General features: G+C 45.3%; 100 protein-coding genes and 1 riboswitch. Of the genes, 66 read left to right on the top strand and 34 right to left on the bottom strand.

Features of this window, described 5'->3' with window-relative positions:
* The first annotated feature begins 92 nt into the window (after positions 1 to 92).
* The 12 genes from LC073_RS14285 (at position 93) to LC073_RS14230 (ending at position 8,932) form a co-directional block, all read left to right on the top strand.
* Positions 93 to 1,502 (top strand): YihY family inner membrane protein, encoded by a 1,410-nt coding sequence (locus LC073_RS14285; protein WP_226647926.1) that lies wholly within the window; start codon positions 93 to 95, stop codon positions 1,500 to 1,502.
* A complete protein-coding gene (locus LC073_RS14280) occupies positions 1,444 to 1,878 on the top strand; it encodes a TlpA family protein disulfide reductase (RefSeq protein WP_226647925.1) in 435 nt (144 codons plus the stop codon). Before LC073_RS14285 ends, LC073_RS14280 begins: the two co-directional genes overlap by 59 nt.
* Positions 1,879 to 2,021: 143 nt before the next feature.
* A complete protein-coding gene (locus LC073_RS14275) occupies positions 2,022 to 3,386 on the top strand; it encodes an L-cystine transporter (protein ID WP_226647924.1) in 1,365 nt (454 codons plus the stop codon).
* Between the two features lie 137 nt (positions 3,387 to 3,523).
* Entirely contained in the window at positions 3,524 to 3,970 is a 447-nt protein-coding gene (locus tag LC073_RS14270) for a hypothetical protein (RefSeq protein ID WP_226647923.1), read from the top strand.
* 126 nt (positions 3,971 to 4,096) lie between these two features.
* Positions 4,097 to 4,651 carry an RNA polymerase sigma factor gene (locus LC073_RS14265; protein ID WP_226647922.1) on the top strand — a complete coding sequence of 185 codons (555 nt, stop codon included), beginning with the start codon at positions 4,097 to 4,099 and terminating at the stop codon, positions 4,649 to 4,651.
* Entirely contained in the window at positions 4,648 to 5,013 is a 366-nt protein-coding gene (locus LC073_RS14260; protein WP_226647921.1) for a hypothetical protein, read from the top strand. The genes LC073_RS14265 and LC073_RS14260 overlap by 4 nt, the downstream gene beginning before the upstream one ends.
* Entirely contained in the window at positions 4,997 to 5,284 is a 288-nt protein-coding gene (locus LC073_RS14255; RefSeq protein ID WP_226647920.1) for a hypothetical protein, read from the top strand. The genes LC073_RS14260 and LC073_RS14255 overlap by 17 nt, the downstream gene beginning before the upstream one ends.
* Positions 5,277 to 5,810 carry a DUF3106 domain-containing protein gene (locus LC073_RS14250; protein ID WP_226647919.1) on the top strand — a complete coding sequence of 178 codons (534 nt, stop codon included), beginning with the start codon at positions 5,277 to 5,279 and terminating at the stop codon, positions 5,808 to 5,810. Before LC073_RS14255 ends, LC073_RS14250 begins: the two co-directional genes overlap by 8 nt.
* An 89-nt stretch (positions 5,811 to 5,899) precedes the next feature.
* Positions 5,900 to 6,472 (top strand): glycine zipper 2TM domain-containing protein, encoded by a 573-nt coding sequence (locus LC073_RS14245; RefSeq protein ID WP_226647918.1) that lies wholly within the window; start codon positions 5,900 to 5,902, stop codon positions 6,470 to 6,472.
* A 64-nt stretch (positions 6,473 to 6,536) separates the two neighbouring features.
* Positions 6,537 to 6,854, top strand: a complete 318-nt coding sequence (locus LC073_RS14240) for a PepSY domain-containing protein (RefSeq protein ID WP_226647917.1) — start codon at positions 6,537 to 6,539, stop codon at positions 6,852 to 6,854.
* Positions 6,855 to 6,893: 39 nt separating this feature from the next.
* Entirely contained in the window at positions 6,894 to 7,568 is a 675-nt protein-coding gene (locus LC073_RS14235) for a response regulator transcription factor (protein ID WP_226647916.1), read from the top strand.
* Between the two features lie 11 nt (positions 7,569 to 7,579).
* Complete coding sequence (locus tag LC073_RS14230) at positions 7,580 to 8,932, top strand: ATP-binding protein (protein WP_226647915.1); 1,353 nt, start codon at positions 7,580 to 7,582, stop codon at positions 8,930 to 8,932.
* A 28-nt stretch (positions 8,933 to 8,960) separates the two neighbouring features.
* On the opposite strand, the gene LC073_RS14225 is transcribed toward LC073_RS14230, so the two are convergent.
* From LC073_RS14225 to LC073_RS14200, 6 genes are all read right to left on the bottom strand, one after another.
* Positions 8,961 to 10,763, bottom strand: a complete 1,803-nt coding sequence (locus tag LC073_RS14225; protein ID WP_226647914.1) for an acyl-CoA dehydrogenase — start codon at positions 10,761 to 10,763, stop codon at positions 8,961 to 8,963.
* Positions 10,764 to 11,048: 285 nt separating this feature from the next.
* Positions 11,049 to 12,122, bottom strand: coding sequence for an MJ1255/VC2487 family glycosyltransferase (locus tag LC073_RS14220; RefSeq protein WP_226647913.1), 1,074 nt, complete (start codon positions 12,120 to 12,122; stop codon positions 11,049 to 11,051).
* Positions 12,119 to 12,625, bottom strand: coding sequence for a phosphatase PAP2 family protein (locus LC073_RS14215; RefSeq protein ID WP_226647912.1), 507 nt, complete (start codon positions 12,623 to 12,625; stop codon positions 12,119 to 12,121). The genes LC073_RS14220 and LC073_RS14215 overlap by 4 nt, the downstream gene beginning before the upstream one ends.
* 285 nt (positions 12,626 to 12,910) lie before the next feature.
* Positions 12,911 to 13,978 (bottom strand): saccharopine dehydrogenase family protein, encoded by a 1,068-nt coding sequence (locus tag LC073_RS14210; protein ID WP_226647911.1) that lies wholly within the window; start codon positions 13,976 to 13,978, stop codon positions 12,911 to 12,913.
* 166 nt (positions 13,979 to 14,144) lie between these two features.
* A complete protein-coding gene (locus tag LC073_RS14205; RefSeq protein ID WP_226647910.1) occupies positions 14,145 to 14,387 on the bottom strand; it encodes a DUF1653 domain-containing protein in 243 nt (80 codons plus the stop codon).
* Positions 14,388 to 14,401: 14 nt separating this feature from the next.
* Complete coding sequence (locus LC073_RS14200; RefSeq protein WP_226647909.1) at positions 14,402 to 14,722, bottom strand: DUF3301 domain-containing protein; 321 nt, start codon at positions 14,720 to 14,722, stop codon at positions 14,402 to 14,404.
* 54 nt (positions 14,723 to 14,776) lie between these two features.
* Between LC073_RS14200 and LC073_RS14195 the strand changes: the two genes are divergently transcribed.
* The 3 genes from LC073_RS14195 to tmpT all read left to right on the top strand — a co-directional run bounded on the left by LC073_RS14195 (position 14,777) and on the right by tmpT (position 17,198).
* The gene (locus LC073_RS14195; protein ID WP_226647908.1) at positions 14,777 to 15,472 is read left to right on the top strand and encodes an SDR family oxidoreductase; all 696 of its coding nucleotides are present in this window, start codon (positions 14,777 to 14,779) and stop codon (positions 15,470 to 15,472) included.
* Positions 15,473 to 15,759: 287 nt separating this feature from the next.
* On the top strand, positions 15,760 to 16,287 hold the full coding sequence (locus LC073_RS14190) for a DUF1097 family protein (protein WP_226647907.1): 528 nt from the start codon (positions 15,760 to 15,762) through the stop codon (positions 16,285 to 16,287).
* Between the two features lie 269 nt (positions 16,288 to 16,556).
* The gene (gene tmpT, locus LC073_RS14185; RefSeq protein ID WP_226647906.1) at positions 16,557 to 17,198 is read left to right on the top strand and encodes a thiopurine S-methyltransferase; all 642 of its coding nucleotides are present in this window, start codon (positions 16,557 to 16,559) and stop codon (positions 17,196 to 17,198) included.
* A gap of 30 nt (positions 17,199 to 17,228) precedes the next feature.
* Here tmpT and LC073_RS14180 read toward each other — a convergent pair whose 3' ends face one another.
* On the bottom strand, positions 17,229 to 17,507 hold the full coding sequence (locus tag LC073_RS14180; protein WP_226647905.1) for a GIY-YIG nuclease family protein: 279 nt from the start codon (positions 17,505 to 17,507) through the stop codon (positions 17,229 to 17,231).
* 79 nt (positions 17,508 to 17,586) lie between these two features.
* On the bottom strand, positions 17,587 to 18,675 hold the full coding sequence (locus LC073_RS14175) for a PA0069 family radical SAM protein (protein WP_226647904.1): 1,089 nt from the start codon (positions 18,673 to 18,675) through the stop codon (positions 17,587 to 17,589).
* Between the two features lie 127 nt (positions 18,676 to 18,802).
* On the opposite strand from LC073_RS14175, the gene LC073_RS14170 reads away from it, so the two are divergent.
* Positions 18,803 to 19,951 carry an epoxide hydrolase family protein gene (locus LC073_RS14170; protein WP_226647903.1) on the top strand — a complete coding sequence of 383 codons (1,149 nt, stop codon included), beginning with the start codon at positions 18,803 to 18,805 and terminating at the stop codon, positions 19,949 to 19,951.
* Positions 19,952 to 19,985: 34 nt separating this feature from the next.
* On the opposite strand, the gene LC073_RS14165 is transcribed toward LC073_RS14170, so the two are convergent.
* Positions 19,986 to 20,186: a DUF1737 domain-containing protein gene (locus LC073_RS14165; RefSeq protein WP_226647902.1), complete on the bottom strand. Its 201-nt coding sequence runs from the start codon at positions 20,184 to 20,186 to the stop codon at positions 19,986 to 19,988.
* A gap of 620 nt (positions 20,187 to 20,806) precedes the next feature.
* Positions 20,807 to 21,277, bottom strand: coding sequence for a YkuS family protein (locus LC073_RS14160; RefSeq protein WP_226647901.1), 471 nt, complete (start codon positions 21,275 to 21,277; stop codon positions 20,807 to 20,809).
* A gap of 144 nt (positions 21,278 to 21,421) precedes the next feature.
* Here LC073_RS14160 and LC073_RS14155 point away from each other — a divergent pair, with 144 nt between their 5' ends.
* The gene (locus LC073_RS14155; protein ID WP_226647900.1) at positions 21,422 to 22,036 is read left to right on the top strand and encodes a LysE family translocator; all 615 of its coding nucleotides are present in this window, start codon (positions 21,422 to 21,424) and stop codon (positions 22,034 to 22,036) included.
* 1,098 nt (positions 22,037 to 23,134) lie between these two features.
* Complete coding sequence (locus tag LC073_RS14150; protein WP_226647899.1) at positions 23,135 to 24,379, top strand: cation:proton antiporter; 1,245 nt, start codon at positions 23,135 to 23,137, stop codon at positions 24,377 to 24,379.
* Between the two features lie 81 nt (positions 24,380 to 24,460).
* On the opposite strand, the gene LC073_RS14145 is transcribed toward LC073_RS14150, so the two are convergent.
* From LC073_RS14145 to LC073_RS14105, 9 genes are all read right to left on the bottom strand, one after another.
* Positions 24,461 to 25,909 (bottom strand): MBL fold metallo-hydrolase, encoded by a 1,449-nt coding sequence (locus LC073_RS14145; RefSeq protein WP_226647898.1) that lies wholly within the window; start codon positions 25,907 to 25,909, stop codon positions 24,461 to 24,463.
* Between the two features lie 321 nt (positions 25,910 to 26,230).
* Positions 26,231 to 27,139: an alpha/beta fold hydrolase gene (locus tag LC073_RS14140; protein ID WP_226647897.1), complete on the bottom strand. Its 909-nt coding sequence runs from the start codon at positions 27,137 to 27,139 to the stop codon at positions 26,231 to 26,233.
* Between the two features lie 408 nt (positions 27,140 to 27,547).
* Positions 27,548 to 28,177, bottom strand: coding sequence for a LysE family translocator (locus tag LC073_RS14135; protein ID WP_226647896.1), 630 nt, complete (start codon positions 28,175 to 28,177; stop codon positions 27,548 to 27,550).
* Positions 28,178 to 28,292: 115 nt separating this feature from the next.
* A complete protein-coding gene (locus tag LC073_RS14130) occupies positions 28,293 to 29,111 on the bottom strand; it encodes an AraC family transcriptional regulator (RefSeq protein WP_226647895.1) in 819 nt (272 codons plus the stop codon).
* 147 nt (positions 29,112 to 29,258) lie between these two features.
* Positions 29,259 to 30,284 (bottom strand): L-threonine 3-dehydrogenase, encoded by a 1,026-nt coding sequence (gene tdh, locus LC073_RS14125; protein ID WP_226647963.1) that lies wholly within the window; start codon positions 30,282 to 30,284, stop codon positions 29,259 to 29,261.
* Between the two features lie 88 nt (positions 30,285 to 30,372).
* Positions 30,373 to 31,572, bottom strand: coding sequence for a glycine C-acetyltransferase (locus LC073_RS14120; RefSeq protein ID WP_226647894.1), 1,200 nt, complete (start codon positions 31,570 to 31,572; stop codon positions 30,373 to 30,375).
* Between the two features lie 80 nt (positions 31,573 to 31,652).
* Positions 31,653 to 31,868, bottom strand: a complete 216-nt coding sequence (locus tag LC073_RS14115; RefSeq protein ID WP_226647893.1) for a hypothetical protein — start codon at positions 31,866 to 31,868, stop codon at positions 31,653 to 31,655.
* 58 nt (positions 31,869 to 31,926) lie between these two features.
* Positions 31,927 to 32,055: riboswitch (SAM-I-IV-variant riboswitch) on the bottom strand.
* Between the two features lie 65 nt (positions 32,056 to 32,120).
* Positions 32,121 to 33,554 carry an aldehyde dehydrogenase family protein gene (locus tag LC073_RS14110; protein ID WP_226647892.1) on the bottom strand — a complete coding sequence of 478 codons (1,434 nt, stop codon included), beginning with the start codon at positions 33,552 to 33,554 and terminating at the stop codon, positions 32,121 to 32,123.
* Between the two features lie 13 nt (positions 33,555 to 33,567).
* Positions 33,568 to 35,184, bottom strand: a complete 1,617-nt coding sequence (locus LC073_RS14105) for a 5-guanidino-2-oxopentanoate decarboxylase (protein ID WP_226647891.1) — start codon at positions 35,182 to 35,184, stop codon at positions 33,568 to 33,570.
* A gap of 254 nt (positions 35,185 to 35,438) precedes the next feature.
* Between LC073_RS14105 and pdxH the strand changes: the two genes are divergently transcribed.
* Entirely contained in the window at positions 35,439 to 36,077 is a 639-nt protein-coding gene (gene pdxH, locus LC073_RS14100) for a pyridoxamine 5'-phosphate oxidase (RefSeq protein ID WP_226647890.1), read from the top strand.
* Between the two features lie 229 nt (positions 36,078 to 36,306).
* On the opposite strand, the gene LC073_RS14095 is transcribed toward pdxH, so the two are convergent.
* The gene (locus tag LC073_RS14095) at positions 36,307 to 37,974 is read right to left on the bottom strand and encodes a SulP family inorganic anion transporter (RefSeq protein WP_226647889.1); all 1,668 of its coding nucleotides are present in this window, start codon (positions 37,972 to 37,974) and stop codon (positions 36,307 to 36,309) included.
* A gap of 255 nt (positions 37,975 to 38,229) precedes the next feature.
* Here LC073_RS14095 and LC073_RS14090 point away from each other — a divergent pair, with 255 nt between their 5' ends.
* The 7 genes from LC073_RS14090 to LC073_RS14060 all read left to right on the top strand — a co-directional run bounded on the left by LC073_RS14090 (position 38,230) and on the right by LC073_RS14060 (position 45,808).
* Entirely contained in the window at positions 38,230 to 39,921 is a 1,692-nt protein-coding gene (locus LC073_RS14090) for a molecular chaperone HscC (protein WP_226647888.1), read from the top strand.
* Positions 39,921 to 41,354 (top strand): RDD family protein, encoded by a 1,434-nt coding sequence (locus LC073_RS14085; RefSeq protein ID WP_226647887.1) that lies wholly within the window; start codon positions 39,921 to 39,923, stop codon positions 41,352 to 41,354. The genes LC073_RS14090 and LC073_RS14085 overlap by 1 nt, the downstream gene beginning before the upstream one ends.
* Entirely contained in the window at positions 41,354 to 41,695 is a 342-nt protein-coding gene (locus LC073_RS14080; protein ID WP_226647886.1) for a cupin domain-containing protein, read from the top strand. Before LC073_RS14085 ends, LC073_RS14080 begins: the two co-directional genes overlap by 1 nt.
* Positions 41,696 to 41,772: 77 nt before the next feature.
* A complete protein-coding gene (locus LC073_RS14075) occupies positions 41,773 to 42,372 on the top strand; it encodes a hypothetical protein (protein WP_226647885.1) in 600 nt (199 codons plus the stop codon).
* A 128-nt stretch (positions 42,373 to 42,500) separates the two neighbouring features.
* Positions 42,501 to 42,929 carry a hypothetical protein gene (locus tag LC073_RS14070; RefSeq protein ID WP_226647884.1) on the top strand — a complete coding sequence of 143 codons (429 nt, stop codon included), beginning with the start codon at positions 42,501 to 42,503 and terminating at the stop codon, positions 42,927 to 42,929.
* Between the two features lie 487 nt (positions 42,930 to 43,416).
* Positions 43,417 to 44,403 (top strand): PQQ-like beta-propeller repeat protein, encoded by a 987-nt coding sequence (locus tag LC073_RS14065; protein WP_226647883.1) that lies wholly within the window; start codon positions 43,417 to 43,419, stop codon positions 44,401 to 44,403.
* Positions 44,404 to 44,803: 400 nt separating this feature from the next.
* Positions 44,804 to 45,808, top strand: coding sequence for an alpha/beta fold hydrolase (locus LC073_RS14060; protein ID WP_226647882.1), 1,005 nt, complete (start codon positions 44,804 to 44,806; stop codon positions 45,806 to 45,808).
* A gap of 56 nt (positions 45,809 to 45,864) precedes the next feature.
* On the opposite strand, the gene LC073_RS14055 is transcribed toward LC073_RS14060, so the two are convergent.
* Positions 45,865 to 46,092, bottom strand: coding sequence for a hypothetical protein (locus LC073_RS14055; protein ID WP_226647881.1), 228 nt, complete (start codon positions 46,090 to 46,092; stop codon positions 45,865 to 45,867).
* 793 nt (positions 46,093 to 46,885) lie between these two features.
* Here LC073_RS14055 and LC073_RS14050 point away from each other — a divergent pair.
* Together LC073_RS14050 and LC073_RS14045 are read left to right on the top strand one after the other, a co-directional pair.
* Complete coding sequence (locus LC073_RS14050) at positions 46,886 to 48,301, top strand: winged helix-turn-helix domain-containing protein (protein WP_226647880.1); 1,416 nt, start codon at positions 46,886 to 46,888, stop codon at positions 48,299 to 48,301.
* Positions 48,302 to 48,791: 490 nt separating this feature from the next.
* The gene (locus LC073_RS14045) at positions 48,792 to 50,033 is read left to right on the top strand and encodes a PQQ-binding-like beta-propeller repeat protein (RefSeq protein ID WP_226647879.1); all 1,242 of its coding nucleotides are present in this window, start codon (positions 48,792 to 48,794) and stop codon (positions 50,031 to 50,033) included.
* Positions 50,034 to 50,280: 247 nt separating this feature from the next.
* On the opposite strand, the gene LC073_RS14040 is transcribed toward LC073_RS14045, so the two are convergent.
* The 5 genes from LC073_RS14040 to LC073_RS14020 all read right to left on the bottom strand — a co-directional run bounded on the left by LC073_RS14040 (position 50,281) and on the right by LC073_RS14020 (position 57,790).
* Complete coding sequence (locus LC073_RS14040; protein ID WP_226647878.1) at positions 50,281 to 51,180, bottom strand: alpha/beta hydrolase; 900 nt, start codon at positions 51,178 to 51,180, stop codon at positions 50,281 to 50,283.
* A gap of 233 nt (positions 51,181 to 51,413) precedes the next feature.
* Entirely contained in the window at positions 51,414 to 52,325 is a 912-nt protein-coding gene (locus tag LC073_RS14035; RefSeq protein WP_226647877.1) for an ROK family protein, read from the bottom strand.
* A gap of 205 nt (positions 52,326 to 52,530) precedes the next feature.
* Positions 52,531 to 55,035 (bottom strand): TonB-dependent siderophore receptor, encoded by a 2,505-nt coding sequence (locus tag LC073_RS14030; RefSeq protein WP_226647876.1) that lies wholly within the window; start codon positions 55,033 to 55,035, stop codon positions 52,531 to 52,533.
* Positions 55,036 to 55,493: 458 nt separating this feature from the next.
* The gene (locus LC073_RS14025; protein WP_226647875.1) at positions 55,494 to 56,474 is read right to left on the bottom strand and encodes a hypothetical protein; all 981 of its coding nucleotides are present in this window, start codon (positions 56,472 to 56,474) and stop codon (positions 55,494 to 55,496) included.
* A gap of 95 nt (positions 56,475 to 56,569) precedes the next feature.
* A complete protein-coding gene (locus LC073_RS14020; protein WP_226647874.1) occupies positions 56,570 to 57,790 on the bottom strand; it encodes an ROK family transcriptional regulator in 1,221 nt (406 codons plus the stop codon).
* 265 nt (positions 57,791 to 58,055) lie between these two features.
* Between LC073_RS14020 and LC073_RS14015 the strand changes: the two genes are divergently transcribed.
* The 19 genes from LC073_RS14015 to LC073_RS13925 all read left to right on the top strand — a co-directional run bounded on the left by LC073_RS14015 (position 58,056) and on the right by LC073_RS13925 (position 82,945).
* Positions 58,056 to 59,642 (top strand): sodium:solute symporter, encoded by a 1,587-nt coding sequence (locus LC073_RS14015; RefSeq protein ID WP_226647873.1) that lies wholly within the window; start codon positions 58,056 to 58,058, stop codon positions 59,640 to 59,642.
* A gap of 190 nt (positions 59,643 to 59,832) precedes the next feature.
* Entirely contained in the window at positions 59,833 to 61,047 is a 1,215-nt protein-coding gene (locus LC073_RS14010) for a hypothetical protein (protein ID WP_226647872.1), read from the top strand.
* Positions 61,048 to 61,450: 403 nt separating this feature from the next.
* On the top strand, positions 61,451 to 62,245 hold the full coding sequence (locus LC073_RS14005; RefSeq protein WP_226647871.1) for a hypothetical protein: 795 nt from the start codon (positions 61,451 to 61,453) through the stop codon (positions 62,243 to 62,245).
* Positions 62,246 to 62,811: 566 nt separating this feature from the next.
* Positions 62,812 to 63,336 (top strand): type VI secretion system contractile sheath small subunit, encoded by a 525-nt coding sequence (gene tssB / locus LC073_RS14000; RefSeq protein WP_226647870.1) that lies wholly within the window; start codon positions 62,812 to 62,814, stop codon positions 63,334 to 63,336.
* Positions 63,336 to 65,225 (top strand): type VI secretion system contractile sheath large subunit, encoded by a 1,890-nt coding sequence (tssC, locus tag LC073_RS13995; RefSeq protein ID WP_226647869.1) that lies wholly within the window; start codon positions 63,336 to 63,338, stop codon positions 65,223 to 65,225. The genes tssB and tssC overlap by 1 nt, the downstream gene beginning before the upstream one ends.
* Before the next feature lie 55 nt (positions 65,226 to 65,280).
* Positions 65,281 to 65,913, top strand: a complete 633-nt coding sequence (locus LC073_RS13990; protein ID WP_226647868.1) for a hypothetical protein — start codon at positions 65,281 to 65,283, stop codon at positions 65,911 to 65,913.
* Between the two features lie 49 nt (positions 65,914 to 65,962).
* Positions 65,963 to 67,369, top strand: a complete 1,407-nt coding sequence (gene tssK / locus LC073_RS13985; protein WP_226647867.1) for a type VI secretion system baseplate subunit TssK — start codon at positions 65,963 to 65,965, stop codon at positions 67,367 to 67,369.
* Between the two features lie 41 nt (positions 67,370 to 67,410).
* Positions 67,411 to 67,800, top strand: coding sequence for a hypothetical protein (locus LC073_RS13980; RefSeq protein ID WP_226647866.1), 390 nt, complete (start codon positions 67,411 to 67,413; stop codon positions 67,798 to 67,800).
* 20 nt (positions 67,801 to 67,820) lie between these two features.
* Positions 67,821 to 69,455: a type VI secretion system baseplate subunit TssF gene (locus tag LC073_RS13975; RefSeq protein ID WP_226647865.1), complete on the top strand. Its 1,635-nt coding sequence runs from the start codon at positions 67,821 to 67,823 to the stop codon at positions 69,453 to 69,455.
* 4 nt (positions 69,456 to 69,459) lie between these two features.
* Positions 69,460 to 70,179, top strand: coding sequence for a DotU family type IV/VI secretion system protein (locus tag LC073_RS13970; RefSeq protein WP_226647864.1), 720 nt, complete (start codon positions 69,460 to 69,462; stop codon positions 70,177 to 70,179).
* Positions 70,179 to 71,078, top strand: a complete 900-nt coding sequence (locus LC073_RS13965; protein ID WP_226647863.1) for a hypothetical protein — start codon at positions 70,179 to 70,181, stop codon at positions 71,076 to 71,078. The genes LC073_RS13970 and LC073_RS13965 overlap by 1 nt, the downstream gene beginning before the upstream one ends.
* A complete protein-coding gene (locus tag LC073_RS13960) occupies positions 71,060 to 72,067 on the top strand; it encodes a type VI secretion system protein IglI family protein (protein WP_226647862.1) in 1,008 nt (335 codons plus the stop codon). Before LC073_RS13965 ends, LC073_RS13960 begins: the two co-directional genes overlap by 19 nt.
* Positions 72,068 to 72,150: 83 nt before the next feature.
* Positions 72,151 to 73,815 (top strand): hypothetical protein, encoded by a 1,665-nt coding sequence (locus LC073_RS13955; RefSeq protein WP_226647861.1) that lies wholly within the window; start codon positions 72,151 to 72,153, stop codon positions 73,813 to 73,815.
* 3 nt (positions 73,816 to 73,818) lie between these two features.
* Positions 73,819 to 74,208, top strand: coding sequence for a DUF4280 domain-containing protein (locus LC073_RS13950; RefSeq protein ID WP_226647860.1), 390 nt, complete (start codon positions 73,819 to 73,821; stop codon positions 74,206 to 74,208).
* Positions 74,205 to 75,032 (top strand): hypothetical protein, encoded by an 828-nt coding sequence (locus LC073_RS13945; RefSeq protein ID WP_226647859.1) that lies wholly within the window; start codon positions 74,205 to 74,207, stop codon positions 75,030 to 75,032. The genes LC073_RS13950 and LC073_RS13945 overlap by 4 nt, the downstream gene beginning before the upstream one ends.
* Before the next feature lie 46 nt (positions 75,033 to 75,078).
* Positions 75,079 to 77,118, top strand: coding sequence for a hypothetical protein (locus tag LC073_RS13940; protein WP_226647858.1), 2,040 nt, complete (start codon positions 75,079 to 75,081; stop codon positions 77,116 to 77,118).
* Positions 77,119 to 77,878: 760 nt separating this feature from the next.
* Positions 77,879 to 78,805: a hypothetical protein gene (locus LC073_RS13935; RefSeq protein WP_226647857.1), complete on the top strand. Its 927-nt coding sequence runs from the start codon at positions 77,879 to 77,881 to the stop codon at positions 78,803 to 78,805.
* A gap of 1,582 nt (positions 78,806 to 80,387) precedes the next feature.
* Entirely contained in the window at positions 80,388 to 81,359 is a 972-nt protein-coding gene (locus LC073_RS13930; protein WP_226647856.1) for an FHA domain-containing protein, read from the top strand.
* A 56-nt stretch (positions 81,360 to 81,415) separates the two neighbouring features.
* A complete protein-coding gene (locus LC073_RS13925) occupies positions 81,416 to 82,945 on the top strand; it encodes a hypothetical protein (RefSeq protein WP_226647855.1) in 1,530 nt (509 codons plus the stop codon).
* On the opposite strand, the gene LC073_RS13920 is transcribed toward LC073_RS13925, so the two are convergent.
* Positions 82,932 to 85,445, bottom strand: a complete 2,514-nt coding sequence (locus tag LC073_RS13920; protein ID WP_226647854.1) for a serine/threonine-protein kinase — start codon at positions 85,443 to 85,445, stop codon at positions 82,932 to 82,934. The two genes, LC073_RS13925 and LC073_RS13920, sit on opposite strands and share 14 nt — an antisense overlap.
* Positions 85,446 to 86,067: 622 nt before the next feature.
* Between LC073_RS13920 and LC073_RS13915 the strand changes: the two genes are divergently transcribed.
* Complete coding sequence (locus LC073_RS13915) at positions 86,068 to 86,970, top strand: LysR family transcriptional regulator (RefSeq protein WP_226647853.1); 903 nt, start codon at positions 86,068 to 86,070, stop codon at positions 86,968 to 86,970.
* Positions 86,971 to 88,338: 1,368 nt separating this feature from the next.
* Here LC073_RS13915 and LC073_RS13905 read toward each other — a convergent pair.
* From LC073_RS13905 to LC073_RS13895, 3 genes are all read right to left on the bottom strand, one after another.
* Positions 88,339 to 88,668, bottom strand: coding sequence for a hypothetical protein (locus LC073_RS13905; RefSeq protein WP_226647852.1), 330 nt, complete (start codon positions 88,666 to 88,668; stop codon positions 88,339 to 88,341).
* Between the two features lie 190 nt (positions 88,669 to 88,858).
* Positions 88,859 to 89,152: a hypothetical protein gene (locus LC073_RS13900; protein WP_226647851.1), complete on the bottom strand. Its 294-nt coding sequence runs from the start codon at positions 89,150 to 89,152 to the stop codon at positions 88,859 to 88,861.
* Positions 89,153 to 89,169: 17 nt separating this feature from the next.
* Positions 89,170 to 90,762, bottom strand: a complete 1,593-nt coding sequence (locus LC073_RS13895) for a VCBS domain-containing protein (protein WP_226647850.1) — start codon at positions 90,760 to 90,762, stop codon at positions 89,170 to 89,172.
* Positions 90,763 to 91,277: 515 nt separating this feature from the next.
* Here LC073_RS13895 and LC073_RS13890 point away from each other — a divergent pair.
* From LC073_RS13890 to LC073_RS13830, 13 genes are all read left to right on the top strand, one after another.
* Positions 91,278 to 92,456, top strand: a complete 1,179-nt coding sequence (locus tag LC073_RS13890) for a hypothetical protein (protein ID WP_226647849.1) — start codon at positions 91,278 to 91,280, stop codon at positions 92,454 to 92,456.
* An 11-nt stretch (positions 92,457 to 92,467) separates the two neighbouring features.
* A complete protein-coding gene (locus LC073_RS13885) occupies positions 92,468 to 93,487 on the top strand; it encodes a sensor histidine kinase (protein ID WP_226647848.1) in 1,020 nt (339 codons plus the stop codon).
* The gene (locus LC073_RS13880) at positions 93,475 to 94,236 is read left to right on the top strand and encodes a LytR/AlgR family response regulator transcription factor (RefSeq protein ID WP_226647847.1); all 762 of its coding nucleotides are present in this window, start codon (positions 93,475 to 93,477) and stop codon (positions 94,234 to 94,236) included. The genes LC073_RS13885 and LC073_RS13880 overlap by 13 nt, the downstream gene beginning before the upstream one ends.
* 121 nt (positions 94,237 to 94,357) lie before the next feature.
* On the top strand, positions 94,358 to 95,419 hold the full coding sequence (locus tag LC073_RS13875; protein ID WP_226647846.1) for an Ldh family oxidoreductase: 1,062 nt from the start codon (positions 94,358 to 94,360) through the stop codon (positions 95,417 to 95,419).
* Between the two features lie 392 nt (positions 95,420 to 95,811).
* Complete coding sequence (locus LC073_RS13870; protein ID WP_226647845.1) at positions 95,812 to 97,254, top strand: amidase; 1,443 nt, start codon at positions 95,812 to 95,814, stop codon at positions 97,252 to 97,254.
* Positions 97,251 to 98,450 carry a pyridoxal phosphate-dependent aminotransferase gene (locus LC073_RS13865; protein WP_226647844.1) on the top strand — a complete coding sequence of 400 codons (1,200 nt, stop codon included), beginning with the start codon at positions 97,251 to 97,253 and terminating at the stop codon, positions 98,448 to 98,450. The genes LC073_RS13870 and LC073_RS13865 overlap by 4 nt, the downstream gene beginning before the upstream one ends.
* A gap of 295 nt (positions 98,451 to 98,745) precedes the next feature.
* A complete protein-coding gene (locus LC073_RS13860) occupies positions 98,746 to 100,299 on the top strand; it encodes an alkaline phosphatase D family protein (RefSeq protein ID WP_226647843.1) in 1,554 nt (517 codons plus the stop codon).
* Positions 100,300 to 100,759: 460 nt separating this feature from the next.
* Positions 100,760 to 101,296, top strand: a complete 537-nt coding sequence (locus LC073_RS13855; RefSeq protein ID WP_226647842.1) for a hypothetical protein — start codon at positions 100,760 to 100,762, stop codon at positions 101,294 to 101,296.
* A 75-nt stretch (positions 101,297 to 101,371) separates the two neighbouring features.
* Positions 101,372 to 102,106 carry a hypothetical protein gene (locus LC073_RS13850; RefSeq protein ID WP_226647841.1) on the top strand — a complete coding sequence of 245 codons (735 nt, stop codon included), beginning with the start codon at positions 101,372 to 101,374 and terminating at the stop codon, positions 102,104 to 102,106.
* 339 nt (positions 102,107 to 102,445) lie between these two features.
* On the top strand, positions 102,446 to 103,054 hold the full coding sequence (locus tag LC073_RS13845; protein ID WP_226647840.1) for a hypothetical protein: 609 nt from the start codon (positions 102,446 to 102,448) through the stop codon (positions 103,052 to 103,054).
* A gap of 20 nt (positions 103,055 to 103,074) precedes the next feature.
* Positions 103,075 to 103,758, top strand: coding sequence for an ABC transporter ATP-binding protein (locus LC073_RS13840; RefSeq protein WP_226647839.1), 684 nt, complete (start codon positions 103,075 to 103,077; stop codon positions 103,756 to 103,758).
* Positions 103,746 to 104,960, top strand: a complete 1,215-nt coding sequence (locus LC073_RS13835) for an ABC transporter permease (protein WP_226647838.1) — start codon at positions 103,746 to 103,748, stop codon at positions 104,958 to 104,960. Before LC073_RS13840 ends, LC073_RS13835 begins: the two co-directional genes overlap by 13 nt.
* Positions 104,961 to 105,009: 49 nt before the next feature.
* The gene (locus tag LC073_RS13830) at positions 105,010 to 105,765 is read left to right on the top strand and encodes an outer membrane lipoprotein-sorting protein (RefSeq protein ID WP_226647837.1); all 756 of its coding nucleotides are present in this window, start codon (positions 105,010 to 105,012) and stop codon (positions 105,763 to 105,765) included.
* 18 nt (positions 105,766 to 105,783) lie between these two features.
* Here LC073_RS13830 and LC073_RS13825 read toward each other — a convergent pair whose 3' ends face one another.
* Positions 105,784 to 106,803, bottom strand: a complete 1,020-nt coding sequence (locus LC073_RS13825) for a tRNA dihydrouridine synthase (protein ID WP_226647962.1) — start codon at positions 106,801 to 106,803, stop codon at positions 105,784 to 105,786.
* Positions 106,804 to 107,413: 610 nt separating this feature from the next.
* Here LC073_RS13825 and LC073_RS13820 point away from each other — a divergent pair.
* The 4 genes from LC073_RS13820 (at position 107,414) to LC073_RS13805 (ending at position 111,670) form a co-directional block, all read left to right on the top strand.
* On the top strand, positions 107,414 to 107,647 hold the full coding sequence (locus LC073_RS13820) for an OadG family protein (protein WP_226647836.1): 234 nt from the start codon (positions 107,414 to 107,416) through the stop codon (positions 107,645 to 107,647).
* A gap of 57 nt (positions 107,648 to 107,704) precedes the next feature.
* The gene (gene oadA, locus LC073_RS13815; RefSeq protein ID WP_226647835.1) at positions 107,705 to 109,492 is read left to right on the top strand and encodes a sodium-extruding oxaloacetate decarboxylase subunit alpha; all 1,788 of its coding nucleotides are present in this window, start codon (positions 107,705 to 107,707) and stop codon (positions 109,490 to 109,492) included.
* A 19-nt stretch (positions 109,493 to 109,511) separates the two neighbouring features.
* Positions 109,512 to 110,828: a sodium ion-translocating decarboxylase subunit beta gene (locus tag LC073_RS13810; RefSeq protein ID WP_226647834.1), complete on the top strand. Its 1,317-nt coding sequence runs from the start codon at positions 109,512 to 109,514 to the stop codon at positions 110,826 to 110,828.
* A 380-nt stretch (positions 110,829 to 111,208) separates the two neighbouring features.
* Positions 111,209 to 111,670 (top strand): THO complex subunit 7 family protein, encoded by a 462-nt coding sequence (locus LC073_RS13805; RefSeq protein WP_226647833.1) that lies wholly within the window; start codon positions 111,209 to 111,211, stop codon positions 111,668 to 111,670.
* Positions 111,671 to 111,785: 115 nt separating this feature from the next.
* On the opposite strand, the gene LC073_RS13800 is transcribed toward LC073_RS13805, so the two are convergent.
* From LC073_RS13800 to LC073_RS13790, 3 genes are all read right to left on the bottom strand, one after another.
* Positions 111,786 to 112,511: a YoaK family protein gene (locus LC073_RS13800; protein WP_226647832.1), complete on the bottom strand. Its 726-nt coding sequence runs from the start codon at positions 112,509 to 112,511 to the stop codon at positions 111,786 to 111,788.
* Positions 112,512 to 112,578: 67 nt separating this feature from the next.
* Positions 112,579 to 113,706 carry an NAD(P)-dependent alcohol dehydrogenase gene (locus tag LC073_RS13795; RefSeq protein WP_226647831.1) on the bottom strand — a complete coding sequence of 376 codons (1,128 nt, stop codon included), beginning with the start codon at positions 113,704 to 113,706 and terminating at the stop codon, positions 112,579 to 112,581.
* 362 nt (positions 113,707 to 114,068) lie between these two features.
* Entirely contained in the window at positions 114,069 to 114,596 is a 528-nt protein-coding gene (locus LC073_RS13790; protein WP_226647830.1) for a hypothetical protein, read from the bottom strand.
* Positions 114,597 to 115,197: 601 nt separating this feature from the next.
* Here LC073_RS13790 and LC073_RS21985 point away from each other — a divergent pair.
* The coding region (locus LC073_RS21985; protein WP_226647961.1) for a helix-turn-helix domain-containing protein at positions 115,198 to 115,343 on the top strand (146 nt) is incomplete at its 3' end.

The raw sequence follows: 115,343 nt of genomic DNA, 5'->3' as shown, positions 1-115,343 counted from the left end.
TACTGTTTGGCGTATTCTAACCGAATACCGTAATGGAATTCTAAGGCGTAAGTCGAGTGTTCGCCGCTTTTGCTGGAGGTCGCACACAGGGAATGAAATTGAAATCAAGCGTGAAAGATAAGCTCGTTCAATGGCGGCGTTTTGCCACCTCCTTGTGGTCTCTGTTTGTCGAGAAAGACTGCCAGAAAAGTGCGGCTGCCCTCACTTATATGACTTTGTTTGCCATAGTGCCATTGGTGACCGTGAGCTACGCGATGCTGTCGCTGTTCCCGGACTTCGCCGGCTTGCAGACCCGTTTGCAGGAGCAATTGTTTTCCCACTTTGTGCCGCAGAGTGGGCGTGAAGTACAGGAATATATCAGCAGTTTTTCCGCCCAGGCGCAGCGACTCACCGGCTTGGGTATCGCCATGCTGGCGGTGACCGCGGGGCTCACGTTACGCAGTATTGAAGGTACCTTTAACGCCATTTGGGATGTATCCCGTGGGCGCAGCGGAGTTTCGAGCTTTCTGCTGTACTGGGCCATTCTCAGCCTCGGGCCTATCCTACTGGGGGCTGGGCTCGCCGCCAGTACCTTTCTTCTCTCGCAAAAATTATTTCTGGGTGGGGAGGAAGGTATCGGAATGATGGCGGTCGTGTTGCGAGTGTTGCCTTTTATTTTCACCAGCATCGTTTTTACCCTGCTGTTTATCGCCGTGCCCAATTGCTATGTGCCCTTGCGCCATGGCATCGAAGGGGGGGTGGTGACCTCCATCGCTTTTGAAATCATGAAATACCTGTTCGGCGTTATTGTTGCACGCAGTTCGGTACAGGCCATCTATGGTGCCTTTGCTTTTGTGCCCTTGTTTCTCTTGTGGATTTATATGATGTGGATGCTGGTGCTGGCGGGGTGTGTGCTGGTGCGCACCCTGTCGGTATATCGAGCAGCGACCCAGGGGCGTAGACACTCCGATTTAGTGGCGATCCTGATTGTCCTCTGGCAAATGTTTAAAGGGGGGCGGTGTGGCAAACCCTTGCGTGAGCGGGATATCTCTTTATTGGGAATAAAATTTGGCCAATGGCGGCGCTTGCGTGATGTCTTACAGGGGCACCGGGTGATAGCCCAGACCGATGGGAATGATTATGTCCTGTTGCGGGACTTGGATGCGGTATCACTGATGGAGCTGACCGGTTGGCTGAGCCCCCAGTGGGTTCCCAGCGGTAACCCCGGCAATTTAAAAGGGTTTGAATGGTACAGCGAGGTGGAAAGCCGCTTTGCCAATGCCCGTGGTTCCGCCAGAGAACAGCTTGGTATTACGATTGGGGCTCTCTTTAGTGACGCTCTGAAAAAAGAGGAGGCCGAAAGTCACACGGCAGGGCAAGAGGCGGGAGCTCCAAAAAATAGAGAAAATGAAATTGTTGAAGCCGAGGGGGAAGACGATGCTGCAGTTGCTGATAAGAAAAAGAATGAAGAAGGTACTGGGGGCAATCTCTCTGTCCTTGGCAAGCGCAATCAGCGGCTGTAACAGCGATAGCCATCTGCATACCACCGATGGCGAATCGGTTAATACTGAGGGAAAAACAATATTGGTTAACTACTGGGCCGAGTGGTGTAAGCCCTGTCGTGAAGAAGTGCCTGTACTCAATGAGCTGGCGCAGACCAATGGTGATGTCATAGTACTGGGGGTTAACTTTGATGGTTTGCCATCCCCTGCTGCTATCGAACAGGCGCAGAAGCTGGGTATAGAATTTCCCCTGCTGGTTGAAGAGCCCGATGGACGCTGGGGGCAACCCTGGCCAGAAGTACTGCCTACCACCTTCGTGATTGGCCGGGATGGCCGCTGGCAAAAAACACTGGTGGGGGCCCAGACCGCAGAGGATTTTAGAACTGCCCTACAGTAAGGCGCTTTTAAATAATAATTTAAAAAAACAAATCAATATAACTATAACCAAAGTATCTATAACCAAGGTAACTATAGGGCACTAGCCTATCGCTGATAGCATGCCGCCACTTTTTAGTTTGCCCAGGGTGGGATTCTCATACCATGCATATCGGCGCTTTAGTTCTGCTTGTTGGTTTTGTTGTTTTATTGCTTGGCTTGCATCGTTGGCAGCGTGGCAGGGATACCCTAGCGCCGGGTGTATTTGTCGGGTTGCTTCTGGGTGTGATTTTTGGTGCGCTAATGCAATTAGCGCGCAATTGGGGGAACACTGCAAATGAAGTTTTGCCCTGGATCGAAATGCTGGGGGAAAGCTATGTAAATCTGCTGTATATGCTGGTGATGCCACTGGTACTTACCTCTATTCTGGTGGCAGTGGTAAAGGTGAGTGACACTCAGGCACTGGGTAAAATCAGTGTGTCTGTATTGGGTGTTCTACTCGGGACAACGGCAATTGCCGCCTTAATTGGTGTGTTCATGGCCGATTTGTTTGGACTCTCAGCCGCGGGATTGGTCGAGGGTTCCCGCGAAGCGGCGCGAGTGGAAGTGCTTAATGAGCGCATCGGGCGAGTCAGTGATCTCTCAATTCCAGAAATCATGACTTCTTTTATTCCGCGCAATATTTTTCTGGATTTGACCGGAGCCCGCTCCACCTCTGTAATTTCTGTGGTTATTTTTGCTGTGTTACTGGGTCTGGCGGCCCTGGCTGTACGGCGTGAATTTCCCGAGGAGGGCGCTGCGATTGGGCGGTTTGTGCATGTCGCTCAAGTTTGGATTATGAAGTTGGTGCGCCTGGTAATGGCCTTTACGCCCTACGGTGTGATGGCACTGGTTGCTGGGTTAATTGCTAAATCCAGTTGGGCAGACATTGTTAACCTGTTCGGTTTTGTCGTGGCCTCTTTCTGTGCGATTGGCCTGATGTTTTTGGTGCATGGTCTTTTGCTGTTAGTGAATGGCGTGAATCCACTGCATTACTTCATCAAAGTCTGGCCAGTGTTGGTATTTGCCTTTAGTTCCCGTTCCAGTGCGGCGACTATCCCCCTCAATGTGGAAACACAGGTGGATGAGTTGCGTAATTCACCGGCTATCGCCAACTTTTCCGCATCCTTCGGTGCCACTATCGGTCAAAATGGCTGTGCGGGAATCTATCCTGCGATGCTCGCCACTATGGTAGCGGTGCCTATGGGTATCAACGTGTGGGATCCAATGTGGCTGGGTACCCTGCTGGCGGTGGTAGTCATCAGTTCTTTTGGTATTGCGGGAGTGGGTGGTGGGGCAACCTTCGCCGCATTGGTGGTGCTACCGGCAATGGGGCTACCGGTTACCATCGCGGCCCTGTTAATTTCCGTAGAGCCGCTGATCGATATGGCGCGTACCGCGCTCAATGTAAACGGCGCTATGACCGCAGGAACCCTGACCCAGCGTTGGCTAGGGGATGAGGTGCCTGGTCCAGAGATCGTTGAGGGATAATCGGCCGGCGGAAAAAAACATCCGAAAAATAAATTGATCCTGTCAACCGTTGGTTAAGCAGAGCGTTTTAATCAGTGCGTTTAAATCTTATTGGGTTTCCTCAAATGGAACTGCAGCGATTTATGAAGGAGCAATTTATGAAAAAGCTGATTGGACTCTCATTACTGACTATTGGCCTGATTCTTCCTTATTCCCTGTATGCGCAGAGCGATGAGAGCGAGCCGCACGATCACGGTGATCATGTTGAGGATCGCCTAGATCAAAAGGGCGATCGTATAGAGGCGAGAATGGATCAAAAGGGAGACCGCATAGAGGAGCACCTCGACAACAAAGGTGATCGTATCAATGAGCGCTTGGATCAGAGGTCTGAGCAGGCGGCCGCCAATGGCAATGACAAATTGGCTGAGCGGTTGGACCGCAAAGGGGATCGCATCAATAACCGTCTCGACCAAAAAGGTGAGCGTATCAACGAACGGTTGGATAACAAGGGTGCAAGAATCAATGATCGGCTGGACAAAAAGGGAGAGCGTATAGATCGCCGTATGGATCGGCGTGCTAAGCCCCGCAAGCGCAAAGAGGACTGATCTTGCGAGCTGGTAATTCAGGTAAAGGTAATATTAGATTGCAAATGGAGCCTTTTAAGTGGGCTCCGTAAACCATAAAAAGAATCTGGAAGAGCATTCCGTGCGCAAGGACTTCAGCCGGCTTCTATGAATCAGTTCCTGGCCCAGGTGGAGAAGCGGGCCTTTACCATGGCGAATTACGCCGTAGGCAATCGGGATGATGCGCTGGATATTGTGCAGGATTCCATGTTGGCATTGGTCAGGAAATACAGCGGTCGCGATCGCAGCGAGTGGCGACCGCTGTTTTTTACCATCCTTAACAATCGAATTACCGATTGGCATAGGCGTAACCACAAGTTATCCCGCTGGCAATTGTTACGGGAAAAACTCCCTGCGAATACCGATGAACCAGACCCAGTCTCGATGGAGTGGGTCGATAGTCATAATCCCACCCCAGATAAAGCCCTGGCTGGTGAGCGCCTGCTGGAAGCTATCGACAGCGCTGTAACCAAGTTGCCTTTGCGCCAACAGCAGGCCTTCCTACTGCGTTGTGTCGAGGAGTTCGATGTTGCCGAAACTGCGCGTGCAATGTCTTGCAGCCAGGGCAGCGTCAAGACTCATTTATCAAGAGCCATGCGCAGTTTACGTATCCATCTAGAGGCATATGAACTAGAGGCATTCGAACTAGAGGCAATCCAATGAAACGACGGCAAGAAGACTTGGTTATGCAGTGTGGCGCATTACAAAGAGCCGCTCGGGGTGCGGTTGCACGCCGGGATAGCAAAATTGATGCGGACACCCTGTCGCAGCTTGCTACTGCCAGGCAGCGCGCATTGGCACAAAAGAAAACGTATTATCGAGACTGGACTGGTTGGGTTGGATTCACTGGCGCCTGTGCAACATTGCTGGTATTGCTGCTCTGGCCAGCGCCCAACGAACAGGCCGCTACCGAGTTACTAAGCGCCTCTGAATGGCTTTTGTATGAGGAAATGGATGTCGAAATGGTTGAGGATATGGAGTTCTACCAGTGGTTGGCGGAAGAAATGAATGGGCACTCCTCTTAATGATGAAAGCGGTCTTTTCTACAGAAGAAAAGTTGGTAAGGGCCTCTGTCTTATTCTGCTCTTCTTTTATGGGGCCCCGCTATTGGCAGAAGAGCTGGAGCCCCTGGATGAGGATTTCCTGATGTTTGTCGGGGAATGGGCAGATGAGCAGGGTGATATACAGGCACCCGAATCACTGGAGGTGTTGTTACCCAAGCTGGGAAGGGAGATGACAACGGATCGGCGGGATACTGGAGGGGAAGAAACCCTTGAGGAGCTGAGCGATGGGTGACCGAAGGCGTTTGCTGTGTGGCTGGTTGGCCACGGTATATCTGTCTCTCTTCGTGGGTGTCTCTCAGGCTCAAGAGTGGCAAACTCTCAATGATAGTGAACGGCAATTGCTGCACAACTTTGAGGATCGCTGGTCACAGTTGAGTGATGACCGACGCGAGCAGCTATTGCGCGGTGCCAGGCGCTGGAGCGAAATGAACCCCGAGCAGCGTCAAGAAGCCCGCCAGCAGTATAAGCGCTGGCAGGATATGCCCAGGGAGAGGCGCGCCCAGTTGCGGGACTCCTATCGCCGCTTTATGGACCTGCCCGAGGAGGAGCGTCAGCGTATCCGTGAGGCGCGCAAGCGCTTTCGACAGATGACGCCACAGCAGCGCAGTGAACTGCGGGAAAAATGGAAGCAAGATAAGCGCGATAGGGCCGAGAAGCGGGAAAAGCGGAATCAAAGGGAAGGCAGGAGTCATCGGGAAGGACAGCGCAGGGAGCGAAGAGAGCATCGCCGGAGGCGTGAAAGCGAAGATCGGGCCTGATTTTTTTCGCCAGTCCAGGTGTAATTCAGCGTCTATTCAGATCTATTTGACTAATCTGGCTCCCGTTGATGAATAACGGGAGATCGATTGTGCAACTCTTCAAGCAGTTTATCGCCGGCGCGGTAGTCGCCACACTGGTGGCCTTGAGTGCTACCGCCAAAGCGGGCCCTCGGGACTATGCAGACCCCTATGGTGCGGACAACTACGATTTTGCCCGTGTCACAGAGGTAACTCCCGTCTACACCGATGTCGAGGTGCGCACCCCGCGTACCTACTGTCGGGATGAGCAGGTGGCTTACCGGGAGCCGACCTCCCCGGCGGGTACTCTGGTTGGTGGGTTGATCGGAGCCGCTGTTGGTAACAGCCTAGGACGTGGTGGTCACCACCGTCGATATCACCACCATGGCGGCCAGCGGGCCGGGGCCACTGTTGCGGGGGCTTTGGTAGGTGCTTTGGTCGGTAACCAGATCAGTCGTTCCAACGCCCCGACCTATTACGCCACCGAATCCCGTTGCCAGGTTGTCGACGAGTTCAGCACACAGAGGGAATTAGTCGGATACGATGTGCGCTATCGGTATAATGGTCAGGTTTATCTGACTCGCACAGATTACCATCCGGGCGATAGAATCCGGGTTCGTGTCGCAGTCTCGCCGGCGCCATAAGTCGACGGGAGGCGGTCGAAGATAGTTGAAGGTGGAAAACCAGGACATCCACAGGAGCCGCACCGTGAAATCGAGCCGCACTTTTAAACGGCATTTACTTCTCCTACTCGCTCTGTTTCCGAGCCTTTGTGCCGCCTCCTGGCAAGGAGGGGCGGCACCGCAAAGGGAAAACTTCCGGCATGAATTCCGCTGGGTTCAGGATGCAGGTGTTTCCCGGGATCAGGCCGCTTCGATTGTGAAGCAACGCTACGGCGGCAAAATATTGTCGGTCTCTGAAACCCGCAAGCAGGGCCAGGTGGTCTACCGGGTGAAGGGACTTTCCGATAAAAGTCAGGTCTATGTGGTTTTTGTGGACAAAAAGAGCGGCAGGATCTCCCGTTAATTCCCCGCTACCACAGACACGCAGTACAAGGGAAAGAATATGCGCGCACTATTAGTCGAAGATGAAGTTTTACTGCGCCAGCAGCTGGCGGAGTCACTGCGCGGCGCAGGCTATACCGTCGATGAGGCGCCGGATGGGGAAGAGGCACTCTATCTGGGGCGTGAATACCCTTACGATATTGCGGTTATGGATCTGGGGTTACCAAAAATGGATGGCATCCAGGTCATTCAGACCCTGCGCGGTGAAGACAAGCACTTTCCCATCCTGATTCTCACCGCCCGCGGCCATTGGCAGGAGCGCGTGGCCGGATTGGAGGCTGGTGGAGACGATTATCTGGTAAAACCTTTTCACACCGAGGAATTACTGGCGCGACTGAATGCTCTGGTGCGCCGCTCCGCTGGGTTTTCCTCCCCCACAATTAAAGCGGGCCCGATATTGTTAGATACGAGTTCCCAACGGGTCACTGTCAACGATACCGAACTGGAATTGACCTCCTTTGAGTACAAGGTGCTCGAATACCTGATGTTGCACCCGGATGAGGTGGTATCCAAAACCACCCTTACCGAACATATCTATGAACAGGACTGCGATCGCGACAGCAATGTAATTGAGGTATTTATCGGACGCCTGCGTAAGAAGTTTGATGCGGCGGCTCAGCTAAAGCCTATTGAAACCCTACGCGGCCGTGGATACCGCTTTATCGCCCCCCGTTGATCTCGATTGTAATGCCTCTGTTTTCTTTCTGGCTGAACTCCCTTAAAGGCCGCCTGGCACTGGTAACCAGTCTGGTACTGGTGGCTTTTATGCTGTTGATTTCCGGTGTGCTGGAACACGCTTATCGCACCTCACTGAACGAGGCCAAACAGCGCGAGCTGCAGCTGTATATCTATACCCTATTGGCGTTGGCTGAACCGGAAGGTGAGAGCCTGGTGCTGCCGTCTGAACTGCCCGAGCAGCGCTTCAATCGACCGGACTCAGGCCTGATTGGCGCGGTTTTGGATGGAGAGGGCCGTGTCATCTGGCGTTCTGAGTCATCCCTGGCAATGCCTGAAATGGAGTTTTCCCCACTACCACAAGGGCAGCAGTCCTATATGCGGATCTCCCTTCCCGGTGGCGATGCCAACTACAGCATATTTCGCCAGGGGGTGGCCTGGGGGCTCGATAACGAGAACCCTTTTACCTTTGTCGTACTGGAAGATGCGGCACCGTTGCAGGCTCAGGTTGGGCAGTTCCGCTCGACTATTTGGCATTGGCTGGGCGTAGCGGCGCTATTATTGATTTTGGCCCAATGGCTGGTTTTGCGCTGGGGGTTTGCGCCTCTGCGCGCACTGGCGCAGGCCCTACAGGATATGCAGCAGGGTGGCAGTGATCGCCTGGAGGGAAACTTTCCCATGGAATTGCGTCCGCTTACCGATAACCTGAACCTGCTGATTGAAAACGAGCGGCGCCAGCGTGAGAAGACTCGCCATACTCTGGCGGATCTGGCCCACAGCTTGAAAACGCCATTGGCGGTGCTCAAGGGATTGAGTTTGGAAAAGGATCCAGGGGCTGCCGGTAAAACCCTGGCAGATCAGGTGCAGCGCATGGACAGTATTATCAGCTACCAATTACAACGCGCCGTAGCCAGTTCACCCAAGTCCATCCTGCGCGGCATCCCGGTGGCGCCACTTCTTGAAAAAATCCTGGATGCCTTGGAGAAGGTCTATCGCAGCAGGCCGTCCGAAGTACACAGAAATTGCGACGGGGATGCCCTTTTTTATGGTGATGAGGGCGATCTCATGGAGCTGCTCGGAAATCTTCTGGATAATGCTTACAAATATGGTGCGGGCCAGGTTCATGTCACTATCGAGAACCCAGAGGAGGGGCGCAAGCTCTCAGTCCGTATTGCCGATAATGGGCCCGGCTTAGACAGTGATAAATGGCGCGAAGTGACCCAGCGCGGTGTGCGTGCCGACCAACAACAGCCAGGCCAGGGGATTGGCCTGGCTGTTGTGATGGATATTGTCGAGAGCTACCAGGGGCAAATCTGCGCTAAACCCCTGCCCCAGGGGGGCACGGAAATTACAGTGTTGCTGTAATTTCCTTTGGCTTCTTGTCTCCTACTGGCTAGAACCAGTCTTCTTGCATATCGAACGGCAGATTGTTGCCCTTTTGCAGCAGGGTTATCTTCGGCTGGATATTGGGCAGTTCCCATTCGAAATAAAAGCGGGCGGTGTGTAACTTGCCACGGTAAAAATTGGCATCTTCCTCGCTGACAGTCCCCTCCAGGGCATTCGTCGCAATAATGGCCTGACGCAGCCAGATCCAGGCTACCAAGATACAGCCGAAAACATCCAGGTAGAGCGTGGCATTACTAAGGCCGCGATCGACATCTTCCTGTAGCTGTGCAAACAGGGCCATGCCGGTCTCGTCGAGTTTCTGCAGAGACTCCTCCAGGGCAGTGGCCATGCTAACCAGATTCTCCTTGTCCTGAGCTTCCTTAACGGTATTGCGGATTTCTGTCTGCATTAATTGGTAGGCCTGGAAATTTTTGCCAGGCACTTTGCGCGCGAGTAGGTCGAGAGCGTGGATACCCTCGGTGCCCTCGTGGATGGCATTCAGGCGATTATCCCGGTACAGCTGCTCCAGAGGGAATTCACGAATATAACCAGCGCCGCCGAGTACCTGGATAGCCAGTTCATTGGCTTTCAGACAGTATTTTGAGGGCCAGGACTTCACTACTGGGGTGATCAGATCTAGCAAGGTGGCGGCGAACTGCCGTTGCTCCTCAGTAGGTGCGCTGTGCTGGTCTTCATAGAGGGAAGTGGCGTACACGCTCAAACCCAGACCGCCCTCGGCATAGGCTTTTTGCATTAGCAGCATTCGGCGTATATCGGCATGCTGGATAATGGGTATCTGCTTGGAATTGGAGTCGTGCTCGGAGGGCAGGCGCCCCTGCGGACGTTCCCTGGCATATTGCAAGGAGTGGACATAGCCCTGGTAGCCCAGTACTGAAGCGCCGGCGCCGACACTGATTCGAGCTTCATTCATCATCTGGAACATATATTTGAGTCCCTGGTGTGGCTCGCCGATCAGGTAGCCCACGGCACCCTGATTTTCACCAAAGCTCAGTACCGTAGAGGTCGTGTTGCGAAATCCCATTTTATGCAGCAAGCCGGCCAGCTTTACATCGTTGTGCCCGGTTACTTGGCCATTTTCGTCGAGGAGGAGTTTTGGGACTAAAAATAAGGATATTCCTTTGACTCCGGCGGGGGCGCCTTTGATTTTTGCCAACACCAAGTGAACAATATTTTCCGTCAGCGACTGGTCACCGCCAGAGATATACATTTTCTGCCCGCGAATGCGATAGCTGCCGTCTTCAACGGGTTCGGCACTGGTGCGGATATCGGCGAGGGCTGAACCCTGGTCTGGCTCAGTTAGGGCCATGGTGCCGGCAAAGCGACCATCCAGCATTTGCGGTAAAAATTGTGCCTTAAGGCGGTCACTGGCAAAAGAACGCAACAGGTTAGCGGCCGCGATAGTTAGGAATGGGTAGCAGGCACTGGCAATATTTGCGGCACTGATATAGCCGAGAGCGGTGCGCATTATGGTTTTGGGCAACTGCAGGCCGCCCTCTTCAAAGTCGCAGTGGCCAGCGAGAAAACCTGCCTCCGCGAAAGCATCCCAAGATTGCTTGGTCTCTGCAACCATCTGTATTTTCTCGCCATCGAAACTGGGTTCATTGGCATCACCTTTGGCATTGTGATTGGCGAAAAATTTTTCGGCAATGATGCGTGCGGTTTTCAGGGTTGCATCGAAAATCTCCCGGGAGTGCTCTTTATAGCGAGGACGCTGCAGCAATTCTTCGGTATTGAGAAATTCATAGAGATAAAATTCGGTATTGCGTTCATTGAGCAATGGAGAAGCCATGTCTACCTCGTTATTTTTATAGAGTTACAAAATTTATTAGCCCGGCAGAGAAAAATCCAGACCAATCACATTGTTACGAGTAAATGATTGGTGCAAATTCTTATTTGTAAATTTATGGGCCTGTGTTCTTTGTTGAATTAGTTCGTTAGTAAAAGCTTGGGATCTAAAACGGGCAATGACTTTTTGTGTGAATGTACTTGGCGATATAGTGGGAGGGTATTGTATAAACCCGGGATGAGAGGCTGGCAATGCCACTCTTTGTGCAATTGGCGATGAACTGGAAACCTAATCAGCGGTGCTTTGATAAGCTGGTGTTGGCCCTTCAGTGGGGCGCGGGACTACTTTCTGCCAGAGGGTGTGGGCAAGCTCTGCAGGGTCTTTAGTGCAACCTTCGGCTATCCAGGCGGCCACGGCCTGCGCCACATCTGGCCACTGGATACGTATAGGCGTAGGCCGCTCTTCCAACCAGGCGTTAATACTTTTGGCGTTTATGGATCGTACGATCCTCGCTAATTTTAGTTGCTCCAGAGCTTTGGCATTGGCTTCCTGCTCGAACTGGTAGGCCAGTGGACGGCTCAGTATGGGTTTGCCCTGAACCAGGGTTTCAGCCAGTAATTCAAAGCCACTGTTGCAGATAACCGCCTGGGCATTGACCAGGTCCCGCTGGAATTCTTCCGTTGAGGGCGCTTTTATCTGGATATTCTCTGCGGTAGGCAAATTTTCTGGAACACCGTAAACAATAAATTGCCGTTGAACCTTCGATAATTCCTCCAGCATGGGGATAGGGTGTTCAAACGGTAGATAGACCAGGATGTATTCTTTTACGTCAATGTCGGGTTTGGGTAGTGGGGGAACTATGGGCGGCAGTATGGGGTTGCCAAAGTGATGCCAATGCAGCCCCAGGCTTTTTTCCGTGGGCGCAAATGTGCGCAGAACCGTGTGAAAAATCCAGTTAAATCTGGGCATAGGGATCGAATGCAAAAAAGCGTATTGGTGGCCAATACCCACACTGGGCTTTTTGCGGATTTTGGCCGCCCAGGCAGAGACAGGCTCGTAATCGCTGATAATTAGATCGAAATCATTGACGGGCAGCTCCCGGATATCCTTGATTAAATGGCGCAATTTTGCCTGAGCAAACGTGGCGAAGCTCCTGAGGCGCCCCTCGCTGTGTACAATGGTCATTCCCTCCCGCCACCAATAGTCGCCAAATAATTCCATCTCAAACAGGTCTTTCTTTGGGCGCCCGGAAAACAACCATTGAATCTCAATTTCGGGATATTGCTCTAATGCCTTGGCCAGTGTGCGTGATTTGGCAATATGACCATTGCCGGTAGCCTGCACGCCATAAAGAATTTTCATAAAAGGGTGGCACTCGTAGCCAGTGCGACACAAGTACCGAGCATGGCGCCGGCAAATATATCCGAAGGGAAGTGCACTCCCAGGCCCACGCGGGCAGCGCCCACTCCAGTTGCCCAAATATATCCAAGCCCCCATAAGGGACTCACTTGCTGGGTCATAAACGTAATAAAGAGAAAGGCTGCGGAGGTATGTCCTGAGGGCAGGCTGAAGCGGTCATGAGCGATAATAATCGGCTGCATACCGGGTATGGCCTGGGGAGGGCGCCTGCGGCGCGTAGTATTTTTAATGGCCCAATAGAGAGAGCGCTCCACCGCCAGCCCAGAGCAAGCGGCAATAAAAAGTTGAGTGGCTGCATTGGAAATAACATAACTGATGAGTACGGCGATAGTGAGCCAGCCATCCCCGGATTTGGATAGCCACAGGTATCGTCTGCGCGAAGTGGGACGTGATGCCCGTCCCGTAAGATACAGGACCAAGGACACATCGATACTCTTCAGATTCATGGATAAGTCTCGCATGCCGCCAACTTAAGAATTGATTATTGCACGGAGTTGACCAAATGATGTCGCAATAATGAAATCTCAAAATAGATAATAATGACGACGTTCAGCGGTTTTTTTTAAGTTTTGGCAGAAGAATGATTGTGCTGGTGTTTATGAGGGATGATAGGGAAGGAATGGCTGGAGAGGCAGTTGAATGGAAAATGGTAGACAACGCAAGCAGCAACTGGCCTGAGCTCCTTGCGTCAAAGAAGAACCGAAGAAAATAGAACGTATTGATGACAGAGGCTAGGCGATCTTAATTTCGATCTCCCCGGAGCCAGGCAATTTTTCTACCAGTTTATGGCCGCAGAGTTTTGATGGGGTGAAATATCCACCTTCCCCCCGATAGTCGAGAAGATACTGCATTATTGCCAGGGAGCCGGATACGGTGACATCGTAGCCATTGGCAGTGGTCACCCGGCCCACTTTGCGCTCTCCACGGCGGTCATTGCGCACCTCTCCCCAGACCCAGGTCTTTTGGCCCGCTCGACGCTCTTCACTGGGCCCTTGAACAGACTTGCTGACTTTTGCTTTCAGCCAGTTCTGTACCCAGTGGGTGCGCAGCAGCCAACGAAATCCATTCAGGCGTTTTAATCTTTTTGCTCTTGTCGGGCTCATGGGAATATACGCTTCGATATTCTGGATGCCAGTTGAATGGTAGGCCGTGGAAATATCCCCCCAGGGTATCGCAACTGCAAACTTTTCGCCCCGACCAAAATCTATGCGGCGGGTTAGCTGCCCATGGCCAATAGTCTCAATGTTGCCATTGCGCCGAATGGCTCCCCCCATACCCAGGCTTTCGATAGAGGTCTTGGCCGTGCCGGGGCTCAAACTCGATTGGGAGTCGAACCCCAGCGCCATGTGTGTGGCAGAAGGCATGGCTTTGTGCAGTGCGGCTGCCAGGCAGTCGGTGGGAATGACATCGAAGCCCGCTCCTGGGCAGAGTACTACCCCGGCGGCTTTTGCTTCAGCATCCAACTTGTAGGCAGCTTCATAGACGGAAATTTCGCCGGTGATGTCCTGATAGTGGGTGCGACTGTCAAGGCAGGCCCTCATCATGGGGGCGGCGGTAGTGGAGAAAGGGCCTGCACAATGAATGACCAAATAGACATCCCGTAAACTGCGCTTCAGCACTTCCGTATTTTCCAGATGGATGGCCATAGCGGGGAGGTTCAAAGCATCCGCCAGTGGCTGTAATTTTTGCGCATTGCGGCCGGCTAGGATGGGGCGGAAACCCTGCGCAACAGCTTGGCGGGCGATCAGTTCGCCAGTGTAGCCGTAGGCGCCATAGATCATAATATTTTTGTTGTTCACCGATGGTCCTTGTGGGTTCTAGAGCAGATTGACCGAGAGGGCCGTGCCTGTTTATCAGGCCTCATACTGTATTGACTTGTTTTTGCTCCGCTCTGGTAGGAAAAGGTTATCCTTGAGGAGGAAAATGGCGCAAGATAGGATTTGAGGTCTGGCTGATTTTTGTTACTCAGATGCCTTCTCTATGGCTGTTATCCATCATTTCGAAGGCTTTTACTAGCTGGAAGCGGGGGAAGGTTTTCCCATCCTCAGAGAGCGCTTCGTTGAACATGGAGTATGGTCGGGCCGAGACAATACAGTTTCCATAGAGAGCGCGATAAATCACCAGAAGCTCTTCCGTCTCGCTGTGGATGGCCGTGTACAGGACTTCGTAAAGATTTCCTTTATAGTGGCGATAAAGGCCGGGCTTCATCAATAAATACCAGGTTAACTTAAATGATGTGGTGACAGCTGCAGTTGCTCGATGCGACGGCCATGGAGAATAGCCATACCGGAATAACGGTGTTCTCCAGTGGAGGTAAACTCGAATTCATAGCTGCGTTGCAGACTGATTTGGCCCCGGCGGTCACGCTTTAAACGGGTGCGCACCAGCGCCACGGTATCGTCGAGAAGCTGTACGCCCAATTGTTTACAATGATTGGCTGCCGCGCGCTTTACTTGCTCTTTTGCCGCCATATTGGCCCAGATATACCAAGCCACAGCAGCCAATAACAGGAACCAGAGTAGATTGTCAGGTGAGTAGTACATTGTTCTACAGTTGCTATGATCGCGAAGCGCAAGAATAACACCGAAGGAGCGGCGATGTCTGGCACCATAATGATCACCGGCTGCAATCGCGGCATCGGGCTTGAATTGACCACCCAGTTTGCCCGAGATGGGTGGAATGTGTTTGCCTGCTGCAGGAACCTTGAGAGAGCCGCCGAGCTCAAATCACTGCAAATTAAATACCCTCACATTCAGCCTATTGAGTTAGATGTCACCGACTACGAGCAAATGATTTCTCTCGGTAAGGCCTTGGAAGGAGTGCCTATCGATATTTTGTTCAATAATGCGGGATATTACGGCCCAAAGGGCATGGCATTTGGCAAAGTGGACCGTAACGAGTGGCGCAGGGTGTTGGAGTCCAACACAATCGCCCCCTATATGATGGCGGAAACCTTTTGCGATAACGTGGCGGCCAGCGATCATAAGTTGATCGCCATGATGAGCAGTAAGGTGGGTAGTATTGCCGACAATCGTTCGGGTGGCGGCTATGTCTATCGAAGCTCCAAAACAGCGCTCAATCAAGTTGTCAAAAGTCTGTCGATCGATCTTCAAGACCGGGGAATCACCGTGATAGCCCTGCATCCGGGTTGGGTCAAAACTTCAATGGGAGGCCCCGGAGCTCTGATTTCAGCGACGCAAAGTGTCACTGCCTTAAAGGAAATCCTCATTCATGTCGGCCAGGATAAAAGTGGTCGGTTTTATAACTACGATGGTAGTGAAATCCCTTGGTAGCCTTTCATTTCTGCAACCAATCTCTGCCAATTACCCGCCGATGAATAGCTGTATCAAGGTGGCAAATATTCCTGAATCCGCCCTCTTGCAGCGCCCTTTGCAAGATTGGGCAATGATGCGGAAGAAGTCTTCTACCCCTTGATTTAAAAGACGCGAGAAAATGCACTTATTGGAGGGGTGACCGTAGCTCCTAATCCTTTTTGTTAGGCACCATTCGCGTGATGCAAAAGCAATTAGGCAAGGAATTATGTGTCACCAGTAAGTGCATTACAGAGAGTGTTAAATCAATGAGTAGCGTAACTGAAAGCCTCGAAAACAGTAATGGGCCATCTCAGGAACGTCTTTTTACTGGTTTGCGTATCTTACTGAGTGGCTCTCTAGCGATTATTGCGGCCAACCTTACGGGTGTGCCTACTTGGGTGGCAGCTTTGGGCTCAGTTACCTATTTTGCCAGGGGCGGCAATCTTCGTGCCGGTAGCTATAACCTGGCTTGTGCGGTTACAGGGCTTGGGCTTGGTTTGGTTGCCACTGTGGCAACTGCAGGATGGCAATTGGAGCCGTCTTGGTTAGCTCTACCAATGGCCTTATTACTGGCGGCTATTGGAGCCTGGGCGATGGGCATGGTCACGGGTGTTGGTAACATAGCCAGCTATGCAATTGGTATCTTAATTGCTTTTACAGCTCAGCAACCGGCCTCTCTCGATAGTTATTTCCTGCTGATTACAGCCGCTGCGCTCGGTGCCTTGGTAGCGGGTTTGGTCGATCTTTTATGGCCGGGTAGACTTTTTATCTCCGGCTCAGCTGTAAGTGAATAGTTCGTTGAAGCTTGCGAAAGATTTAGAATTCAGACTTCCCATTTTTAAATCTGTGAAAGAGGTTGCTAAGAGGTGACGGTAATGTTCAAGTGCATTTTATTTACAGGGGCTTTTGCTTTTATAACTGCACTGGCGTTTACAGGTCCTGAGGTTTCTGGGCCTGAAGTGGATTCAGAATTGGAATACCTTTTGTATTAGAACTCACAGACCTCTCAATGGTTTATCTGGTTAATCGATAATAGCCTTAAGAATGCACATGGGGGTGCAACATGGAAGCGACATATTGGCATGAGAAGTGGAGAAAAAATGATATTGGTTTCCATGAATCCTCTGGGAACTCCTTACTAACTGAGTTTTTTTCACAGCTTTCCCTATCCAAAGGCGATAGAGTTTTTATTCCTCTCTGTGGTAAAACCCGAGATATCGGTTGGTTACTTTCTGAAGGTTATCGTGTTGCCGGGGCTGAATTGAGCGAGATGGCAGTACAACAGCTTTTTGAGGAGATGGAACTCACACCAGAAATCGATCAGCTTGCCAGCTTTAAACATTATAAAGCAGAAAATATTGATATTTATGTCGGGGATATTTTTGACCTGGATAAGAAAATGTTACAGGAAGTCGACGCTATTTATGATCGCGCTGCCCTAGTGGCGTTGCCACAAGATATTCGCCCAGAATATACCCAACATCTTATGGCGATTACAAAAGTGGCTCCTCAGTTATTAATATCTTTTGAGTATGAACAGTCTGAATTAGCCGGCCCTCCCTTTTCAATCAGCTCCCAAGAAATTTTTGATCGCTACGATGAGGATTACCACTTGCAAATGTTGGCCTCCAGAGATGTGCCCGGTGGCTTAAAGGGTCTGGTGCCGGCGAGAGAGGTGGCGTGGCTGCTCAGCAAGCGCCAGTGACCAACGGCTTGAGTAAACCGTAGTGATTGATTAGTCGAGCAATATTGGTAATGCCAGCACTCCGGCAATAAGTGCTTCTTTTTTTTGCTTGGGCCATTTCTTGATGGCAATTTCCAATTTCAGAGCCGAAGATTTGTCTCGAGTTTTTACCTGGTATTCGAGTGTGAGAGGTCCTTTGCCGCGAAGGGCCTTGGCTGCCTTGGCGCCACCGTCACTGTGCTCGGCAAAGCGCCGTTGAATATCTTTAGTGACTCCCGTGTAAAGTGCTCCACTAGAGGTGCGAATTAAATAAACAAACCAGGATTCCATCAAAAATATTGTCCGCTTAGAGGGATTTCCCTCGGTTTCTTTTTAGTTAAAAAAACTTTTAATTAAAAATACTGCCTAGTCAAAAAAGACACTGCTGTTCACCGGCCAGAGGCGGTGGCTTGAACTGGTTGTTATCCAGTGATAGGCGCCGGTGATTTAACCCCAATTTCCTGATGGCGACAATAAACCGCTGGCGGAGTAGCTGGGCGAAAACTCCCGTACCCGTTCGGCGCTGGGAAAAATCACTTTGATAATCCCGACCACCGCGACTCTGTTGTACCAGGCTCATGACATGGCTGGCTCTTTGTGGGTAATGTAGCGCTAACCATTCGCGGAAAAGTGGTGCTACCTCATGGGGGAGTCGCAGGAGGATATAGGCCGCCCTCTCCGCACCTGAGTCTCGCCCGGCCTTTAAAATGGCTTCCAGCTCACAGTCATTAAGTGCCGGAATCATCGGGGCAGCAAGTACCGCAGTTGGTATCCCGGCCTTGCTCAATTGTTCAATAGTGCGCAGGCGGGCAGAAGGTCCCGCGGTACGTGGCTCCAGTTTCCTTTTTAGATCCCTATCCAAGGTGGTCACACTGATTGCAACCTGGGCGAGGTTGTCCTGTGCCATTTCTGCCAGAATGGGGAGGTCCCGCAAAATCAGCTGGCTCTTAGTGACAATGGTGACAGGTTGTCGAAACTGCTGCATAACTTCAAGCAGTGCCTGGGTTATGCCTTTTTCCTTCTCCAGAGGTTGATAGGGGTCGGTATTTGCGCCCAGGGCTATGGGGCTGCATGTGTAGCTGGGTTTACGTAGTGTCTGTTCCAACAAAATGGGCGCGTTTGCCTTAAAAAAGATCTTGCTTTCGAAGTCGAGCCCAGGGGAAAGATCCATATAGGCGTGAGCTGGTCTCGCGTAGCAATAGACACAGCCATGCTCGCAGCCACGGTAAGGGTTGATAGACTGGGTAAAGGGGATATCAGGCGACTGATTGGTGGCGATAATCGACTTGGCCTTCTCTTCAATGGCAGTAGTCAGCAGCCGCTCCAAGGGCTCAGCCTCGATTTGCCAACCATCGCTCTCCCGCGTACTGGTGTGCTCGGCAAAACGACCAGTGATATTACTGGCGGCTCCGCGCCCTTTATGGAAGGGTTGTGGTTTGTTTGGTTCAATTTTTTTCATTGGAACTGGTGAGCTGTATGTTTGTACAGTTTACGATTTCGATTTAGTACAAAGCAATGCTCAATCACATTTTGTGATTAGCTATCAGCGGCTACTCAGTCATTGTGTTTAAGGAAGGGGTCGACGAATGACGCAGATCAAACCTTTCAGTATTGATATACAGGAATCGCAATTGGCAGATATGCATCGGCGGATGAGAGAAGCCCGCTGGCCTGAGGCGGAAACCGTCGATGGTTGGGGTCAGGGTGTTCCCCTGGATTATCTCAGGGATTTCTGTGACCACTGGTTAAATGACTATGACTGGTATGCTACCCAGCAGAGGCTCAACCAATATGACCATTTCACCACCACTATTCACGACCTAGACATTCATTTCATTCATGTAAAAAGCAGCCATACCAGTGCCACGCCAATTGTGATCACTCATGGCTGGCCCAGCTCCTTTGTGGAATTCCTTAAAGTGATAGGGCCTCTGACGGAGCCAACTCAATTTGCTGGAAATGCCAAGGATGCCTTCCATGTGGTTTGCCCATCACTTCCAGGTTTCGCCTTCTCCGGTAAGCCGGCGAAAACGGGATGGGGAGTGCCCAGAATTGCCACAGCCTGGGATACGTTGATGAATCGACTGGGATATCAATCCTATTTGGCCCAGGGGGGAGATTGGGGGCGGTCAGTGACTACTGAGATTGGCATTCAGAACAGGGGCGCCTGTAAAGCTATTCATATCAACAATCCCAAAGAGGAACCAACCGTAGAAGCCCTGATACAGCCCAGTGAGGAGGAGAAAGAGGCTCTGGCCGGAATACGATTTTTCAATCGATGGGATTCAGGTTTTGCCAAGGAACAGAGTACCCGCCCTCAAACATTGGCGTATAGCCTTGCGGATTCTCCTATAGGTCAGGCTGCCTGGATATTGGAGAAATTCCATCTGTGGAGCGATTGCCAGGGTACTCTGGAGAGTATTTTTACCAGAAATGAATTGTTGGACAATATCATGCTCTATTGGCTGACAAATACAGCGGCTTCGTCTTCACGTTTATATTGGGAAAGCTTCGATATCCCCTACGGCCCTGATCAAGATAAGGTGGTGCAATTGCCAACCGGGGTCAGTATTTACCCGGGAGAGATAGTGAGAATCCCCCGTTCATGGGCTGAAGGTCGTTATAAAAATATTTGCTATTGGAATCACTTGAATCGGGGAGGGCACTTTTCCGCTTTTGAACAGCCAGATCTCTATGTCGAGGAAATCAGAGCCTGGAAGAGAAGCTTGGTATAGAGGTCAAAAGCCTCTTCTCCCAGACTCAAAGAACCTAGTAATCCCCTAATGAGATATTCCCTTTAAATTCCTCATTTGCAATCTCCTTGATAATAGCTTGACCGGCAAGAGTTTTCTCCCCATTAGAGGTGAGCGTTGGGCTTCCATAAAGCTCCCACCCATTGTTAAGCGCCTCGGTAACACGTAAACAAAAATTCGAATCATCTGGCCCGGTAAGAAATCGGTAGAGTTTCATAGATCATGCTCTTGAGGGAGTTTATAAGTATCCGAAATGTTTAATATAAATTAGAATTTTAAAGTTAGGATATCTCTGATTTAGGCCAATAGACGGTTACTGGGACACACTTTTAGATTCAGTTAGAGAGTTATACTTTGGGGGCATGGTTAATCCATACCGCTCATCATCCCAGATTATACTCACTATTTTCTACTCATGGCTATCGTTGCAACGTTGAATACAGTTGATTCCCCGCTTAATAAACTGGATTTTTTCACTATCTCTCCAGGCTTCATAGGTGCTGAAAGCGTGGGCAATGTTGCCAAATGACTCGATAATATTGTGAGTTTCTACCTCATAAAAAGCTGCGTTTCCAACTAACCGCTGAAAGTTTTTCGGGTATTCCTGAATGATTAAAATCAGTGCCTGGGGATTGCCTTTACTGTCTTTAGAGGTACGAATGACTTTGGCCTAGGGTGCGAATAGTTCCTGCTTTTTTCCAGTCACGGAAAAACCCTTCGGGACCAGTGATAACTTGGTACAATTGTGTAAGAATCACTTGTCCTTCACTGTTTGCTATTCCTCTGAACTCCTTTTAAATCGTCTGTATGGATTGGCATTGCAGATTAACCTAGGTATTAGCTTTCACTAGCAAAACACCGTGTATTATCTTTAACTTCTGAGGGAAGCCATGATAGGATTTTCCAACCTTCTGTGGTTTCTGCCAATGTATAGGTGCTGCACTGGTGATCCAAAAGCAGCCCCTCCGAAGTGTAGCGTTTAAGTAGTATCGTAGTTACCGACATGTTCCCATTCTGAAAATGTGTCTCAAAACTAACAATTTCTGAATTCATATAGCCTTTCTCTGCCAGAGCATCGTGTATCTCAGAGAGTATTTTCTCCACTTGCTTAGAATTTTTTGGGGTAAGGATATGAGGGCCAAAAATAAAGTGAGGAGATTCTGTGAAGAATCGTGAGGCAGTCCCTTTTATGTTATTCGAAGAAAATTCACTAATAAATGCTGTGATATGTTCCTCTATCGGGGTTTTCGCATGTACATGAAAACTGGTACATATCAATAAAATTGCCAATAAAATGGATTTTTTCAATTCGATATCCTTATTTTGGATTGCCTGAAATTATCTTAAGGGTTGATAATGGTTAAAAGCTGGCCGGTTTTGATTTCTTCTGATATGCAATCCCAACAGCTACTTATTTTGAAATAATAATTTAAATGCTGCCGTGGAGCAAACATGTCCTTGTTCTTAGCTATGTTTGGATTTTCATTGACGATGTCGATTACACCAGGCCCCGTGAATATGGTGATTGTTTCCTCTGGGGTGCAACATGGTTTCGCTCGCACCATCCCATTTGTGTCGGGAGCAACAATCGGTTTTACCCTATTACTTGCCACAATTGGATTTGGGTTTTATCAAATACTGGAGAGTTATCCGCAGTTACTAAACTACCTAGCCACAGCTGGATCTCTATACGTAATCTATATGGGGTATAAGATTGCCAATGCTCCAGCTGAAGAAATAACGGTCGATGAAAGATCTCTTCCGCGCTTTCACGAAGGATTCCTGCTACAGTGGTTAAATCCAAAGGCATGGATCGCTTGTGTATCCGGTGTTGCTTTGTTTTCCAGTCCTCACAGTCAGCTAAGCCTGATTTACTTTGTATTTATTTACTTTTGGGTTTGCTATGCATCGCTGACTCTTTGGGCTTTTGCTGGAGATAAAATTCGTCATCTACTGGGCGGAGTCTCTAGAATAAAGCTGTTCAACCTGGTTATGGGCGGGCTGTTAATTTTATGTGCGGTATACTTAATGTTCTCACAATTCTTACCTGGCTCGAATGCCCTTTGATTGGCTCAGTCTGTATGTTCCGTTTTTATTCACGGAGATTGATGCGGAGGATCGTATCCCCCTTTTTTTTGGAGATTCCTGTTTGAAAAGAAATAATGCGGTTTGGTGGTCGAATGGCTGGTGATGTATTGTACTGAATAAAAAAATTGGATATCCTGATTGTTAATAAAATTTTTAGATCGTTGATAAGGATTATTGCCGGGCCTGTTTTCCTTTATGATTTCTGTTCTGTATGATTTTTTAACAACCGCACAAGTTTAAAACCCCTTGATTGTTCTTTTTTAAAGAGTTAACAGCTGTCAAGAGATGCACTGTTTTCACCATGCTTTTTATTTTTAATTTTTATCTATGTTCGGAAGCTTGGATTAGGAGATTTGCTTTTTGATCAGTACAAGGTAGGTTGTGCTGACTCTCATTAATAATTTTAATATCTCTATTAGACAAATAGCCTCTAATAATCTATAGCTACTGCTGATAACCCTCACCGTCGCACAAATCCTCCTTGTTTCCTATACTAATCTAGTATTTATTTGCCGTTCCTGATTTGGACTGCTGTGGAACCTAAACATGGTCGAAACTTGCTACTAGGGCAAAAAAAGGACAGCTGGTAATGTTGACTGCCTGGTCGAAAGGTGTAATCCATGTAGTCAATTGCATTGGTGTTTTTGGCCTCCCTGATATTGAGGCCCTTCAGTTAGGCCGCATTTATCAACAACAGTTGCATCTAGTAGGTTTTGTACAGCCTATCAATCTTTATTGTGGGTGCTCTAACTGCGTAAACCTAGCAGCGCCAATGGTTGTGTGATATGGAATTAAAATTGATCTTTCCTGAGATTCTCAGCAGAGAAAACGGACCTAAATATGGTAATTTCTATTGAATCAGGATGCTAAAAAATAATGATGTCCACTCTCTATTATTTATCTTATATGCCATTAAAGGACTGGCAAGCTTGAGGTTGGTTTCATTATTTGACCAAGTCAAATTTTTTTGGAGAAGTGTGCCGATAGAAAGGCTAATGAGATGAGAATATCTTTAGAGCAACGGATCCAAATTCTCAGGGGATGGGAATACCTGGACGAAAGGCTGGGAGTAATTATGTGAACGAAGTAGTCACTATTGTGGGACAGGCACTTTTCCTGGCGGTAATCGCTGTGGTGGGGCTGGGTTTTTCCAGGATTCTAAAAATTGACAACGCTTTGGGGTGTTTGTTGGCAGGTATTCTGGCGGCCTTCTTATTGCCGGTGATTGATTATGATATTGGACTAAGGGCAACCAGTTTAAGGGAGTTGGTTTTCTTTGTAATTCTTCCAGTTTTAATTTTTGAATCTGCTTGGCAGCTGGACCCAAGGATCTTAAAGCGTTGGATCGGTCCAATTCTATTATTTTCAACCCTGGGTTTGGTTATTTGTGCTTTCTTGATTGCTGCAATTACTTACTATGGCATTGGTCACTCAGAGGGTTTTCCCTGGATAGCTGCTCTTTTGACTGGCTCTATTCTGGCAGCGACTGACCCAATATCGGTAGTGAGCAAACTTCGTCAGGAAAAAACGGGGGAAGATTTGCTCGCCCTTGTTGAGGGCGAGAGCTTATTTAATGATGCGGCGGCGGTGGTGCTTTACTCTTTAGTGCTTGGTCTGGCTACCTATTCCATTGTACAAGCCTCTGGTGCTGGGATTGAAGCTCCGTCATTAAGTGTTGGTTCTGTTGTCTTGTATTTTTGCATGATTTTCTTTGGCGGAATTACGGTAGGTTTAATTTTAGGCTTGCTAACTACCTTGCTTATTTTGTTTTTACGAACACCTAGTGCGGCACTAATGACTTTGGTGGTTGTTGCTTTTGGTAGTTTCTACCTGGCTGAGAACATTATGCATGTATCCGGCATTATTTGCGTTATGACCTGTGCCATAGTGGCGCGAGCCTGCTTGCGAAAACAAAGAAAAACTTATTTGATTGATGCCGAGCCAACCTGGGAGTGGCTTGGGTTACTGTTTACCTCAATTATCTTTGTGGTCATGGGTTTGGTCATTACCTTGGATATGTTCACTCATCAGTGGCTGGCGATATTAATCGCCACAGCTGCAGCACTTGGTGCACGAGCCTTTTCCGTTGTATTGGTGGCCCCTTTAACCCGCTTTGTTGGCCCTCCAATTTCTAAACCCTGGAGGCTTCTAATGAGCTGGGGAGGTTTGCGTGGAGTGATTGCAGTGGCTTTGGTACTTTCTCTTCCTGTTGAGTTACCTTACTGGTGGACGATTCAATCTATGGTGTTCGGCGTAGTACTGTTCTCCTTGCTAGTGCAGGGGACTACCAGTGGGCGCTTGATAAGAAAACTGGAAATATAACGTTTCAGTATCTGTATTTTTAGCAACAGCCACAATCGAAGTTACCATTAGATTGTGGCGACAGGAAAAGAAAGTTGTTTGTTAGAGCGTTTTATTCATGGTAATGAGATCTTCGTAAGTGCCTATTCTTGTACTGTGGGATGGGATGATTCTTGTGATATTAAGGTTTTTTTCTTGGATAATTTTAGCAAGAAATACACTATTCTCATTCTGGGGGGGTAGAGGGCCATTGCTGAAGGGCTCGAAGTGATCTGCAGCGAATAAAATTCCTAATTTTGGTAAGTGAACTAACAAATAGTCTTCCGCGTGAGGGGTGGGCCCTACATTAATGATATCGACCTGCATGCTTTCATCTGAGTAGGTTTCTTCCGAATTAATGGTATAGAAGTGCGCTTTAGTTTTATCAGATAGGGACTCGGTAATTGCTGCCTGGTGAGCCTCGGCAACTATCAATGAAATACCAGCATCTAGGATCTCTTGAACTCCCCCAATATGGTCCTCGTGATGATGGGATATAACGGCATATTTAATAGGTTTTTCTCCGATTGTTTGCTTAATGTGCTCTATTCTTTGTTTGGCACCAGACAAAGCGCCCACCATTAGCACATAATCTTTAAGCTCAATAAATAAACTGCTTTGGCCATATAACCCGCCACCCATATTTTGCGTTACCCAATAGACACCCTTATCAATCTTAGTGGTTGTCGGTGAAGTTATCTCATTACCCGGGATCTTAGTGAAGTTGGTGGGCGCCAAGAAAAGATCTCTAATAGATTTGTTGATGGTGTATGACTCAACTTTCATTTGTCGAGACAAATTTCCATTGATTGAAAAAGATGATACATAAGGAAGTAAGATACCATTCTGTGTTCTATATTTTTCAAAAAAATATTCAATTCTTGAGTTGCCTATAGATCGTTCACTTTTCGTAATCTGTTTGGTATCTCGATCAATATACAGTGTGATTGGGGGTTCACTGTCTGGTTCGATTTTGATTAAGTGGTGAGTTCTATCTTTATACTGCTGTTCGCCTAAATATTCACTGCTATTTTTATATTTAAGGGCTTGCTTTAATAGGAGTGTGCCGTTTGTTCTTATTATTTGACCAGCTGTGCTCTCGAAATTTGAAGTGCTAATTGGTGCGATGGTTTTCCTGTAAAGGTCTAATCTATGAGCACTAAGTCCCTCAATTTCGGTCCTGAACGAGGCCTTACTGCCGCCACCTTGTCCCGTATATTCCGTTATGACCATCATCTGAGAAAAGTCAATGGCCTCCTTTTGGTCTGCGATGATCGTGTCCCAAGGAGGGGTAGTTGCCCTGCTTTGCCCTCGGCCTACTATTGTGGTTTCGTAGTCGATATATATCTTTTCGAGGGAGTTGAGAGTGTCTTTTCCTCCATAAGCGACAGCGGATTGTTCGATTAATAGTTCTGCTAAGTTGGTAGTTTTGGCGTTGTTTTGAGTTGCGTTAGCGGCTAAGGGCGATGCAATAGACAATATTGTCGAAAGAAAGATTAGTTGTTTTTTCATTGTTATGCTCAGTACTTGTTGACCTTATAAGGTTCACTTTTCCTTCGCTATGATTCAAATGGATTGCGCTAAGATGAATCCGTTTGGCGCCAAAGAGAATGAGATTTTTAATACCAGATGGTGCTATTGGTGGTTTCTTAGGCTTGAAGTGCAGCCTTATAGGAGCCTTTGTCGGTTGGCGATCTATTTACTACTTTTCTACCTATAAAAAATAACTGCCAGCATCTCTCAGTGGCCAGGCAAGTAATTAATAACTGGCCTGTGAGATGCCATGTGCTTTACGAATCTATTAATACTCTATAGGTCTTGTGAATTGCTTTTTTAAGCGGGTTCCTTAAGTGAGTTTTTGAATGAAATAAATTGGTCCGCTGTGAGTCTCGGGGCTTCGATCATAGGTAGGTGCCCGATATCATCCATCAGTTCCAATCGGGATCCTTTCATCTCTGTTGACAATGTGGACCCTGCACTGGGATGTAATACCCTGTCTTCCTTGCCCCAGGTAATCAGGGTGGGAAGAGGGAATCCTTTTAATGTTGTTTCTAGCGGTGAGGAGAATCTGATTTTACCATCTTTGATTTTATGTATATCATTAAATATTTTGAGATGCAATGAGAAATTACTCTTGGCTGTTTTCGAGAGTTCTGAAACTGCAAAGCCGGGTATAAAAGGTCTCTTGTGAAAGACTTGATCTATGAGTGCCTCATATTCTTTTCGATTCCTTGCCAATATTGTTGGCCGCTCATTGTGCAGAACTTTTTCAAACATGTTACTGTTGAGTGAATTCTCGATACCGAGTGGATTCAGAAGCCATAAACTTTTTATTTTTTCCAAATAGGTATTGGCAAAGTTTCCGGCAATGTAGCCACCCATTGAATTGCCGGCAAGATGGAAGTGTTCTAAGTCGAGTGCTTTGATGAAACTATTCAGGCGCTCAACTTGGGGCAATACATCGTAGTTTAGGTCAGGGTTTTTAAGGCTCTCTCCAAATCCTGGTAAATCAAGTGCAATAATTTGAAAGTGACGGGTTAAATATCTGGCAATACGCACCCAATTGTCTTTGTCGGCGCCAAGTCCATGTAAAAGGATGAGTGGCTCACCCGATCCGCCCTGAAGATAACAGATCTCCCCTTCTTTAATATTGATTTTTTTTGGTTTGAGGCCAGCTATTTTTCTTTCAGTAAAAACCCCAAGGTTAAATAGAATTGAGGATGGAGAGGTAAAGTTTATCATGCTGTATGTAGTTCTTTTGGTCTTGATTGGTGAAAGTGCTCTACTACTGAGTCGGAAACAAAGAATATACTGTTTAGGGAATATGTCTGAATAGATTTCTGCGCCCACTATAGGAATATTAATGTTTGATCTGGCTCCGATCACTGTATATTTTCCCCCATCGAATTGTTGGTAAGCCTTTAGGTGAGCGCTGAGTATCAAACATCACATTGTTCTAAGTTTTATTCGTTTGTGTCATTGATTGTTGAATCTTTTTGGGCCGGTTGTTGGGCGTGGTAACTTATAATCGAATTGAATCTGGTTTTATATAATGATATCTCAAAAGGTTCCTTTATTAATTAATTTGGGCGTTGCAATTGATTTACGCAGGTGGTTTGTGGTTCATGTTTCATCTTTAAAGCCGTGTAATTATTGTTGTTGATGAATAAAGAAGATTGGGTTGTCCAATGCAAGCCATATTGCCACAGAGAGTAAGCTCAAAGGAAAAAATACACTTTGTAACCTTTGACTTGTTGCGTTTGAGGCAAACTTAGTGAGGGCGTTGCCAAAAGCGATCCAGCAAAGGTGTGTTGACAAGTTGAGGATTGTCATCATGCCGATAAGGGTGATGATTGTTGTGTTTGATTCATGCTCAAGTTTTGGGGCAAAGATGGAAAACATAGTAAATACAATGATCCAGCCCTTGACGTTGAGAATTTGAATCACCATTCCATTCCAAATGGAAATTTTAGGAGGCTCGCTCCGGCTTTGTAGAGGCTTGGGTTTTGCGAAATGATAAGCCAAATAAATCAAATAAATAACTCCACCAACCTGTAGAGTCCTAAGAGCTATTGGGTAGTGTATCAGCCAAGCCATCAGGCCAAAGCCAACGAGAAATCCCTCAATAATGAATACCAAATCGATACCGGCTAATAGCGGAAGGGATCGACGAATGCCCAGATTGGCTCCGGCCGCTGCGAATGTAATATTGGCTGGGCCGGGGCTGAAGATAAGGGGAAACATCACTGCCAACCAAGTAAGTACAAACTCCATACCCATAGAGAACTCCTATACCTATACGTGGGATCTGTCAGATATCCCCTTGGCAGGGGAGATTGACCGTTGCCTAAGAGTTTATGGGGTAGGGAAGCGATTTTTCTTGTATAAAATTGCGCTACCTGGTTCTGAGGTAGCGCCCTGGGGTGATTCCAAAAGTTTTTTTAAAGTTTCTGTTCAAATGACTCTGGTCAAAAAATCCACAATCGACGGCTACGGTGGCCGCTTTGAATCCTTGCTGAAGCAGTAGGCGTGCCTGATGGGTTTTGATGAGGATTAGAAACTGATGAGGGGGTATCCCATATTGATCGTTAAAACAGCGGATTAAATGATATTGACTCATCTCTGTATGTTGGCACAGTTCCTCCAGTGTTACATTTCGCTGCCAATTGCCACATATATAGCTGTGTATTTTCTGTGCAATTGTTTTGTCACTTTTGACTCGTGGGTTGATTTTTTGGTCGCCGTGACGAGTGAAGAGAGAGTTAATGGCCAGCGTTATCAGGCTCTCCGTTGCGAGAGATAAATGGTTTCCCTCCAGGCTGCAGTACAACTGCGTAAACAGTTGGAAGAGTTCTGGATCATGAATAATAGGCCCTTTCAGAAAGGGCGTGGGGATGGAGCCATATTTGCGGTGCTCCCTCAATACCTGTTCAATAAGCGTCATATCAAAATAAAACATACGGTAATGCCAACCTTGATCACTGCCGCTATAACCCGTGTGAATTTCACCAGGATTGATGGTAACAATTCCACCCTGGGGGATGACCGCTGTTTGCCCTCGATAATCTAATTTCTCAGCACCTCTCTGAATAATGCCAATGGCCAACTCATCGTGCCAGTGCTTGCTGAAGGTAAACTGGCGAAAATGTGCGTGAAAAAGTTCTATATTCTTATAGGCTGGGTTACGCCAAAATTTCGAAAATTCCTTTTGCATCTATATGCGATGTCCGATGGCACTGATGTTTAAATTGTGGAATTTAAAAGATACAAAAAGGAGCTGGAGTGTACAAAAACTTTCTTGTAGGGAAGGGAATAAATTTTGGGTGCTGGTCGCGGGATTGCCCGCGACCAGGGGCATTGATTACTGCCAGTTGAGGATCACTTTACCGGACTCTCCAGAGCCCATGGTGTCGAAGCCTTTTTGGAAGTCATCGATAGGGAACTGATGGGTAATAATCGGGGTCAGGTCCAGGCCGGATTGAATCAGGCTGGCCATCTTGTACCAGGTTTCGAACATCTCACGGCCGTAGATACCTTTAATGATCAGGCCTTTGAATATAACTTGGCTCCAGTCAATAGCCATTTCGCCGGCGGGAATGCCGAGCATGGCGATCTTGCCACCGTGGTTCATCGCCGCGAGCATATCGCGGAAGGCAACGGGAACACCGGACATCTCCAGGCCTACGTCGAAGCCTTCGCTCATGCCCAGCTCCGCCATCACATCTTTAAGATTTTCCTTGGACACATTGACGGCGCGGGTAGTACCCATCTTGCGGGCTAGATCCAGGCGGTATTCGTTGATATCGGTGATAACCACGTGGCGTGCACCCACATGCTTGGCGACTGCTGCGGCCATAATGCCGATGGGGCCGGCGCCGGTGATCAACACATCCTCGCCTACCAGATCGAATGAGAGTGCAGTGTGTACGGCGTTGCCGAAAGGATCAAAAATGGAAGCCAGCTCATCGGAGATGTTATCTGGAATTTTAAAAGCGTTTAGTGCCGGAATAACCAGGTATTCGGCAAAAGCGCCCTGGCGGTCCACACCAACACCGTAAGTGTTGCGGCAAAGGTGGCGGCGGCCGGCGCGGCAGTTGCGGCAGTGGCCACAGGTGATATGGCCTTCGCCGGAAACGCGGTCACCCACTGTAAAACCGGCGACTTCCTGGCCCATACCAACCACTTCACCCACGTATTCGTGCCCAACTACCATGGGAACCGGGATGGTTTTTTGCGACCACTCATCCCAGTTATAAATATGCATGTCGGTACCGCAGATGGCGGTTTTATGGATTTTAATCAGCAGATCGTTGTGGCCCGGTTCGGGGATTTCCACATCAGTGAGCCAGATGCCCACTTCAGATTTCAGTTTGGAAAGTGCTTTCATTGTCATTAAAACTACAAAAAAGAAAGGTGCGGGGCTACTTGGCAAGAAGGATGTCCTTTGCTCAAGCTGCGCCGCGATTATTTGGGAATTAAATAATTTCTAGCTCGCGACCCACTTCAATAAAGGCATCAATACACTGGTCGAGTTGTTCGCGGGTATGTGCCGCAGACATCTGGGTACGGATACGTGCTTGGCCTTTGGGCACTACCGGGTAGAAGAAGCCCACAACGTAGATACCGCGCTCCAGCATCTTGTCTGCCATTTTCTGAGCGAGGGCGGCTTCGCCGATCATTACCGGAATAATTGGGTGGTCGGCTCCGGCCAAGGTGAAGCCGGCTTCGGTCATACGCTTGCGGAAGTAGGCAGAGTTATCACGCAGCTTTTGCCGTAACTCGGCACCATCCATCAACATATCCAGCACTTTTAATGAGGCGGTGACGATGGCGGGAGCCACGGAGTTGGAAAACAGGTAGGGACGAGAGCGTTGGCGCAGCAGATCGATAATTTCCTTGCGCCCGGAAGTGAAGCCACCAGAGGCGCCGCCCAGTGCTTTGCCCAAAGTGCCAGTAATAATATCGATGCGATCGATAACACCACAGTATTCGTGAGTGCCGCGGCCATTCTGGCCGAGGAAGCCCACTGCATGGGAGTCGTCCACCATCACCAGAGCGTTGTAGCGATCTGCCAGGTCGCACAGAGCTTTCAGGTTGGCGATCACACCATCCATAGAAAAGACGCCATCGGTGGCGATCAGTTTGGTATTAGCGCCTGCGGCATCGGCTGCCTGCAGCTGCTTCTCCAGGTCCGCCATATCGTTGTTGGCGTAGCGGAAGCGCTTGGCTTTACACAGGCGCACGCCGTCGATAATGGAGGCGTGATTGAGGGCATCGGAGATGATCGCATCTTCAGGGCCCAGCAGAGTTTCGAACAGGCCGCCGTTGGCGTCGAAACAGGAGGTGTAGAGGATGGTGTCTTCAGTGCGCAGGAATTCCGACAGACGCGATTCGAGTGCCTTGTGAATGTCCTGGGTACCACAGATAAAGCGTACCGAGGCCATGCCGAAGCCGTATTGGTCCAGTCCTTCTTTGGCCGCTTTGATCAGGTCCGGGTGGTTGGCCAGGCCCAGGTAGTTGTTGGCGCAGAAGTTCAGTACCTGGGTGTCGTTGTTCACCTGTATCTCGGCGGCCTGCTGAGAGGTAATGATCCGCTCGCGCTTGTAGAGGCCGTCGGCATCGATTTGTTTTAGCTCGTTGCGCAGGTGCTCAAAGAATTGTTCTGGCTTGGACATGATGTTGTTTTTAGCTCCTGTCGAGTGCTCGTGGCACTGGGTATCTGGCGCGAACTAAAGTGGCGCCACTGTATTCTTGTTTATCCCGCCAGCTCGCAGGCCTTATGGGCCGTGATCGGCTGCTCACTGGCACGGCAGCTGGTGGCGAATTTTAAAGCTTCTTCCGCGGTGTCGAATAGTAGTTGCCACAACAATTGCCGATCGGCGCGTCTCACGGCTCTCACCGCGGTGCGGCTGCGTTGGTTGGCAATTTGAATTTCTATAACGTCTTTACTGGAAAACGGTGATTCGGACATGGTCCCTCCAAGGGTAAAACTTTGGAGGACTGACGTGGAAGCGGCGAAAGGATATTCGCTAATCCGGTTGGATTGCTCTTGTAGAGCCCCATCCTCTCCGCAGGCTTTGGTGTGCCAGCAGAGAGAGAACCACCTTGCCCCGGTCGGCAGGTTGGCGTTGGCGTCAGCCACTCTCGTGATGTGCGGGCAAAGATAGCGGGGAGGGGATTGGCAGTCAACCGCACCGCCCACGATTGCGGGCGGTGCAGACGTTTATGCCGGCAGTTGCACGGATTTCAGTTCGATAAACTCGCCGAGACCGGCCTCACCAAATTCGCGCCCGTTGCCAGAGCGCTTGTAACCGCCAAAGGGGGCATCGTAATTAAACTCGCCGCCGTTGACGAAACACAGGCCAGCTTCAATGCGGCGCACCAGGGGCATGGCGCTCTCCACATCTTTGGCCCAAACGCCGCTGGACAGGCCATATTCGGTGTCGTTGGCAATGGCAATTGCCTCATCCATATCTTTATAGGGAATCAGGCAGGTGACCGGGCCGAAGATCTCCTCGCGGGCGATGCTCATGTCGTTATGCACATCGGCAAATACCGTAGGCTTCACATAAAAGCCTTTATCCAGCCCGGTGGGCGCCTCGGCGCCGCCAGTGACCAGGCGTGCACCCTCGTCGATACCCTTCTGGATATAACTGCGCACTATCTCGCGCTGGCGAGCGGAAGAGAGTGGGCCCATAAAGGCATTTTCATCGGTGCCCATGGCGATGTCTTCGGCCACCTGGCGAGCGATTTCTACCGCTTCGTCATAGCGCTCAGCGGGTACCAGCATGCGGGTGAGGGCGGTACAGGTCTGGCCGCTGTTGATAAACACATCTTCACAGCCCCAACGTACAGCGGCTTCCAGGTCTGCATCGGGGGTGATAATCAGTGGAGACTTGCCACCCAACTCCTGGGTTACGCGCTTCACCGTAGGAGCCGCGGCCTTGGCCACTTCCACACCGGCTCTAGTGGAGCCGGTGAAGGAGATCATATCGATGCCCGGGTGGGCAGAGAGCGCCGCACCCACTTCAGAGCCGGCGCCAGGTACCAGGTTGAAGACACCGGCGGGGACTCCGGCCTCTTCAATAATTTCCGCCATCACAAAATCCTGCAGTGGCGTGATTTCGGCGGGTTTGGTGATCATGGTACAGCCTGCGGCCAGGGCCGGGGCCACTTTGCCCACAAACTGGTGCAGCGGGTAGTTCCAGGGGGTGATAAAACCACACACGCCCACGGGCTCGCGGAACAGTACGGAATGGCCGGCTTTCTCCGTTTTCTCCATATCCGAGGTGCGCTCGGCATAGTAACGCATGGCGTAAATGGGTCCATCCACATGCAGCCAGCGGGTGATATGTTCGGGGCAGCCGAGCGCCTGGGACACGGCCTGTACCAGATCCTCCTTGCGTTTTTCCATACCGTCAGCGATGGCATTGAGTAGTTCGCGGCGCATCTGCGCGGTGCTGTTGCGCCAGCTGTGGAAGGCCTGGCGCGCAGCTTCCACAGCGAGATCCACATCTTCGGCAGAGCCTTCGGCCACTTGGCAGATGAGCTCCTCCGTAGCCGGGTTAATCACCGGGTGAGTCCCTGTACCCAGAGGCTCACGCCATTCGCCGTTAATAAACAACTTGCCTGTGGGCAGTTTGCTGAGATCTGTCATGTCACGCTTCCATTTATTCTGCGCCTGAAGGCGCGCTGATTTCGATCAGGGTTGGGGTCTGTCGGTCCAGGGCGTCAGATACCGCTTGCGCCAATTGGCCGGGCTGGTTGATTCGACAGCCCTCGGCACCAAAGGCCTTGGCCAGGGCGACAAAATCCGGTGTGCGCAGGTTTACACCTTCCTGCGGCACTTCCGCTGCATCCATAAAGTCGCGGATTTCGCCGTAGCCGGCGTTGTTCCATACCAGGATTGGCAGGGGTAACTGTTGCTCTACGGCCACTGCCAGTTCACCCAGGGTAAACATCAGGCCACCATCACCAATCAGGGCGATCACATCGCGCTCGCTGGATAATTTGGCGCCAATCGCCGCAGGCAGGGCGAAGCCCAGGGTGCCATAACCGGTGGTACAGGTTACGTGGCTGCGGGGGTGGTACAGGGGCAGGGCGTGGTTAGTGTTATAGGCGAGCTGGGTAGAGTCCGTCACCAGGATACCGTTTTCCGGCAGGGCCTCGCGCAGGGCCTCAACCCAAGGGAAGCGTTGCTCGGAACCATCCCACCACTCTTTGCGGCAATCTTTCAGTAACAGGGCAACCTCTTTTTCTGATTGCTCGCTTGCAGCGGCATCGCGTTGGATCAGCGCCGCCGCTAATTGCTGCAGGCTCTCCTTGGCGTCTGCACAGATGGCCAGGTTTGGTTGGGCGTTGCATACCAGTTGTGCAGCATCTATATCGATACGAATCAGTTTGCCGGCGAAGGCGTAATCATCCCGCACCAGGTTGCGATCGGTCTCGGATAACTCGGTCCCTACGGCCAGCACTACATCCGCATTCTCCACGCGGTTGCGCACACAATCGAAACTCAGGTTGGCGCCGCCGCACAGTGGATGGCGTTCATCTACAACGCCCTTGGCGGCGAGTGACAGAAACACCGGTGCAGCGATTTTCTCGGCGATTTGGGTGGCCGCCTCGCCCGCGCTCTGGGCACCGCCACCGAGGAGGATGACCGGGCGCTCGGCGGATTGCAGCCAGTCGGCGGCGGTGGCGATAGCGGCAGTACTTGCCGCTGGCGCCATAGCGGCTGGTGCGGCTTTGTAATCTTCCAGCTGGCCGGGCATGGGGGCCGGGAACAGGTCGATGGGGATTTCGATATGCACTGGGCCCGGGCGGCTGGATTGCAATAGCTGGAATGCCCGCGCTATCACCTCAGGTAATTGCTCTGCCTGGGTGAGCGTGTGTTGCCAGATACAGAAGCCGCGGCTGGCATCGCTCTGTTGTGGCAGTTCGTGCAGGCGGCCACGGCCCATACCCAGGTCTTCGCGGCGATTGATCGCGGAGATCACCAGCATGGGAATTGAATCGGAATAGGCCTGTGCCATGGCGGTGGCGGCATTGGTGAGACCGGGGCCGGTGATCAGGAAGCAGACGCCGATATTGCCACTGGCACGGGCGTAGCCATCCGCCATAAAAGCGGCACCTTGTTCGTGGCGCGGAGTGATATGCATCAGGTCACTGCCGGGCAGACCGCGGTAAAGTTCGATGGTGTGGACACCGGGAATGCCGAAGACTTTTTCCACCTGGTAGTCGCGCAGCAGGCGCATGAGCACCTGGGCGCATGTGGGCGCAGAGGACATAGCCACCATTTTCCTTATTTGTGTAAAAATGCTGTGAGCCTAGCGGCACGCCAAAAAGCACGCAAGCGCCCGCAGAGTCTGCATCTGCGAGGGGAAAATCGCAGGAATATTGAGATTCCCCTCGTGTCGCGACAGGAAACTTGGCACCTGGGTCGCAAATTTCCCTGCGCAAGGGGAGTTGCGGTTGGGGAAAATTCGCTTTGCCCCAATTGGCTGGATATATTTTGAGCTTGAATAACTTAGGAAGTAGCACCATGGAAATCGATCAATGGCGTCGCGAATATCTGCTTGGCGGCCTGCGCCGCTCGGAGTTGAAAGCAACCCCGGTGGAGCAGTTTCGCGAGTGGCTTGAGGAGGCTCTGGAGGCCAAACTTTCTGACCCCAATGCCATGTGCCTGGCCACGGCCGATAGCAGTGGCCAACCCTCCCAGCGCATTGTACTGCTGAAAGGCTTTGACGAGCGCGGCTTTGTTTTTTACACCAACCTGCAGAGCAAAAAAGCGCAGGATATGGAGAAGAATCCGCAGGTATCCCTGCTATTCCCCTGGCACAGTTTAGAGCGCCAGATCATTGTTTACGGCAAAGTGGAGTCGGTAGCACGCGAGGATGCAGAGCTGTATTTCCAGTCCCGCCCACTGGACAGCCAGCTGGCCGCCTGGGCTTCCCGCCAGAGCCAGCCGCTGTCATCCCGTGAGGAGTTGCAAAAACAATTTGACCAGGAAAAGGCGCGCTTTGCGGATGGGCAGGTGCCGTTGCCAGATTTTTGGGGCGGTTACCGGGTAGTGCCACACGCGGTGGAATTTTGGCAGGGCGGTGCTAACCGTTTGCACGATCGCTTTATTTATCGCGCCGATGATAGCGGTCTGTGGACGCTGGATCGCCTGTCTCCCTAGTGGCTGTCGAAGTTTAGAAAAGCAGGATATGGAAAAGTGGAGCGGGGGTAATTAATTACCCCCGCTTTTTGATTTGTTCTTTAACATTTTACCTGAAACCATTAGTGATGATTAATGCGCATTTACAGGGATTAAAAATAAGTGCATTTAAACCCCCTATTTCCGCAATGAAAATGGCTGTGGCTAGATATTGAAACGCTGTATTTATAGGTGACGAGGATTCGGAGGGTCAGGTCTTTTTTTCGTTTTTGTGATTGAGGTAATCCAGGCTTTTCATGAGTGCCTCAACCCGACTTTCGACAAAACAATCATCATCCATCCAATCCCGGATATGCAGTTTCTCCAGCCTGTCCAGCGTCGGCTCGTTGGGACAGTAAAGATAAACTTTACAGCCGAATTTAATGGCATCACGCATAGTATTTTCCAGTGCCAGTGCCGCAGTCGTATCAATCATGGGCACTGTGCTCAAATCCATAATGATGACTTTAAATTTCCCCACTGCGGCCTGCTGGCGAGTAATTGCCTTAGATACCCCGAATAACATTGGGCCCGATAAATAGAAAAACAGGATCTGGCCTTTCGACTGCCTCAGCATCTCCCGTTCCTGCCGGTTGAGTGGATCGCCTTCTTTGACATCGGAAATCGCTTTTACACTCTTTTCCTGAATACGGCTGAGCCGCTCAATGGTGATGATATTGACGAGGAATACACCGATGGCTACCGCGTAAATCAGCCCTACAAACACCGTCATCAGCAGAACGCTGTACATAATGAAGGTTGGGAATATCGCCACCTGGTGATGGTGAATACGCCGGAGGTAACTCCAGTCGAGGATATTCAGGCCGACAAACACCGCGATACCGGCTAATACCGCCAGTGGGATAGGTTTTGTCAAAGGGGCAAGCCAGAGCACAACCAATAGCAGGATCACAGCGCGCACTATACCCGCCAGGGGTGAGCGCGCTCCCACCTGAATATTCACCACGGTACCCATGGTGGAGCCCGCGCCGGGCAGGCCGCCAAAAAGGCCGGAAACGGTGTTGGCGATTCCCTGGCCGATCAATTCCCGGCTAGGGTTGTGTTCCCTGCGTGTCAAGCTGTCGGCAATCACCGCGGTCAGCAGGGTATCGAGGCAGCCCAGAGTGCCGAGTACCAGGGCATCTATCAGCATGGTGGAGAGCATATCGAAAGTGATATCGGGCACAACCAGAGAGGGCAAGCCGCTGGGAATTTCACCGATACGCCGTATTTCATCGCTGTTGAAGAGCACCATGGAAAGCAGGGTGATAGCGACCAGTGCCACCAGCTGAGGTGGGATCAGCTGCTTGAGTTTTTTCGGCAAAAAAAACAATACGCCAAGGGTGAGTAGGCCGAGGAATAGTTCGCCATAGTGGGTATTTCTGACCAGCTCCGGCAGTTCCAGAACGGTTTCCATGGGGCCGCCAGCAGGGGTGGGTTGGCCGAGGAGGGGGCCTATTTGCAGGATCACCAAAATAATACCCACCCCGGACATAAAACCGGAAACCACGCTGTAGGGTATCATCACAATATATTTACCGAGTTTCAGCGCGCCCAAGCCAATTTGGAACAGGCCCGCCATAATGACCACGGTAAAGGCCATTGCCAGCCCCTGGTCGGGATACTCAGCCACCATAGTGGTGAGAACCGCGGCCATTACCACTGTCATGGCACCGGTTGGCTCAGAGATCAGGGTGCGGGTACCACCAAACAGAGTGGCAAATAGCCCGACCAGAATGGCTCCCCAAAGACCTGCACTGGCGCCTGCACCAGAGGCAACTCCAAAGGCCAATGCCATGGGCAGCGATACCACCGCTGTGGTGACCCCGCCGAAGAGATCCCCCTTAAGGTTTAAATCCTCAAACTTTCCCGCGAACAAGGCTGCGCCTCTTTTTTGCTTTTGAATGACTTTAAGGATATTGCAGATATGTGGAACCGCCAGAGAGAGGGCTGTTCTTCGACAAGTACATGAGTGGGAGTCCCCAGATTTCTCCTTTCGCACGCTTTCACTCACTGGCTATTGTTATGCCGGGCCGCTTAGAATAACGCGCCAATAATATTGCGGAAAATACCGTTAAAAAGTCCGCTAGCACGACAGTGCATGTTCAAGTTTAGGAAATAGGTAGGGGGATTTATGGCCATTATTGGTATCGACCTGGGCACCACCAATAGCGCCTGCGGGGTTTTGACGAACGATGGAGTAAAGCTGATTCCCAATCGCCTCGGAGAGGCGTTGACCCCATCGGTGGTCGGCTTGGATGACGATGGCAAGCTGGTGGTGGGGAAAACCGCAAAAGAGCGTTTGATCAATCACAGTGATACCACTGTTGCCGCTTTTAAGCGCCTGATGGGCACGGATCATAAAGTCAAGCTGGGTCGCCAGCAATTTACTGCAACCGAACTCTCTGCATTGGTACTGCGTTCTCTCAAAGAGGATGCCGAGGCATTCCTGAATAAAGAGATCACCGAAGCGGTAATCAGTGTACCCGCCTATTTTAATGACAACCAACGGCAAGCGACAAAGTTGGCCGGAGAGCTGGCAGGCCTCAAGGTAGAGCGCCTGATTAACGAGCCCACTGCAGCGGCAATTGCTTACGGACTTCACGATAAACGGGAGGGGAATTTCCTGGTGCTCGATTTGGGCGGTGGTACCTTCGATGTCTCCATCCTGGAATTCTTCGATGGCATTATGGAAGTGCATGCCAGTGCCGGGGATAACTACCTTGGCGGTGAAGATTTTGTCGAAGCGATGATCGACAGCGTCTTAGAAGAATTAAAGCTGAAAAAATCCTCCCTGAAACCGCGCGAACTGCAGAACCTGTATATGCAGATGGAAACGGCCAAGCGCCGTATCAGCCTGCAGGCAGAGCAGTTGCTTAAATTAAACCTCGGTGGACGCGAACTCGAATGGAAAGCGACCCCCGAATGGTTCGAGAAACTCAGTACCCCGCTGCTGCTGCGAGCCAAGCGTCCGATTGAGCGCGCGATGCGCGATGCGGATCTGCCCCCGAGCAAAATCGATGAAGTGGTATTGGTGGGCGGCTCCACCCGTCTGGCCCTGTTCCGCTCCATGGTGGGGCGCATGTTTGGCCGCTTGCCTTCCTGCCACCTGGACCCGGATACCGTTGTCGCCATGGGAGCAGCTATCCAAGCCGGGCTCAAGGAAAAAAATTCTGCGCTGGATGATATCGTTCTCACCGATGTGTGTCCCTACACCCTGGGTACCGGCATCGTGAACGAAGACAGCCCGCAGTTGGGCAATTACTTCCTGCCGATTATTGAGCGCAACACCGTGGTGCCGGTGAGTATTGTGCGCAGTGTCTGTACCGCCCGCGACGACCAGAGTGAAGTCTGTATCGATATTTATCAGGGAGAAAATCGCCTGGTAAAGAAAAATGTCTACCTGGGTGAACTTACTGTGCCTGTGCCCAAGAAACCCCGGGGTGAGGAAGTGGTGGAAATTCGTTACAGCTACGATATGAACGGTTTGTTGGAAGTGGATGTCACCGTCGTTTCCACCGGGAAAACATTTAATAAACTGGTGGAATTTACTCCGGGCGCCCTGAATGAGCAGGACAAAGCCCAAGCGCTGGATAAACTGGCCAAACTCAAATTTCACCCCCGTGAGGACGAGGAAAACCGGGCACTGCTCGCCCGTGGTGAACGTTTGTACGAAGCGAGCCTTGGCGAGCAGCGCGATTATATTTCCAAATTGCTCGCCAGTTTTGATCGGGTTTTGGATAAACAAAACCTGGTGGAGATTGGCAAGGCGCGTGCCGAACTCACTGAAATCTTCGATAAGCTCGACGGTGAGGACTGGATTTAATGAGTCCTTGGGAGATACTCGAACTAGAGCCCTGTGATGATGCGCGAACCATCAAGCGCGCCTACGCAAGAAAACTGAAGCAAACTCGCCCGGATGAAAAGCCCGAAGAGTTTCAGCAGTTACACAGCGCCTATAAATGGGCACTGAAGGCTGCCGAGCGTCTTAAAGAAGAGAATGAGGAAAGTAAGGAGCCGAAAAGTGCTGAGGTGATTGCGGAAGTAGCCAATGCTGAGCAGGCTGTGCAATCACCTGTGGCTGCACAATTGCAAGGGCAACCAGAGCCGCAAGAGCAACAAGGTAGTGAGCCGAATCATAAAGATCACTCCCCAATCCCTCCAGAAGCTATTGAGCAAGTTCAATCAAAAGTTTCTCTTGACCAGAACCAAGTCCAGGACCAAGAGCAGGAAATTGGGGGTGAGAGACAGCAGGAGGCTTCTACAGAGAAACATACTGAAGAGCAGCATTCTGAAGATACGGATGCACAAGAAGATTCTGTGCAGGAAAATCCAATTGAAGGGGAGGGTACTGAGCAGGATCAAGAGCGAGAACTGCGAATTACCGAGTACCACCGGATACTGGAGCAAGTGGATAGGCTGCTGCAAAAACCCAGTGAACACAATGTAAAAGAAAATTGGCGTTTTCTCACCGACACACCTTATATGCTCGATGAGGAATATAATTGGAATTTGGGCCTCTCAATCTTTGAACGTTTTGCCAGAATAAATTTGCAGGCTAGTGAAGTTGCCTCTAAAGGTAAAAAACAAGCTCGAATTTCTAACAATATTATTCAGTACTGCAATAGCCTGTTCGACTGGAATGGTAATGCCTCCTATTTATACGGCGCCTTGGATGAGTCCCTTTGTGATTGCATTTTTAATTCGCTGCAAAGCGAAGAAGTTACTGTGGACCCCGCCCAAGGGCTCCGAGGTGGGCGCAAGCTGATCCGGCATAAAGTCATCCAACTGGAAGAAACCTACGATCAATACTATTTTGGCCACCTGCTGGCCCGAGGTGTGGCGGTCTTATTGGATTTATTACTGATCTATGTCGCGGTTGGCTTTATTACCTCCATTGTAATTATGAAGGTGTATGACATCTCTGAAACTGCGGCGACAACCATTACTCTGGGAATCTGTTGCCTGGCCTATTTATTAATGGCTTGGATCGCAGAGAGTTCCCGCTTTCAGGCCACCCCTGGTAAATACCTAATGGGCTACAAGGTCACCAATAAAAAATTTGAGCGAATAAGCTATGGCCGTGGTCTCTGGCGCATACTGAGCTTCACTCTCACCCTACCGCTGGGCAAGATCGGTTGGTTGATTAACTGCTTCTTAAGTGGAAACCTGATGCACGACCGCCTCAGTTCAAGCCATGTCATCAACATGCGTAAATCCCGCGAGGAGTATTTACGGAGATTGCGGGGGGAGGAGTGATGGCTGTCGTCTCAAAAGAAAATGCTGAGCACTACCCCTGGGGAGAGGGCTGCGATGGCTGGCACCTGGTAAGAACCGATTCTCTCAGTGTGATTCAGGAGAGAGTGCCTCCTGGCTGCTCAGAAGTTCGGCACCTGCACCGGCAATCTGAACAGTTTTTCTTTGTACTACAGGGCACGGCCACGATTGAATGTGATGGCGAAGAGTATACCCTCTCTCCCGGCCAGGGTTTGCATATAGCCGCTGGGATTCCTCATCAGTTGTTCAATAAGGCTGATGTAGACTTGATTTTTACCGTTACCTCAACACCGCCTAGCCATGGGGATCGGGTGGAGTTGTAGAGTTAATGTATCAGTGCAATAAAAATTGGATTTGCTGCCTGTCATTTTGAGGCAGTTTTGCTTTTTTTAGAGGTGATATGACATTTAAAGCAGATGTTCTTGCGGCTGCCAAGCTGAAGGCGGAAGAACTTGAAGATTGGAAGTTTGTATCTAAACGGTATCGATATCGCCCAACGAAATTTTGTGATCTGTTAATAGATCCTTCGTGGAATTTTTGTGGTTCTCCTGCTTGGGTAACAACTGTGCCCGATGCAGGTGTTTATATTAAAGAGGTGGAAGATATTTTATCTCATCTTTCAGGTCTTCCTCTGAGACGAACTGCTACCTTTTCAAGGAGAATTAGAATAGATGACCTGAAGAACCCTTTTAGTCTAACAGTTTATGCCGATGATTTTGAAAATCGGGAGAAAGCTGTGGCGCAAGTTATGCGTGACCTGGACAATATAATCGAGTTTGGGCAGGCGTACTTAAGAAAGCAATATTGTCTAGACAGCAAAGAATCGTTTTACCTAAGTGTCCCTGAAGAAACGCGTGGTATCTGGGCTACACACTATTGTATTGTGCGTGGATTGCTTGGAGATACGGATTATATAAAACGCGTGCTTCGCAGAGAAATTGATCCTGAGGGTTATCAAGAACTAGAGCTTATTGGCAAGGTTTTGGATTATTTTTCTTGAAAATTAGTTGTAAGGCTGGGGGAGTTCACTTTTTGTGGTGGGTTGTTATTTTTTTGATATCAATTTTTGGTGAGTTTTCTATTCTAGGTTTTTGTGTGCGGCTGTAGGTGACAGAGTTGAGGTTTAATATGAATGTTTTATTAATAGTTGGGGCTGTTGCTATATTAGTTGCTCTTTACCGCGCAGCAACCAGTAAGAATATACCGCAAAGCCCGGCGGCATGTGGTATAGCATTCTTTACCGTCACTGCCGGTTTGGCCTCTTGGTTGTATCTATTATCCGCTATTCCTTTCAGTTCTCTGTACTTACTGGTGAGTATTATCTCATTACCCCTGATATTGTTATTGGGTGGCGTTATGGCTGCGCGTACAAGTGAGGATACTGCCTCAATGAATGCCAAAATTGTATTGGCTGTTGCGGCGGTCCCCTATTTGCTGGTTACTTTTATTGCTTTTACTAGCTCTTCTGGGTTGGCCATTATTTACGCATTAATAATATATATTCCCTGTATTATTGGTGGGCGATATATTGGCAGTAAATATTTGCAAGTAAAATGATGTAGAGATGGGTGGCCTTGTCGCTTCTATTGTGATGACAGGCTGGTAAGCGTAGCGGCTTATGGGGCTGGAAATCCCTTATCTGGCCTATCTATTGATGACCTGAATCGCAGGGAGCTCCCGCTTTCAGGCGACCCCCGGTAAATGCCTGATGGGTTATTAGGTCACCAACAAAAAATTTTAGTGAACAGGTTGTGGTCATGGCTTCTAGCACCTACTAAGCCTCTCTCTTTCGTTGGGCAAAATTGGCTGGTTGAGCAGTGGGTTGCTTTTCTTGAGATTTATGGTCAATAGGTTCAAGTAAAATAGTTGGTGCGCAGCTCTAAGTGGGTGTTTAGGTTTGGCTGGGGATCACCGTCTCTGTCCCCTGAATGAAAGTTATAGATGAAATATAAATGTAGTAACAGTAAGAGGCTGGAATTTAAATTTGATGAATAGGTAAGGCAATCTCTAAACGGAGAATCTTTCAAAGGGGGTAAAAAATTGGATGTTCAAGAAAGCATTAACTATAGAGAATGTGAATAAAGGTTATTGTATATCAAATAATCAACTAACTTTTCAATCTGGTAGAGAAATTGTTCAGTACGATATGGTGGGTAAAAAAGAGAGTCATTCTTCTACATTAGTGTATTATTTTAAGAAGTTTGAAATGAAAGGTGATGTACTTGTTGGTGTTTCAACTTCAGAATGCGTTTTCTGTGACTCTCAGCTCATCAGTGTAGAGGCGATCGCCATTGAAGCTCCAGTTTGTGATTTTAGTTTATATAATGATAGATTGATTGTGGTGAGAACTGACTATGACTATTCTCTTTTCCTATCAAAGCAAGGTATAAAAGATATTTTCCTGGGTAGTATTATCTGGGAAGCTGGTTTTGGAGAAAATATTAGGGTTGAGTCAAATATAGCCTTTACAGTTTCGTTTAAAGGGGTTGCTAGACGAAACCTTGCGAATGGTGAGGTTCAGTGGTCAGTGGAGAAGGATAGTGGTAGATATCTTCCTGAGCTGGTTGGTGTTGCTGATGATACGGTTATATTTTGCTTTAAAGGATTGGACAAAATAGCTGCCTTTGATATCAAAACAGGAAAAGTTAAGTATGAGATAAAAACTTTTGCTAAAGGGTTGTGCATTGATGAAGAGAAGGGGCTTCTTCATCAAATGTTAGTCAATTATGCCGCTTATGATTTATTAACTGGAGAGCTAAAGGATAATTATCAAGACTTTTCATATTTTGAGTCAGTGGGGATAGAAACACAGAGGAGTAATTATGTTCTAGAAGGGGGGCATATTATAACGACAGATCGGAAAGAAGGGATAATCGGGGCATTTAATACCCTCACCCACAAATTTGATTGGGTGCATAAGATGGGCGGTGTTAGTTTTCCATCCCCAGCCCCTATTGTATATCAAGATCCTTATCTTTTACTTTATGATAACTTGGGGGCGTTGCATATCTTTGAGAGGTCGGTCGAGTAAGGTTTAAAAGGAGAAGGTATTATTGTTTAGTGTTTCTGCAAGGAGTTGTTCTGTATTTCTGGTGGTTGGTGGTTATATAAGTATATTTACCATGCGAAGTGGTGCTTTCTTATAGATTAGTTTGAAAGTGGGCGGAGATACCTAGTCATAAGGTAAACTGCTCATTGACCACTTGGAAATTGTGAGCGATTTTTAAGGTGTGCCAGAAATAGCCCTCACTTGAAGTTAAGTAATGTTAAGTGCTTTTGTTCGATCCCGTCTTCTTTTCTTCTTATCTCAAAGTTAGTGCTCTACTCACTTATCTGTAATAAAAGTAAAGGGTTCTTTATTGCTGCCTTCTAGGTTGTTAGTCATGTGGTGAGAGTTTAGAGCCCTATAATAATTGTGAATTGGTGAGAATATGTTTAATGTGAGGTGGTTAAAGTTTTTCCTTTTGAGTTTTGCATTGGTTGCCTTTTCGGGTGGTGTCTTTGCTGGGCAGGTTAAGTATAAGGGCTGGGTAGATAGTAATGGTGCAGAACTGTACTTAGAGGTCTTTGGTCATAGCTCAACTAAACCATTAATCCTATTTCTACATGGCGGCCCGGGTGATGTAGAGCTTGGGTTAGTTCCGTTTCAGGTAACTGTTGGGCGGGCGCTCGAAGAAAAGTATTTAGTGGCTTATCTACATCAGCGAGGCGCCGGCAAATCGCTTGGTGCGGCCGAAGATACATTAACGATAAAGAATAATATTCAGGATGTGCACAATGTTATCTCTTTTCTAAAGAAGCACTATAAGAAAGATAAGGTTACTTTAATTGGTCACTCTTGGGGTGGGGGTCTTGCAGCCCTCTATGCGAGTGAGCATCCTGAGACATTGGAGGGACTGGTGTTTATTTCTTCCTTCCAGGATGCGCAGAGGCAGGCAACAACCAGCTTAGAAGCAACCCTGCAATGGGTGGAGAAGGAAGGCAATCAGTTAGCTATACAAGAGTTACAAAAATATCAGGAATCACCCTCTGAACATTATCTGCTTCTATCAAAGTGGGCGAGCAGGGCGAATGGTGGCATCGCGAACGGGGTCGATATTCCTGGTTTTCTAGTAGCCGAAAAGATTGATGAGGTGTCCCCCGGGTGGCGGGAGCGGCGTGGAAGCCTGGCCGATAAAATGAATGTTGAACTTCAGGTTATGAACGTTAATGGAGGTATCGATAATTTACAGATTCCCGCTTTATTTGTTGTCGGTGAGAATGATTCTATTACCACGCCTCTACAGGTAAAGGCGGATTATAAAAGGTACAAAGGGAGCAAGTGCTTCTCGGTATTAAAAGATAGCCATCACCTGCCTTTTATGGATGCTACAGAAAGGCTGGAGAAGGCAATATTGGTCTTTTTAGAGAGCGGAGAGTGTATAAGTGCTATGTAGCAGGCTAGTAGCCGGGGCTCTGCAGTGCTTTTTTGCTAGAGGCCCCGCGGGTTTGATTAAAAAGAGTATTTTCTTGGTAGCACCTTGGCTTTAAAAACCTGCTCAATCCCCTTGTCATAACCTGGGTTTACTACGGTATCGTGGTTTTCGCCCTTAATGACCCGCTTGTGTAGAGTCAAGCTTTCATAGTTGCGGGACTTCAGCCGTTGGGTCAGGTCCCTGAAGTCCTGAACTCCGCAAACTTCTCCTTCATCAAAGCAGATTTCCTTTCCTATTTTAATCATAAACATGATCTTCGGTAGATCGGCCTGGTATTCGGCGCGAGGGGGTTCACTCTCCATCATTAGCCTATTAGATTTTGGGGCTCCTATGAGTTAGCGTTCGAAATTGTCGGTGTGATTCAATAGGGTGCTTTGAATACGTTTTACTCAAGGCCGTATCCGATGAATGTTCCATCACGCTTATCGTCCATAAAGCAGTGAATAAGAACAGGCTTAAGTTCATTTCCCAGAATCTCAATAAAATCAATGGGGCCCCTCAGATGGATTCCGCATATTTATTAAGGGACCGGATTGAGGTCGGTTAAGCGTAGGACAAAATTGCGATTATCTATAGAGTGGAAACTCTCAATAGAATGACTGATGGTAGTTAAAATAACCCAAGCATATCGAAATTACTCCAGGATCGGCTAGGGGCCACCATGGGGAAGGGCATGTAACATCTGATATTAGTTGATGTTGTGGAATTATAAATTTTCCATTTTTCAAGTAAGAATATTATAGTGTACGATTCGTTTGAACACCGAGGGAAAGGATGTGAAGGAGTAAACTAAATTCTTTGGTTGAGAGGGGGAAGGGTATTGATCATCTTTACTTTCTTGAGGATAGCGGTTAAAGTTCGGTAATCTTTTTGAAGTTGATATTTATGAATGGCGAGATAGTATACCGACTTTCCTTGTTGGGCTTTGAATGTCATTACCTGGCAATAATTCAAAAATGAATCCTACTGTCACCGCGCCTGAAGTTTTATTACGAAGCATTTCCCTTTCTAAATTCGTTGTTATTGATTTGCATAGATATGACAAGCCCACGATATATCAGCCTAGGTGAATGGACTCTGGATTTAGAGCTGGGTCTACTGCAAAGTCAAGACATAAAAAAACGGCTTGACTATATGCCATTACAGTTGTTAAAAGAATTAATTAAGCACCGAGGGGAAATCGTCAGCAAAAATCATCTTTTGTCGACCGTTTGGGCAAATAAAGTGGTTGGTGAAGAAGTCCTTACTGTTGCAGTTAGCCAGATAAGAAAAGCTCTCAAGGATAATGCTAAACAACCAGAGTACATAAAAACCATTAGTGGGCAAGGATATCGTTTGATATGCCCAGTAAAGGAAAAGGTATTACCTGGGGAAAGCCGGCGTGTGTTTGAGATCCTCACTATTAGAGGGAGGAATTTCATAGGTGCAATAGTTATATTAATTTCTTTTACGATAATATTAACTTTTGTAACTTCATTGGATTCCGCTCAAGGAGCTTTATCCGCGCAGCAAATTGATGACTTTCAGCGAGGTCGCTACCTTCTAACTCTTGATGATCGCACCAAATGGCTTCAGGCAAAATCTACGTTTGAACGAATAATAATAGAGGAGAACACCTTTGCCCCAGCCTATTTAGCGTTGATTGAAAGCAAGCTATTGCTCGGTGAATCGAACAATAAAGAATTGTTTGAAAGTCTGGATGGACTTTATGAGCTAGCGGATAAAGCACTTGCACTATCACCCGACAGTGTGAAAGCTCACTTACTTAAAGCTCGCCTTGCATTTCATATTGCATGGGATTTTGAGCTGGCTGAAAAACATTATAAAGAGGCTCTAGCAATTGCACCTAATTATGGATCTACACACTTCGCATATTCACAATTTCTACTAGCAAAAAGAGATTTTTCTGGTGCCTTGCGTCACGTCAGTCACTATATTGACACTAACCCGTCTGCATACTCCAAGCCAATGGTTGCTTGGATTTACAATATGTCTGGGCAGTATACTAAAGCTTATGAAGAACTTAAGAAAATTGAACAAATAGCTCCTGACTCCTTGGAATACCTCGTTTCTGCGCAATCCATTTTAGAAAATCAAGGGCTAGAATCTGAATCCTTTCAATTTTTAAAATCTATCCTTTCTGCAAATGGATATCATGAACAAGATATGGACTTAATCGACAGTGCTTTCGCGCAAGGAGGCCTCACATCTGTTTACCAGTGGTTGTTGGACGTAAAGGGAGAACCCCTGCAAATAGGGCAATACCAACCACCGATTGCGTTTGCACGCTTTGCCGCATCTGCGGGTAAACCCGAGCTGGCCCTCACTTATTTACAGCAAGCAGTTGATTCGAGGCAGTTCGAGATACTTTGGCTTAATGCTGATCCAAAATATCAAACACTTCGATCATTTCCAGCTTATAAAGATTTGATTCGTAAAATCGGGATACCCTAATCTTACCTTGACTTTTCATCCACTGCACCAGTCTCATTTCTAGTTCCCTCTTAGGGATACATGGCTTTTAGGTATCATCCAAATATATACCTTTCTGTCTCGTAGTTGCAGACACATTTGTTCTAACCAGTCGACGCCATAATTTTCAAAAAATGTATTTGGAATAGATTATTAAATTCTTGTGTCTTTATTGACTTATTGCTCTAAATATATAGGTAAGTAATCATAATTTAAACAGTAACCTACCCATGACAGACTAAGATTACTTGTTGGATATGGATAGACAGTTTTGGGTTACCTATGCGGTAAGCCTTTACTTTTTTCTGCTGACTTTTAGTGATTAAAAAATCATCTAAATGCAAACTATTTAGGTTAATTTATCTTATTTTGTGCGTTTTTTGATCTTTTTGTAATTATTAAGTTTAATTTCAGGGTTTTTTAGAAAATTATCCTTAAAGTTCATTTCATGTAATAAATCAGGAATTGGACTATGGGCCACCTAAAATTCATTGTACTTTTAACCTTGTTGTTATCGATTCACACTTCTGCGCAGGAAATCTGGCAATATGAATTACCCGGGGCGGTTGTTGGTGCTCCTCTATTATTAGAGGAACAGATAGTAGTAACTGGCGGTAACTTAATTCTGGGGCTAGATAAGTCTGGCAATATATTGTGGAAAAGAGATCTTGGCTCCAATTCTTCAGCTGTTGTTGCAACCGACGGTACTCGTCTATTCGTAAATGCGGAGAATGGTGTTCATGCTTTCAAATCTGATGGGACCCCACTTTGGTATTTTATGAGTCAGGATGGAGTTAATCTTGTTGAGGGTAATACGCATGGTTGGGGTAAGGGGCTATTTCCCGATGCATGGGATATATACAGATCATCACCTACGGTAAGGAATGGTATCGTTTACTTTGGTAATAAGTTAGGTACTTTTGCATTAGATGCTAAAACTGGCAACCAAATTTGGCATTTGGCAACTGGGGTTACTCATACCACCCCAGCGATCTACAAGGATATATTGGTAGTGGGCTCATGGAATAATCATCTTTATGGTGTAGATAATAAAAGTGGACAAGTACGCTGGAAGGTCAAAGCCAAGCTACCTGAGGGACGTTTAGCCGGATGGCAGGGTTGGGAAGGTTTTAACCTATCTCCAATTATTCATGATGGTGTTGCCTATGTTGGCTCTCGCGGCACTTATTTTTATGCCATTGATGTTGCTACCGGTGAAGAGAGATGGAGCTCAAAACACCCAACTTCCTGGGTTGGTTCACCAGCGATCGAAGATGAGGGAGAGATTTATTTCGGAATGTCCGATGGTTACACATTGGTTGGGTTGAATGCAAAAAATGGAAATCAACATATGCATTTCAAAACTGGGTTTTATAACTTTGCTAGACCTCAGGTTAACAGTGATTTTGTGTTTGTTGGCACAATGGCGGGGCAAATATTTGCTGTTAATAAGATAAATAATACTGGAAAGTTAATTTTTAAAACGCCAGATTGTAAAGTCAACTGTGCTGTAATGTTAAGACCCGAAGGCGGGATGAACTTCCACTTTTCGCCTATAAAAAATACTGCCGAGAACATGGCTAAAGATGTCTTGCGAATGTTCGATAAATTCGATTCGATACTTAGTATGACTTATAGTGACGGTATTTTATATTTGGGGAGCGCAAAAGGTCATATATATGCAGTCGATGTGAGCACATTAATAAATAGTTAGTGGTAAGCGGCCTTAAAATCACAGGTGTTTATTCATCGGGTGGAAATATTTTGCATCTTGAGCGGGGCGTCATGGAGTAATTCATAGAGCTAGTTATAGCCTTAAAAATTGAGATCACACCCCTACACGAATTGGTGTTTTTAAATCCACTTTATATGTGCAGGGGTGTGCTAACTTTAGAAAGTGCAAATGCAAAAATTATGAGCTCGCTGGAGTCTTGCGCTGCTTGCGAATAAAGTCGGATAATTTAAAAAGAATATTTTCTCGGGAAAACTTTGGTTTTAAACACCTGTTCTAGACCCTTATCATAACCAGGGTTCACCACAGTGCCCTGATTTTCATCCTCAAAAATGCGTTTGTGCAGGGTAAGATGTTCATAATTGCGAGATTTGAGACGCTCAAAAAGATTGATGAAGTCCTGCACACCGCAAACATCGGTTTCCTCGATGCAGGTTTCCTCTCCACCGATATACATATAAACGCTTTTGGGTAGATCCGTGCGGCGTTCGGCGTAGGCGAGTTCACTTTCCATTATTTGTTTATTGGCCCACCAGATACTGGGGCTACCGATGACATAACGATCGAAGTTGTCGGTGTGATTGAACAGGGTGTATAGAGCGAGTAGTCCGCCGAGGGAGTGGCCGATAAGTGTTTCATCATGCTCATTACCCATAAAGGAGTTGTTGATAAACGGCTTGAGTTCATTTTCCAGAAACTCGAGAAAATCATTGGCACCGCCTCCTAGAAAGGTGCCGCTTACTTCTCCGGGGACTGGGGTGAAGTCCGTTAGGCGTAGGGCAAAATTGTTGCTGTCGATTGGGTGGGAAATGCCCACCAGAATGACCGGCGGTAGTTTGGCCTTGCCACGATCATCGGGGATTTGCTCCTGAATCAGGTTGGGGGCCACCATAGGGAAGTGCATAAAGCCGTCGGTCATGTAGACCACAGGATAGCGTTTGTTGTCTTCGGGGTTGTAGGAAAGCGGCAGTAATACATCGATAACAAACCCGCGCCCGAGCAGGTCGGAATGGAAGTTGTAGGATAAAATTCCCTGGCGTGTGAATGTTGTAGGTTCAGCGGTGCCCGCCTGAGCCAGCTGTGTGGCCAGTATGATCATTCCAGTGAAAAATATTTTAATTATTTTCATTTTTATCTCTCATGAGCGCTTTCGGAGCACCCGCCGAAGATATAAGGCCCTAAGACGGTCAAGCCTAACAGATCGGGTTCGAAGCTATCTACCATAAGCTGTGCCAGCTTATGCAATGATAAGTATATAAGTTGGAGAATGTATGTTGAGGGGTAAGTTGGATGGGGGATGGCGCCAAAGATATTCTCTTGGCGCATCTATACCTTAGTAGGCTAAGTTCAGCTGTTGACCAATCAGAGTAGAGCTTGGGCCATGCGGAGAGAGCCCACTTCACCGGAGCGACCCGCTAGCTTTGGTGGGACTATAAAGGAGCGGATATTGTGCCGGGATACCTGGGGGAAATAACCACCCGCCAGGCTTAGAAACTTATGATAAATGCGCTCAAATAGGTGCGTTTGCTCCATCACACCGCCACCGAGGATGATTCGCTCTGGCGAGTAGCAGCTGGTCAGGTTTACGCACATGATGGCCAGGTATTCGGCCTGTAGATCCCATGCGGGATGCTTATTGTCCATGCTCTGGCCACGCAGTCCCCAGCGGTCTTTGATGGCGGGGCCACAGGCGAGGCCTTCGAGGCAATTGCCGTGAAAGGGGCAGTGGCCGGGGTAGGGGTCCCGTTGCCGGTCCTGTGGCATCAGCATATGGCCGATTTCTGGGTGCATGGCACCGTTTACCAGCTTGCCATCTACCATTACTCCGGCTCCGATACCGGTGCCGATGGTGACATAGACAAAATTCTTTACATCTGTAGCGGCGCCGCATAGATGTTCTCCCAATGCAGCACCATTGACATCGGTATCGAAGGCCACCGGGATTGAGAGGGCCTCTTTCAATTGGCCGGCCAAGTTGGTATTGGACCAACCACTTTTAGGCGTGGTAGTGATATATCCGTACTGTTTGGAATGTGGATTCAGATCTACCGGACCGAAGCTCGCAATACCCAATGCCGACATAGGACCATGGCGTTGGGCGCCGGCCTGAAAAAATTCAATGACCTGGCCCAGGGTTTTCTCTGGGGTGGTGGTAGGAAAGCTGGCCCTTTCCCGGATTTCATTGGGCCCTGCGGCGATTGCACAATTAAATTTTGTGCCGCCGGCTTCAAGGCCGCCAAGCAAGGTAGTGACTGCTTTGCCTTGCACTTCCATCCTCATCTGCTCCACTGGCTGGATATTCTATTCAAGAGAATTCCTGATCGATTTATTTTAACAGGTTGCTCCGTTTGGGGAGCGAATACAGCAAGTCTTTATCGAAGAAAAAATACCGGATGCCAACGGGGAGGTTGGACATCCGGTGTTTGCAAGAGGTCCTAATTGGACTGCAAACGACTTACTGGAGTAGGGAAGACAATGATTAAAAAGCGTAATTGAAGCTGACACTGGTGGAGCGACCGCTGATGGCTCTGCCGCGAACAATATCTCCCGCTTCTGCGTAAGACTCCTCAACCTCGGTCACAACGAATTCATTCGTGAGATTATTTATGTTAAAGGAGACGGTAAGGTCTTCAGTCACGTAATAAGAGCCGAATAAATTTACCAAGACATAACCATCTTGTTTCAGTTGGTTGGAATCGGAAACGTAGTATTCGGTAGAACCTTGCAAACTGGCACCAAAGGTTAGGCTGTCACCCCAATTATATTGTGGAGTGATGGTGTAAATAATATTTGCCTGGCGACGGGGAGTATTACCGACTACCGATGGGTTGTTGGCATCTTTACTGATTTCGGCATCGGTCCAGGTTAGGTTGCCGTTAAGTGAAAAATCGCCATAAATATAGGAGCCTTCCAGCTCTATGCCCTGGGCTTCATACTCGCGCACAAAGGTCAGGCCGCTAGTGATTTCCGCATTGGTTTCTTCGGTGACGGTATTGAAGTAGGTGGCAAAAATATCGAAATCGCCAGCAGTAAATTTGTAACCAATTTCCAGCTGGTCGACAGAGTCAAAGCCATCGGTAGTGTTACTGAGACTGCCATCGCTATTCAAGGCGCCGTTAATTTGCAACAGGCGGTCGGCTATTGCGCGGCCACCTTCACTGTAGCGGGCAAATATTGCCATGCTGTCGTTAATTGCATAATTGCCCCCCAGGGAGAAGGAGGTGTTATCTGCATCGTAGTCGACCAGCTGAGTATTACCGTTGGCCATGGTGATAACGCCACCTGTAAACCCGAAGGCATCCGATGCACTGGCATCCTCCACATCGCTGATAATGCCATCACCATTGATATCGTAATCGGTATCGCCACCACAGCAACTGGAAACCAGGGAACCTTTTGCATCGACCATATCGTGACGTGCGCTGATATCGAAGGTAAAGTCGCCGACATCGAAGGACACGTTCATATAGGGAGCGTAGGTTTCATATTCCAGATCCCAGGCCCAGGACAGGAAGCTTGCTGACCAGAGGCCGTCGTCTACCAATACATCCCCATTGGCATTCGCTGTGATAGTTAGGTTTTGTGAGTCACTGCCATCTACGGTTTGGATTAAGGCATTCCAACTATTCCAGCTGGTTTTAATATTTTGCTTGGAATAGTAAAAGCCTGCGGAAACTACAATATTGTCATTAATGAGCTTGTCGACTTTGAAATCGTTGACGATCAAGCCCAGGTCATGGATTTTTGTATCAAACAGCAGGTTCAAGTAGGCAAGTTCATCGACCTCTCCACCATTGGCGTAAGTCACTGTAGTGCCTGCGCTGCAGTCAATAGCGGAGCCATTCCCGCTGATGGCGTTAGCACAGATCTGGTCTGCCATGCTCTGTGCGGATTGTGGCCCGTAATCGCCAAAGGTATCAGTAAAGGGGGAAATAAAGCTGCCGCTTACATCGGAAATTCTAAACTTGTCAGTAACAGTCCAGCCGTTATCAAATTCAAATTGACTCTCAAATCCATAGGCTTCCACCAGGGATTCGATACCGTCGCTCAGGTCTCGATTTACAGGATTGCCATAGGCATCAAAAGTGGAGAGGTTGCGGTAGTTATCAGAGTGTAGTGTTTGGTTGCTGGCATCAAAATTGGCTACGGTAGCAAACTTGCCATTCCCCTTATAAGTTACCGGGCCGGGAAGGTAAGTGGTTACACGGTCGTCCAGGTGTTTGTAGTAAAGGCGCACATAGCCATTATCAAAATCTTTGGTGAGGTTTGCCTTGAATTGCCCGCCGGAATCGCCATCAAAGCCAGTTTCACGTACACCCTCTCCCTCACGTAAGAAGCCGCCCACATAAAAACGTAGCGTGTCGCTGAGATGGTGCCCATAACCGAAATTCAGGCGGGTTTCATCGTAGTCGGCCCCAAAGGAGAGGCCGATGTTCCCACCTTGCTCTTCTCCGGTTTTGCTGATCATATTGATCACACCACCTGGGGAGTTGCTGGCAAAGGTAGAGGCGGAGCCGCCGCGGACACTTTCAATGCGGGAGAGAGATGCGTCTGCACGGATAAAGTTATCGGTGTTGCCGAAATTGACATCGCCATATTCGAGCACTGGCAGTCCATCTTCGTGGATCTGCATATATTTTGAGCCGCCAGTGGCCAGTGGGATTCCCCTGACTGTGATATTGGCATTGCCACCACCACCGGATGACTCGGCGCGTATGCCAGGCAGGCTGCGGAAAACTTCAGCGGTTGAGCGCGGGGCGTAGTTGGATAGCTCTTCGGCATCCAGGGCGCTGACGGATATGCTGGACTCCATCTTCGTTACGGGACGTGCCGTTGCAGTAACGATTACTTCTTCAATTTCCGGCTGTTCCTGCGCCATTGCCGGAGTGGTTATGCTGGATGCCACTGCTACCGCCAGGGCGATTGAACCCGGTTTAAAGCCCCCGACCTGTTTACAATCGGTTTGAAAGTCCTCTGCCTTCACGACGCTCTCCTCAATCATCACTTATGGTTATTAGTTTTCTCTGACGGCCCTTTGGCTTGGGCTTTACTATCTGCTTGTTAGATTTGTCTACACGGCCATTTTTTATTTATTAAACCACTGTGATTTAATCTGAGCAACAATATTGTAAGTAAAAGAAGACTCTAGAAGAAATAAAAATAATTAAATCAATCAGTGAGAGTTAATTTTCACTGAAGGGGAGGTGAGTCAGGGGAGTCTATAAGTAAGCTTTACTTGTGGATGTCGACAGGATTGAAGGGGGCTGAATCTGAGTTTTATAGGGACAAATATCTAATAAAACGCGAAGCTATGGGAAATTCCCAATTCTGAAATTCCCATAGCGCAAAAGTTAGTCTTCAGGCTCTAATAGATATTTTAGGGGCGGCATCAATGTTCCCATGCCAATACTTCCTGAAGTACTGTGAACAACCTTAAGGCTGTTATGCCAGTTTTAACTGTCCGTCCTCAAGGAATTCGATCTTTTTGGGATTACATACCCCGCCGATGAAATTGCCCTGTGCATCGTCGCGATTAAAGGCGAGTAGGTACCAGTGTTGGTCTGGCCCCTGTATTACCCGGCCGGAATACAGGCTGCCCTGTTCGTCAGCGCCGAGGAAGCCATCGCCAATAACTTTGTAGGGGCCATTTAGGGAGTCGGAGACAAAGTATTTGGTGCCGGTAAGAGGTGTTCCACTCATAGAATCACGATGGGCTTGGCTGTGGAATTTGCTGGAGACCGAGCAGAAAAGATAGTAACGCCCATGGATTTTCTCAATTTGAGGAACTTCCATCTCACCATACCAGCCCGGCGCCAGTATAGGTTCGCCGACCTTCCAATGAATGAGGTCGGTGGAGCTGGCATAACCCACTGTGCCGCGCCCATCGGGACTGCCTTGATTACAGCGGGCGGTGACATACATATGATAAACAGGCTTACTGGGATCTTTAATAATCCAGGGGTCGCGCCAAGAGGCATCATGCCAGTAATCGAGATTCAGGCCGTCATAATACCTGGGGTCCAATTCTACCAGCGGATTTTCCGGGTGTTTTTGCCAGTTTAAAAGATCCTTGGAGGTGGCCAGGCAGACCCGCTGAATAAGCCCTTTTTCCGAACGTTTGGTGCCTGTATAAAACATATACCAGGTGTCGTCTTCCTTGTGTACACAGCCGGTCCAAGTGGTATAGGAATCTGCAGCCTCATTAACGTCACCCTCCTGATAAGGGGAGGGTTTTATAGCGTCCTGCACTGGGTTCCAATGAATCAGATCTATGGAAATAGCGTGGCCGATTGAAACATTCCAATGGCGCAACTCTGAATCACCAAGGGATTTATCTGCTTGTAGATAAAACATATGGTATTGATTGCCATCGACCGCGAACCAAAAATCCCAAACCCATTTGTCTTCTAAGTTGAACGCCATTCGCGGGCACCTCGCTATTATCATTATATAAAAACGAGCCAAGACGGTTTTAAAACCCCATTGGCTGATTACAAAATATCTGCCGTGTTGCCCGGCTAAACCGGGACTCGTTCAGGCACGCCGCCCTTCAGTAGCACCGTTTTGTCTGGTGCAAAATTGGAATAAAAGGGCAGGATGGCGCCACCAATTGCGATGGCATCAATGCCGATCCTACCGCTCATTATTTGAGGTTTGAAAACACCGGGTGGAGCAACTTGCTGCATTCGCCTGGAGATTGTTTCCACCAGTTCCTCTAGCAGGAAGCGCGGCAGATGCGCATCGATAATAACGGCCTCAAGGTCCAGCACACTGACTGCAGAGAGAATGGCATATACCAGTGCATCTGCGCAGTCATCCAACCATTCTTGTATCAGCGGGCGCGCTTCATCCATAACTGACAATAAATCGGAGGAGTCGTTGATATTGATTTTGTTAGTGCGCAGGTGTCGGCGCAGGCCAAATAGAGAGGCTCGATTGAGTAGGATCTCGAAAGCCCCTTCGGCTTTTGGGGTGCTGCTGAGCTTGGAGGCGGGGACTGGCATAGTGGCCAGGTTGCCGGAGTTACCATGAACGCCAGCCTCCAAACTGCTATTGAGCACCAGGCCACCGCCGATAAAAGTTCCGACAAAAATATAGAGAAAATCGGAAACTTCAGCTCCTTTGCCGAACTGCAGCTCGGCTACTGCTGCTGCCGAGCAGTCATTCTCGAAAAAGACAGGCAGATGAGTGACTTTGGAGACCTCTTCTGCGAAGTTTATTTCCCGCCATTTTTCTGCCAGTGCCTCGCTCATCTCCAGCTCTTTGGTCCAGGCACCGATAAACCAGGGCATAGCGATGCCAATACCGACAAGCTTGGACTGATCTTTCCTGGCTAGTTCAGCACTTAAGCTTTTGATGCCCGCTTCGATGTTTTTGAGTAGAAAATCGGGTTCGGGGCAATCAAATTCCTGGCATAACTTCTTAAGAATATTGCCGCCGAAATCTGTTAAGAGTAATTCAACATTGCGCCGCCCAACTTTAATGCCTATAGAGTAGGCGCCGGTAGGGTTGATGGTGTACATGATGGAGGGCTGACCTTTGCCGCCGAGCCTGCGCCCCTCCCGCATAACCATGCCGGTGCTTTCCAGCTCATCCACAATGCGTGTAACGGCCTGGGGGGTGAGGTTGGTGAGGCGGGCCAAGTCGGATTTCGAGGCGCTTCCTGATTTGCGCAAGGCCGTCAGTAGCACCCGTTCGTTGTAACGGCGCAAGCCACTAGAGTTACTTCCTTTGCCCATCCGAGCTCCCCTTTAGTAAAAACGTCAACCCGCAAGTCGATCATTAGCTGTGTTGTGACAAATAGATCATTTCGGATTTTAGAACCTTTACTAATCGTTATCAATGAAAGTGAAACGATATGAAATAAGCCTAACTAATTGATTTTCAAGTAATTTGTACGTTTTCATAGGTTTTCTTTACTTAATTAAACCACTGTGATTTAATTTTTTGCAAGTTTCAGCAAATCATTCTAAAAATACGCTGCTTGCGGTGAACGAGGGAGTTATGTCGGTCGATTTTGGTCTCCACCCCATCGATGCGATCATTTTGGTCGTATATTTCGTTTTCACCATCGGTTTGGGGCTTTATCTCAGTCGCCGACACGATACCGCAGAGGATTATTTCCTCGCTGGACGTAAAATGGTTTGGCCCTTGATAGGCCTTTCCCTATTTGCTTCCAATATATCAAGTACCACCCTGATTGGTTTGGCAGGTGATGCCTACAGCACGGGCATTGCGGTCTTCAACTATGAATGGATGGCAGCGGTCATCCTGGTTTTTTTCGCCATTTTTTATCTACCCACAATTCTTCGCTCCCGCATCTATACCATGCCTGAGATGTTGGAGCGGCGTTTTAATCGCACGGCCAGAACTTACTTTTCCGGTTTGACCATTTTTCTGAATATCGTGGTGGATACTGCCGGCAGTCTCTATGCCGGTGGGTTGGTAATGAAGCTGATTTTTCCAGAGATGCCGATGTCGGTGACGATTTCGATACTGGCAGTAATTGCCGGTATATATACGATTGCCGGCGGCTTGGCCGCAGTAATCTACACCGATACTATCCAGGCGCTGTTGTTGATTGTCGGTTCAATTTTAATCAGTATTTTTGCTTTGGATCGCGCCGGTGGCTGGGAGAATGTAGTTTCCCAGGTGTCCACCCATCAACTGAGCCTGATACGCCCAATTGGGGATGCCAGTGTACCTTGGCTGGGGTTGGTCACTGGAGTGGCCCTACTGGGTTTCTACTTCTGGTGCACTAATCAATTTATGGTGCAGCGGGTGTTGAGTGCCAAGGATATTAATCATGGACGCTGGGGGGCGCTGTTTGCCGGTCTTCTGAAACTGCCAGTCCTTTTTATTATGGTCTTGCCCGGTACCATGGCTATTGTTTTGTTCCCAGAATTGGAGCGAGCTGACATGGTGTATCCCACCTTGTTATTCGAGCTGTTACCTGTGGGTATTCTGGGGTTGGTATTGGCTGGCTTTGTTGCAGCGCTTATGTCCCAGATTGACTCTACGCTTAACTCCGCATCCACTCTGGTAACCATGGATTTTGTGCGGGAGCGTTTCCCTACATTGAATCAACACCAACTGATGCGAGTGGGGCAGTTGGTTACCTTTATCTTTATGGTCTTGGCTGTGCTGTGGGCACCGCAGATAGAAAATTTTGGTTCTTTATTTCAGTACCTACAAAAAGTACTTTCTTATGCTGTACCCCCAGTTTTGGCTCTCTTCCTGATCGGGTTCTTCTGGTCAGGCGCAACTTCCAAGGGTGCTATTACAACCTTGGCTTTGGGTACTTCTGGCGGTGCGGGCCTCTTTTTGGCTAATGAGGTACTGGACTGGACCGATCTTCACTTTCTCTATATTGCGCCAATTCTCTTTGTTTTTTGTGCTTTGGTTTTAGTGGTTTCCAGCTTGATTTCATCGGAAAGGATCAGCGAAGAAGCAAAAGAATTTGTTTGGTCTCGCAAAGACTTTGATGCGGAGACTGAAACATTGCGCAAAGAACCACTATGGCGTAACTACCGCGTGCTTTCAGTGTTGCTTTTGATTGCTACAGCTTTGGTAGTGGGAAGCTTCTGGTGATTGTTGAGTTTTTCGGAGGCTACAAGCCATGCCATTAAAAAATATGTATAGGTCATGACAGAATCTCACACAGGATGGAGTTCTATTAGGCAATCATAGGAGGTGAACAAAGGATAAATAAATTTTTAGGTAGAGGTATTGAGGTAACAAAGAATGAAAAATTAATAATGTAATAAAAAGGGTGGATACTATGAAGTATATTCTTACGATGATGATCGGACTTGTACTTGCCGGCCCAGTCGCTGCAACAACCAACATATTAGATCTTTATTTTAATACTGCAGATAACGGCGGTACCTTAAGGTACGATGATATATTCTCATATGGTAAGAGTGGTAATGGCAGTGATTTTGATATGTGCGATAGCTACTCTTCCAAGCGTGTGTCGGGGGATAAAATAGCTGCTATTACTAGCTATAGTGGAGACGAACATATTAAGGGTCTCAAGCTCGAATACCTATATGCCGATGATGATGAAGTAGGGAAAACTACTGGTTCAGGGTTCCGAAAACTTCTTGGTGATATGGAATATATCCAAGGCTGGCGCTTTTATAAGAAACGTGATGGCAATATTTCCCGTATCCGTGTTTACTTGAAAGATATGTCTAACAACACTACCAGGGAAATAACCTTTGGTAGTAACAATAGTTGGAATAAGTGGCAGGAGTATCAATTAAGTATTGATACTCGTTCAGTAGTAGGCTTTGCTGGTACCGCGGGCGACAGCAAAATATGGAGTATTTATCCCTGTGTAGCCGACCGTTTTGACCTAATTGAGAGTGGGATGGAAATACATTGGGATCAAATTGTGGAGACTCCAGAGAACACTAAAACGTTCTTTGGTGAAAGGCTACTGGAAAATGTTTCTGATGTAACTCAGAGTGATAGTACCGAAGTTTGGTATACCGATGGCAAGAGTGAAACTGACACCTGGACTAATACGCTTGGTATCTCAGTGACTGCCGGAGTGAGCTTAACCGAGGGGTACAAGGTGGGTGTACCCAGTACGGTTGAAAATAGTGGATCAGTTACTTTCAGTTTCTCAGAAACTTTCTCAGCCTCAACTACTGTAGGTGAGACCTCAACGGTCAGTAACCAGAGAACAGTTAAGGAAGCTATGCCTGCGAGTGTACCCGCCTATAGTTTGCTGGTAGCCCGTATGATGGTGGAAAATAGTGAGGTTGAAATCCCCTATACCAGCACAGTAACAAACCCTCATAACGGTGATGAATTCCAATTGACCGGTGTAATTAAAGGCTCCAGCTACTCTAAATCCCGAAAGCGCTGGGATGTTGTGGGTAATGCTTATCCCGACCACTACGAAGTCTTTGAAAGTTATTCTTGGGTTGTGGAATATTATGGATTAGAAAATGTAACCATTATAGAAGATCCAGTCATTAACTAATCTAAAATTTAGAAAATAGATAATTCTAGAATAATAGCACTAAGGTTAACCAATCAGAGTGGGAGCAGGTTGGTTAACCTAGTTCACAAGTAGAGTTAGGTTGAAAATCATTGCTCACCTCACCTCACCTCACCTCACCTCACCTCACCTCACCTCACCTCACCTCACCTCACCTCAAAATTTTAACGCTGCTAGCTGAAAGTAAAAGCAGCGCTCCGGGCTTAATATTACTAGAGTGCAATGTTTTACACTGTATTCAAGGTATTCGTAGGCCCGCTAGTTAAATTATGAAGATTTTCAGGGTCGGTAATAATGGAGCAAAATGCTTGCAATATTCCCTCAAAAGGTATTCGGAAAAAGGTCAGCATGTAATTTGTAACAATGTGTAATTATGAAAAATTTTATGAAATGCAATGATGTCCAATGTAATCGTACACCAAATGAAAATATGCATACTAGATACCATGGAATTGAAAATGAATCTGGCGTAAAACTCTTAAGACAATTTAAAAAAACAAGGAGGGGGAGGGTGTATTTAATAGATGATTTAAATAAGCAGATAGAAGCAAGTACGAGAAAAGACAATTCTGATTCAAGTGGTTTTTATATAGATGAGAATGGGTATCAATATAGAGACCTTAAAATAAGGCAAAAGGATAATGGAGGGTATGATTCTTGGGCTCATTGCTGTGCTTGGATAAGCAAAATCAGCAATAATAAAAACTATAAATGGGAAAGAGATGAAAAATTTTGCTCAAAAAAAAATTACTATGCCAATAAATATAAAGAATATAGTAGCAACTTTGACAGAGAAAAATTGACCGTAAGTAAAATGTATGGCTTCTCAAAATTGGATGCCATTTACCTGAGTGCAAGGACATTAGAGAATCAGTTTAGAACTGCAATAGACTGTGGCTATGATTATCTTATTCTGACTATTGGTGGGTTTGGCAGAGGAGAAATTTATGTGTCACATAATTTAACAATAAAGCTTAAGCATGGGTGCAACTTAAATTTATTTAAACGAAGTTCAAAGTGTCTCTCTTTTGATCCAGATTATGGGCAGCAAAGTTTTGAAACATTAAAAAAACTATCACACGACATATATGGAAAAATTAGCGCTTTTTATAGAACATGGAAGAGAGTTGATAGCGTTAAAATTATGGCAATGAGCAAAAAAATGGCTCTTGAATTATGACTTACAAAGAAAATATTAGTTTTTAACATTAAGAGAAATAATGGTAAAGCTTGGTGTAAATAAATGCATTGATAGCGTAATACCAGCGGGTATTCTATATGGTAATAATATTTGAGAGGCAGGTTTAAAGTATACGTGCGATCATGTTGCCGGTACGGTTGTAGAAAAAACTAAATAATGGAAAACCTCCCTCTGAGGGACTGCTAAAACGGCGCAAGCTAACGCCGCTTGTTTTGAGTGCATATTCAATATATATAACCTTTAAATTAAATAGGCTGTATTTTTCTTATATCTAAATAACTCAGTTGACTACCAAGGTATAACAATCAAAAAACAAAGTAAATTATTTGTTCGGGATACCCTGCAGTACAATAAAGAGCAAGCAAAGTTCACAATGATTCCATGATAAATCTGAAATATTTTGTAATAAAGTAGAATTTAAAGAAATAAAATTTAAGGCTCTGTAATCGATTTTATAGAAACAATAAGTAAGAATGTATTTAAGTTCATAGTGTAAACAAAAAGTCTTAAATAAAAGGTCTAACATTTAACCTGCGGAGTCTCAAATGGCGATACAAGACACAATCCCTAAATCAAGAATGACTTTACGTTATAAAACCGACATAAATGGACAGCCTGAAAATCTAGAACTGCCGTTGCGTATCTTAATCATGGGGGATTTCTCAGGGCCAAATAGTAAAAAAGTACCTTTAGCTGATAGGAAAATAATTAGCTTTAAAGGGAACAATATAAATCCTGTGATAGAGGAGATGGGAATCCACGTAAATGTCACGGATGATGATGAAAAAAGACACCTAATACCAATTAAAAATGTTGATTCATTCCATCCCTTCAATGTCTGTAAAAGCATAACCTCACTGGACGATATGGTCCGATCAAAAAGAGCTTTAAATACTTTGCTATCAAGTATTAATAATAGTGCAAAATTTAGAGAGGCTTTAAAAGGTTTGATAAATAACCCTGATGCAGTTAATGCACTTAAAAATGCACTCGAAACTAGTTATGCGAGTGACAGTAAGTTATCAAACAATCTATTGGATCACCAGCTGAAGATAGAGGGAGAGGAGTAATGGAATCTAACGTGATATCAGTACCGAATGAACATGTAATGGATCTTGGTTCTAGCTTAAATTATATGCCAGAAACAATAGGGTCACTTCTAAATAAAAAAGCCAGGATAAAAAAGGTTGAAGAGCTTAAAGAACAGCTTGCCAGTATATCAGATAGTACTAGAGCTTATGATGAAAGTGAAAACTATGATCTATTAAAAGGGTATATCGGTGAAGTAAAAGAAAAGTGTGAGACTGTAAAGGAATATATGGATCAACATAATGAAGTTCTGGATAAGAGTATGGTTAGCTCTCTAAGTTCATCACTTGATTCATTAACACCGGCATTCAATAATGCAAATGCTGCAATTGCAGAATATGACAACGATTCAGAAGGTAACTTATCTCTAGAGTTGGCAGCGCGTGAAGAAGTTACAAAAGCTGTAAAAAGAATCAGTAAAATTGCCAAGCAAGAAACCCTAATTAGCGATCTGCTAAAAACAGATAAACATTTGATTTTAAATGACAATGAACAAGCAGCAGATTATTTTTTAGGTTGCATGGCTACAGCGCTTTTTAATGATATTTTGCCTGAAAATGATAATGATGGTTTAGCAATGGCAAATATTCGACAGAAAGTGACAAATGCCTGCGCTGAAATCGATGAAAAAATAAATCGGCATGTAAATGCAATCATTCATAATGATAATTTCAAAGTACTAGAGTCTAATTGGATGGGCCTGCAAGGACTTATCGAAAGTACAGACTGGAGTGCCAATATTATGATTGATGTTCTGGATTGCACAAAAGATGAACTTAGGGATGATCTAGAAAATAATTCTATGGATCTCACTAACAGTGAGATATTCAAAAAAATATATGTTTCCGAGTATGATCAGTATGGAGGATCTCCATATGGTTCAATTATGGGCTTATATGAATTCGATAACAACGACTCAGATCGTCGCTTTCTCAGCACAATGGGAAAAGTTTCAGCGGCAAGCCATGCTCCATTCATCTCATCAGTAGGGCCAAATTTCTTTGCCTGTAGTGATATTAAGGAGCTTTCAGAAATTAAAGATTTAGAAGCTCATCTAAATCATCCAAGATTTGAAAAATGGAATCAGTTTAGAGAGTCTGAAGAAGCTGCATACATTGGGCTGACACTGCCGAAGTTTCTTTTAAGAGCCCCCTATGAGCCTGAGGCAAATGCTGGTGGATTTGGTTTTGAAGAGAAAATAGATGTCTATGAAGGACATAAAGATTACCTTTGGTGTAATGCAGCTTTCCTATTTTGTAAGAACATGATTCGCTCATTTACAGAAACAGGTTGGTGTCAATATATAAGGGGACCAAGAGGAGGGGGCACAATAGAATACCTACCTCAACATCATTTTAAATTAAATGGTCAACAAGAAGTTAAAGCACCTATTGAGTTAACAATACCTGACTATAAAGAATTGCAGTATTCAAATGCTGGGTTTATTCCCTTAATCTATAAAAAAGGGTCATCCAATGCATGCTTCTTCAGTAGTCAGTCAATAAAGAAAACAAAAAAATTCAAAGATCCTATAGATTCACAAAATTCCCAATTAGTGGCGAATCTATCTTACACAATGTCAATTACCAGAATCGCTCATTATATTAAATGTATTATGCGAGATAATGTAGGTAGTACTGCAACAAAGGACTATATCAATTCTTCTATTGAAACATGGCTCTCACAATATGTTACAACAGTAGTTAATCCTGATGACTTGACCTTGCGTTATTACCCATTTAAATCGATCAAGGTAGAGACTGATGAGCAAGAGGGTTTGGTCGGTTGGTATAGTAGCAAAATCTCGGTGATGCCCCATAGACAATTTGAAGGTATGGATGTGGAGCTTAGCTTAGATGTCAGAACTTAAAATAACAATATTTTAAAAATTAGTTAATTTAGTAAAAACTATAAGGAGAGTCTTTATGGCTGCAGAAATACATAATTTGAGTGTGCGTCAAGGGTTTAATGCCGCAAAGGATGACCAATCACCTTATGGTCATATGACAAAAATGATTGTAGGAAAGAAAACACTTGAGCAAAATATTGAAGTTCCTGATTTTTGTGGAATTGATAGCGGAGCTGAAAAGAGCGCTGTAGAAAAAATATCAAAAACGGTTGGTATTCTTGAGTCTATTTATTACTCGGGCGGTTATGCAGACCCCATCCAAATTGCGTTTTATACTAGTTATGAAAATCGCACAATCCTGGACCTCTTACGTAAAAGAGACATGGAATGTACGGATGTGGATTTCGAATTATTTTGTGCTAGGTATGATCCAGTGGCAGGTAAATATTTTAAAGCCATGCATACTAATACTGCTTTCAATAAAGGTGAAATTAAGAAGATATACAATGGCTCTTCAGACACAACTGAGCTAGCTATAGATGTGGCTCAAGAAGCAACTGACATCATTCAAACTCCAGAATTATTCCGGGTTTGTATAGAGATCACACCCAAGCCCACCGCACAACAGTTCCATTTGGCGGTAAGCGATAGTGCAAAATATGTAAAGCCTTGGGGAGTTAAGACGGATACAGGTGGCGGAAAAAAATAATAAGTAACTCATTAACAAAGGGGCATATATCTAATTGTGTGCCTCTTTCATGCCAAATAATAACCTTATAAATGAGATTGTTATAAAAGCTGGAAAGCTAAATAAAAAATATATTTTAGTTAGAGGATTTATCATGTCACAGGAAAGCCTGGCGCCAGTTAAATGGGAGGTAGGGCAACCACTGCTACCAGAGCATTTAATGGCTCAAGAGAAGTCCTTAATCGCAGAGGCATCAGAACGTCAAGAATTATCAGGTTTACCCAGTTTCGGTATTAGTAGTATTGATTGGGATCACAGTCTTTTATTGAAAGAATCGATAGTAAGTTTGAAAAGTTTAAAGTTGGTAACAAAGAAAGGCATTTTAGTTAATTATCCAGGAAATTCAATCCTTCTTACTTCTCCTGTCGAGCTGAAACAAGCTAATCAACCCGCAGTTATATATCATGTTTTACAAGAGCGTACTATTGATGGGCCAAGAAATGTAAAAACATTAACGCCAAAGGTTGATTCGATCAATCGTAGATTCATCAAGATCATTTTATCCTGTGAGCAAGTTTTACCAAGAGAATATGAATATTTATTAGACGATCATGATCTGATAGAGACAGGATGTTTAGGTTGTTTTGAAAAAGAATTTGATTCTGGCTGGAAGGTGTCGACCAATTATATTCCGCCATTGTTACAGATTGGAAATAGCCCTTATATGGCTGAAATGTTGCGGCAACTACTGGCTGTAATGTTACGTTTTCGCGCTGATCTTCGTCAGGAGTTTGGTGCAAAAAACCTTCCAAAGTCTATTTTGTATAGTATTAAACAGTGTCTTCATGCAATCCAAGCTAACGTGCGATTACTGGAGAACCTCAATATTTCAGTAGCCAAAAGTGGTGAATTAAGGCTTCATCCCTATTATTTATATGAGTCACTTTACAGTTTACTAACCGATCTTATGTTGTACCGTGGCGAATGGCCAGAACGTGATCCAGAACCTTATAGACATAGGGACTTGGCCTCTTGCTTCAAATATTTAATTGGTCAACTCAATATGCGAATGAAAGTAGAGAAAAGTGATAATCAGCTCTATGAATTCGTTCTAAAAGATGGAGTCTATGCTGTTCCATTGCCCCCATCATTACAGGCCAACGATACACTCTATTTTGTTGTAGATTTAAAAGGACAACCAATATTAGATCATACGAATATGCCCATTTTAAGTAGTAGGGACCGTTTAAATGATATAAATACCTATGCGCTAGAAGGAATTAGTTTGCATAAGTTGGAAAATCCAGGGTTTGGTTATGAGTTCGGCCGTGAAGTTCAGTGTTTCAAACTTGGAACTGAGGGTGAACGTAGGTATATCCACCGAGACGGAAATATTGGGTTCTTTGCACAAGAAAGTTACAAAATGATGGGTTTTTTTATATATAAAAAACTACCTGAAAATTTGTCGAGCAATTAAAGGCCATTTTATTACGCTATAGCTCAAATATAGGAATAACTATGAGTGCACTATTTTGTAGGATAGAGCTTAACAAGAAAGATGGGGTGGTCATTACAGTAGACAATAAAGCATCAAGAACTAAGCAACAAATTTTAATACAATCAGACTCCATTAAAACTACAAGTGAAAGTGCCTCTGGCACTAGCACTATTACACAAGACCCAAATGAAATAAGCTTTAACTGCAAAAGATTTATAGTTAATGCCGACACCATCGAATGCAAAGCAAATAAAAGTGCAAAGTTAAAAAGCGGCCTCAATTGTGATTTAGAAGCAGGAGCAAACTTATCCTTTTCATCCAAGGGAAAGGTTGACATTAAGTCTGGAATCATTAATGCCACTGGTAAAGGGTTGGTGAAAATTGAAGGCGCAATGATAAAATTACAATAATAGTTCTGCTGGGGTAGAAAATGGAAATAAATAGCAAATTGAAACAGGAAGTAAGTAATGACCTTACTCATATCGAAGAATTTAGAAATTACTATACCCAGCGATATGCGCATATTCCGTTAGAAGAATGTAGCCAGGAAATTAAACAGCTCGTTGAGTCAATTGCCTTATTAATGGCTAGAAATCGAATTGCCGGAGAGCAAACGATTAATTCTTTATACCAGAGGTTGTTCAATCAGATATACCCTTACTTGGCTAGCCCACTACCTGCATTGGGACTAATTAAACTGAGTGGATACCAAGCATATGAACCTACTCATATTAATGCAGGAACAACATTTATTGTAAGTGATAATGAAAACAATTATGCACTATTTCGCACCCAAATAGATCACGTTGTTCATCCAGTAGAGATAGATAATGTAACTGTCAAAAGTGAGGGATTGCTGAGATCCAGGCTTGAAATTGATATCAAGAATATGGCGTCAGTACCATTAGCATTAGAAAAATTAAAAATTTTCATTAACACAGGTAATGAATGGTCTAAAAACTTAAAATTGCAACAGGTATTAGCTGAATCTCAACGGGACATCTATCTAGAGTTAAGCAATGGAAAAAAATATCGATGCAAAATGACTTTAGGAAGAGATGACAGACCAAATATAAATACAATATATGAAGTTAGACAATATTTTCAAATGCCACAACAGCATTCATTCATGATGTTAGAGTTTTTACAAACTCCGGAGGAATGGACTGATGGAAAATTGGTGATATTGTTAGAAACAACCTGGCCGAACGATGTGTACTTGAATAGTAATTTATTCCAACTAAATGTTGTTCCAATAGAAAATATACAATATGAAGATTCTGAGACCATACTAATGGATGGTACCAAGTCTCAACATCGGATCTTACCACCAAATGCAAGTGAAGAGCTTGAATTGTGTCATATTGAGGGAGTCTTCAAGCAGAATGGCAGTGAACGTATTGCGATACACCCAGAGTTCATTAGTGAAGATTCAGAAACTTATGATTTGATAATAAACACCAAATCTAACCTACATGAAATTATCTTACGGATGCCTAATGCGTTCGATGATCCGGTACAAGTTGTTATTGAAGCAAAATGGCACTCACCAGTATTTAGTAGATATCTCTGGAAACCTCTTGCGGTTCGTTTTCATGACAGGGAAGTGAGTGGGATTAAAGCCAGCTTGCTGTCTAACATAGGCCGACCAGTTGAACCATATCAACCAGGAATGTATTTATCTTCTGAACAAAATATAGCAATTTCGGCATTGAAAAATAAAGCATTTCTAGAGCTTAAGGACCTTCTTTTAATATTAGATTCAATCGGTAGTATTTGGAAAGGAGAATACAAGCAACTAAGAATTCTCCTGAATTCATTACAGGTTTATGATCAAAATTCCTCAGATATTAATGGACGAGTTAACCAGGTTATACATTATGTTCTCGGTTTCAAGGCAATTGAAGAAGAGCTTGAGCCACTCATTAAAGATTTTTTAAAGCATATTGAACTGATTCTCCATACATGGGTAATAAGTCGTCCGGTTATTGTTAGTGGTGATTACCATATCCTTGGGCGTCACGATCTTGACCGGAGTAAAATAAATATAACCAAAACTTGGTGAAATTATGAATATTGATCAGTGGGACTGTATTTATGTGTTTTTGAGAGACAGGGAAGTAGAGTTAAAGAAATTTGAATCCAATATAAATAACGATATTACCCTTAAAGATGATTTCATGGTGGGGTTACATGAGAAATTACTTCATGCGCTTACTAGTTGTGAGCGTAATTTGCAGGATTTAATGGATAAATCTAGCGCTGAATTAATAGTTATTGTATTAGCAATCCATACTGATGAAATGGTAAAAACAAGCACTTCGGGGTTAGGGAGCCGTTGGCAGCTGCTGCAAGAAATCAGGTCAAATATAACAAATGGTGGATTGAAATTTTTCTATATGATAGATGAATTGCTATCTGAAAGGGCCCCCTCAATAGCTCTCCTCGAAATATTATTTTTCTGTTTGCAATTAGGGTTTAAAGGTAGATATTTCAATAGTCCAGATGATATCGATGAGATAAAGCAGCGCTTAACAAAGAAATTGGAATCTTTTGTTCAAAGAAATGAATATTCAGATATCTTTTCATTAGGTATACATAATAGTAGAGAGATAGAGAGTGAATCGCATAATAGTGATAATAAATCTATCGAAAATTTAGTGCCTGCTGATCATACAAAAAATTTATACATTGATGATAGAAAAATTCTAAGTGCCTTACCTAAGACAGAATATAGGCGCCGGCGTCGTCGCAGAGGAACTTTAAATTCTAAACGTGGATCTGACTGATGTCCTGGCTGCTAAATAGTAAAATACGTTCAAAGTTAAGTAGCTTTGATTTACTTGCCCTACTTAGACTTCTAAAGCATAAGGGGTTTAAGAGCGAGCATATCATGTTTATTGGAAATTGCAGTCTGACAACTCAAGATCGATTAATTGAAGATGTAATAATATATGATGAGTCTGTGGATATAGTCGTTAATTTTGGACTATTGGGTGCGCAAACGCCACTCCCTTCACGCTGGCTAAAAAAACTGGAAAAAAACAGGGATATCGACCCAGCAACAGAGAAAGTACTTGGTTTATTAGATCACTTTATCATCCTTGATTATATTGCAGGAGCCTACCCAAATATAAATACGGGATTATTTGAAAGTTGGAAAGAGATAGCATGCAAACATCTATTCTTAGAAAATTATAATTGCAATACATCATTAATATGGATCTTTACACGCATTTTCCCGGAGTTTGATATTGAAATACGTAATAGCTTCTATATTAGAGAGAAAAATTGTCAGCAAGTAATCGTTGGCAAACAAATGAACCCAGTGCAAGTATCTTTAGGTGGCTTAAGTACGCAAAAAATTGAAACGACTGAAATTTTAATGAGGCATAAAGCAAGGACTTATAGAGCTTTTATAGATTGGAATAGTGAAGTTATAAATAGAATAGATAGAATGATACTGCCGATATTCAGCGGCATGGACCTATCAATTAGCATCAAGCAAGAAGAATACGAAGAATTCTGCGGATTTAATTTAGATGGAGATAGTATCCTCGGAAAAGATTCAATTGTTCAAGGTGTTGGGAGGTACAAGGAGGTAACTATTTTTGAGGGGCGTGTGAAAACAAATAGGGCGTTGGACAAAGAGATTAATTGGAGAAGGTCATGTCTAATCAAACCCTAGAATACCTTAAAGACAATATTCAGTTAGAAACTTGTGCTTCTAAAATTATACTCGATGAGTATTTCCAATCAATTTCTAGTTCTTGGGTTAACGGAAATTTTTTAGATATTATCTCTCACTGCGATGAGATCCTCCTGAATGATACATACGATGTTAGGATTGTATTTTATTATCTGTATTCTCTTTGGGTTGAATCAGACTCGGAGACCCATGTTGATATATTATCAGTCATTCAAAAACTATTAGAAGAATTTACCAATGAAGAGACTGATTATCTTGAAAGTGACCCTGTTTTAGCGAAATACACCTGTGAAAGTATTAGTGTATTTTTTAAAAAGCTCGCAAAGAGATTGGAACGCTTCACGCCATCTGTTGAAAATTTCCCTTTACATGCCGCTTCTATTTATGAGCAACTGATCAATCTACAGGAATTAATTGGCGAAGATGACAGGTTCTCATCTGCCATACAAGCATTAGAATCTATTGTTTCCATATATTTTCCATTACTCGACAATAAAAATGAAGACATTAGCTCAGAAAAAAATGATATAAAAAACGATTCTGAATCAGAAGAAAATCTCGCGAACCCTGTGATCGATTACGCCGCTCCTACTGGATTTGCGAATTCCGAATGTTCATATTATCTATCCGAACTCATAGATAAAATTGATGTGTTAAAAGATCTAACAAAAAAAGGGGAAGACTATAAGGCTGCGATCGTCGTTGAAGATATACGAATCACCTTGGCTAATTTTGATCCATTGATTTATCTACCGAATCTATTTAAAAGCTATACAGCAATTATTGCTGAAAAAGCTGCGGTTTTCTCACAATATATTTCTGAGCATGACGATAATCAATGGCAAGCATTGCAGCAATGTTACATGGTTGACAGAAACGGCTTTAGGGACATGATGGTAACTCCTGCGGCCGTTAAAAATTCAACAATGGACTCCTATAGTAGTGAAATGAGAGAAGTTTTTCAGTGATAGTCACACACAAGTATAAGTTGCTCTAAATTTCATCTTAAGTGATCAAGAAGTTCTATTTTCTAATTTTAGGTGAGTAAATAATGTTACGCCCGATAATAGATAAAAATGAATATGGAGATCCAGACCGTCTCTCATTTGATGTAATACTTTACATCGGTGATAAAGTGGAGCATATACCGGGAGGGGCCATAGAATCTTTTCAGGCAAGATTAGAGCTTTTTGGATTTCAAGGTTGTTTGTCCTTCTCCTATGACTCAGATTTAAGAGAAGACACATTGATTGCTAGCTTCTCTAATGAAACACTCATTGCTATTTCGATTTCATTCTCACCTACCTTAAAATTCGGTGAAGATGTTAAGCCAGTTACGCTTAAAGGTATAGTCACCGAGAAGTCGGTGGTTGAGAGACGTAGTGACGCCTTACATGGGCAGCCTATCATAAACCGATTCTATACAATGAATTTTTCTGACCCAGCGCAAGTGCTCTGGAAGCAGCATTTTCCCTGTGAACTTTACACTAATATAAGTATGCGTAAGGTTGTAGAAAAGCAATTAGTGCCAGGCCTTACCTTAGAGTGCAATCATAATAACTTAAATAAAGTACTACCCATGATTGCGCTGGGACTGTGTAAAACCCACGCTTACCATTACCAGAGTACAGGGAGTTTTCACAATATAAATTTTTATGATTTCTTGATGTCCTATATCGAATCTATTTATGGAGTTTGGTTATATGATTATGAGAATAACTCTTACATAATTTCTGATAAAAAGCCTGAACCAGAAAAGACGGAAAAATTTCTGCCAGATGAAGTAACCACCTTGAGAAGTTACTGGCCTTCATCGCCACGTCATAATCTACAATTACTTAATGGCATTGTTAAAGGGGTAGATAAAAAGACCTTTAGTTTACCTACAGCACAAAAAGGTATTCACCAGGATATTCTTTACCGAGAGCCATTGAAGAAGAATTTCGACGATATTAAGAGAATTGATGAAAAGCGCTTTAAGAATCATGGTGGGGAGTTGCACGGTGCTTTTACGCAGTGGCCTTTAGAAACCTACTACCCCGGTTGCGCCTTCTCGGTTGATGCGGAACACTGGGGAACCAATGCACTTTATACGAACCAACGCTACCGCTGTTACCGAATTGATATTAGTGCGATACAAACAGAAGGCTCAAAGAGGGAAACCGAAATAGCGGCGAATGGTACTTTCAGTCTTGAATATTCATTTTATGCAGAGTATTCTGAAAGCCCTAAATTACATATGCCAGAATATAATTCTTCAGCAGGCTCTTTTTTTGTCGAAGGTGAGATTGTAAGTGCGGTAGGTTCCGACAAAGATCTTACCTATGACCTTCAAACTAATAACGAAACTGGACAAATGGAATATCAAGTCCATATTCCGCTCTTTAACCAAACAATTCGAGTATTATTTGAAGCAGATAATGCAAATCCCCATATGTTTTTTCCGCTGTATCGGGATACACGGGTATTGCTGGCAATTGATTTATATCGTGCCGTTATTGTTCGAGTACTGGACTGGGGTCGACATAGCCGCCTTACTCCAGATACACAAGGTAATCATTTACTTTTTGGAAAGAATGATAAAGATCAAACATCAATAAAACATATCTATAAACAAGATAAACCTGAACTGCAAATTAAAAGAACAAAGGGTAAGGATACAGAAATGCTACAGATGAGCGAAGGTACCTTGGTTTTACAAACCTGTGAGGAATAAGCAATGCCAAAATGTGTTTGTGCAGGCGCAACAATGAAGTGCTCATTTGGAGCGGCACCTAGCGCGTTGATGGTGACACCAGAAAATAGAGTTTTGGAGGTTATGCCGGGAGCCAATATTATGGACAATAAACCGCTAAAAAACATTATGCCGTTTGGTCCCTGTAGTTCTCTGGCTTATCCACCGACTGCAGCGGCAACTGCTGCGGCATTTGGCGCGCTTACACCGATGCCTTGCATGCCCTCAACAATCGCCCCTTGGGTACCAGGTGATCCCACGGTATTACTAGCTAATATGCCCATACTTACTAAAGATAGCATGCTGATGTGTATATGGGGGGGGGTAATTACAATACAACAACCGGGGCAGGTAAAAGTGGAGGCTATGTTATGAACCGTTCTACGTTGATAAATTGTATTATTTTGGGGCTAATATTCGTTCTTAGTGCAGGAATTTTTCTGATAATACGTCTTATATTGCATTGGGATGCTGAAACAACTGATAGTTTATTAAAGCATTTAAGTTTAGTTGGATTATTTTGTGCATCTACTGTTTTCATATGCCTAGTGGCTTATGGTATTTATTCAATTTTTTGTGCACGTAGAAGACATTTACGAAAACTACTAGTAATAGGGCATGCACAACCAGGAGCTGAAGTAATAAATAGAATCCTTAAAAATGATTCTTCATTTGAATTATTGGAGCCTATATCAATACCGGATGATTTTATTGGAAATGTACTTCAAAAAACAAAATGGCAGATACAAAGACTACGTGGGTCCTGGTTTATGCCATCTCCGAAATTATTAATTACATTCAATGTCGGCTACCTAAATGAAATGAACGAAGAGAATATTAAGAGACATCTACATGATGTTATATCGTTAATATCCGATGTTTCACCATTGGGTAGGAAGGTAGAGGTTTATACACTTATCCATAATTTTGATTTCCTCAATAAATTTGAGGAGGTCGAAAAAATTCTTTTGGATAAGGATGGAATCTTCTGTTTCAGTGATAAATATGATATCGAGAGAAAAGTTTATTCATCTATACACGAATTGCTAATACGTTTGCCCTATTTCTCATCGAAATTGTTTGTTGAATTATTATCATTTTCAAGCTTTATCAAAGAAGAATTTGAAAATCCTCTTGAGACTATTGACATGTTTGAATCACTTTTCTTACCGTCAAAAAAAATCTATTTGACATTTTGATTAACTAATAGATCCTACCAGACAATAATATAATTAGGAGAAATCTGTGAGCATTGAAGATACAGAAGATGAGCTTAAGAAAGTAATAAATGAACACTTGAGTAAAATTGTGTTCAGAGGACGGCAGAAATTTGGCGGTGAACTTCCTCCTTTGAAGGGAGCAGTCTTAGATGAGCTCAGATTTTCTGTAGAGAAAAAAGTTTTAGAGCACATAGAAATAAATATCAATAATAGTATTGATAATAACCTATCAGACCTATCAAAAACAATTCGTCATGATTCTAGATGGGATGATCGACTCGGCACAGCATCTAGTATCGTTTCTAAGCTTTTGATAGCTGGTTGTAAAACAATCCCAGTTATCGGTGGGTTTGCTGGTTTGATTGGCAAGATATTAAATAATCCCACACAAGGTTTGTGGGAAGTTTTTCGTTGTCAGTATGGTGATGGTTCGACAGGTAAAGGTGGATTTAACCTTTCATCAGAAATTTTTGATGGAAAAAATGGTGTTTGGTCGCCTCTGACATATAGTCCTGATTCAGGAGATAATAACCATGGCTTAAAAGGTATGAATCTTGGCAATGGAAATTCAACACTGTTTAATCAAGATCAGGAAATGCGCTTTCAACAAATGGAAGCTGAAATGGCTGCAGCAATCACTAAGGATGTTGATGATATTCTTAAAAATAAATTAGGAATAACTTCCGGTTCTAGTACAATATCTTTAGATCAAAAAAAGAGATTAGTGTCTTCTTGCTATAAAGCCGAATGTTTGATAGCGCTATATTGTGAATATAAAAAGAAACCTCACTATTATTTCTTTCGCGTTCTAAGTGGAGTAACTGCATGTAATCTTAGTGCAAAAGATGGTGTGAGGGATATCTTTGATGGTGGATATATTAACTCAGCAGGAGAAATTTATACAGCAGATGAGCTTAAGGAAAAGGAAAGAGATATTAAAATTTATGCACGATCAGGCATCGGAGGTTCTCCTCTTCTAAAACTATTGCAAGATAAAGAAATTTCCATAAAAAATTCATACAAGAATACACCTGCTTTTAATCTTAAGTGTGGCAATAATACCCCACTTCTTACGAAAAGAATATTTAGTCAGGCTATTCTAACGAAAGCTAAGTATCTTGCTTATAAAGGGGTACTTATCCCAGAATCATTTAAAGTTCGCAAAACAGCACTAAGTTCTATTGTAGAAAAAAATATTAATTGTATACCGGCAGAAAAAATAAACCTGAATGATAATCAAATAGGTCTTAAGGTTGCGGTTTGCTTAGCGTGTTGTGAAGAATTAATTGTTAATTATTTAGGAACTCCTACTATAAGTATGCTTCCACCCACGCGAGGATATTTTTCCCTTGTCAAATATGTGTTGTTTGATTGTGCTGTAACAGCTGCAACATTAATGGAGAAGGACGATCAGAGTGCTCAGATATCATGGCGAAATTGGTTCGCTCATTATTTATTTGAATCACCAGAATTTTCTGTTTACTACAACAGATGCAAACAAAAATTAGGAGATAATATTCAATGGCAAACCCCTGGAATAATGGCAGATGGCCTAACTATGTTTATGAATGAGACTTCCAGCAATAACCCTATTCTAATTGAAGGGGGTCTATTTTCGAATATGGGGAGTGGAACCCAAAATGTTGCAGAAAAAATTAATCAGTTATTAAATCATGAAAATATTATACTTACATTTAACTCTAAAACTAAGGGTGATAACGCATTAAGAATGAGTTATTACATTTCAAAAAACTTCACTAAGCCAGCTAAAATTAGAAAGATAATCGATAGCGAATTTGGTAAATTTAAGGGACTAAGTTCTGTTCTTGAAGATGAGGATCTTAAAAAAGATTCGCCTGAATTTTATGTTAAATCCTTTCATGAAACATGGACAAGATATAAGAATATGTACGATGTCATTAAAGCTCCTCGTCAGGGTGATTTACGCTTGATTGACAAAGAAGTAATATTTATGTTCGAAGCAATACATGAGGTCCTTAAAAAGATTGCTGGACATACGGGAATGCGAAAAAAATTCAAAGAAAACTTTGAGCTCAATGAGTAATATTATGTAAATACATTTTAAATAGGGAGTCTAGGATTATTATCAAAATAATCAATGTATTGGAAAACCAATTTCTGAGGTAGTTTGACCCGATTAGGCTCTATCGTGCCATCGGAAAATTTCTTAATATGCCCTTTATAAATTAGGCTAAATGTGACACTTACGCTTCAAATTACATGTAAAGTATTACTGTTGGTATTTGTACTTATGTATCTATGTATCTATGTATCGATGGAGAACTTTATTTGAGCTATTGAGCCGAGAGGTTGGAGCGATACTTTCCAACTTATATCATCAAAGGGGGTTAATTGGTCGAGGGCAAGTAATGAGTAATTACATCCATATATTGATATTAATTAATGCGAAATTTAGAGTTTTCTAAAGTAATTTAGTTTACAATAGGTAAGTATGTCATTCAGATTTTTCAAAGTTCAAGCATGTACAGTGGGTTATCAAAGGAAGATATTTTGGGCTCTTGGCTACTATGTTAGTTCAGTCAGTTTCAGTGAGTAGATGATTCGAGTGAATTACAAGTTAAAGGGCATAATTAAAAGTCGCTGTTGCTGATAGGTTAGCAATTAATTCCACTATGCTGCTGCTACAGGGATGGTACCGAAGTGTGATATTTTATTTCATGTGGAGCTCTATTAAAATTTTTATTACATGTCAACACAAGCTCTTAAAACTTGAACTGTGTAATATGATCACAGGCCAGGTGATTGGATTACAATATTTTAATGATTTTTTTGGGAATATTAATATGAAACTCTTTTCCCCTATTATTTTTTTGTTAATTTGTTGTGTTTCTCATGCTGAAATTCTTACAACAGCAAACTATGAAGTTAAGATTACACGAAACTGTCCGGAGGGGTATGTTTATTGTGAAAATGTAACTTATGAAGGGAAATCAAAAAAAAGTGGAAACTCAATTATTATAACTGGTGAAACCTGGTATTCGCTGTGCAAAGATGGGATCACCCCCTGTAGATTTTTGGGGTATCGATTCAAAAATGGAAATCACCATTACTTGGTTTATTCCGAAGGAGTTTTAGAGGTTATCAAAGGTGATAACACCGTTATTATTAGGGAAAATGGTACTTGGAATTATGAAGAGGAGTCACAGCTGACAGATGATGAAAATAACAGTTGTAGTTACCACACAAGCAAGGTATTTACTGCTACTTCTGAAGGTAAAAAATTTACTGTCAAAATAAATTATGATAAACCCATTTGTAGCGATGCGACTTTGATCATTGCCATTTATGATAAAAATGGCACGAATATTTATAGGACAGGAATTACGTACACGACACTTAACTTACATGATAATTTAGATACACCAGGAAAAAGATATGTTGATTATCAATTAAGTAGTATAACCGAAGCTATCCCATGGCCTGAGTATATCTACTCGAACCTCTCTGAAGGTATGACCTGTAATCAGCGATGGGAATCTCTTAAGGATCGTACCGATATACCCGAGACAGAGAAGTGGGATATGTTATACGAAATAGAAGAGGAATGTTTGAGAGCTGTGGAATTCTCTATCTCTAAAATGGATTACAATAGACTCATTGGTACAGGTTCTAAATTATTCTCAGTCGTATTACCGGAAAACTTTATTTTAATAACGTATGATCCCTTAAAATCAAAAATGATTGAAGTAGCTACGGGTAGTGGTAGTTGATAGGTATCTGTATTGATAAATATTAGAATAGGACAAATCTAAAATTTATGTTTGAAAGGTGGGTTTTCCGATTTTCGTATTAGTACCTTATCCAAATAACAAAACCAATGGTAACCCCACTAATCTATACCAATGACCGTACCATCGAGCACAGGATCGTGTTGTTAACTCCTGGACTCTTAATATTGTCTAAAAATTCTACAATGTCTCCAAAGCTTGCGACAGGTCAGGCCTCTTGAGGGTCCCTTCCACAAAGTAAAAGGAAGACGTTTTAAATATTAGGGTGTAGACGTTATCCCTGAAAAGAATCGGTGTATTCCTAACACAAAAATCATGTTAGCTCTACCATTGATGTGACATTGTTTACAGCTACGCTCCAAGAACCTGTGTCTTCTCAGCTTCGGGTCTTCAATGGACTGTGTAAACGCGCTGTGTCTTCATCACTCAGGGATGTTTACAGTAGTTGATATTCGATATAACCCTGGCAACATCAAATTGTGACTAAAACGCTTAAGGACAAGGTGGCTCAGGAGGAGCTTATCCTCATGGAGTGACAGGACAAGTTTTGGAGAGAGGGTAAGATGAGGATGTGAAATAAATACCTTATCTACTGGCTATCTAAGAACGTAGGATACCTCCCCTGAGTAAGGTTTAAGAGGCCTTGAGCACTCAAAATAACAAGTCAACATTGTTGCCTAAGCAAAGATGTCTCACTGATTGATAATACTCACCTGGACTAAAAGTGTAACGTCTATAGATTGATGGGGTCCCTCGTAGGGCACTAACTGATTGAAGGAAAGGCCGCAAATTATATTTGATCAGACTAGGTACCAGCTGAAAAAACTTTAGCGGCTAAATTAGGACGGAAATACTTTACTTGAAAATAAATATAAAGACTGTGAATTTTTCTCTAAGAGTTTCTATATATTCATCGCGGCCCATAAGTCAAACTGAATTGGTGCGCTTCATTATACTCTGACTAGAAATGCTTAAAACTATATCTTCTGTTGAGAATAATTCAGTTGGCCCTAGTGGAAAAAATACGTTTATATGAGTGATGCCTATCACATTTATATTCTTGGAAGATTTTTATTTTAACTCACGAATAACACAAAATTTAAACATTTTGGTCATTTATTAATTTGATTATCCCTATCAACACATTTCTAATGGAAAATAATCCGCTAATAGGTTCACCTTTCTGAACTGGCGCCTAGCAAATAAATATCAAGTAAAAAAGTTTCATTTGATATAAAATATCGTTACAGGGAGCGTTTTTGATATTTTTTATTGCGTGCAGCCTCTTCTGGAGTTTATACTGGCACGGTGTTTTTTTATGGCCTAACTATAGAAATAATAACAAGATATAAAAAAATAATCAGGATGTTTTATCAAATGGATTTTCTTGCCTTTATTATTACGTGTAAACCAACAACATCATGTAACCACAATTATTTTAAAGATTAGTAAATGAAGTAAGTTTCTTTAAAATATGAGTCATTCCAGCATCTAATAAACTTTAGCTATGTTTTGATTAGTTTTTTTAAGACTATCAAATATGAGTGTTTTCTTGGGGATGGTTATGGGAATCTTAGTTAATTCAAAAACTAAACAACGAATCTATTTAAAATCCATTCATTCAATGGGCAGGGACCCGGAATCCACTGATACTACTTTAGAGTGTCCCCTATGCTCAAGGTTACAGTGCACAATTCGTTATCAAAATGACCTCTGGTATTTATACGATGAAAGTAGGAATGGTACCTATTTAAACAATAAAAAAATTCCTCTTGGTGGAGTACAATTGAAGGAAGGTGATTACATCAGTTTTCCAGAAGATCGAGATAATACTTGGTCTTTCGTTGACTCATCTTCGCCTATGTCCGTGTTATTATTGAATGGTGGTGAAGAATATATAGAGCTGGAAAATTGTAATATCCTACCTAATGAAACCAATGCAGAACTATTGATCACCCATGAGAGAGAATCTGGTCAATGGTTTATTGAGCAGGGTGAATCTATTAAACTCATTAGGGGGGGTGACAGGGTATCCTTATCTGGTCGAAGCTGGGTATTTTATTCCAATGAAAATATTGCGGATACTAAAACCTTTAAAATTGAGAAAAATAACGACCAGCTAAAAATATTCTTTGGTGTTAGCTTAAACGAAGAAAATGTCCAGTTAGTTACCACCTATAACCATGTTGAGCAGGATATGGGCTATAAGGTCCATCATCAGTTGCTACTTATTTTGGCACGTAGATTAGTTGAAGATGAAACTAAGGAACTTCCAATAAGAGATAGCGGCTGGATCTCTACCGACTTTCTATTACATGAATTGAAAATTGAATCAAATCATTTGAATATATTGATTTTCCGAGCCAGAAGCGCTTTTGAGAGAGCTGGTATAAAGAATCCACCCATTGATAGAAGGCAGGGTGAAATTCGACTTCGTCCATGTGGTATAACTATTCAAAAGGGAAGTGAATTGGTTGAGTTTAGACCGGAAGATAATGCACAGATATCACCCCAAAGGCACTCTATAGTTATCTAGTGCTATTTATTTTCAATGCTTTTTAAATTTCAATATAACAGATATGGAAAATCCTTATGAGTTGGTTTGCCAGTTACAAACAAAAGTTTTTTTCGTTTGGTCTATTTATTGTATTCAGTTGTTCATTTACGTCTATTGAAGCAAGTGCTCAGATATTCGAGCGGGTGGCTGCCTTATCTTATGATGAGGGTAAGCCACTTGGGCCAACTGTACAACCATGGCCTGCTTATACAGATCGAGTATTCGAAACACCGGTAACTAAGCTTAATGCTGGCCGTTATCTAGTAGAGCCTGGTTTGGCAGATGTAAATTGTATTTCATTGAAAGATTTATCATCAAAAGGTGACTATCTTATCCTTGAAGACAGTAACAGCCACCCGAGAAACATCGTTTTAACTAATAACATTACAACTTATGAAGCTAAATCTAGGGCCACTTTTTGTTTTGAGGGAAGACACCTGGTAACTCATTCTGGGAGCTTCACATTGATTGGATGGGATGTCCTTGGATATCTTCGTTTTCGTGCTACTTCAGGTGGGCTTACAAGTGCTATGTATCCTATAGAGTTGAGCTTTCAGGATACCTATACAATTGTACCAAGTTATACATGGGCAAATGAAACAGAAAAACTATTGTTAACGGGTAATGATGCAAACGGTGCAACATTTACTCCATATGATTTTTTACAAGCGGAAGATCATCAACCTGACAACGCAGCATGGCATTTCAATTATATTGATGGAAAAGCACTTTTTACCATTCAAAATAGTAAAACGGGTGAATTTCTCGCTAAGAAGGAAGGCAGTGTTGAATTAGAGTTGATACATACCATTGGGGATAATGAGACACTGGCTCATTGGAGAATTGATGTTATAGATGCTGGGGGAGACCACATTTTAGTTAACGAAAGCTCTACAGGTGTAGAAGGTGAGCTTTATGTGTTAAGTATTGAGTCTAACTCTCCAGTACTTAAGCTATTGAATAGACCTTTACCTCAATTGGCAGGTTTGTCCTCAAACTCTCTAGATCGATCTATGATGTTCCGTGTTAATGAACGATCTGTACATATGAAGCTTTTGCCAGAAGATATTGTTGCTAACAATAGTCTTATGCATTTATACAATGGTCTACTAGTTAATGACCTTTTGGTAACTAGCTCGCATCAGCAAGGCTGGAATATACGCAGGCATAAAATTTCGATTGAGGATTGGCATTCTGATTACACTTATACATTCGTATCTGGTATAAATCCTGATCAAGTACGGTGGAGCGATAGCAATAGTCTAGAAGAACATATTGCAAAATTTCCTTTATTTAAAGACTCCAAATATGACCCTTCAGTTGTTGCTGCATCAATACGTTCTCAATTGGCATCACCTAATGCAGGATCTATTGTTTGGTTAACTGATTTGGATTCAATACCAGATGATACATTTACCTATATTGAGGATAGCGGTAAAACACTTAGGGTATTGAGTCGTGTAATTGAGGATAATCTATCCACCCAGAATTTTGGCTTCTTACTCAAACGATCTGATAATACGTTTACGATTGATGACCCAACTCGCCCTATCATTCCTGATTGATTTTTGAGTATATTTCCATTGTCCAAGGAAGTCTAAACCAATGAGATCTTATTCCCAGGCGTTTGGCTTCCTGTGCATTTATTAGCGCTGCTTTTGGCCTCTCGATGAGGCTATAAACATAAGCTGCAATAAGATGGAAACTTTGATCCTGGGGAACGAGCTTTGCTGCCTTCTGAAGTTCAATGAGTGCCAAATCGGCCTCACCCAAATGAGCGAGGGTCAGTGATTTGTAGGCATAATCTATACCTATAATATCGGAATTTTCATAAATCTTAAGTACTTTTTTAAAAATTGTATTTGCTTTCGGATCTTTGATAGCTTTGTAACTCTCAGCTAGGTTTAGCAGTTCAAGAGGAGTGGGATTATCTTTTGTGTTGATCTCTTCTAGTATTTGAATACTTTGAGTGAATTTATTTTGCAACATTAGGCATACAGCATAGTTTACTCTAATATGATCTCTATATTTTTCATCTTTCATTATTTCAATGTAGATGCCGGTTGCCTCGTCTAGTTTTCCTAAATTCAAGAGTGTATTTGCTAGATATAAACGTGGAATTGTTCCACGGTGTTTTCGAATCCACTCTTTAGAAGTTATTTCCAGCTTCTCAAGCAAATCAAGTTCATGCTCCATCCGTGCTTTTAAGTTGAAATATTCTTGATTTTTTCTTAAGTTATTCTGTTCTTTGAAATAAGCATAAGCTTTTTGCTTATCTCCATATTCAAACTTTAACCTTGCCTCTGCAAGCACAAGTTGTTGTATGTCGATAGCGTTTAGATTTCTAATTATTTCAAGATTTTCTTCTGCACCTTTAAGATCCTTCGTTAATATTTTTTCTTTAAATTCAAGGTGTAGCACCGCAGCATTTCTTGGGAAAACACGTTTCATTTTTGAAGTTTGATTTCTACTTTTCCTTAACCATGTTTGTTTATTCTTAAGATCTTCGCTATATTTAATTTGGAAAGCTTCTCCGAGGAGTAATTGAACACCCAAATGATTTGGGTGTTTCTTGGCAAGTTCTTGTATTGCAGTAAGATCATTGTCTTCTACCTCTCTATTTTCTATTATTGTTTTTAGTTGCAGATACTTAAGTCTTTCATTTTCAGGTAGTTCATCTGATGTTCTAGGCTTTATGTCAAAATCAAATTCTTTCTCTAATGCATTCCCAACATTGTGATCCACAAAAAATAGATCTTTGCGATGGATTGTTTTAATTGATTGTTTAGTTATTTTTTTTTCCTTGTGCAAATAAATGGATATAGACACATCGCAAAAATGTTCATGGCATGCCAATTCACTTATGATTATTTCATCAGCACCAATTTTATCAGCTTCATGTTGCCAAAACTCAGTGCCTCCCCATTCATTCTTGCTTATTAATTTTCGTCTCGGATCTGCGATTACTGCAGCTTCAATTTCATTAGAAATTATTGATGAAATTAAAAGTTGATTGCTGAGATCTGGATTGCCAATTAGCTGGGTAACTGCCTGTTTTTGTTTTGTGGGGATTACCAAAGTACTATAAGAGGGCGTATACTCTTTATATATTGAAAGCGAAACTCCAATTATAAGGAGAGATATCGTTACGGCTATAGGCCACCTTCTATTTAAAGTTGTCAGTTTTGAATTTGATTTATAGTTTTGTATTTCTTGTGTTTCAATTAGAGACTGCTGGACTCTTGATGATGTATGAACTTCCTCAAAAATCTTTATGACATACGTTATATGAGGTCTAAGCTCAGGTTTTTTCTTGAGCATTGCCTGTGTTAGCTTTAAAAGAGAGCGAGGAGGATGGCCCCATGTTTTTTGAAAGATAGGTAGCGTCGAATAAAGGATATTATTGCAAGTTTCTTCTATAGAGTCATCTACCAAGAAAGGGTGATGTTTAAAGAGGTGAATGTATAATATAATGCCTATTGCAAATATATCAGTAGCCTCACTTACTGCGTCACCTTTTATTTGTTCAGGAGTAAGACATCCCCAAGACCCTTTTTTTGTATCAGTTTCATTTATTTCTTCTGATTTTTTATTTGATAATTTTTCAGAAATACCGAAATCTGTAATTTTTAGATGTTTTTTATCATCAAGTAATATATTACTAGGCTTCAAATCTAAATGAAGAAGATCGCTAGCATGAATCGCATTAACGGCAATAAGTAGTTGCCTAAAAAAAATGTAGAACTCATTAGAGTTCATCCTTGCAATTGAGTCATTGTTTAATGGTTGTGCAACTTCAACAAGTTCCATAACCATCACTACATATTTATCATTATGAATCACATCAAAAACTTTAATGATAAAGGGGCTGTCACATTTCGCCAGTGCCTGCGCCTCTATTAGTGTTGTTCTTGATTTAAACTGAACAATTTTAATAGCTACGTATCGCTCTAAATGCTTATCGTAAGCCTTAGTAACAATGCCTTCGCCACCTTTTCCGATTTGCTCAATAAGTTGATAGCGATCACAATCCAATGGAAGTAGCTCTATTTCAATTGAATTCATGGGACAAATACTTCTTTAAATACCTAAATTTAATAAATTAGAATTTTCGCAGTGGCCTGTTTTAATTATGGCAGAAATATTTTTATTAATCGACAAAAAAAGACTTATTATGTGTAATTTTTGATACAGAGAACTTTGGCTTAAAGTTATGGCAACACAGTTCTAAAATGATTAGTGACATTTAGTAACGTCTTAACTCTTTTGGCATTATTAATATGCATGTGCAATGTAATTAGTGCGACAGTGAAAAAGTAGCCACCATCACTGGATGGCCAAATAACGGTAATTCCAGTACAATGTAAAAAAACACTCTATTTCCCATTGCTGTGTATATCTTTTGAGCTCACTCCCATCCTGACTTAAAGGTTACTCCAATTTTTACGATCTAGGAGTCAAGGTCAACTTCATGACTCATCATATTTTTTGATACCACTCAATGGAATATCTTCACTATTGACCACCAGAATTCACGAGAACCCTTCGTTATAAATGCCATTAATATTCAATATAAGATTGTTTGTTTTTGTTTACTTCACCGGACTTGTTAGTTTACACCTGAGATATTTGCTGTAAAGTGCATAGATAACATATTGAATATGCATAAATGATATACTGATGTAACATGAAGACTCAAACCTTTAAATTTATTCCTCACTTGTGGCAACTTTTAAGGCTTAAAAGTGTGAGTAAAGCGGCCAAAGAGCTCGAAATAAGTCAACCAGCGATGAGCCGGGTATTGACACAGCTTAGACGCGATTTCGGTGACCAATTATTGGTACGATCAGGGAGCAATTATTGTTTGACACCTAGAGCGGAGGAGCTTAAGAAAAAACTATCTGTTCATATGCCAGAGCTTATCAATCTCCGAAGAGCAGCTAGTTTCTTACCTAAAGAGTGTTCTGAAGAGTTTCATTTCTCTGGTACAGATTTGGACTACTATCTAGCATCAAATGCATTTACCAATATCAGAAAACTTGCCCCAGAAATAAAAATAATTATGCATTCACATGCTATGGACGGATTTGAAGGTGTTAACGGTTTAATAAATGGCAATATTGATTTAGTGTTTATGCCGCACGATATTGATCGTCCAGGATTATTCAGAAAAAAGTGGTTTAAATCCGAATTTGTTTGTATGGTGAGCGATAGGTGCAAGCTACGTAGAAAAGATATGACACTAGAAACTTACCTTTCATTACAGCACGGGAGTATCTTAATCAGTAAAAATATAGATTCTTTAACCGATAAAGCTATCGGCGAAAAAAGTTCATTGAGAAAACTTGTATTACAAGTGCCTAGCTTTAGCTTAATGCCAGTCCTATCAAGCGAGCCCAACCTAATCTTTACTGTTCCTTTGCATTTTGCTAATAAATTAAAAGATGTATATCCGATTAAAATTCTACCGTTTCCTGTAAGTGCGAAGCCTATAGATTTCTACCTCTATTGGCATGAGAGACAGCAAAACAACCCCTCACATCGCTGGATGCGGGATACAATTTTAGAAGATGCAAAACACTGGGCCTAATATCGTTTATCAGTGTCAGGCAACTCCGGTATTTAGCCTGATCGAATATATACGAAGTTGGTCCCATGCTTTTATCCAATAAAGAATTTTAGTTCAGACTTGATTTTACGATTATCGGTTTTCAGAGTATTTTCTGTCAGGACAAATTCAGTTTACGATTTTCTCCTCCCAGATATCTTTTCTATATTCAAAGATTTCTATCGGTGTATGGCCGCAACACTTCTTTCCTAGATGAGTGCGGTCACTATTATAATTTACCAGCCACGGGTATGGATCCTTTACAGTTTCTCTCACAACTGCAGATCTTGCGACGTAATGATAGTTGGTCGTACACTTATAAAATAGTTTTAAGGATCTCTAACAGATACCGTTTTTTTATTCAGCATCGTGAGGCATGCGTATAACGGTTATACACAGTTGTTCAGAAAGTCTGGTGTGCTAATCGAAGTTTTGGTCCTATACAACTTGCGATAGGATAATTTAACTTAGGTATCAACATAGGATTGTTGGTAAGCACGACCAACATTCCTTAAATATCCTCACATAGAAAGTATTCTGATAGCCCAAATAGACCTGGTTTTGAATGTTTATTTCACCACAGGCTTCATTACCATGCTGCTTTCGCACCAAAACCTGAATTTGATATTCGGTGAGGATTAGTCCTCCTCTGTAATTTTGACTTCAATCGCTTTTAATCGCAGTTTGAAATTTGTTAGGTAATTGCGTAATCAGATACTACGAACACCGCTGGGAGACACAAATACATCACATTTACGTTTCTCATAAGCGACTCGAACCTATCCATGAGCAGACTCATGAAGGGCATAAATCAACACTGCCTCTTCAATGACTGTGTCAACAGGGTTCTTATGGCCTTACACTCTTCGATTCTTCTTGAGAAAAGCACCCACGCGGCCACTTGAAACAGTTTGTTTGTATCGATAGTCAGTGTCTCTCGATATACCATACATTTAGAATAATTGGAAATATTGCCTAGTTCTTCTGCCAGGTGGAGCAATACATACTTTTGTTAGGGTTGTGATTATTTGTATAGACCCAGGGGTTTATCCTGGGTTTGTCATTTTTTGTCACCTCCATCAAAACTGGTAAATTTCACTTTTTCATGGGGAATTTGTTAGCTTTACTCTGATTTTATCTAGCTAATCTTGTATCATTTGTTGTCTTTTATTCTCCGACAGATTGTTGCTTTATGTATTCTTAGTTTTTTCACCGAGAATCCTTACTGGAACTTATTGGTAACAGAATATTTAAAGTGTCCTCATTGAATTATGCATTTGAAATGCGAAAGCAAGTTATGGATACCTCCTTGTATCCATTAACAAAATATTTGTCCTTTTTGGCGTTAGGTCAATCCTTGATCATAACGGAACTCAACCGTATCTTATCCTCATGGCACCCGTAATAACTAAAGTTCACCGGTGTTTTGGACATATAGGCAGATAGTAAGAAAGAGACTTTAGTGTCATAGATTTGTGAATCGTCGCTGACTAGTACAAAAGTACTAGTGTCGAGACATACTACCTCAGCACTGTCGTTTTTAAATCCTTTTAACTGAATATCTACGCCTTGGTTATGTACTTTGAGGTAATCAATGCGTGCCATTTGAGTCCAAGCGGCACTTGCAAATGGTGATTGTGATAGAGCGATACCCAGAACGATTGATACAACTGTTTTCATCCGCTACTCCCTGGTATATGTATCGCCAACATGAGAGGGTTGGCAAATTCCTAGATGTAACCAGTGAAATAATAGCAAAAATGGGGCGGCTTATTGCATTGTGCTATCTGGAAGGTTTTTACGTCGCCAGGGCTCATTCAATGAAGCGGATGCCCTGGCGCAGGTTTTTAGATGGCAGGTTAATGCTTGCTTATTCTTCGCGAAGAATCCTCTGGGTTTCCTTAATTTGTATCCGACGATTATCTCGCTTTTCTCCGCGTATTCTTACTCGCTCGCCGGATTTCATTCCTTTTTTGTTTATATCCTTCGCATCTACAAAATAATATTTCCCAGTGTTTTCATCTTTGATGGAAAATCTATGATCGATCTCTCCGGTCTTAAAATTCTCTGAAATTTCCTCTTCTAATACCCCGGTTACAGTTTCTTCCCCGCAGGCATATGAGATAAGTGATAAAGTGGTAATCAAGGCGAGAAAAAATCGCATTGCGTAATCCTCTCTGTTTAATTGGAATAGCTCACTGAAATGGTGGCGGTGTTTGTGTCGTCATTTGTGGATTTGAGTTGAATAGTTACACCGGCGGAGTCATCGGTAAAGCTACTGCCCGGTTCTTCCAGGGTGGCCACTTGGTTAGCGGTATCATCCTTAAGGTAATGTACTGTGACCGCCTTCTCTTGTTGGGAGCTAGGGTTCAGAATTGGGTGTGAAATATGATATTCCACAAAATAGTAATCTTCCCCATTGCTGCTGCCGTTAGTCTCGACTTTTACAAGCTGAGGTAAGGTTTTTTCAAGTTCCCCTGCGGTAAGTTCGATGGCCTGAAGTTGTATTTCTGAAGTGTTACCAGGGTTTCTGGCAGTAGATTTCGAATAATTGGGAAAGCTTTTGTACCAACCCATAAACTCCCGGTGGGCGCTGCCAAATAAACGGGATTGCCAGCTATTCCCCATAAACACTGCTGCGGACCCATATTCACTTTCACCCCGATCGTTGGTATCCCCGTCATTGTTGGTATCATTACCTGCGTGCCCTAAGCCAATATTATGGCCAAGCTCGTGTCCCATAATTAATTGGTCACTGTCCGCCGTGACGATACTCCAACGGCCATTCACTGCCGCCACCCCGGTACCAATCAATCCGGCATTGTAGGCGCCGTTTGGAAAGATAAATACACGGTGGCGCCATTCACTGAGATCTACCGGGCGATTATTGGCGTCCACAAAGCTGCTTTCGATCCAACGGGTTGCATTGTCTCGCCAGGTGTAACCGCCATCTGAGTATTGGCTATCCTGTGTGCTTCCAGCGCGAGCTTGTGCATTTTCCACACTTAAAACACCACCGTTTTGACTGTCTGGAATGCTGTATATAAAGCAATCAATGGAGCTTTCTTCCTTTTTTTCCTCACCATAGCAATATTGGGCGAGAGAGTCGTTGCTGCTGAGGTGGCGTTTGAATTTTAGCTGTCCCAACGAATTTTCTTTATAGGTGTTATCGAGCGAGTCAATATCGTTGAATGTCATATCTGCAAGCTGGGATATACTGATATCATCAGTAACTGTGGCATCTGAAAAATTTACCAGTACAAAAACGATACTATTTTGTGTGGCTTCAATCGTCTGGATGGAAAAGGTTACGCTGAGTTGGTCGCCATTGCTAAGTGGAAAAGTAATAGTGTCTTCGACAGTAGCGCCGTTATTCAAGCTATTAGTATTGCTATTCAGCTGGTATTCCCAATTGCCATTGTCATAGAGTTTAAAGTCACCATATCCTCCAGAGTAAGTGCCCGCCTGGAACGTGGGGCTTTTACTATCGGTATTTTCAAGCTTAAGCGAGCCTTGGGCATACTCACTACTGCCTACCACTAATGTACTTAGAGGATTGGCAGGGTTAAATGTGTAGTCATCGTTATCGGTAGCATTGCCATCATTCCCCTCATTGCCATCATCATTACCGGAACCTGTTCCGGTATTAGGTCCGCTGTTGGTTTCATTATTTGGCTGATTATTGTCGGTGCTGCCTCCTCCAGAGCCCCCACTGCAAGCTGCCAGAAATAGGGTTAAAGTGAGCGCACCAAAAAATTTAAGTAAACCAGGCATTCTTCCCCCGAATTATCGCTATTAGGTAATGGCCGGTGTTAAATGAGATAAAGGATGGACTCTTGCCATTTGGTACGGTTCCACCAATTGTGGTTTTTAAGGTATTTTTAGTTAATTTCGTCGCGGCAAGCTAAAAATCTCCACCGGTTCCGAGGCTGCGCGGTGGATTAGCGATATAGAAAAGTGTTTGCCTTGCTCTTGCGAGGAATTCGTGGGGGATTTCCGCTTTTTTGCATTAGGCGACAGGGGGCTTAATTCCGATACTATATGGCCTACTAGTCACTTTGGCTGCAAATTTCAGTTGCCTAGCAGGGTTTATTTGGAAGCATAAGCTTTACGGATACACGGATTCATTAGTTTTATTCCTCAAGGTAAGCATATTTACCCTCTTACGAGAAATTTCTTACTATCTATCCAATCCAGTTACTGCTCATCTTGTAAAAATACCATTTATCAGTTGGGCTGGAGTCGACAAGCAGCACTGCTAAATTGCTTCCATCAAGTAGGAGGTGATGATGAGAAGGAATGCTTATTGGCTTTTGCTGAGCTTTTTTTCGGCGAGTGAACTCAATGCTCAATCGCTCACGCAGCAGTGGGAGTTGGCAATGGCTGTCAATGCCAAGAGTCAATCGGAAAGTGCCATCTTCGATATCAAGTCAGGCTATGAGCGTCAGGTAAAATTACAAGGTGCCGCGCAGATGTCAGGATGGGAAGGGCAGGTATCTGTACTGCATGAAGCGGATAATGGTGCTGGCGAAGAGTCTGAATTGATTGTTGAAGAGCTCTTCTGGCAGGGGGGCTGGTTTGACTGGGATTTGTTAGCAGGTAAGCGACGCTTGGATTATGGCGTGAGCTATGCCCATAGGCCGTTGGATTTATTCTTGCCTATGGAACGCAACCCGGTATCCCTGCGTACAAATGAAGGGGTTGCCGTAGTGTCTGCCAGTCGCTTCACTGCCAATGGAGAGATGAGCCTAATGCTGGTTGATGCCAATGCAAGTCAGCTTATTGATGAAGCGCTTCCAAGAGGAATTGCTGCACAATGGTATCAGTTGGAAGGGGAGAGCGAGTGGCAATTACTCGGCTACCTGGACGATCAGCGTGGTCTGAATATCGGCGCCAGCTGGGTGACTACCTGTGGTCAGTCTTGGGAGCTGCACAGCGAGGGCCGTTACCAGCAGCGTTATCGTCAGTGGCTAAAGCCCGGTTCACCGGAAGCTAGCGTTTCATCCCGTGAGGGGGAGCGGAGCGATGGCTGGCAGGCCCTGTTGGGCATGACCTGGACCCATAGGACAGGACACACCGTGATTGCGGAATACTGGTTTGATAGCCGAGCGTGGCATGCGCATGACTGGGAAAAACTGTCAGAGAATGCCAACTGGTACCGGGCGCAGGGTGCTCACTGGGATGGTGTCAGGTACTCCTCTGCGGCAGTCTTTTTGAGTGAGGGCCGCAACCGCCACAATTTGATGCTGCACTGGGGTTTATCCAATCACAATTACAATCCTAAACTGGATCTTTTATATTCCCCTGATGACGGCGGTATGGTTTTGACAGCCGGTTTTAACCGTGAAATGAACAGTAATTGGACTCTTGGCGCATCAATAAGGTATTTTGGCGGCGCTGAACAATCATACTTTGCGCAATTGCCAAGCGAAGCCCACGTTACTTTGACTGCGAATATGAATTTTTAAAAGGAATCATGGTGACTTTACTCAGTGAATATTTACGTATCCTGATTCTTTGTGTGGTTGTAGCCCTTATCACTAAGGAGGTATGGGGAGGAAGCTATCCTCTCAATTTTGCTATATCCCTGACTTATGGTTTTGTTGCATTTTCTACACGCAAGTTGATGCTGCATTTTAAGCCGGGCTGGTCACATGCACTTAAATATACAGTAACTATTTTGGCAACGATCGTGCTAGGTTCTATCAATGTCTGGTGGTGGGTTTCCGGTTTTGGTGCTTTCCCGGCGCTTACTGGCCTGATTAGTTCGTTGATCCTTGCTATCTTTTTGACGACCTTGCTTTACCAATTTTATCTTAATCGTGAGCAATCCCATCAACTAGAGACTGAGCGCAGGGAAGCTGAGTTGCAACAGGCCCAGCAACAAAAAACGTTGGTCCAAAGCCAGTTGAAAGTATTGCAGAGTCAAATAGAACCTCATTTTCTATTTAATACTCTGGCTAACCTAAAAATGTTGATTCGGCACGATCCAAAAAAAGCAGAATTGTTGTTGGATAATTTCAGTGATCTCCTACGCTTTAGCCTGAATAAATCGCGTTCTGATTATGTATCCCTGAAAGATGAACTTAGTAGCCTGGAGAGCTATCTGGCTATTCAGCAAATCCGACTGGGCGAGCGCCTTCAATATAAGGTTGAACTCGCAGAAACCGTTAATCCCTCCACTGCTGTGCCACCCTTGTTAATACAGCCTCTGGTGGAGAATGCCATTTTTCACGGTATTGAGCCCTCACCCAAGGGTGGTTTGGTCTCCCTCAAGGTGGCGACAGTAGCAAGCCAGTGGGTCATAGAGGTGGAGGATAATGGTATTGGATTGCAGGCTGGGGCACACAGGTCTGAACCGAGTAAGCATAATGGCCTGGCTTTAAATAATATCAAAGAGCGTCTTGCCACCCTATATCAGGGAAAGGGCAAGTTGCAGATTAGTAGTAATAAGCAGGGTGGAGTTACCGCTCGATTGGAGTTTCCATGCGCGCAATAATTGCCGATGATGAACCCTTATTGCGTCATCATCTGGACAAAATGTTAGCTGATGTTTTCCCTGAGCTTGAAGTGGTTGGTAAAGCGGCCGATGGCCCAGAGGCGTTAACGCTTTGTCAGCAAGAACAGCCCGATGTCATTTTTCTCGACATCCGTATGCCGGGTCTGGATGGCATTGCAGTCGCCACCGCGCTCAACAAGCTGGAAACCAAGCCTGTTGTGGTATTTATAACTGCCTATGATGAATACGCGGTAAATGCCTTTGAGCAGGAGGCTGTAGATTATTTGTTGAAGCCTATTGATGAGAGGCGCTTGCAGCTTGCATGTGATCGCATCAGAAAACGACTGGAGGCCAGGACAGAAGAGCAGGCACAAGCGGGCCCAAACATAGCCGCCTTGCTGCAACAACTCAATGTAGGCAAGCCGGAATATTTACGCTGGATCAGGGCCAGCAGGGGAGAGGATGTACACATGATATCCTGTGATGAGATATCAGCTTTTGTCGCCGAGGATAAGTACACCACTGTCCATTCTGATCAGGGTCAACATATTATTCGCACACCACTTAAAGAGTTGATGAACCAATTGGAACCGGAACTTTTTTGGCAGATACACCGTTCCACGATTGTCTGTGTCAAACGAATCGATAAGATCAGCCGGGGGCTAACTGGCTCGGCCACAGTCATTATGGAGGATGGGCAAAAGTTTGCGGTTAGCCGCAGAGCTGCTGCAATGTTTAAATCTATGTAAGTTTGTGCTCTGTATATTGCAAAGAAACAGAGCCGGGTTGCTCTACCGCAAATCAATTTTTATCTGTTTATAACGCAAGTCGGTTTCCCACTGAATTCGCGATGATTAATACGGAGTCAGCATGCCTAGTTACTACTCAGCCAGAGAACTACAAGAATTTGCCAGCGCCCTGTTTCAGCGCGTGGGGCTCGCCAGGCATCGTGCGGATGTAATGGCTGGTGTTTTCTTGCAGGCAGATCTGCTTGGCTTTACTACCCATGGCCTACAGCGGGTGGCGAATAATCTAGAGTGGTTGCAGAGTGGTGAATCCCGGCTCAGTGGTGAACCTCAGGTGTTGTCTGATCGTGGCAATTGCTTTAACTGGGATGCTCAATTTTTACCTGGCCCCTGGGTGTTAACCAGGGCCATCAAGCAGGCTTTGTCTCGAATACCTGAGCAGGGTGTGGTCACGGCAATCATTCGTCGCAGTCAGCATATTGCGTGTCTGGCTGCTTACTTGCCTCAGATTATTGAAGCGGGATATGTAGCGATCCTTACCTGCTCGACACCTGGGGAAAATACGGTTTCGCCCCAAGGAGGGCTTGATCCCCTGTTTTCCGCAAATCCTTTGGCTTTTGCTGCCCCTGCGGGTGAATATCCGCTGCTGTTCGATATCAGTATGTCGATTACGGCTGGCGCCTATGTGGCCCGTGCTCAACGAGAACAGACAAAAATGCCAACGCCATGCCTAAAGGATAAGCAGGGCAATTTATCCGATGACCCTCTGGCTTTCGAGAATGGCGGCAGTATTCTGCCGGTAGGTGGGGCTGATCACGGTTACAAGGGGGCGGCACTTAGTGCAATGTTGGAGGTGTTGTCGATGGCCCTGGGAGGTTATGGGCGCGATGATGAATCTGCCACTGGCGATAAAGAGGCCAACTCAATTTTTTTACAGATTATTGATCCCCAGGCCTTTGGGGCACAGGCGGATTTTCTGCGCCAAACGATGGCCTTGAGTCATCTTTGGGAGCAAAACCGTAGCGATAGCAGCAAGCCTGTAAGGGTACCGGGTCAGCGTGCCTGGGCCACCCGAGCGCGGCAATTGCGCGATGGTGTCGAGTTATATCCCTCTATAGTGCAGGATCTGCAGCGCTGGGCTGAAAAACTAGAGGTCCCACTTCCCAGAGCGCTTAAAAAAAGCTGATTTTTATCTGTATACAATTACTTTATTAACGACCTCTGAAACTCTGCGCACCTACACTACGCGCTGTAGTTATCCACCCATTTTCCTGTGTGAGCTCATGGGGCGCTAATTTCTACTCTCTGGATTCTGATCGTAAATATTGGGCGTAGCTACATCGTGTTTACCCTAATCTACAAGCTTATCTATCAACTGTTAATTCAAAATGCCTTTTAAATAGGAGTTATTTGACTTGTTCGTCAATTTTTTCGGTACTGATATGACTTATCCAGAGCATTGTGGGTTTGGTTGTATCTCGTAATTGAAAATCGGGGCGGTTCAGTCCTCATGGAGGAGTCGTTAGCTGTGTAGGCTGGTACTACGATAGGGCATAAACCAAAATAATAGGAGGGAACATGAATGATTTTGCCCATATGACGGCCTTGGAGCTGTTAAAAGGATATAAAAATAAGTCATTTTCTCCGGTGGAAGTTACTGAAGCGCTGTTGAGGCAGATTGACTCCTGTAATCCCGCTGTTAATGCCTATTGCCTGGTAGATAAGGAAACTACTCTGGCTTCTGCTCAAGCCTCAGCCCAGCGCTACTATCGCGGTGAAACTCGAGGTGCGCTGGATGGTGTACCGGTAGCGATTAAAGATGTTTTCCTTACGCCGATGTGGCCCACGATAAAGGGGTCTAAAACCATTGATGCCAAGTCCACCCTAGGCAAGGAAGCGCCTAGCATTGCGGCTTTAAACCGCAATGGTTATGTCCCTCTGGGCAAGACCACAACACCGGAGTTTGGCTGGAAAGGTGTGACGGATAACCCTATCGATGGTGTTACCCGCAACCCATGGGATACCGATAAGACTGCTGGCGGTTCTAGTGGTGGCAGCGCTGCGGCAGTTGTGCTGGGTATGGGACCTCTGGCTCTGGGTACTGATGCAGGCGGCTCTATCCGCATTCCCGCGGGTTTTTGTGGTCTTGTCGGATTTAAGCCGAGTTTTGGCGAGGTGCCACACTGGCCAGCGAGTCCTTTTGGAACCCTGGCTCATGCAGGGCCCATGGCCTGGACCGTATCCGACTGCGCTCTGTTGATGAATGTATTGAGCGAAGCCGATCCGCGGGATAGCAATGCGATTCCCCGTCGCAATATTGATTATTCTAAGGCGATTTCCGGTGAACCACACGAGCTCCTCAAAGGGTTAAAAATTGCCTACAGCGCAACTTTAGGATATGTACAAAATGAGCGTGATGTTGAACGGGCTGTGTGCAATGCCGCACAACTCTTGCAATCGCTTGGTGCCGAAGTAACTGAGGTCGCACCGGGTTTTGAAGATCCTCTCGCAGCGTTCGGCCACCTGTTTTATGGCGGTGCAGCCAATGCCTTGCGCACTATCGGTAAGCGCCAGCGCACGCTTATGGATTCCCAGCTGGTTGCTGTGGCCGATAAGGCCTCGCAGCTTTCAATGCTGGATTATCTCGCCGCAGTGAATGAACGAGCAGCCCTTTGTGAGCAGATGGCTCAGTTTCACAGTAAATACGATCTGTTGATAACGCCTACTTTACCGATTACAGCCTTTAAAGCTGGTCGTGAGGTGCCAGAGGGCTGGCCCAGTACCCGTTGGCCTTCGTGGACACCATTTACCTACCCCTTCAACATGACAGGCCAGCCAGCCCTCTCAGTGCCCTGTGGTTTTGCATCTAAAGGATTACCTATTGGTATGCAGTTGGTAGGCAGGCGTTTTGAAGATGCCACAGTGCTACGGGCCGGGCAGGCTTACCAGCTTGCCGCTCCTATGACGGATAAACGCCCAGAACTCTTTTATAACAACATTGCCGTGGGAGAAAAGGTGTGAGCCGGTTGGAATTTGATTTTTATGAATCGGAGGACCCGGTCTGGAACCCGGCGCTTTTAACGATTCCGGTACCCGGTATCCGCAAGATGGTTAATCTGGCGGCCACCATGGATGATGTGATCCATTTGTCTATTGGACAACCTGACTCACCAGCTCCGCCTCATGTTATCCAGGCCACGGTTGATGCGGTACAGGCAGGGCAAACCGGTTACACCATGGATGCGGGGCTACCGGAACTGCTCGAGGCGCTCGCTGAGTATAATGGTGAACGCTATGGTCGTAAGATCACTCCAGAAAATATACTTGTGACCACCGGTGCAACAGAAGCCATCTACTTGGCTCTTACTGCCATGTCGGCACCGGGGCGCGAGTTCATTATGGCAGACCCTTCCTTTTTATTATACGCACCCTTAATTCGTATGAACGGAGGGGATGTGCGCTACATTCCCACCCGTGCGGAGAATAATCATCAGTTAGATCCCCAAGAGGTTATTGATGCAATAGACAATAACACCCATGCTATTGTCTTGAATTCGCCTAGTAACCCCACAGGTACAGTCTATCCACGTGAGACCGTGGAAGCGATTGTACAGGAGGCGGCTTATCGCGGTATTTTTGTGATTAGCGATGAAGTTTATGATCATCTAATTTACGATGAGAGTGACTATGCAGGTGTGCTTTCCTGCTGTTCTGATCTCGATCATGTAATTATTGTCAGCAGCTTTTCTAAAACTTTTAGCATGGCCGGTATGCGCGTAGGTTGGATGATTTCAAGTCAAGGAGTCATCCGTAAATTACGCCGATATCATATGTTTACCACGACAGTTGCAAATACCCCTTGTCAATGGGCTGGTGTGGCGGCATTAAAGGGTGATCGGAGTTTTATTTCAGATATTATTGCAAATTATAAAAAAAGAAGGGATCGCCTGGTCCAGTTGGTTGAGCAAACGCCATACCTTGAAAGTTATATCCCCGAGGGAGCTTTCTATTTGTTTCCATCGTTACCCGAAGGGGTAAATGGTAATAATGTTGCCTTGCGGATGTTGAGAGAAACCGGTGTCTGTACCATTGCTGGAGATACTTTTGGTGAATCTTGCCGTAACGCCTTGCGTTTCAGCTACGCGACTTCAATTGAAAATATCGAATTGGCTTTTGAACGTATAATTCCATGGATGAAGAGGCAGAATTTTTCATAGAAAGTGTGTTTGAATAGTGTAAATCGATCTGGGGCTGGCTAAGGGGGATATGTATTGCAATGAATTTTTGTGTGAGTTATTTGGATGTTGTTGTTTGTCTTATATAGGCTTATCAAGCCTATAATCGTTTTGTTCGGCCTCTCCTGATTTTATGAATACTTTTTGATTGATTTCTAAAGGCTCATTTTGTATTGAATGACAATGTGAGTCTTTGTTAGGTTTCACGCAGCTGTAACGATAGTTTGTTTTACTCAGCAGGCAGTGCTTAAACCTTTTAAATGAAAGATATTTTGTTATGAAAAAAATAAATCGACGCACATTATTAAAATGGAGCGGCCTACTCACTGTTTCTGCTGTGGCGCCATCTGTTTGGTCTAAAGGTGGGGTGAACAAATATGAATACAGTGGTGCTGCCAGTACATTCAGCCACTTTTTGCACGGAGTGGCTTCTGGGGATCCTACAGTCAATTCAGCCATTATTTGGACAAGAGTAACTACCGAAGAGACGGCACCACTGGTTTATTGGGAGGTTGCCTTAGATGACTCATTTGAACAAATTGTATCAACAGGTTATACGCAAACCGATGAGTCAAAGGATTTCACAGTCAAGCTGGATGTGACCGAATTGAATTTTGGCCGTGACTATGTTTATCGATTTAAATACCGCGATCAAGCTTCACCGGTAGGTCGTTTAAGGCTGGTGCCGGAAAGTAATACAGATATTTCCAGCCTGAAATTTATTGTGACATCCTGCTCGCATTTTGAGCACGGCGAATTCGTCGGTTACCGGGATATGGTGGAAAGAGAGCAGAATATTGATGCGGTAATTCATCTTGGTGACTATTCCTATGCGTCTTCCAATTCTGGTGACTACCGTAAGTTTAGCCATTCCGACTTCAAGTTCGATCGTGAAAGTTATAGAGCTCGCTACTCCGAGATAAGAAAAGATGCCTTTCTACAGCAGGCACACCAGATGCATACCTGGATGGTGATTTGGGATGATGGCGATTTAAGAAACGGTGTCTGGCGAGAAGGGCCGGCCATTACTGGTGCAGACTTCAATGAAGCGATGGATATCGCCATGGAAACTTTCTTTTTGTGGATGCCCATCCGCTATATTGCGCCCAAACGCATCTGGCGATCTGTTCCCTACGGTGATCTGGCTGATATCTTCTTTATGGATATGTGCTTTTATGATCGCGATATACCGATCAATAATATGCCGGATAACCTCAACAAACGTCAGCCGATATTTGAGCAGTATGATTTTCCCGGTCGCAGCATCATCGGCCAGGAGCAGGCGGCCTGGTTTGAGCAGGCAATTCGGGCATCCACAGCACGTTGGCGGATTGTCTGCTCCGGCGCTCCGGTGTTTGAGTGGTGGGACAATTACTCGCCGAGTGCCTGGCGAGCTTATCCCCAATCCTATAAGTGGCTATTAAGCCTATTCTCTGAGCTTGATAACAACATTGTTGTTTTGTCAGGTGGGCTTCATAAAGCAATGGCGGCAGGTTTAGCCTTAGACCCATTTGCCAGTGATTACACTGCCGGTCGCGATAACGTAGCCGTGGAGATTACTGCACCCTCACTGACCCGTGGCGATGGAGGCGCTCTCTGGTATGAGATCGCTGACAACCAAAGCACAGAGAAAACCCTAAAGAAGAATCCTCATATGAAGTTTCGTAAGGGTAATCGCGCAGGGTATCTCATTACAAAATTTGAGATCGATCAGTTTGTCGGTCGCTGGAGGCTCTACGAGGATGTAAGAAAGGTGAATGGCCCTAAAGCTGATACCTATGGAGATATTGTGAGTGAGTATGGAAAATCTAAAATTAAAGTTGTTGATTGATTGTTTAGACAACCTTGAACAAAGGGAGATCTCATATTTCCATTTTTGCTTTTGATCAGTCTAAAAAAGCCACGAGAGAGGGATGTACAGTATTTCCTCCCTCTCTTTAGTTCAAAGAGCTCTTATATCGATTTAGTATTGGTTGGTATCCTCTCAAATAAACTCCATCTGAAGCTTGGCTATCTGGTTTAGAATATCTTCATTTTTTGTATTGAAGAATCTCTTGCATAATCATTCTGATTAGATTGTGAGTTGAATATACTCTGCTATCCAAGTTGGTACAAATTGCCGGACTTTTCTTTTGTACACCAATGTTATTGGTGGTGGTAAACATTGGATTTAGTAAAGATGTTCCGATCTCGCTTGTTTGTGGAGAGGTTATTCATGAATTTAGTGCCGGAAAAATATTAAGTTCTGATTCGAAGGTTCAGGGCAGCAGCTGCTGTAATTAAGGTTGGCTATGATAATAAAAACATTCCTTTTCGTAAGAATATTGCCTCGTAAAGAATTCTTTGTGGTTGCTGTGACTACAGCGTGGTTATTTTTAGGATTTAGCTCTGTAACTCGTGCAAATAATATAAGTACCATGCTGGAAAAAAAGCCAGATGGCAACTGGTCTGTGACCTTTGTATCAGAAAAGCCAATAAAGAGGCTTGTATTTAAGAGCTCGCCTGACAATTCAAGAAGCAAACATTGGACACCTACTTCTAAAGGGTATCAGTTTAAGTTTGATGACGGAGGAGAAAGTGTACTGCGTGAAAATGGTAGCGACTTTACCGAAGTTACCTTTCATCTAACTCCAACTTATACTGTTCTTTCTAAGGACTACGCTCCTTTCTCCCCGTTTTCGGATGGAGGTTATCTTTTGCATACAGGGAGATTTTTTGCTTGTGCAGAATCTTGTCAGCCCAGTCTAAATCATTGGCATTTAACGATAGCTGCCCCAGAGTCTGACAATATTATCTTGCATGGCAAGATCCACCAGGAAAGTATTTAGTGGGAGGCATTCGGTGAGGGCAGTAAGGTCTATGTTGGTCAAGGAAAACCGATACAGAGTGACCACTTTGTTAGTGTGATCGATGAACTTCTACCAGAGAAACTCCAGTATCAAATGAATATTCATTTGCCTAAGTTGATGGATTTCTTTGCCGATAAAATGGGTGAACTTGGCTATAGGCCTGCATTGTTTGCTTCTTATAGCTCAGTAGATGATGGGCGAGTTGGTCATCAAGGTGGAACTTTGCCCGGTCAGATATTTATGCATTGGTATGGTGAGAAGTCTGTTATTGAAGCCATTGATGTCGATGAATTGTTCTGGCTCTTTTCCCATGAAGTTGCCCACCTCTATCAGAGAGAGGGTGCCGATGTTATAGAGACTGCTGATTCCTGGATACATGAAGGGGCGGCCGACTATTTTGCTGGCCTGGCATTTGAGAGTATCCTTCCTAAGGGTTTTTTGTCGCAGAAGATAAAGCAGGCAGAGCAAGGTTGCCTTGCCAGCCTGGAGGATAATCCGGTTTATTTGGATGCATCACGCAAGAATCCACGTGTTCACTATGACTGTGGTTTACTGATTATAAATGCGATTGATAAAAAGTTAAAAGATCAGGACTCTATTTCTATTTATGAATTGTGGAATCTTTATTCTTCAAAGGTTTCAGCTGGAGCGCCGGCCGGGGTGGATCAATTTGTGCTTGCTGCCAAGCCTTATCTGCCATCAGAAATGATCAAAAACCTGGAAAAACTAAAGACCCCTGAATTCTCTGCTTTAAAATTTATTAGCAAATTGGTAGCGGATAATACCTAAAATACTGATTCCTAATTTTACTACTTAGTCCGAGATGGGTAAGTGTTGGCTTACCCTCTAAATGGTTTTAACTCGTGCTAATACTTGTAGCTGTTTGAATGGACTGTATATTGGCTATGAGACAATATTTATAGATCGGTTCTACTGTACCACTTTCTGGGAGCTAGCCCCTCGCCACTACCGTTGTCTCTCGTTGTTTAACGCTTATCTTCCTCTTCTGACCCCATTCAGCCACAACAGCTCCCGTTTATCCCTTTCCTCACCCTTTTATCGCACCATCAAGACCACCTCCATAGCCAGCGCTAATCTGCTCCCAACCTAAACGCAAGGAGAGAAATCATGAAGAAGATCATCGCAGCGGCACTGATTCATCTGGGTATGACAACTTCCGCTTTTGCCGCAGTGGATGTGCAGCTGGAAGGGCTTTACAACAAGGCGGCACAGCAGGGTGGGGATGCCATTGAGGCTTCTTATGAGGCTTTTAAAGTAGCTCAGCAGCAAGACCCCTCAGACCCCGCAGTTCTGTTCTACCTGGGGGCCAGCGAGACCCTGATGGCCAAGGAGAGCTGGCTGCCGTGGAAGAAGGTGAGCTATGCGGAAAATGGTATTGCCCGTATGGACAAAGCCTTGCTGATGTTGGAGGCGTTAGAGAATCCAGGCCGCTCGGCTAAGGGAATGCCTCGTGACTTACTTTTTAAGGGGATCGCGGCAACTACGTTCACCAAGGTGCCTACCTTCTTCAACGCATTCGATCGCGGTTTCGAACTCTATGGCGAGCTGATGGATGACCCGCGTCTGTCGCATATGCCGGTGCAGGCCGTGAGCTGGATCTACTGTGGTGCTCTGGAGGCTGCGGACTTGAGTGAGTCAGAGCTGAAAAATGAGTGGCAGGCAAAAGCCAATATGCAAGGGGCTCTGGCACTGTGTAAGTCGGACATAAAGCCGTAATTGAGATTGGAGAAGGACCGATGTTGCAGCTGACACATATAGAAAAGACTTATCAGACCGGTGAAATCGAGCTTCAGGCCTTGCGAGATGTCAACCTGGCCATTCGTTCCGGCACCATGGTGGCTCTATGTGGGCCCTCCGGCTCAGGTAAAAGTACCCTACTGAATATCTGTGGCTTGCTGGATCAGGATTACACGGGTGCGGTGCACTTTGCCGGTGAGTTAATGACCAGAGACTACCAGCAGGCGATGAAGATACGTCGCACTCAAATGGGGTTTATTTTTCAAAAATTTAACCTGGTGCCGGTGATGAGTGCCTTTGAAAATGTCGCCTATCCGTTGCAGCTCAATGGTGTGGATTCAGCAGAGGTAAAACAGCGGGTAATGCAGATGTTGAATCATGTGGGTTTGGCAGAATTTGCCCGATACCGACCCGATCGTCTCTCCGGTGGCCAGCAGCAACGGGTGGCAATAGCCCGTGCACTGGTGCACAAGCCTAAGTTGGTCATTGCCGATGAGCCCACCGCAAGTTTGGATAGTGTAACAGCTCAACAGATTATCGAATTAATGAAGCATCTGGGCAGGGAACAGAAAACGGCCTTTATTGTAGCCAGCCACGATGACCGTATGACACAGCATTGTGACAGGGTGATCAATCTAAAAGACGGTGTGATTTTGCAGGAGGAAGCCCCATGCGTCGCTTAAAAATGGCAGTTTTGAATTTATTGCGCAATCGTCGTCGCAGCCTTTTAACCGTCGTTATTGTCGCTATTGTGGTGATGGCCCTGATGACTTCCGGGGGCTTTGGGCTCTATACCTATAAATCCCTGAAAGAAGGCGCGGCACGTAGCCAGGGTCATCTGGTATTTACCCAGCCGGGTTATTTCAGCAGTGATGAAGAGTATCCCTTACAAAATGGCCTGGAAAATGCGGATGAATTGAGAAGGCGCTTATTGACCGATAGCCGGGTAAAGGCGGTGCAGCCGCGTATTTACTTGAACGGCTTGATCTCCAATGGAGATAAGTCGACCATATTTTTGGGGCAGGGAATTTTACCCAGTGAGTTTCGGGTAAAAGGGCCTTTCTTAAATATGACCGAAGGTAGCATTCTCAGCAAAAATGAAGATCCCACCGATCCGCAGATCATGCTGGGTAAGGATCTGGCCAGAAATCTGAAAGTAAAAACGGGGGATTATGTCACCCTGATGTCAACCACTGTAGAGGGTGCTCTAAACGCACTGGATTTTAAAGTGCAGGGGATTTTTGGGACTGGGGTTCCGGATATGGATAAGCGCCAGGTGTATCTCTCGATAAATTCCGCCCAGTTTATTCTCGATAGCAAAAAAGTCAGTACCTTGCACCTGTATGGCTACGAGCTGGAGGACACCGAAGTTTTAAAGGCGCGCCTGGCTGATGAGGCACCAGAGTTGGAAATTACCACCTGGGAGGATCGAGCCTTCTTTTACAAAGGAGTAAAAAGCCTGTATGACCGGATTTTTGGCCTGATGGGCGTGATCATGGCGATGGTGATTTTTGTTTCCCTCTTCAACACCTTGGCGATGTCGGTTACAGAAAGAACCCGCGAGATTGGTACTCTCTCCGCACTAGGTACGTCCCGCGCCGAATTACTGCTGGGCTTTGTGTTGGAAGCATTGGTGTTGTCTTTGGTAGGAGCGATCGTGGGTATCTTGCTGGCAGCTGCGGTGAGTATGGGCCTGATGGTGTTCGAAGTCACCATGCCGCCCCCTCCCGGTAGAACTGAGGGCTATCCCCTGGTGGTGTATTTTTCCATGAACCTGGCTTGGATGATCTCACTGGCTGTAGCGACAATCTGTGTTTTGTCCTCCTTTATGGCGGCGCGCAAGGGTGTAAATAAACCGATTACAGAGACATTGGTATATGTATAAGTTAGCGAAAATAAAAAATGCTTGGAAATTGTGGGGTAGCGCTCTGGTAATGGCAGTAGCACCAATGGCATTGGCCAATCCACTAAATACAAATAGCGGGGCCAGCAGCGAGATTAACTACACCGCGCAGGAGGTGGAGGACATGCTTGCCAAAGCCGACTTTTACCGGCTGCAAGAGAATTCCGCTCGGGTGGTGACAGAGGTGCAGGTCTACAAAAATGGCGAGCTGGACAGTATGGATAAATACCATGTGTACACCCGTCCACAGCGCAAGTCTCTGGTGGTTTTCAAAGGCGCGGGAGAGGAGGGCACCAAAATGTTAATGCTGCAAGACAATTATTGGATGCTGATGCCACGCAGCCGTCGCCCCATTCGGATAACACCCATGCAAAAACTGCTGGGGGGCGCATCGGTGGGGGATGTAGCCACTCTCACCTGGAGTGAGGATTATCAGGGAGCTTATGCGGGGCAGGAGATGTTGCAGGATCGGTTGGTCAATCGCCTGAACCTCTCCGTAAAAACCAAGGGGGCCAGTTACCAGCGGATTAACTTGTGGGTGGATAGCAAAGACTATTTTCCGGTAAAAGCAGAGTTGTATTTAAAATCCGGTAAGCTGGCGAAGATTGCACACTTTATCTCTGGTCAAAGGGAGGGACGGCAGGTAGTGGCGGAAATGCTGTTGCAGGATACGATCAATACCGGCACCGAGACACGGGTTATTTATGAAAGTGCCCAGGCCCATAATTTACCGGAGAAGTATTACAATCCGGCTTACCTGAGCCGCCAATCAACGGCTGAGCTTTAACGAACTTTGCAGCCACAATTAAGCGGCTGCAATAGTTTTCTGTTTAATGGCTACCTGCGGGGATTCCAGCTCCTGGAAAAAAACGGTCTCAATGGCCTCCGCTTCCCGCAGGCGTTTGAGCTTCTCAAAAAACACCTGGGCCTCAGGAAAGGCGAGCTTGAGATAGGCGAGCCACTGTTTGATCCGGTTTCCAAGATACTTGGCTGGGTAAACTTCTCGGGTAATTTGATAATAACCCCAGAGTAGATCGACAATCTGTGGCCATACCATTGGCCGATACTCCTCTCCAGCACAGAAGGCCTTGATTTGCAGTCCCAAGTCTGGCCTTGCCAGCAGGCTGCGGCCAAACATAAAGGCCTGGCAACCGGTTTGCTCGCGGCAGCGCTGAAACTCTGCCAGTGTCCAGATATCGCCATTGGCGACTACCGGAATCTGCAGTTTTTCACGGATCTCGCCGATATATTCCCAATAGGCCGGCGGTTTGTAGCCATCGACTTTGGAGCGTGCGTGAACCGCCAGCTCATTGGCCCCACCGGCGGCAGCGGCCAGGGCATTATCCATGTAAGAAGATCGGTCATTGAACCCCAGGCGGATTTTCGCGGTAACTGGGATGTTATCCGGCACTGCCAGGCGTACCGCACCCACAATCGCTTCCACCCGGTGCGGGCTTTGTAGTAGGCAGGCGCCGCCATCGCTGTTATTGACGGACTTGGCCGGGCAACCAAAATTCAGATCGATCGCTTTTGCGCCCACGGCAACCGCTTTGGCGGCATTGATGGCCATGGCCTCCGGGTTGCCGCCCAGAAGTTGCAAGCGCACCGGGATATCATTTGCCGTTTTCGCGCCCTCCAAGAGTTCCGGGCACAGGCGGGTAAAAACCCGGCGGGGTAGGCGGGTATTGGTGACCCGTACAAATTCGGTTACACAGATATCGACCCCGCCAATGGTGGAAAGCAGTCTGCGCACATGGTGGTCAATGACACCTTCCATGGGGGCTTGGTAAATCTTTGGCTGCAGGGAGATGGACTTGTTGGTCATAAAACGGGCAACAGGACAAAACTGGAATAATGATTGGCGCACATTCTATCAGCAAGTAAACGCTGTTCCGTAAGAATGATCATTCGGCCTGTGCTTTTTATAGGAGCTATAACCTCAAACCCTTGGGGGGTTGCACCATTAAACAGAGAAATGAAGGGTGCGCCATCGTTGCCGCTGAAACCATTAAGTGTTTGATTTTAAAAGCAACTTGTATTGATAATAGAAAATTGACTGCACTTCCATGCTGCAGAAAACCCCTCTGGTAGCAGATAGTATTGATGCTGGCCAAAGCGGAGTAGCCAAAGCGGTTGTATTTATCAGGCCTGGCTACTAGATTGCCGGGCAAAGGGTGTTACCAGCCGCATAGTCTCCCAATACGACTCAGCCGCAGAGTTTTTTGGGCACTGTAATGGGGGCGGCTTGCTTTTGAGGTCTCTGGAAGCTGGAAACTGTGTAGAGAAGGCGCTGCTGATTCTCAGGCGGTCTTATAGATTGCTCAAAAATAGGTGGCTCAAAACCATCCGTTGCTCAACATCAAATAACAACGAACCAGAATAAAACCGTTCGGGTAGTACCTTTATTTATTCGACGGCTTAGGGGGGGATACTGAATGCAAGGCACGCTACTTCAACAGGGGGTGGACATTACCCTGTTCGGCATGGGGATTGTTTTTATTTTCCTACTGTTACTGGTGATTGGCACCGGTATCATGTCCCGAATTATTACCCGTTATTTCCCCGAAGTGGAGGCAGTCGCCGCTTCGCCCGGTAGTGGCAGTGACGACAATGCCCGCTTGCACGCCATTATTAAGGCGGCTATCGAACAGCATCGAAAAAAACGTTAATCGCCAAATTTCCGCTTCATTACAACATCCAAAAATTTTTGCCGAGAGAGATAACCCATGACTGAGGTTAAAAAGCCATTGGGGATTACCGATGTAGTCCTGCGTGACGCCCACCAGTCACTGTTCGCCACGCGTTTGCGACTGGACGATATGCTGCCGATTGCAGAGAAGCTCGATAAAGTCGGCTTTTGGTCGCTGGAATCCTGGGGCGGAGCCACCTTTGATGCGTGCATTCGTTATCTCGGCGAAGACCCTTGGGAGCGTATTCGAGAATTAAAAAAAGCCATGCCCAATACCCCGCAGCAAATGCTGTTTCGTGGGCAGAATATTTTGGGTTATCGCCACTACGCCGATGATGTGGTGGAAAAATTTGTCGAACGCGCCGCGGTCAATGGAGTGGATGTCTTCCGCGTTTTCGATGCCATGAACGATATGCGCAACCTGAAGACGGCTCTGGCAGCGGTAAAAAAACAAGGTAAGCACGCCCAGGGCACGATCTCCTATACCGTAAGTCCAGTACACACCATGGACTTGTGGGTGGACCTGGGGCGCCAGATTGAGGATATGGGGGCGGACTCCATTGCCATTAAGGATATGGCTGGCCTACTGCGCCCCTACGAAGGTTACGAATTGGTAACGCGCCTGAAAGCTGCGGTGGATATCCCCATCCACATGCAGTGCCATGCTACCACCGGACTTTCCACCGCTACCGCGCTCAAATGTATTGAAGCGGGTATCGATAATGTGGATACCGCGATCAGTTCCATGTCTATGACCTACGGCCATAGCCCCACCGAATCGCTGGTTGCCATTCTCGAAGGCACCGAGCGGGATACCGGCTTGGATATCAATCTGCTCGAAGAAATTGCCGCGTATTTCCGCGGAGTGCGCAAGAAGTACGCGAAATTTGAAGGTTCTCTTAAAGGCGTGGACTCCCGCATCCTGGTGGCCCAGGTGCCCGGTGGCATGTTGACCAATATGGAAAACCAGCTGCGTGAGCAGGGTGCGGGAGAGCGCCTGGATGAGGTGCTCGAAGAGATTCCCCGCGTGCGTCAGGATCTAGGTTTTATCCCTCTGGTAACGCCCACTTCCCAGATTGTCGGCACACAGGCGGTTTTAAACGTGCTGACCGGCGAGCGGTATAAATCCATCTCCAAAGAAACCGCAGCGGTCTTGAAAGGAGAATACGGCGCGACCCCCGCCGAAGTGAATCAGGAACTGCAGGTAAAGGTATTGGAAGGCGCAGCTCCGGTTAGCTGCCGCCCTGCGGATTTGATCGCGCCAGAGCTGGACAAGCTCACCCTGGAGCTACAGGAAAAAGCCGGGGAGGAGGATTTCGCCCTGACTAGTGGCGAAGGTGAGATTGACGATGTACTTACTTATTCACTCTTCCCGCAAATCGGCCTCAAATTCCTGAAGAATCGCGGCAATGCCGATGCCTTCGAGCCCATGCCAACCGGAAGTGAAACCGCCGCAGTGAAAAATGATAAGGGAGAAGAAGTTTACACCGTCACCGTGGAAGGCCAGAGCTATACCGTAACAGTGGCCGATGGTGGCGACCTGACCAATATTTCCCCGCTAGGTGCAGCCGCCCCTGCGGCTAGCCCGGCCAGTTCGGTTCCCGCCACTGGTGGTGAGCCTGTCAATGCGCCCCTAGCGGGCAATATCTTCAAAGTGATGGTGAAGCCTGGTGATAAGGTCACCGAGGGCCAGGCCATTATTGTGCTCGAAGCTATGAAGATGGAAACCGTAGTGAGTGCGCCGCGCAGTGGTAGTGTTGCCAGCGTAGCGATTAAAGAGGGCGATTCCGTGGCGGTGGGTGATGCCCTGCTGTCCATCGCATAGATTGGGGTAGGAGTCGCAAGTGGATAATTTACTCAGTCTTTGGCAATCCTCTGGAATCGCACAGATGATACCCGGGCAGTTAGTTATGATCCTTGTAGGGTTGCTGCTGCTGTTTCTTGCCATTCGTAAAAACTTTGAGCCACTGTTGCTGGTGCCAATTGGCTTCGGCGGTATCCTGGCAAATATTCCCGGAGCAGATCTGGCGCTCTCGGCAGCAGAGACCGCATTGGCACAGGGAGATACTGCGGTCCTCGCCCAAATGGCTCAGATCTTGGGGTTGGATAGTGGCGCCAGTCTCGGCGATCTAAAAGCGGCTCTGGGGGGAGCTCCTGCGGCAGTGCAGCTGCAGGCCGCAGAGTTTGCCAGTGATGCTGGTTTCAGCAATGGTATGTTGTACAACTTTTATTCCGTAGCCATTGCCTCGGGTGTCGCACCCCTGGTGATTTTTATGGGGGTGGGTGCGATGACCGATTTTGGCCCACTGCTGGCTAACCCGCGCACCCTGTTCCTTGGTGCTGCTGCACAGTTCGGCATCTTCGCCACTGTACTGGGTGCGGTCGGGCTCTCGGTAGCGGGGATTATGGATTTTTCCATCGCCGATGCTGCAGCAATCGGTATTATCGGTGGTGCGGATGGCCCTACGGCAATCTATGTTTCCAGCTTATTAGCCCCGGACTTGCTCGGCGCGATTGCGGTTGCCGCCTATTCCTATATGGCGCTGGTACCCATGATCCAGCCACCGATTATGCGTGCACTCACCACCGAGCATGAGCGCAAAATCGAGATGGTGCAGCTGCGCCATGTAAGTAAGCGCGAGAAAATCACCTTCCCGCTATTGCTGTTAATTTTGGTAGCACTGTTCCTTCCCGCTGCTGCGCCTCTGTTAGGCATGTTCTGTTTCGGGAATCTGATGCGCGAATGTGGTGTAGTGGCTCGACTCTCGGATACCGCCCAGAATGCACTGATCAATATCACCACGATTTTCCTCGGCCTTTCGGTCGGCTCCAAGTTGGCCGCAGATAAATTCCTCGACCCCAAAACTCTGGGAATCCTCGCCCTGGGTATCGTGGCCTTTGCGATTGGTACTGCCGCCGGTGTTCTGATGGCGAAGCTGCTGAATATGTTCAGTAAACATAAGATCAACCCACTCATCGGCTCTGCCGGCGTATCTGCGGTGCCTATGGCCGCGCGGGTATCCAACAAAGTGGGGCTGGAATCCAACCCGCACAATTTCCTGCTGATGCACGCAATGGGCCCTAATGTGGCTGGGGTAATTGGCTCTGCCGTTGCGGCAGGGGTAATGATCAGCATGGTACGCAGTATGACAGGAAACTGATTTAGCTGATTGGAAGCTCGTCGTGATAAGGCGAACTTTGGTTCGCCTTTTTTCGGTTCGCCCTTTTATTGCATGTTACACGCTTTGGAGTGTGCGCTATTCGTCGGGTCTGTTTCAGGAAGGCCTGTTTATTTATTTGGCTTGCCCGTGGTTTCTCCTAGGGGAAAGCAAAGAACATACGGCTCTCGATACACGCTGAGAATTCTTCTCTGTATGCTTGTCATCTCTATCTCTGCCTCATGTTATGCCGAGAGCTGTGTATTTTTTGTTTCAAACTATTAATTGGTGCTAGATAAGATTCATTTTTAGTTAAGCTTATCTGCGCTATATTCCCACCAGTATATTGACTTGTAATATAAAATTTTACTGGAAGTAAGTTCATGCGTAGTTTACCGCTATTGATTTCCCTCGCTCTATTCTCCTCCCCCCTTTGGGCTCATGAGAGTCTCCGCACGGCTGAAGGTCTCCACGAGATAAAGAATGAAGTTGTAAAACTTCGCGAGGAAATACATACCCTAAAGGATCAAAATCAAGAGAGCGATGAAATGCGGCAGCTTAAGAAAGAGGTTGTTCGGCTGCGCAAGGATATCCGTTCTATGCAGGATTTGATTTTGGATCTACAGGCCCTGGTAGAAACACAATCCAAAAGTACACAACCCGAAGTGATTTTCCAGCCCGTCAATGAAAGGCCTAAATGGGCCTGCTATATAAAAGATATACGAGCCGGTGGTATGCACTCCAAGGGTTTTTCCGAAGTAGAGGCGAAGGGTAAATTACTCGAAACCTGTACTGAAAAAGGCGGATTTTGTATGGAAGATAGAATTACCTGTTCAGCTGAATAACTCGGGCTTCGACACGCACTAGGCTAAATGGAGGGGCTTTCGGGCATAGTCGTCTGTTTGCCCAAGCTCCTCTTTAGTATTTTCTGGTGGAAATCCCTGGTCAGTTCTCAATGCACTACGAAGTCGCGGTGGGTGGTTTTACTGATTTTAGGCTCAATAGAGCTGTCCATAAAACCAGTAATACAGGCAATAAGAGAGAGGGGAACCCCCACAACTTGTAACCCACAGTGCCAAGAGTTACGCCAAAGATAAAGCAAAAAATCACCCCGAAATAATATTTTGCCTTGGCAGATGCCTGTGGATAGGGTGCTTCCCCAGTTCTCTTGTATGCACGATGGTTGTCCAGCATATCAAGGGCAGCAGCGAAGAGGTTGGTGGAGTTGCCTGTCATAAAGTGAGTGGGTGCCTTTTTATTGAGCACCCTAAAAAAAATGGTGCTGTGAAGAGACATGGCAGCCACCGCGAAGAAAGAAACTAAGAAAGTGTTGGCAGCGTAAGGCGAGGTAAGTTTTACTACATAGCTGCCAGTAATAAAAAACAATAACATCAAAGCGCTCTCTACAAACAGCATAAGCGTTGCTGTATTCTTTTTTTTAAAATTTAAAATATTTATCAAATAGATCCAAAAGATTTGTAAAATAATAAAAGCTGAGAGAATAAAGAGTTTTGTAATGTAGTTGGGATTGTTACTGGCAAAATCGGTAATGGAAAGCACAATGGTGCCGGTAATAAATGTTGTAAAACTGGTAAACAAGCCTAAAACACAGATAGCCTCGGAAAAGCCTGCAACAAATGCGAGAATGTATTCAATATTTACCGTGGTATGAGGTGTTTCATCCATGCTGCAGCACCCTCTCATTCATGTGAGAAGTCCCCGGTAATATAACAATGTCCCCAATGAGTAGATGTTAGGAAAACCGCACTACAGGTTTTAAAGTTAACCCCTTCTCGCTGTCTTCAGCGGCTTGATTAATCTGAGAGAAATCATAGAACTTTATGAGCTTATCAAATGGAAAGCGGCCAGCCATATAAAGGTCGATCATAGTGGGGATAAACTGATCCGGCAGACTGTCTCCTTCAACCACACCTCGCAGCGTTTTGCAATTGTTAAGCAGGTCCATGGGGTCCAGTGTGAACTTCTCGCCGGGTTTCGACAGTCCGATAATTGCTCCCTCTCCACGGCTGCGCAAACAGTCGATCATGGTATTGATGACTGCGGGGATTCCTGTAGCGTCAAGGGAAAACTCAACGCCTTTGCCAGTAATTGCTCTGATTTGTTCTGCAACATTGCCCTGGGTACTGTCGATTGTGTGGGTGGCGCCAACTTCCATTGCCAGCTTCAGCCTTGAGGGAACGATATCCACAGCGATAATGGTGGTGGCCCCTGCGGCCGATGCGGCCATCACTGCGGCCAAGCCCACGGCGCCTGCGCCAAAGGCAGCAAAACTGGAACCAGGGCCCACCTTGAGCGAATTCAAAACCGTACCGGCACCCGTTTGAATGCCACACCCTAAAGGGCCTAATAATTCCAGGGGGGCATCTTTGCGCACCTTAACCACGTTTTGCTCATTGGCTACCGCGTATTCGCCAAAGGAGGACTGACCAAAGAAACGGTCGTTAAGTGTCCCTCCCTGCTGATCGGCAAGGGCGTGGCTGCCATCTATGCGATGCCCGGAGAAGTTTCGATCGCGAAAGTTCTCGCAGCAGGCCGGGTGCCCGGAAATACACTCCCTGCAACTACTGCATGAGAGGAAAGTAAGGACCACATGATCCCCAGGGGTCACCTTAAGTACGCTATCGCCTACTGCCTCCACCACTCCTGCGCCCTCATGCCCCAATACAATAGGATGTGGAACCAAATAGTCCTGGTCGCGGGCAATCATATCGGTGTGGCAGATGCCGGTGGCGACGATTTTAACCAGCACTTCATTTTCTAGTAGCTCGGTCTGCCTTACCTGTTCCAACACGAAAGGACTGCCCGGTGTTCTTACCACTGCGGCCGTAAATTCATTACCAACTCTATGAATGCCTGTCATCTTTTCTCTCTTAGTGGTATTTTCCAAAAAAATGTAAATTTTGGGAGATTTTTTATGCGGCTTTAACCTAATTTTCTATATAAAGATTAGAAGGAAGGTCATGTGATCGCCAAGTTAAATAATTCACGTTGGAAAAAGTTATTCAGGCTGAGCGTGGTGAATAATGGGCAATAGGTAAGAAGTTTTGAGGGGAGTTAGAGTAGAGACTTCTAGAGTTGGATTAATGAAAGGGTTAATTGGTTGTAAAAATAAAGTTTTTGTCTGAATAATAGTGTGAGTCAGTTAATCTTCTGATTGTTTTTTGTAGTGTTAGGCCAGAGATATACTCTGGCCTATTTTGTTGATTCTTCCGGAGGGAGAATTTATTGACCTTCTACCATGATTAGTAACGTTCCATTAAATGGGGCCTCCGCCTCTCTGCCTTGCCAATCTGCAAAGGCAATTTCAACCTCAAAGCGTGTGTTAAGCACGGTAGGGTCGCACATGGTATCCTGAACTGTGTTATTAGGAAGTGTATTTCCTGGGGTTGCGAACTGTCCTGCACCCCCTATCACGCTGTAAAAGATTACGCTATATGGAAGTGGCTGCGATCCAAGGGTGGGCATCAGAAAAAAAGCTGACCCCATAGGATTGGTAAAGGTAATACCGTAATTACCAAAGGTTCCGCCAACACAAAAATCATCAAAACCGCTTGCCGGCATATTTTGCATGGGGTCTTGAATCATTACCGGGCTAACATTGGCTATGTCAATGAATAGAGGTTGGTTAAAAGTCAGCGATATCGTGCTGCTTTCCATGTCCGTAGTTTGAGACAGTGCAGGTGTTGCTGAGGTTATCGCCAGTCCGGCAGTGGCTATAGATGTCAGTAATTTTGGGAATAAAATCTTCATGCAAAACATCCTTGTGCAAAAACAAAAATATTCTAGTGAAAAAGACCGAAAATAATCGCATGTGTGGGCGATTGGTGGTAATCCATCGGCCTAGAAATAATAGTCATTATGGGAGAAGAGGAAGGGTTTTTGAGAATTTTAGAGGTGTATTTAGGAATTGATTACTAATCTTTGAGAGCAATTTCCTATTTTTTTGAAAATGATACGGCCCTTGCAACGCAGTTAAGTTCGAAATAACTCTCGATCTTAGTCAACGATAGAGGGCCGTTCAATTAGCATATTTCAATATGCGTTTATGCAGCCTCTACAGTTATTAATAGTGTACCCATATATAGTGCGCCAGCCGCTCCACCGACCCAATCGCTGGGAAGGATTGTAATATCAAATCTTGCGTTATCATCTGAGCAGTTATTTGCCGTAAGGGGAACCATCATTACAGGTACTCCGGCCATAACCATATCGCTCGTTCCTGTAGTACTGTTTGCGAATGCAACTTGATATGGGATTGGGCCTTCACCAGCAGTCATGGATTCGAGCTGAAATGATGGGTCGCTACCAGCATTATTAACCCGGCGACCATGTAGTTCTGTATAATGTCCGAATGGATATTATTGATGCAAGAAAATTGCCCGCTTCCGCCAAGGAAGAGAAACGTCGAACGGCTGTAAAGCTTTGGAAGAAATCAGAGTCTATAGCAGAAATTGCGCGGACGCTGGATGTCTCCAGCCGAGCAGTACAAAACTGGAT

The sequence above is a fragment of the Microbulbifer variabilis genome, from assembly GCF_020524905.1.
Classification (GTDB): Bacteria; Pseudomonadota; Gammaproteobacteria; order Pseudomonadales; family Cellvibrionaceae; genus Microbulbifer; species Microbulbifer variabilis_A.
The sequence above is the reverse complement of the archived record's forward strand: the minus strand, read 5'-3'. Positions and strand labels throughout refer to the sequence as shown.

What these genes read in the sequence shown, in the direction of transcription:
- LC073_RS14285 (WP_226647926.1), top strand. Translation starts at nt 93, where the DNA reads ATGAAATTGAAATCAAGCGTGAAAGATAAGCTCGTTCAATGGCGGCGT.
- LC073_RS14280 (WP_226647925.1), top strand. Translation starts at nt 1,444, where the DNA reads ATGAAGAAGGTACTGGGGGCAATCTCTCTGTCCTTGGCAAGCGCAATC.
- LC073_RS14275 (WP_226647924.1), top strand. Translation starts at nt 2,022, where the DNA reads ATGCATATCGGCGCTTTAGTTCTGCTTGTTGGTTTTGTTGTTTTATTG.
- LC073_RS14270 (WP_226647923.1), top strand. Translation starts at nt 3,524, where the DNA reads ATGAAAAAGCTGATTGGACTCTCATTACTGACTATTGGCCTGATTCTT.
- LC073_RS14265 (WP_226647922.1), top strand. Translation starts at nt 4,097, where the DNA reads ATGAATCAGTTCCTGGCCCAGGTGGAGAAGCGGGCCTTTACCATGGCG.
- LC073_RS14260 (WP_226647921.1), top strand. Translation starts at nt 4,648, where the DNA reads ATGAAACGACGGCAAGAAGACTTGGTTATGCAGTGTGGCGCATTACAA.
- LC073_RS14255 (WP_226647920.1), top strand. Translation starts at nt 4,997, where the DNA reads ATGGGCACTCCTCTTAATGATGAAAGCGGTCTTTTCTACAGAAGAAAA.
- LC073_RS14250 (WP_226647919.1), top strand. Translation starts at nt 5,277, where the DNA reads ATGGGTGACCGAAGGCGTTTGCTGTGTGGCTGGTTGGCCACGGTATAT.
- LC073_RS14235 (WP_226647916.1), top strand. Translation starts at nt 6,894, where the DNA reads ATGCGCGCACTATTAGTCGAAGATGAAGTTTTACTGCGCCAGCAGCTG.
- LC073_RS14230 (WP_226647915.1), top strand. Translation starts at nt 7,580, where the DNA reads ATGCCTCTGTTTTCTTTCTGGCTGAACTCCCTTAAAGGCCGCCTGGCA.
- LC073_RS14225 (WP_226647914.1), bottom strand. Translation starts at nt 10,763, where the DNA reads ATGGCTTCTCCATTGCTCAATGAACGCAATACCGAATTTTATCTCTAT.
- LC073_RS14220 (WP_226647913.1), bottom strand. Translation starts at nt 12,122, where the DNA reads ATGAAAATTCTTTATGGCGTGCAGGCTACCGGCAATGGTCATATTGCC.
- LC073_RS14215 (WP_226647912.1), bottom strand. Translation starts at nt 12,625, where the DNA reads ATGAATCTGAAGAGTATCGATGTGTCCTTGGTCCTGTATCTTACGGGA.
- LC073_RS14205 (WP_226647910.1), bottom strand. Translation starts at nt 14,387, where the DNA reads ATGAAGCCCGGCCTTTATCGCCACTATAAAGGAAATCTTTACGAAGTC.
- LC073_RS14200 (WP_226647909.1), bottom strand. Translation starts at nt 14,722, where the DNA reads ATGTACTACTCACCTGACAATCTACTCTGGTTCCTGTTATTGGCTGCT.
- LC073_RS14195 (WP_226647908.1), top strand. Translation starts at nt 14,777, where the DNA reads ATGTCTGGCACCATAATGATCACCGGCTGCAATCGCGGCATCGGGCTT.
- LC073_RS14190 (WP_226647907.1), top strand. Translation starts at nt 15,760, where the DNA reads ATGAGTAGCGTAACTGAAAGCCTCGAAAACAGTAATGGGCCATCTCAG.
- tmpT (WP_226647906.1), top strand. Translation starts at nt 16,557, where the DNA reads ATGGAAGCGACATATTGGCATGAGAAGTGGAGAAAAAATGATATTGGT.
- LC073_RS14180 (WP_226647905.1), bottom strand. Translation starts at nt 17,507, where the DNA reads ATGGAATCCTGGTTTGTTTATTTAATTCGCACCTCTAGTGGAGCACTT.
- LC073_RS14175 (WP_226647904.1), bottom strand. Translation starts at nt 18,675, where the DNA reads ATGAAAAAAATTGAACCAAACAAACCACAACCCTTCCATAAAGGGCGC.
- LC073_RS14170 (WP_226647903.1), top strand. Translation starts at nt 18,803, where the DNA reads ATGACGCAGATCAAACCTTTCAGTATTGATATACAGGAATCGCAATTG.
- LC073_RS14165 (WP_226647902.1), bottom strand. Translation starts at nt 20,186, where the DNA reads ATGAAACTCTACCGATTTCTTACCGGGCCAGATGATTCGAATTTTTGT.
- LC073_RS14155 (WP_226647900.1), top strand. Translation starts at nt 21,422, where the DNA reads ATGTCCTTGTTCTTAGCTATGTTTGGATTTTCATTGACGATGTCGATT.
- LC073_RS14145 (WP_226647898.1), bottom strand. Translation starts at nt 25,909, where the DNA reads ATGAAAAAACAACTAATCTTTCTTTCGACAATATTGTCTATTGCATCG.
- LC073_RS14140 (WP_226647897.1), bottom strand. Translation starts at nt 27,139, where the DNA reads ATGATAAACTTTACCTCTCCATCCTCAATTCTATTTAACCTTGGGGTT.
- LC073_RS14135 (WP_226647896.1), bottom strand. Translation starts at nt 28,177, where the DNA reads ATGGGTATGGAGTTTGTACTTACTTGGTTGGCAGTGATGTTTCCCCTT.
- LC073_RS14130 (WP_226647895.1), bottom strand. Translation starts at nt 29,111, where the DNA reads ATGCAAAAGGAATTTTCGAAATTTTGGCGTAACCCAGCCTATAAGAAT.
- tdh (WP_226647963.1), bottom strand. Translation starts at nt 30,284, where the DNA reads ATGAAAGCACTTTCCAAACTGAAATCTGAAGTGGGCATCTGGCTCACT.
- LC073_RS14120 (WP_226647894.1), bottom strand. Translation starts at nt 31,572, where the DNA reads ATGTCCAAGCCAGAACAATTCTTTGAGCACCTGCGCAACGAGCTAAAA.
- LC073_RS14115 (WP_226647893.1), bottom strand. Translation starts at nt 31,868, where the DNA reads ATGTCCGAATCACCGTTTTCCAGTAAAGACGTTATAGAAATTCAAATT.
- LC073_RS14110 (WP_226647892.1), bottom strand. Translation starts at nt 33,554, where the DNA reads ATGACAGATCTCAGCAAACTGCCCACAGGCAAGTTGTTTATTAACGGC.
- LC073_RS14105 (WP_226647891.1), bottom strand. Translation starts at nt 35,184, where the DNA reads ATGTCCTCTGCGCCCACATGCGCCCAGGTGCTCATGCGCCTGCTGCGC.
- pdxH (WP_226647890.1), top strand. Translation starts at nt 35,439, where the DNA reads ATGGAAATCGATCAATGGCGTCGCGAATATCTGCTTGGCGGCCTGCGC.
- LC073_RS14090 (WP_226647888.1), top strand. Translation starts at nt 38,230, where the DNA reads ATGGCCATTATTGGTATCGACCTGGGCACCACCAATAGCGCCTGCGGG.
- LC073_RS14085 (WP_226647887.1), top strand. Translation starts at nt 39,921, where the DNA reads ATGAGTCCTTGGGAGATACTCGAACTAGAGCCCTGTGATGATGCGCGA.
- LC073_RS14080 (WP_226647886.1), top strand. Translation starts at nt 41,354, where the DNA reads ATGGCTGTCGTCTCAAAAGAAAATGCTGAGCACTACCCCTGGGGAGAG.
- LC073_RS14075 (WP_226647885.1), top strand. Translation starts at nt 41,773, where the DNA reads ATGACATTTAAAGCAGATGTTCTTGCGGCTGCCAAGCTGAAGGCGGAA.
- LC073_RS14070 (WP_226647884.1), top strand. Translation starts at nt 42,501, where the DNA reads ATGAATGTTTTATTAATAGTTGGGGCTGTTGCTATATTAGTTGCTCTT.
- LC073_RS14065 (WP_226647883.1), top strand. Translation starts at nt 43,417, where the DNA reads ATGTTCAAGAAAGCATTAACTATAGAGAATGTGAATAAAGGTTATTGT.
- LC073_RS14060 (WP_226647882.1), top strand. Translation starts at nt 44,804, where the DNA reads ATGTTTAATGTGAGGTGGTTAAAGTTTTTCCTTTTGAGTTTTGCATTG.
- LC073_RS14055 (WP_226647881.1), bottom strand. Translation starts at nt 46,092, where the DNA reads ATGATTAAAATAGGAAAGGAAATCTGCTTTGATGAAGGAGAAGTTTGC.
- LC073_RS14050 (WP_226647880.1), top strand. Translation starts at nt 46,886, where the DNA reads ATGACAAGCCCACGATATATCAGCCTAGGTGAATGGACTCTGGATTTA.
- LC073_RS14045 (WP_226647879.1), top strand. Translation starts at nt 48,792, where the DNA reads ATGGGCCACCTAAAATTCATTGTACTTTTAACCTTGTTGTTATCGATT.
- LC073_RS14040 (WP_226647878.1), bottom strand. Translation starts at nt 51,180, where the DNA reads ATGAAAATAATTAAAATATTTTTCACTGGAATGATCATACTGGCCACA.
- LC073_RS14035 (WP_226647877.1), bottom strand. Translation starts at nt 52,325, where the DNA reads ATGGAAGTGCAAGGCAAAGCAGTCACTACCTTGCTTGGCGGCCTTGAA.
- LC073_RS14025 (WP_226647875.1), bottom strand. Translation starts at nt 56,474, where the DNA reads ATGGCGTTCAACTTAGAAGACAAATGGGTTTGGGATTTTTGGTTCGCG.
- LC073_RS14020 (WP_226647874.1), bottom strand. Translation starts at nt 57,790, where the DNA reads ATGGGCAAAGGAAGTAACTCTAGTGGCTTGCGCCGTTACAACGAACGG.
- LC073_RS14015 (WP_226647873.1), top strand. Translation starts at nt 58,056, where the DNA reads ATGTCGGTCGATTTTGGTCTCCACCCCATCGATGCGATCATTTTGGTC.
- LC073_RS14010 (WP_226647872.1), top strand. Translation starts at nt 59,833, where the DNA reads ATGAAGTATATTCTTACGATGATGATCGGACTTGTACTTGCCGGCCCA.
- LC073_RS14005 (WP_226647871.1), top strand. Translation starts at nt 61,451, where the DNA reads ATGAAATGCAATGATGTCCAATGTAATCGTACACCAAATGAAAATATG.
- tssB (WP_226647870.1), top strand. Translation starts at nt 62,812, where the DNA reads ATGGCGATACAAGACACAATCCCTAAATCAAGAATGACTTTACGTTAT.
- tssC (WP_226647869.1), top strand. Translation starts at nt 63,336, where the DNA reads ATGGAATCTAACGTGATATCAGTACCGAATGAACATGTAATGGATCTT.
- LC073_RS13990 (WP_226647868.1), top strand. Translation starts at nt 65,281, where the DNA reads ATGGCTGCAGAAATACATAATTTGAGTGTGCGTCAAGGGTTTAATGCC.
- tssK (WP_226647867.1), top strand. Translation starts at nt 65,963, where the DNA reads ATGCCAAATAATAACCTTATAAATGAGATTGTTATAAAAGCTGGAAAG.
- LC073_RS13980 (WP_226647866.1), top strand. Translation starts at nt 67,411, where the DNA reads ATGAGTGCACTATTTTGTAGGATAGAGCTTAACAAGAAAGATGGGGTG.
- LC073_RS13975 (WP_226647865.1), top strand. Translation starts at nt 67,821, where the DNA reads ATGGAAATAAATAGCAAATTGAAACAGGAAGTAAGTAATGACCTTACT.
- LC073_RS13970 (WP_226647864.1), top strand. Translation starts at nt 69,460, where the DNA reads ATGAATATTGATCAGTGGGACTGTATTTATGTGTTTTTGAGAGACAGG.
- LC073_RS13965 (WP_226647863.1), top strand. Translation starts at nt 70,179, where the DNA reads ATGTCCTGGCTGCTAAATAGTAAAATACGTTCAAAGTTAAGTAGCTTT.
- LC073_RS13960 (WP_226647862.1), top strand. Translation starts at nt 71,060, where the DNA reads ATGTCTAATCAAACCCTAGAATACCTTAAAGACAATATTCAGTTAGAA.
- LC073_RS13955 (WP_226647861.1), top strand. Translation starts at nt 72,151, where the DNA reads ATGTTACGCCCGATAATAGATAAAAATGAATATGGAGATCCAGACCGT.
- LC073_RS13950 (WP_226647860.1), top strand. Translation starts at nt 73,819, where the DNA reads ATGCCAAAATGTGTTTGTGCAGGCGCAACAATGAAGTGCTCATTTGGA.
- LC073_RS13945 (WP_226647859.1), top strand. Translation starts at nt 74,205, where the DNA reads ATGAACCGTTCTACGTTGATAAATTGTATTATTTTGGGGCTAATATTC.
- LC073_RS13935 (WP_226647857.1), top strand. Translation starts at nt 77,879, where the DNA reads ATGAAACTCTTTTCCCCTATTATTTTTTTGTTAATTTGTTGTGTTTCT.
- LC073_RS13930 (WP_226647856.1), top strand. Translation starts at nt 80,388, where the DNA reads ATGGGAATCTTAGTTAATTCAAAAACTAAACAACGAATCTATTTAAAA.
- LC073_RS13925 (WP_226647855.1), top strand. Translation starts at nt 81,416, where the DNA reads ATGAGTTGGTTTGCCAGTTACAAACAAAAGTTTTTTTCGTTTGGTCTA.
- LC073_RS13920 (WP_226647854.1), bottom strand. Translation starts at nt 85,445, where the DNA reads ATGAATTCAATTGAAATAGAGCTACTTCCATTGGATTGTGATCGCTAT.
- LC073_RS13915 (WP_226647853.1), top strand. Translation starts at nt 86,068, where the DNA reads ATGAAGACTCAAACCTTTAAATTTATTCCTCACTTGTGGCAACTTTTA.
- LC073_RS13905 (WP_226647852.1), bottom strand. Translation starts at nt 88,668, where the DNA reads ATGAAAACAGTTGTATCAATCGTTCTGGGTATCGCTCTATCACAATCA.
- LC073_RS13900 (WP_226647851.1), bottom strand. Translation starts at nt 89,152, where the DNA reads ATGCGATTTTTTCTCGCCTTGATTACCACTTTATCACTTATCTCATAT.
- LC073_RS13895 (WP_226647850.1), bottom strand. Translation starts at nt 90,762, where the DNA reads ATGCCTGGTTTACTTAAATTTTTTGGTGCGCTCACTTTAACCCTATTT.
- LC073_RS13890 (WP_226647849.1), top strand. Translation starts at nt 91,278, where the DNA reads ATGAGAAGGAATGCTTATTGGCTTTTGCTGAGCTTTTTTTCGGCGAGT.
- LC073_RS13880 (WP_226647847.1), top strand. Translation starts at nt 93,475, where the DNA reads ATGCGCGCAATAATTGCCGATGATGAACCCTTATTGCGTCATCATCTG.
- LC073_RS13875 (WP_226647846.1), top strand. Translation starts at nt 94,358, where the DNA reads ATGCCTAGTTACTACTCAGCCAGAGAACTACAAGAATTTGCCAGCGCC.
- LC073_RS13870 (WP_226647845.1), top strand. Translation starts at nt 95,812, where the DNA reads ATGAATGATTTTGCCCATATGACGGCCTTGGAGCTGTTAAAAGGATAT.
- LC073_RS13860 (WP_226647843.1), top strand. Translation starts at nt 98,746, where the DNA reads ATGAAAAAAATAAATCGACGCACATTATTAAAATGGAGCGGCCTACTC.
- LC073_RS13855 (WP_226647842.1), top strand. Translation starts at nt 100,760, where the DNA reads ATGATAATAAAAACATTCCTTTTCGTAAGAATATTGCCTCGTAAAGAA.
- LC073_RS13845 (WP_226647840.1), top strand. Translation starts at nt 102,446, where the DNA reads ATGAAGAAGATCATCGCAGCGGCACTGATTCATCTGGGTATGACAACT.
- LC073_RS13840 (WP_226647839.1), top strand. Translation starts at nt 103,075, where the DNA reads ATGTTGCAGCTGACACATATAGAAAAGACTTATCAGACCGGTGAAATC.
- LC073_RS13835 (WP_226647838.1), top strand. Translation starts at nt 103,746, where the DNA reads ATGCGTCGCTTAAAAATGGCAGTTTTGAATTTATTGCGCAATCGTCGT.
- LC073_RS13830 (WP_226647837.1), top strand. Translation starts at nt 105,010, where the DNA reads ATGGCAGTAGCACCAATGGCATTGGCCAATCCACTAAATACAAATAGC.
- LC073_RS13825 (WP_226647962.1), bottom strand. Translation starts at nt 106,803, where the DNA reads ATGACCAACAAGTCCATCTCCCTGCAGCCAAAGATTTACCAAGCCCCC.
- LC073_RS13820 (WP_226647836.1), top strand. Translation starts at nt 107,414, where the DNA reads ATGCAAGGCACGCTACTTCAACAGGGGGTGGACATTACCCTGTTCGGC.
- oadA (WP_226647835.1), top strand. Translation starts at nt 107,705, where the DNA reads ATGACTGAGGTTAAAAAGCCATTGGGGATTACCGATGTAGTCCTGCGT.
- LC073_RS13805 (WP_226647833.1), top strand. Translation starts at nt 111,209, where the DNA reads ATGCGTAGTTTACCGCTATTGATTTCCCTCGCTCTATTCTCCTCCCCC.
- LC073_RS13800 (WP_226647832.1), bottom strand. Translation starts at nt 112,511, where the DNA reads ATGGATGAAACACCTCATACCACGGTAAATATTGAATACATTCTCGCA.
- LC073_RS13795 (WP_226647831.1), bottom strand. Translation starts at nt 113,706, where the DNA reads ATGACAGGCATTCATAGAGTTGGTAATGAATTTACGGCCGCAGTGGTA.
- LC073_RS13790 (WP_226647830.1), bottom strand. Translation starts at nt 114,596, where the DNA reads ATGAAGATTTTATTCCCAAAATTACTGACATCTATAGCCACTGCCGGA.